94 protein-coding genes and 1 pseudogene are annotated in these 115,343 nt (G+C 59.8%); 57 read left to right on the plus strand and 38 right to left on the minus strand.

The features are described from left to right. Window positions 1-246 precede the first annotated feature (246 nt). The 5 genes from DK391_RS01730 to DK391_RS01750 all read left to right on the plus strand — a co-directional run bounded on the left by DK391_RS01730 (window position 247) and on the right by DK391_RS01750 (window position 8,760). On the plus strand, window positions 247-1,467 hold the full coding sequence (locus tag DK391_RS01730; protein ID WP_109476253.1) for an AAA family ATPase: 1,221 nt from the start codon (window positions 247-249) through the stop codon (window positions 1,465-1,467). After that, the gene (locus DK391_RS01735) at window positions 1,464-2,435 is read left to right on the plus strand and encodes a ParB/RepB/Spo0J family partition protein (protein ID WP_109476254.1); all 972 of its coding nucleotides are present in this window, start codon (window positions 1,464-1,466) and stop codon (window positions 2,433-2,435) included. Before DK391_RS01730 ends, DK391_RS01735 begins: the two co-directional genes overlap by 4 nt. A gap of 2,589 nt (window positions 2,436-5,024) precedes the next feature. After that, on the plus strand, window positions 5,025-6,488 hold the full coding sequence (locus DK391_RS01740) for a mechanosensitive ion channel family protein (RefSeq protein ID WP_109476255.1): 1,464 nt from the start codon (window positions 5,025-5,027) through the stop codon (window positions 6,486-6,488). A gap of 155 nt (window positions 6,489-6,643) precedes the next feature. Continuing rightward, complete coding sequence (locus DK391_RS01745) at window positions 6,644-8,419, plus strand: FAD-dependent oxidoreductase (RefSeq protein ID WP_109476256.1); 1,776 nt, start codon at window positions 6,644-6,646, stop codon at window positions 8,417-8,419. Between the two features lie 29 nt (window positions 8,420-8,448). Beyond that, complete coding sequence (locus DK391_RS01750; protein ID WP_109476257.1) at window positions 8,449-8,760, plus strand: putative quinol monooxygenase; 312 nt, start codon at window positions 8,449-8,451, stop codon at window positions 8,758-8,760. Window positions 8,761-8,818: 58 nt separating this feature from the next. On the opposite strand, the gene DK391_RS01755 is transcribed toward DK391_RS01750, so the two are convergent. From DK391_RS01755 to fdnG, 3 genes are read right to left on the minus strand one after another with little or no spacing between them, the layout of a single operon-like run. After that, window positions 8,819-9,472, minus strand: a complete 654-nt coding sequence (locus DK391_RS01755; protein WP_109476258.1) for a formate dehydrogenase subunit gamma — start codon at window positions 9,470-9,472, stop codon at window positions 8,819-8,821. Continuing rightward, entirely contained in the window at window positions 9,456-10,382 is a 927-nt protein-coding gene (gene fdxH / locus DK391_RS01760; RefSeq protein ID WP_109476259.1) for a formate dehydrogenase subunit beta, read from the minus strand. Before fdxH ends, DK391_RS01755 begins: the two co-directional genes overlap by 17 nt. A 9-nt stretch (window positions 10,383-10,391) precedes the next feature. Then, a complete protein-coding gene (gene fdnG, locus DK391_RS01765; protein WP_109476260.1) occupies window positions 10,392-13,451 on the minus strand; it encodes a formate dehydrogenase-N subunit alpha in 3,060 nt (1,019 codons plus the stop codon). A 272-nt stretch (window positions 13,452-13,723) separates the two neighbouring features. On the opposite strand from fdnG, the gene DK391_RS01770 reads away from it, so the two are divergent. Then, complete coding sequence (locus DK391_RS01770; protein WP_109476261.1) at window positions 13,724-14,821, plus strand: alkene reductase; 1,098 nt, start codon at window positions 13,724-13,726, stop codon at window positions 14,819-14,821. A 313-nt stretch (window positions 14,822-15,134) separates the two neighbouring features. Continuing rightward, on the plus strand, window positions 15,135-16,148 hold the full coding sequence (locus tag DK391_RS01775) for an AraC family transcriptional regulator (protein WP_109476262.1): 1,014 nt from the start codon (window positions 15,135-15,137) through the stop codon (window positions 16,146-16,148). Window positions 16,149-16,232: 84 nt separating this feature from the next. On the opposite strand, the gene DK391_RS44065 is transcribed toward DK391_RS01775, so the two are convergent. The 4 genes from DK391_RS44065 to DK391_RS01790 all read right to left on the minus strand — a co-directional run bounded on the left by DK391_RS44065 (window position 16,233) and on the right by DK391_RS01790 (window position 19,571). Then, window positions 16,233-16,379, minus strand: a complete 147-nt coding sequence (locus DK391_RS44065) for a hypothetical protein (RefSeq protein ID WP_162600637.1) — start codon at window positions 16,377-16,379, stop codon at window positions 16,233-16,235. 12 nt (window positions 16,380-16,391) lie between these two features. After that, window positions 16,392-17,390 (minus strand): cytochrome d ubiquinol oxidase subunit II, encoded by a 999-nt coding sequence (gene cydB / locus DK391_RS01780; RefSeq protein ID WP_109476263.1) that lies wholly within the window; start codon window positions 17,388-17,390, stop codon window positions 16,392-16,394. 42 nt (window positions 17,391-17,432) lie between these two features. Further along, complete coding sequence (locus DK391_RS01785; protein WP_109476380.1) at window positions 17,433-18,833, minus strand: cytochrome ubiquinol oxidase subunit I; 1,401 nt, start codon at window positions 18,831-18,833, stop codon at window positions 17,433-17,435. Window positions 18,834-19,175: 342 nt separating this feature from the next. After that, on the minus strand, window positions 19,176-19,571 hold the full coding sequence (locus DK391_RS01790) for a response regulator (protein ID WP_343225226.1): 396 nt from the start codon (window positions 19,569-19,571) through the stop codon (window positions 19,176-19,178). Window positions 19,572-19,863: 292 nt separating this feature from the next. Here DK391_RS01790 and DK391_RS01795 point away from each other — a divergent pair, with 292 nt between their 5' ends. From DK391_RS01795 to DK391_RS01805, 3 genes are all read left to right on the plus strand, one after another. Next, window positions 19,864-20,535: a response regulator gene (locus tag DK391_RS01795; protein WP_109476265.1), complete on the plus strand. Its 672-nt coding sequence runs from the start codon at window positions 19,864-19,866 to the stop codon at window positions 20,533-20,535. Window positions 20,536-20,852: 317 nt separating this feature from the next. Next, window positions 20,853-21,344, plus strand: a complete 492-nt coding sequence (locus tag DK391_RS01800; protein ID WP_109476381.1) for a DUF3331 domain-containing protein — start codon at window positions 20,853-20,855, stop codon at window positions 21,342-21,344. 206 nt (window positions 21,345-21,550) lie between these two features. Next, the gene (locus DK391_RS01805; RefSeq protein ID WP_239482668.1) at window positions 21,551-22,243 is read left to right on the plus strand and encodes a response regulator; all 693 of its coding nucleotides are present in this window, start codon (window positions 21,551-21,553) and stop codon (window positions 22,241-22,243) included. On the opposite strand, the gene DK391_RS01810 is transcribed toward DK391_RS01805, so the two are convergent. After that, window positions 22,240-23,565, minus strand: a complete 1,326-nt coding sequence (locus DK391_RS01810; protein ID WP_109476266.1) for an ATP-binding protein — start codon at window positions 23,563-23,565, stop codon at window positions 22,240-22,242. The genes DK391_RS01805 and DK391_RS01810 overlap by 4 nt on opposite strands. A gap of 382 nt (window positions 23,566-23,947) precedes the next feature. Here DK391_RS01810 and DK391_RS01815 point away from each other — a divergent pair, with 382 nt between their 5' ends. Further along, window positions 23,948-24,892: a LysR family transcriptional regulator gene (locus DK391_RS01815; RefSeq protein WP_109476267.1), complete on the plus strand. Its 945-nt coding sequence runs from the start codon at window positions 23,948-23,950 to the stop codon at window positions 24,890-24,892. A 9-nt stretch (window positions 24,893-24,901) separates the two neighbouring features. On the opposite strand, the gene DK391_RS01820 is transcribed toward DK391_RS01815, so the two are convergent. Both DK391_RS01820 and DK391_RS01825 read right to left on the minus strand, forming a co-directional pair. Continuing rightward, window positions 24,902-25,180, minus strand: coding sequence for a hypothetical protein (locus DK391_RS01820; RefSeq protein ID WP_109476268.1), 279 nt, complete (start codon window positions 25,178-25,180; stop codon window positions 24,902-24,904). A 75-nt stretch (window positions 25,181-25,255) separates the two neighbouring features. Continuing rightward, window positions 25,256-25,609, minus strand: a complete 354-nt coding sequence (locus DK391_RS01825; protein ID WP_109476269.1) for a BON domain-containing protein — start codon at window positions 25,607-25,609, stop codon at window positions 25,256-25,258. Between the two features lie 674 nt (window positions 25,610-26,283). Here DK391_RS01825 and DK391_RS01835 point away from each other — a divergent pair. From DK391_RS01835 to DK391_RS01880, 10 genes are all read left to right on the plus strand, one after another. Continuing rightward, the gene (locus DK391_RS01835; protein ID WP_162600643.1) at window positions 26,284-28,434 is read left to right on the plus strand and encodes an FUSC family protein; all 2,151 of its coding nucleotides are present in this window, start codon (window positions 26,284-26,286) and stop codon (window positions 28,432-28,434) included. A 71-nt stretch (window positions 28,435-28,505) separates the two neighbouring features. Further along, the gene (locus tag DK391_RS01840) at window positions 28,506-29,933 is read left to right on the plus strand and encodes an efflux transporter outer membrane subunit (protein ID WP_162600644.1); all 1,428 of its coding nucleotides are present in this window, start codon (window positions 28,506-28,508) and stop codon (window positions 29,931-29,933) included. Then, window positions 29,914-30,120 carry a DUF1656 domain-containing protein gene (locus tag DK391_RS01845; RefSeq protein WP_204117270.1) on the plus strand — a complete coding sequence of 69 codons (207 nt, stop codon included), beginning with the start codon at window positions 29,914-29,916 and terminating at the stop codon, window positions 30,118-30,120. Before DK391_RS01840 ends, DK391_RS01845 begins: the two co-directional genes overlap by 20 nt. Before the next feature lie 76 nt (window positions 30,121-30,196). Then, window positions 30,197-31,120 carry an HlyD family secretion protein gene (locus DK391_RS01850; RefSeq protein WP_239482669.1) on the plus strand — a complete coding sequence of 308 codons (924 nt, stop codon included), beginning with the start codon at window positions 30,197-30,199 and terminating at the stop codon, window positions 31,118-31,120. 132 nt (window positions 31,121-31,252) lie between these two features. Further along, window positions 31,253-32,686 carry an aldehyde dehydrogenase family protein gene (locus DK391_RS01855; protein ID WP_109476274.1) on the plus strand — a complete coding sequence of 478 codons (1,434 nt, stop codon included), beginning with the start codon at window positions 31,253-31,255 and terminating at the stop codon, window positions 32,684-32,686. A 167-nt stretch (window positions 32,687-32,853) separates the two neighbouring features. After that, a complete protein-coding gene (locus tag DK391_RS01860; RefSeq protein ID WP_109476275.1) occupies window positions 32,854-33,309 on the plus strand; it encodes a (2Fe-2S)-binding protein in 456 nt (151 codons plus the stop codon). A gap of 1 nt (window position 33,310) precedes the next feature. Continuing rightward, entirely contained in the window at window positions 33,311-35,548 is a 2,238-nt protein-coding gene (locus DK391_RS01865; protein WP_109476276.1) for a xanthine dehydrogenase family protein molybdopterin-binding subunit, read from the plus strand. 13 nt (window positions 35,549-35,561) lie between these two features. After that, on the plus strand, window positions 35,562-36,839 hold the full coding sequence (locus DK391_RS01870; RefSeq protein WP_109476277.1) for a cytochrome c: 1,278 nt from the start codon (window positions 35,562-35,564) through the stop codon (window positions 36,837-36,839). A 325-nt stretch (window positions 36,840-37,164) separates the two neighbouring features. Next, on the plus strand, window positions 37,165-37,947 hold the full coding sequence (locus DK391_RS01875; protein WP_109476278.1) for an enoyl-CoA hydratase/isomerase family protein: 783 nt from the start codon (window positions 37,165-37,167) through the stop codon (window positions 37,945-37,947). Window positions 37,948-38,242: 295 nt separating this feature from the next. Continuing rightward, complete coding sequence (locus DK391_RS01880; protein WP_239482670.1) at window positions 38,243-43,789, plus strand: ATP-binding sensor histidine kinase; 5,547 nt, start codon at window positions 38,243-38,245, stop codon at window positions 43,787-43,789. Between the two features lie 17 nt (window positions 43,790-43,806). Here DK391_RS01880 and DK391_RS01885 read toward each other — a convergent pair whose 3' ends face one another. The 3 genes from DK391_RS01885 to DK391_RS01895 all read right to left on the minus strand — a co-directional run bounded on the left by DK391_RS01885 (window position 43,807) and on the right by DK391_RS01895 (window position 46,322). Beyond that, window positions 43,807-44,913 carry an NADH:flavin oxidoreductase/NADH oxidase gene (locus tag DK391_RS01885; protein WP_109476280.1) on the minus strand — a complete coding sequence of 369 codons (1,107 nt, stop codon included), beginning with the start codon at window positions 44,911-44,913 and terminating at the stop codon, window positions 43,807-43,809. An 81-nt stretch (window positions 44,914-44,994) separates the two neighbouring features. Continuing rightward, window positions 44,995-45,216: a hypothetical protein gene (locus DK391_RS01890; protein ID WP_109476281.1), complete on the minus strand. Its 222-nt coding sequence runs from the start codon at window positions 45,214-45,216 to the stop codon at window positions 44,995-44,997. Window positions 45,217-45,404: 188 nt separating this feature from the next. Then, a complete protein-coding gene (locus DK391_RS01895) occupies window positions 45,405-46,322 on the minus strand; it encodes a LysR family transcriptional regulator (RefSeq protein WP_239482671.1) in 918 nt (305 codons plus the stop codon). 131 nt (window positions 46,323-46,453) lie between these two features. Here DK391_RS01895 and DK391_RS01900 point away from each other — a divergent pair, with 131 nt between their 5' ends. From DK391_RS01900 to DK391_RS01915, 4 genes are all read left to right on the plus strand, one after another. Continuing rightward, complete coding sequence (locus tag DK391_RS01900; protein ID WP_109476282.1) at window positions 46,454-47,476, plus strand: aldo/keto reductase; 1,023 nt, start codon at window positions 46,454-46,456, stop codon at window positions 47,474-47,476. Window positions 47,477-47,486: 10 nt separating this feature from the next. After that, window positions 47,487-47,897 carry an SRPBCC family protein gene (locus DK391_RS01905; protein WP_109476283.1) on the plus strand — a complete coding sequence of 137 codons (411 nt, stop codon included), beginning with the start codon at window positions 47,487-47,489 and terminating at the stop codon, window positions 47,895-47,897. 102 nt (window positions 47,898-47,999) lie between these two features. Beyond that, window positions 48,000-49,211 (plus strand): MFS transporter, encoded by a 1,212-nt coding sequence (locus DK391_RS01910; RefSeq protein ID WP_109476284.1) that lies wholly within the window; start codon window positions 48,000-48,002, stop codon window positions 49,209-49,211. A 148-nt stretch (window positions 49,212-49,359) separates the two neighbouring features. Then, window positions 49,360-50,154 carry an SDR family oxidoreductase gene (locus DK391_RS01915; protein WP_109476285.1) on the plus strand — a complete coding sequence of 265 codons (795 nt, stop codon included), beginning with the start codon at window positions 49,360-49,362 and terminating at the stop codon, window positions 50,152-50,154. Between the two features lie 410 nt (window positions 50,155-50,564). Here DK391_RS01915 and DK391_RS01920 read toward each other — a convergent pair whose 3' ends face one another. Further along, window positions 50,565-51,038, minus strand: coding sequence for a hypothetical protein (locus tag DK391_RS01920; RefSeq protein WP_162600645.1), 474 nt, complete (start codon window positions 51,036-51,038; stop codon window positions 50,565-50,567). A 270-nt stretch (window positions 51,039-51,308) separates the two neighbouring features. Here DK391_RS01920 and DK391_RS01925 point away from each other — a divergent pair, with 270 nt between their 5' ends. Together DK391_RS01925 and DK391_RS01930 are read left to right on the plus strand one after the other, a co-directional pair. Beyond that, on the plus strand, window positions 51,309-52,538 hold the full coding sequence (locus DK391_RS01925) for an MFS transporter (RefSeq protein ID WP_109476287.1): 1,230 nt from the start codon (window positions 51,309-51,311) through the stop codon (window positions 52,536-52,538). A gap of 22 nt (window positions 52,539-52,560) precedes the next feature. Further along, complete coding sequence (locus tag DK391_RS01930) at window positions 52,561-53,745, plus strand: porin (RefSeq protein ID WP_109476288.1); 1,185 nt, start codon at window positions 52,561-52,563, stop codon at window positions 53,743-53,745. 15 nt (window positions 53,746-53,760) lie between these two features. On the opposite strand, the gene DK391_RS01935 is transcribed toward DK391_RS01930, so the two are convergent. The 3 genes from DK391_RS01935 to DK391_RS45180 all read right to left on the minus strand — a co-directional run bounded on the left by DK391_RS01935 (window position 53,761) and on the right by DK391_RS45180 (window position 56,098). Then, window positions 53,761-54,363, minus strand: coding sequence for a cytochrome b/b6 domain-containing protein (locus DK391_RS01935; RefSeq protein WP_109476289.1), 603 nt, complete (start codon window positions 54,361-54,363; stop codon window positions 53,761-53,763). After that, window positions 54,360-55,727 carry a catalase family peroxidase gene (locus DK391_RS01940; protein ID WP_343225227.1) on the minus strand — a complete coding sequence of 456 codons (1,368 nt, stop codon included), beginning with the start codon at window positions 55,725-55,727 and terminating at the stop codon, window positions 54,360-54,362. Before DK391_RS01940 ends, DK391_RS01935 begins: the two co-directional genes overlap by 4 nt. Before the next feature lie 125 nt (window positions 55,728-55,852). Beyond that, window positions 55,853-56,098 carry a hypothetical protein gene (locus DK391_RS45180; protein WP_239482673.1) on the minus strand — a complete coding sequence of 82 codons (246 nt, stop codon included), beginning with the start codon at window positions 56,096-56,098 and terminating at the stop codon, window positions 55,853-55,855. A gap of 152 nt (window positions 56,099-56,250) precedes the next feature. On the opposite strand from DK391_RS45180, the gene DK391_RS01950 reads away from it, so the two are divergent. Further along, window positions 56,251-58,164 (plus strand): ATP-binding protein, encoded by a 1,914-nt coding sequence (locus DK391_RS01950; RefSeq protein ID WP_109476292.1) that lies wholly within the window; start codon window positions 56,251-56,253, stop codon window positions 58,162-58,164. A 33-nt stretch (window positions 58,165-58,197) separates the two neighbouring features. Here the strand turns inward: DK391_RS01950 and DK391_RS01955 are convergent. Then, a pseudogene (locus DK391_RS01955) lies at window positions 58,198-60,810 on the minus strand (MMPL family transporter). 289 nt (window positions 60,811-61,099) lie between these two features. On the opposite strand from DK391_RS01955, the gene DK391_RS01960 reads away from it, so the two are divergent. The 6 genes from DK391_RS01960 to DK391_RS01985 all read left to right on the plus strand — a co-directional run bounded on the left by DK391_RS01960 (window position 61,100) and on the right by DK391_RS01985 (window position 67,902). Then, complete coding sequence (locus tag DK391_RS01960; protein WP_109476293.1) at window positions 61,100-61,516, plus strand: heme-binding protein; 417 nt, start codon at window positions 61,100-61,102, stop codon at window positions 61,514-61,516. A 36-nt stretch (window positions 61,517-61,552) separates the two neighbouring features. Continuing rightward, complete coding sequence (locus tag DK391_RS01965; RefSeq protein ID WP_109476294.1) at window positions 61,553-62,188, plus strand: SDR family oxidoreductase; 636 nt, start codon at window positions 61,553-61,555, stop codon at window positions 62,186-62,188. A gap of 23 nt (window positions 62,189-62,211) precedes the next feature. Beyond that, on the plus strand, window positions 62,212-62,490 hold the full coding sequence (locus DK391_RS01970; protein ID WP_109476295.1) for a hypothetical protein: 279 nt from the start codon (window positions 62,212-62,214) through the stop codon (window positions 62,488-62,490). Between the two features lie 320 nt (window positions 62,491-62,810). Further along, window positions 62,811-65,696: a winged helix-turn-helix domain-containing protein gene (locus DK391_RS01975; RefSeq protein WP_109476296.1), complete on the plus strand. Its 2,886-nt coding sequence runs from the start codon at window positions 62,811-62,813 to the stop codon at window positions 65,694-65,696. A 275-nt stretch (window positions 65,697-65,971) separates the two neighbouring features. Beyond that, the gene (locus DK391_RS01980) at window positions 65,972-66,832 is read left to right on the plus strand and encodes an alpha/beta hydrolase (protein ID WP_239482679.1); all 861 of its coding nucleotides are present in this window, start codon (window positions 65,972-65,974) and stop codon (window positions 66,830-66,832) included. A gap of 101 nt (window positions 66,833-66,933) precedes the next feature. Further along, complete coding sequence (locus tag DK391_RS01985; RefSeq protein WP_109476297.1) at window positions 66,934-67,902, plus strand: cation diffusion facilitator family transporter; 969 nt, start codon at window positions 66,934-66,936, stop codon at window positions 67,900-67,902. 20 nt (window positions 67,903-67,922) lie between these two features. Here DK391_RS01985 and DK391_RS01990 read toward each other — a convergent pair whose 3' ends face one another. Beyond that, on the minus strand, window positions 67,923-68,450 hold the full coding sequence (locus DK391_RS01990; protein WP_109476298.1) for a DsbA family protein: 528 nt from the start codon (window positions 68,448-68,450) through the stop codon (window positions 67,923-67,925). A gap of 233 nt (window positions 68,451-68,683) precedes the next feature. Between DK391_RS01990 and glyA the strand changes: the two genes are divergently transcribed. Together glyA and DK391_RS02000 are read left to right on the plus strand one after the other, a co-directional pair. Beyond that, window positions 68,684-69,973 carry a serine hydroxymethyltransferase gene (glyA, locus tag DK391_RS01995; RefSeq protein WP_239482680.1) on the plus strand — a complete coding sequence of 430 codons (1,290 nt, stop codon included), beginning with the start codon at window positions 68,684-68,686 and terminating at the stop codon, window positions 69,971-69,973. A 49-nt stretch (window positions 69,974-70,022) separates the two neighbouring features. Continuing rightward, window positions 70,023-70,907 (plus strand): alpha/beta hydrolase, encoded by an 885-nt coding sequence (locus DK391_RS02000; RefSeq protein WP_239482674.1) that lies wholly within the window; start codon window positions 70,023-70,025, stop codon window positions 70,905-70,907. Window positions 70,908-70,981: 74 nt separating this feature from the next. Here DK391_RS02000 and DK391_RS02005 read toward each other — a convergent pair whose 3' ends face one another. Next, the gene (locus DK391_RS02005; protein ID WP_109476301.1) at window positions 70,982-73,267 is read right to left on the minus strand and encodes an FdhF/YdeP family oxidoreductase; all 2,286 of its coding nucleotides are present in this window, start codon (window positions 73,265-73,267) and stop codon (window positions 70,982-70,984) included. 307 nt (window positions 73,268-73,574) lie between these two features. Here DK391_RS02005 and DK391_RS02010 point away from each other — a divergent pair, with 307 nt between their 5' ends. Then, window positions 73,575-75,557, plus strand: a complete 1,983-nt coding sequence (locus DK391_RS02010) for an SMP-30/gluconolactonase/LRE family protein (protein ID WP_109476385.1) — start codon at window positions 73,575-73,577, stop codon at window positions 75,555-75,557. 203 nt (window positions 75,558-75,760) lie between these two features. Beyond that, window positions 75,761-76,060: a hypothetical protein gene (locus tag DK391_RS02015; RefSeq protein ID WP_109476302.1), complete on the plus strand. Its 300-nt coding sequence runs from the start codon at window positions 75,761-75,763 to the stop codon at window positions 76,058-76,060. 418 nt (window positions 76,061-76,478) lie between these two features. On the opposite strand, the gene DK391_RS02020 is transcribed toward DK391_RS02015, so the two are convergent. Further along, window positions 76,479-77,084, minus strand: coding sequence for a TetR/AcrR family transcriptional regulator (locus DK391_RS02020; protein ID WP_109476386.1), 606 nt, complete (start codon window positions 77,082-77,084; stop codon window positions 76,479-76,481). A 169-nt stretch (window positions 77,085-77,253) separates the two neighbouring features. On the opposite strand from DK391_RS02020, the gene DK391_RS02025 reads away from it, so the two are divergent. Continuing rightward, a complete protein-coding gene (locus DK391_RS02025) occupies window positions 77,254-78,033 on the plus strand; it encodes an alpha/beta hydrolase (protein ID WP_109476303.1) in 780 nt (259 codons plus the stop codon). Between the two features lie 148 nt (window positions 78,034-78,181). On the opposite strand, the gene DK391_RS02030 is transcribed toward DK391_RS02025, so the two are convergent. Then, window positions 78,182-79,099 carry a LysR family transcriptional regulator gene (locus tag DK391_RS02030; RefSeq protein WP_109476304.1) on the minus strand — a complete coding sequence of 306 codons (918 nt, stop codon included), beginning with the start codon at window positions 79,097-79,099 and terminating at the stop codon, window positions 78,182-78,184. Between the two features lie 139 nt (window positions 79,100-79,238). Here DK391_RS02030 and DK391_RS02035 point away from each other — a divergent pair, with 139 nt between their 5' ends. Next, window positions 79,239-80,003, plus strand: a complete 765-nt coding sequence (locus tag DK391_RS02035) for an SDR family oxidoreductase (RefSeq protein WP_109476305.1) — start codon at window positions 79,239-79,241, stop codon at window positions 80,001-80,003. 78 nt (window positions 80,004-80,081) lie between these two features. Next, the gene (locus DK391_RS02040) at window positions 80,082-80,873 is read left to right on the plus strand and encodes an SDR family oxidoreductase (protein WP_109476306.1); all 792 of its coding nucleotides are present in this window, start codon (window positions 80,082-80,084) and stop codon (window positions 80,871-80,873) included. A gap of 96 nt (window positions 80,874-80,969) precedes the next feature. On the opposite strand, the gene metE is transcribed toward DK391_RS02040, so the two are convergent. Beyond that, complete coding sequence (metE, locus tag DK391_RS02045) at window positions 80,970-83,261, minus strand: 5-methyltetrahydropteroyltriglutamate--homocysteine S-methyltransferase (RefSeq protein WP_109476307.1); 2,292 nt, start codon at window positions 83,259-83,261, stop codon at window positions 80,970-80,972. A 111-nt stretch (window positions 83,262-83,372) separates the two neighbouring features. Between metE and DK391_RS02050 the strand changes: the two genes are divergently transcribed. Further along, on the plus strand, window positions 83,373-84,281 hold the full coding sequence (locus DK391_RS02050; protein WP_109476308.1) for a LysR family transcriptional regulator: 909 nt from the start codon (window positions 83,373-83,375) through the stop codon (window positions 84,279-84,281). 32 nt (window positions 84,282-84,313) lie between these two features. Here the strand turns inward: DK391_RS02050 and DK391_RS02055 are convergent, their stop codons facing one another. The 3 genes from DK391_RS02055 to DK391_RS02065 are packed head-to-tail and all read right to left on the minus strand — an operon-like array spanning window position 84,314 to window position 86,178. Further along, the gene (locus DK391_RS02055) at window positions 84,314-85,084 is read right to left on the minus strand and encodes a DNA-binding domain-containing protein (protein ID WP_109476309.1); all 771 of its coding nucleotides are present in this window, start codon (window positions 85,082-85,084) and stop codon (window positions 84,314-84,316) included. Beyond that, complete coding sequence (locus tag DK391_RS02060) at window positions 85,081-85,911, minus strand: DUF692 domain-containing protein (protein ID WP_109476310.1); 831 nt, start codon at window positions 85,909-85,911, stop codon at window positions 85,081-85,083. The genes DK391_RS02055 and DK391_RS02060 overlap by 4 nt, the downstream gene beginning before the upstream one ends. A 12-nt stretch (window positions 85,912-85,923) precedes the next feature. After that, complete coding sequence (locus DK391_RS02065) at window positions 85,924-86,178, minus strand: DUF2282 domain-containing protein (RefSeq protein WP_109476311.1); 255 nt, start codon at window positions 86,176-86,178, stop codon at window positions 85,924-85,926. A gap of 372 nt (window positions 86,179-86,550) precedes the next feature. On the opposite strand from DK391_RS02065, the gene DK391_RS02070 reads away from it, so the two are divergent. Next, window positions 86,551-87,891 (plus strand): HAMP domain-containing sensor histidine kinase, encoded by a 1,341-nt coding sequence (locus DK391_RS02070; RefSeq protein WP_109476312.1) that lies wholly within the window; start codon window positions 86,551-86,553, stop codon window positions 87,889-87,891. A gap of 46 nt (window positions 87,892-87,937) precedes the next feature. Here DK391_RS02070 and DK391_RS02075 read toward each other — a convergent pair whose 3' ends face one another. After that, window positions 87,938-88,378 carry a response regulator gene (locus DK391_RS02075; protein ID WP_109476313.1) on the minus strand — a complete coding sequence of 147 codons (441 nt, stop codon included), beginning with the start codon at window positions 88,376-88,378 and terminating at the stop codon, window positions 87,938-87,940. Window positions 88,379-88,536: 158 nt separating this feature from the next. Here DK391_RS02075 and DK391_RS02080 point away from each other — a divergent pair, with 158 nt between their 5' ends. From DK391_RS02080 to DK391_RS02095, 4 genes are all read left to right on the plus strand, one after another. After that, window positions 88,537-88,767 (plus strand): hypothetical protein, encoded by a 231-nt coding sequence (locus DK391_RS02080; RefSeq protein ID WP_109476387.1) that lies wholly within the window; start codon window positions 88,537-88,539, stop codon window positions 88,765-88,767. 206 nt (window positions 88,768-88,973) lie between these two features. Further along, window positions 88,974-89,756, plus strand: coding sequence for a hypothetical protein (locus DK391_RS02085; protein WP_109476314.1), 783 nt, complete (start codon window positions 88,974-88,976; stop codon window positions 89,754-89,756). 52 nt (window positions 89,757-89,808) lie between these two features. Further along, on the plus strand, window positions 89,809-90,357 hold the full coding sequence (locus DK391_RS02090) for a hypothetical protein (protein WP_109476315.1): 549 nt from the start codon (window positions 89,809-89,811) through the stop codon (window positions 90,355-90,357). A 53-nt stretch (window positions 90,358-90,410) separates the two neighbouring features. Beyond that, complete coding sequence (locus DK391_RS02095) at window positions 90,411-91,658, plus strand: MFS transporter (protein WP_109476316.1); 1,248 nt, start codon at window positions 90,411-90,413, stop codon at window positions 91,656-91,658. A 45-nt stretch (window positions 91,659-91,703) separates the two neighbouring features. Here the strand turns inward: DK391_RS02095 and DK391_RS02100 are convergent, their stop codons facing one another. The 6 genes from DK391_RS02100 to DK391_RS02130 all read right to left on the minus strand — a co-directional run bounded on the left by DK391_RS02100 (window position 91,704) and on the right by DK391_RS02130 (window position 99,186). Further along, complete coding sequence (locus tag DK391_RS02100; protein ID WP_109476317.1) at window positions 91,704-93,077, minus strand: sigma-54 dependent transcriptional regulator; 1,374 nt, start codon at window positions 93,075-93,077, stop codon at window positions 91,704-91,706. Next, window positions 93,059-94,603, minus strand: coding sequence for a HAMP domain-containing sensor histidine kinase (locus DK391_RS02105; RefSeq protein WP_109476318.1), 1,545 nt, complete (start codon window positions 94,601-94,603; stop codon window positions 93,059-93,061). Before DK391_RS02105 ends, DK391_RS02100 begins: the two co-directional genes overlap by 19 nt. A 136-nt stretch (window positions 94,604-94,739) precedes the next feature. Beyond that, window positions 94,740-95,129 (minus strand): response regulator, encoded by a 390-nt coding sequence (locus DK391_RS02110; protein WP_109476319.1) that lies wholly within the window; start codon window positions 95,127-95,129, stop codon window positions 94,740-94,742. 61 nt (window positions 95,130-95,190) lie between these two features. Then, window positions 95,191-96,606, minus strand: coding sequence for an ATPase domain-containing protein (locus DK391_RS02115; RefSeq protein WP_239482675.1), 1,416 nt, complete (start codon window positions 96,604-96,606; stop codon window positions 95,191-95,193). A 386-nt stretch (window positions 96,607-96,992) separates the two neighbouring features. Continuing rightward, window positions 96,993-97,715 (minus strand): enoyl-CoA hydratase/isomerase family protein, encoded by a 723-nt coding sequence (locus DK391_RS02125; RefSeq protein ID WP_109476321.1) that lies wholly within the window; start codon window positions 97,713-97,715, stop codon window positions 96,993-96,995. 82 nt (window positions 97,716-97,797) lie between these two features. Further along, window positions 97,798-99,186, minus strand: coding sequence for an MFS transporter (locus DK391_RS02130; RefSeq protein ID WP_109476322.1), 1,389 nt, complete (start codon window positions 99,184-99,186; stop codon window positions 97,798-97,800). A gap of 252 nt (window positions 99,187-99,438) precedes the next feature. Here DK391_RS02130 and DK391_RS02135 point away from each other — a divergent pair, with 252 nt between their 5' ends. Continuing rightward, complete coding sequence (locus DK391_RS02135) at window positions 99,439-100,314, plus strand: LysR family transcriptional regulator (protein WP_109476323.1); 876 nt, start codon at window positions 99,439-99,441, stop codon at window positions 100,312-100,314. Window positions 100,315-100,442: 128 nt separating this feature from the next. Here DK391_RS02135 and DK391_RS02140 read toward each other — a convergent pair whose 3' ends face one another. The 3 genes from DK391_RS02140 to DK391_RS02155 all read right to left on the minus strand — a co-directional run bounded on the left by DK391_RS02140 (window position 100,443) and on the right by DK391_RS02155 (window position 103,576). After that, the gene (locus tag DK391_RS02140) at window positions 100,443-101,207 is read right to left on the minus strand and encodes a hypothetical protein (RefSeq protein ID WP_239482681.1); all 765 of its coding nucleotides are present in this window, start codon (window positions 101,205-101,207) and stop codon (window positions 100,443-100,445) included. 231 nt (window positions 101,208-101,438) lie between these two features. After that, window positions 101,439-102,569 carry an FAD-dependent monooxygenase gene (locus DK391_RS02150; RefSeq protein WP_109476326.1) on the minus strand — a complete coding sequence of 377 codons (1,131 nt, stop codon included), beginning with the start codon at window positions 102,567-102,569 and terminating at the stop codon, window positions 101,439-101,441. Window positions 102,570-102,640: 71 nt separating this feature from the next. Then, window positions 102,641-103,576, minus strand: a complete 936-nt coding sequence (locus DK391_RS02155) for a DMT family transporter (RefSeq protein ID WP_109476327.1) — start codon at window positions 103,574-103,576, stop codon at window positions 102,641-102,643. Window positions 103,577-103,721: 145 nt separating this feature from the next. Between DK391_RS02155 and DK391_RS02160 the strand changes: the two genes are divergently transcribed. The 9 genes from DK391_RS02160 (at window position 103,722) to DK391_RS02200 (ending at window position 113,475) form a co-directional block, all read left to right on the plus strand. Further along, window positions 103,722-104,822, plus strand: a complete 1,101-nt coding sequence (locus DK391_RS02160) for a LacI family DNA-binding transcriptional regulator (RefSeq protein ID WP_109476328.1) — start codon at window positions 103,722-103,724, stop codon at window positions 104,820-104,822. After that, window positions 104,819-105,730, plus strand: coding sequence for a sugar phosphate isomerase/epimerase family protein (locus DK391_RS02165; RefSeq protein WP_109476329.1), 912 nt, complete (start codon window positions 104,819-104,821; stop codon window positions 105,728-105,730). The genes DK391_RS02160 and DK391_RS02165 overlap by 4 nt, the downstream gene beginning before the upstream one ends. Beyond that, window positions 105,727-106,482, plus strand: a complete 756-nt coding sequence (locus DK391_RS02170) for an SDR family NAD(P)-dependent oxidoreductase (RefSeq protein WP_109476330.1) — start codon at window positions 105,727-105,729, stop codon at window positions 106,480-106,482. Before DK391_RS02165 ends, DK391_RS02170 begins: the two co-directional genes overlap by 4 nt. 55 nt (window positions 106,483-106,537) lie before the next feature. Continuing rightward, window positions 106,538-107,284 (plus strand): SDR family NAD(P)-dependent oxidoreductase, encoded by a 747-nt coding sequence (locus tag DK391_RS02175; protein WP_109476331.1) that lies wholly within the window; start codon window positions 106,538-106,540, stop codon window positions 107,282-107,284. A 27-nt stretch (window positions 107,285-107,311) separates the two neighbouring features. After that, window positions 107,312-108,571, plus strand: a complete 1,260-nt coding sequence (locus tag DK391_RS02180) for a Tm-1-like ATP-binding domain-containing protein (RefSeq protein ID WP_109476332.1) — start codon at window positions 107,312-107,314, stop codon at window positions 108,569-108,571. Window positions 108,572-108,578: 7 nt separating this feature from the next. Further along, window positions 108,579-109,412: a phosphoenolpyruvate hydrolase family protein gene (locus tag DK391_RS02185; protein ID WP_109476333.1), complete on the plus strand. Its 834-nt coding sequence runs from the start codon at window positions 108,579-108,581 to the stop codon at window positions 109,410-109,412. Between the two features lie 26 nt (window positions 109,413-109,438). Continuing rightward, a complete protein-coding gene (locus tag DK391_RS02190) occupies window positions 109,439-110,491 on the plus strand; it encodes a Gfo/Idh/MocA family oxidoreductase (protein WP_109476334.1) in 1,053 nt (350 codons plus the stop codon). 119 nt (window positions 110,492-110,610) lie between these two features. Continuing rightward, on the plus strand, window positions 110,611-111,612 hold the full coding sequence (locus DK391_RS02195) for a TRAP transporter substrate-binding protein (protein ID WP_162600647.1): 1,002 nt from the start codon (window positions 110,611-110,613) through the stop codon (window positions 111,610-111,612). 3 nt (window positions 111,613-111,615) lie between these two features. Next, window positions 111,616-113,475 carry a TRAP transporter large permease subunit gene (locus DK391_RS02200; RefSeq protein WP_109476336.1) on the plus strand — a complete coding sequence of 620 codons (1,860 nt, stop codon included), beginning with the start codon at window positions 111,616-111,618 and terminating at the stop codon, window positions 113,473-113,475. Here the strand turns inward: DK391_RS02200 and yghU are convergent. Together yghU and nhaR are read right to left on the minus strand one after the other, a co-directional pair. Further along, window positions 113,470-114,345, minus strand: coding sequence for a glutathione-dependent disulfide-bond oxidoreductase (gene yghU, locus DK391_RS02205; protein ID WP_109476337.1), 876 nt, complete (start codon window positions 114,343-114,345; stop codon window positions 113,470-113,472). The two genes, DK391_RS02200 and yghU, sit on opposite strands and share 6 nt — an antisense overlap. 88 nt (window positions 114,346-114,433) lie before the next feature. Next, the gene (nhaR, locus tag DK391_RS02210; RefSeq protein ID WP_109476338.1) at window positions 114,434-115,330 is read right to left on the minus strand and encodes a transcriptional activator NhaR; all 897 of its coding nucleotides are present in this window, start codon (window positions 115,328-115,330) and stop codon (window positions 114,434-114,436) included. Window positions 115,331-115,343 lie beyond the last annotated feature (13 nt).

The raw sequence follows: 115,343 nt of genomic DNA on the forward strand, positions 1-115,343 counted from the left end.
AGTAGGACGGACTCAATCAGGCGATCTGCAGAAAACGTACTTTCAGAGACAGGTGAGAGATTTTGGCCGCATGAATTCTGCATTCGCGGACGCTGTGATGGTCGGTCTGGCTAACCGAACGGCCCGTATGTGGCTTATTATCAATAACTTGAAGCAGAAACCGCAGAAAACACCTTTGCTGGAAGCAGCTTTTGCCATTTTTCCTGTATTCTACGTTTAGCCTAATTTTTCAGGAAAAACGTCTAAATGGCGAATGTCAGTCAACCGATGCCGATCGATCTAACTGTCACGTTATCGCAAATCAGCGATTTCGCTGACGTCGTGACCGATTACGCAACCGAACTTCGCGACCAGATCCTTGCTCCGCGTCCTCGCAAGACGCCGCCGATGCTGACCACCGGCGAGATTGCAGAGCTATGCGGTCTCACGCGTCAGCAGGTTCATTATCTCGTATCAAAAAGCGATGGCGTGCTGCCTGAAGGTCAATCAACGGGAACAGGACGTAGCCGGAGTCGCATGTTTACGCTTGCCGAAGCGCGAACGTGGGTCCAGCGGGTTTCGGATATTTTCCAGACTCCCCTCGTCGATGGTCCGAGCGATGATTTCAGCGGGAAGATTATTATCACTTCCCAACTCAAAGGTGGATCAGCGAAAACCACGACAACCATGTGTCTCGCGCAGGGCCTGAGTCTGCGCGGGCGCAAAGTGCTGGTGGTCGATCTCGATCCTCAGGCATCGCTGTCCGAACTGTGCGGGTTGTACGCGGAGAAAGAAGTTTTCCCCGAGGACACCGTTCTTCCCTTCGTCTTCGATCCGAAAATCGAGGGCGGACTGCTGTCCAAAGTACAAACGACCTATTGGGACGGTCTGGATATTATTCCCGCTCATACGGAGTTGGTGGGTGCCGAGTATCACCTGCCCGCGATGCAGATGAAGATCCCGGGATACAAGTTCTGGACGGTGTTACGCGAAGGGCTGGAGCCGCTGCGTCGACACTACGATTACATCATCCTCGACACTTCCCCGTCGCTGTCCTATCTCAACCTGAATGCATTGATGGCCGCGGACGCGATGGTCATGCCGATGGTGCCGGAGAATCTGGACTTCTTCAGTTCGTTGTCGTTCTGGCGGCTGTTCTCGGACGTTGCCAAATCGTTCATCCGGTTTGAAGCAGACAAGAAATATGACTTCGTGTCCGTTCTGCTGACTCGGGTCAATTATGGTCCGACAGCGGCTACGCCCGTGGTGCGGACCTGGGCGCATGGCGCGTACCGTCATTGGCTCTCCCAATACGAAGTCCCAGCGAGCTCGGTGATGAGTTCGGGTGCGCTGGCATTCACGACCGTGTTCGACATCAGCAGCACACACAGCCAGGCAAAATCTCTCGCTCGCGTCAGGCAGCCGCTGATGGACTACTGCCGGTGGGTCGATGATCAGTTCGTCAAACAGTGGAGGCCAGCACAGTGAGCAATCTCAGAGAGCAACTTCTGGCCAAAACGGCTGGCATCAAGTCGACGGATGAACGGCGCCCGGATGCGACCCGTCGCGCGGGCCGCACGGAAACGGCACCCGGGATGGCCGGTGCACTCGCTGCGGCTCAGCTTCGTGTCCGGGAGCTTGAATCGTCTGGTATGCCGTCTCAACTTTCGGTTGCGGAGATCGTGCCGAATCCCTGGCAGCCCAGGCGCGTGTTCAACGAGGCCAAACTTTCCGCACTGGCAGCATCGATCCGTGAAGTGGGCTTGATGCAGCCGATCGTGGTTCGTCGTTCCGACACCGGCTATCAGATCGTTGCCGGGGAACGCAGATGGCGCGCGCACAAGATGGTCGGCATCGACAGCATTCGGACCGTGGTGATCGAATGTTCTGATCACGACATGGCGGTGCTTGCATTGGTGGAAAACGTTAGCCGTGACGATCTGTCCGACTACGAAATCTCGGTTTCCATTCGTCAAACGGAAAAGGACTTTCCGAATCGCACGCGGCTCGCTGAGGCGCTTGGGATGTCACGACAAGGTCTGTACCGGTTTCTTTCGTTTGAAGGTCTGCCCGATTTCATCAAGCATGATCTCGATCTTCAGCCGACGCTGCTTGGCAGCCACGCGGCCAATGATGTTGGCTCCGTGTTGAAGAAACATGGGCAGGCAGCCGTCGATGCCGCAAGAGAGCTCTGGCCGCAAGTGGTGAGTGGGACGCTTCAGCAGGGGAAGTTTGGTGCGGCGATTGCGGGTATGGTCAGCGCGCCGGCCAGCGCGACCAACGGCGGGCGAAGCATCGATAAGTTTTTTGCCGGGAAAGCCCAAGCTGGCAATATCACAAAGGACGCGAATAACTTCACCATCCGGATCAAGGTCGATATGTTGACCGACGATCAGGAGCGGAAGATTCGGCAAATGATAGGAGACTTGTTCTCGGCTCAGCCGCATTCGAGCTAAGCGCTGTAGAGTTCACGAGGCCCGCAATATGCGGGCTTTTTTTATTGCTGATCGGTGTTGTTTGTTGATGTCGGGTGCGATGGTTGTGCGCGACAAGCTCGCGGTAGGAGTATGTGTCACCATTGGTGACACCATCGCGGACAGTACGCATTGAAGGAAACATCGCTTCGAGGAGGGTTTGTTAAGAGCGAATTCCTTTTCAGTTTGACACCGTGTCCCTTGGAGCAGCGGGATTTAGGCACCGTTTCGATGGCGTTTGAGGTGTCACCAATGGTGACACCTTTGCCAATTATCGACGAGCGAAGCTCTGCGGAATCAGTCGCGGCGTGCTCATGATCCTTACCAATTCCGATGGCGGTAGTTATGGCGCAGCGGTCAGCTTTCGCAATTCGATCGACGATGTGTCACCACTGGTGACAGTTCAAAACATGATAGACGTGGAGCAGGTCGGACACCTCCCACGGACCCTTTTGCCTCCGCGGTGGTCGAGATGCGAAGGTCCATTGATGTGACAGCCGGGGTAATGGACCCCGTCAAGAGTGTCACCATTGGTGACACCTCGATGTGTGACTGCGTCGTCGTCAAACGAAGCTAGCAGCAAAGGTGAGCGTAGTCGGCGTGGATCGCATTCGATAGACGGCCTCGGTTTGAAATCCTAACAACGAGGTGCCATGCGTTGTTGGTAGTGTCACCATTGGTGACACCCTAGCCACTGCTAGCGCATGCGAACCACGCGTACCCGCTCGGGCTCCCCGAGCTAAACATCGGCGTTTGTGCAATCTGCCTAACAACCAAGGAAACGGAGCGAGTGCGCTTACCGCCGCTTCGCGACCTGACCCTCGCAAATGCTGGCATCAAGCAACGTGACTTCGTGACACTGATCTGCAAGGTCTCCATTCGCCGGTCGACACGTATCAACCGAAATCCTGCCCATGCAACTTCACATGCAGCCGAAAAGCTGAGAGCGATTCGATCCGTTGATGCACCACCAGCTTCGTAAAATAAGCCGACGGGCGCAGCGTGATCCATGCGCGCCTCGCTCAGGCGTCTGATAGAAACCGGCAGTGTGCGCTGCGGTAGCGACGGACTGATGCCCCTAAGACGCCGCTCCGTTTCGGCCACGAAAATAGCGCATCCGTGATCAAACGCGCGCCTGGAGCGGCCTACGAGTCTGCTGCCCAACCGAATGACAGCAGCCTCAAACTCACGTATTCCTTCGCCACCGAAGCTACGGCGCAGTTTGCTCTCAGTTTTCGCAAACCCACCGTGCTTCCTTATCCAATCAGTTTCACGGTCTATTGATGTTAGTGAACCTATTCCTGGCACGGCGAATCCCGACATGCGCCCGTAAATCCATCACTGACTTTCGATCCTGATTAAACAGCAAAGCAAATCTCATAGAGATCTGAATTCCCAAATACCTCGAGATCGCTACTCACTCCACGAGGATTGCCATACGAATTCCGCGAGTAGAAAGCTACCCGCCTCATTCGCGCGCACGAGTAGCCGGGTTCAGGCGAGCGACACGAACGAGTTTGATCGCTGGCTTACCCGCAGAGGTACGCCTCGCAGTCCACGCAGTTAGGCGTGTATCGACTATGAGCGGCGACAATCGCCGACACGCAGAATGGATGCGGGTTGTTTCATTCGGCGGTGCACCGTGACGGGTGATGGTGTAACCCAAAGCAGGGGTGGCGAGCAGCCGTTCTGCCGAACGGGTGTCGCGCCAACGACACGCGCGTAAATGTCGAAGCCATGTGACGAAACGTGTGCTCAAAAGGTGTCGGTAGGCGAGAGCAGGGTGTCGGCTCGTCGAAGGGTTCGAGCATCGGACGTCCCCATGCCCTTCGAAGTTTTCTGTCTCCACATCATTTCGGCTCGGCGCAACGATCGAACCGAGCTTCGCCCAAATCGTCAACGGGGACAATGGGACGACAAACAAAGTCATCTGAAGCATTCAAGGAGTTTGGTTCAGCGGCGTGAGCTTAATGTCTCTCCCGTCCTGAACGGCAGACGGTGTCAATGATGTCTGCGTACGCCCCGTCTCTTACCAGAAGGTCTGGCGGACACTTTCCAGCCATTGGCGATCAGTGGGCCTGCACTACCGTCGATAAACTCTTCAGGCGACCTCCATTACGCACCTTTTCTTTCAAAATCATTTCACTCTATAAGTCCTGCACTCATTGATCCCCGTGAAACATTAATCAATAAATTAGAAATCTATTAAGTATATGTTTTAAAAGCATTTAATCTTAATCTCTACGAATGTTTCACGGAAAAACAGTACGCTAAGCCGAATCTCGTCAAAAACGACAAACGGTGGCGTCACGCATGCAACAACAGATGTAGATCGTAGTAAACGTTACGTGTTTTGTACTGTCCCGCATAACGCGAATCCCTAGCAAAAACCGGATCCCACACAAAGCAGCCCCGGCCATCTCCTATCGCAAACCCCCGAATTCCCACCGCCCACGGATAAACACGCAGTCCCGCAGAAACGATCACGATTCTCATCGAACGCCGACCGTCCACCGCCGCGACCACACATCGTGCGCCCACAGATTTCCCCGGCCTGAATTCGGAGCTTGCGTGAACAATCCGTTGCTCTTCGGCTTTTTGCTGGTCGCGCTCGACGTCCTCGTGTGGTGTTGCGAGATGCCTCGCAACGAAATCGCGAGGCTGACCGTGCGGCTTTGCATCTATGCAGCCTTCAGTGCGCTCTTGTTCGCCTCAAATCTGAGTCCGTTTTCACAGGCACCGTATCCCGATTCGTGGGCGCTGCACATGCTCGGCCAGCTGCTCGAAATTATCTGGTGGCTAACGGGTGCGCGTTTGCTCAGCAAAATGCTGGATACGTTTCTGCTTCCCAAGATATGGCGTCGCCAGCGACTGTTCGAAGATGTGTTTGGCGCGCTCGCGTTTCTCGCCGCGATCGTCGCGTCGCTCGGGTTCGTGCTCGAACTGCCGATTCGCGGACTCGTCGCCACCTCCGGCGCGCTCGCGCTCGTCCTGGGTCTGGCCATTCAAAGCACGCTGAGCGACGTCTTCGCCGGCATCGTCATCAATACGACCGAGCCATACGAAGTGGGCAACTGGGTGAGCATCGATGGCGTCGAAGGCAAGGTGATGGAAATGAATTGGCGCGCCACACATCTGTTGACATCGCAAGGTGCAGTCGTGATTGTGCCGAACGCGATCGCAGCGAAAACGAAGATCATCAACAGCAGTCGGCCGACCGCGCTTCATGGCGTGAGCGTCTCGCTCGAGATCACACCTGAGGCACGTCCCAAGGTCGTTCTCGATGCGCTCGATCACGCGCTGAAAAGCGTGCGCGCGGTGCTCGCAGATCCGGCACCGTATGCCCAGGTGAAGGCGGCGGGCACGGAGTCGTTCCAGTATGAAGCAACCGCCTACGTCGACGACATGAACCAGAAACGCACGGTGTCGAACGAACTGTACGATCTGTGTTACCGGCACCTCGCGGCCGCCGGTGTCGAACTCAGATCGCTCGGCATTCCGTATGCGGGCGACGTGTCGCTCGAACGGAGTGACAAGCGCATCAGGTTGCTGCGACGTGTCGATATGTTCGCGGCGCTGACTTCGGACGAGATCGCCCAGCTCGCTCCACGGCTGTTGCGCCGCGAGTGCGCAGCAGGCGAAGTCCTGATCACGCCGGAATCGGTGCCCGACAGTCTCACCATCATCGATACGGGCGTGCTCTGCGCAACGATCAAGGAAGGCAGCGCACAAGTCGAGGTAGCCCGGCCAGGTCCTGGCGAGGCAATCGGGGAGGGCGGTTTGCTCGCCGGTCTGCCCGCCCGCGTCACAATCACGATGCTGACGCCATCGGTTGTCTACATGCTGCAGAAAGACGACCTGACACCGATCCTCAAGAACAATCCCGAAGTGGCGAAGTTGATGTGCCAGTTACTGTCGCGCCGTCAGCGCATGCTGGACAAAATTGGCGCGCCTACCCCCGCTGCGCAATCCGAGAATTCGTTTCTTCAGTGGCTACTCGACGGCGTGCGCCGCCTGCACGACCTGACCTTCTAGCGGCGTCTGTCGCTCACGACGCGCGACGCATCGCGCGATCACGCACATCCCCTTGCCATTTCGCACGATATGGCGAGTGCGCACTGAAATCGACGTGTCGAGTGGGACTTCAGTAGTGTTAGCGGATATACCGAGTCCGCTCTGGAGACCCGCTTATGGATAGCGCTGGTAGCTCGCAGGATGAAGCGTCGAACGATCACAGCCTGAGTTTCGTCAATGCGATCGAAGCGGAGGGCGCCGTATCCGTGATCACCAACCGGAAGGAGCAGATGTTCCCGTTTCTTCCCGAGCGGGAAGTCGACAGGACGCGCGCATTCGGAAAGGAAGTTCAATGGACGGCGGGCGACGTCATGTTCTCCATGGGGCATTCCAGCCCCGGCCTCGTCGTGATGTTGAAAGGACTCGTCAAGGTGATCCGGCGTGACGCCGTCGGCAGGGTGCATCGCGTCTTCGAGTATCGACCGGGGCAGTTTCTTGGCGAGATCGCGCAACTGTTCGGTCATCCCTGTCTGGGCGACGGCGTTGTCGTCGAAGACACGACGGCGATCGTGATCGAATCAGTCGATCTTCGCCGGCTGCTGGTGATGGAAGCAGAACTCGGCGAGAAGATCATGCGCGCGCTGATTCTGCGCCGCGTGGGATTGATCGAGAAGGGTAGCGGCCCCGTTCTGATCGGCGATTCGACCGACGCGCGGCTGATCGCGTTGCAGGATCTGCTGCGAAGAAACTCGTATCCCTATTCATTGATCGACGGGCGCGACGACGCCGAGACCGTTGCGTTGCTTCAACGCATTTCCGCGACACCCAGCGACTTCCCTATCGTGATCTGTCCGGACGGAACCGTGTTGCGCGCGCCCGATGAGAATCGCGTCGCGAGTGCCCTCGGCTGGTTGCCCGAATTCGATCCTACCCACGTCTACGACACGGTGATCGTCGGCGCGGGGCCTGCGGGACTGGCGGCTGCGGTGTACGCGGCATCGGAAGGTCTATCCGTTGCGATCTTCGACAGTTGGGGACCGGGCGGGCAGGCAGGCACAAGTGCACGGATCGAGAACTATCTGGGTTTTCCCACGGGCATTTCCGGGCAGGCGCTGACAGGCCGGGCCTTTGTGCAGGTGCAGAAATTCGGCGTGCACATTTCGATTCCAACGCGCATCCGCATACTCAAATGCGAATGCACGCCGCTCGAAGTCGAACTCGAATACGGCAAGCGCGTCGCGTCGCATACGGTAGTCATTGCATCGGGCGCGGCGTACGTGAAGCCGGACATCGAAGGACTCGAACGTCTGACGGGCCGCGGCGTATTCTTCGGCACGTCGCCGGTCGAGGCGAAGCTGTGCCGGGGACTCGAAATCGTCGTGGTGGGCGGCGGAAATTCGGCGGGGCAGGGCGTCGTCTATCTCGCGTCTCATGCAGAGCGCGTTCACCTGGTGATTCGTGGACATCGTCTCGAAGAGCACATGTCGCAGTATCTGATCGATCGCATCATGAGACTCCCGAACGTCACGCTCTATACCGACACGCAGGTTCTCTCCTTGGCGGACGATGCGGTCGGTTTGTCGGAGATCCGTTGCAAAGGGCCGGACGGCCCGATGTCATTTTCGGTCAGACATCTGTTCCTGTTCACGGGCGCCGAACCCAACACCCGATGGTTGAAGGGCTGTGGCGTCCGCACCGATGCCAAAGGTTTTGTCCTGACGGGCGCGGAGGCGCGTGGCGGTTACGACGCAGGCAAACACACGCTCGAAACCAGTGTGGACGGCGTGTTCGCGATTGGTGATGCGCGGGCGGAATCGATCAAACGGGTATCTGCGGCAGTCGGCGAAGGCGCAGCTGTCGTCGCGCAGATTCATGGCGTACTCGCTGAACGCCGGTCCTATGCTACAAATAGGGGAGCGCCGGGTTCGGTCATTCAGGCTCAACCGGGCTGAACGTTCACCGCTTCCATGGAGATAGACACGTGACTCCACCTGTAAAGATCGTCGCCATACTGACTGCGAAAGAGGGACGCGAAAGCGAACTGGAAACATTGCTGCGTGGCATGGTGCCGCTCTCTCGCGCGGAGGCAGGCAACCTTCGCTACGATCTATGGCAGGACGGTGATAATCGCGGCCGTTTCGTGCTCGATGAGCTCTATAAAGACGGCGACGCCATCGTCTCGCATCGGGCGACGCCGCACTTCCAGAACTACCTGTCCCGTATCAATGAGCTCGCGGAGCGTACCGCTGTCGTTGTGCACGGCGTAGATGTGGCGGATCAAGCTGGCACCTGATCTTTTCAAAGTATGGGCTGCTACGGCCTGCGCAAGACAGGCCGCTGCGAACACCACGCTAGTGCGTGTCTCTCGATTTCAGTAGCGAACGAAACCAGCGTGGATGATGCTTTCTCGCCCAGCCCGGCGTGACATAGCCATGCAGCATGGCGCCCAGCGTTCCCTGGATCCAGATGCCGGCATAGATGTGAACCAGAATAGCCGCGATCAGAACAAAGGCTGCCACCGCATGCGCGAGCGCTCCGAGCCGGACTACATCGATTGGAAAATAGCCCGAGAAATAGCGCCTCCAGATAGCGATGCCTGAAAGCAGCAGCACGATCATGCAAGGCAGCAACGTCCAGAACAGCATCTTCTGACCAGCGTTGTAGCGTCCGACTTCCGGCACACCTTCCTCGCGATTGTTGAGAATGTCGAGGATATGCATGAGCCATCGAATGTCATTCATCTCGATCAGGTTGTGATGCCAATAGCGCAACGCGAGGCATGAAAACGCCGAGAACATCACGAGACCAATGAATGGATGCAGGATGCGCAACCATTGTCCACCACCGAACAGATTCGATAACCAGAACATCGCGGGATGAAACAGCGCCAGTCCGGAGAGCGCGAGCAAGACGAAGCTGATCGCCGTGATCCAGTGGATCGTGCGCTCGTTCGCGTTGTACCGCTCGATCAGATTGTCGTGAGTCCACTTACCGTCTTCGCTCATCGCTGTCCTCCTTGGACGCTTCCATGTCGGCGCGGGCTGCCTCTTCATCTTCGGGATGAACCTTGTTCGGACCGATCCGGACGTAATGGAAAAAGGTGGTGATCACAGTCAGGAACAGGATGGCCAATGCCATCGGCTTCGCGATGCCTTTCCATAGCACCACCATCGGATTGATTCTCGGTTTGTCCGGCAAGCCGTGATAAAGCGAAGGCTGGTCCGCATGATGCAGCACGTACATCACGTGCGTGCCGCCCACTGCTTGCGGGTCGTACAATCCGGCGTGTTCGAACCCTCTGTCCTTGAGATCGCTGATGCGATCGGCAGCTTGTGCCTTCATATCCTCTTTGGTGCCGAACATGATCGCGCCGGTTGGACATGTCTTCGCACATGCGGGCTCCTGGCCTACCGATACGCGATCGGAACACAACGTGCACTTGTACACACGATGCTCCGTCTTCGAGAGACGCGGAATGTTGAACGGACAGCCGGCAATGCAATATCCGCAACCGATGCAGTTCTCTTCGTGGAAGTCGACGATTCCATTCGTGTACTGAACGATCGCGCCAGGCGACGGACAGGCCTTCAGACAACCCGGGTCCGCACAATGCATGCATCCGTCTTTGCGGATCAGCCATTCGAGATCGCCCTTCGGATTCACGTATTCCGTGAAGCGCATCACGGTCCATGAGTGCTCCGTCAGATCGATCGGATTGTCATAGACGCCGATGTTGTCACCGACCTCGTCTCTCAGATCGTTCCACTCCATGCACGCCGTCTGACAGGCTTTGCAGCCGATGCATTTGGATACGTCGATCAGCTTGGCAACCGTCCCCGTGACCGGGTTGCGATCGCCCGGCGGCAGAACCGTCGTGGCCGATAGACGCTTGATATCCAGCGATTGCAAAGCCATGGTTTGCCCTCAAGCCTTTTCGACTTTCACGAGAAAGGATTTGAACTCCGGCGTCTGCGTGTTCGCATCGCCTACCGACGGTGTCAGCGTGTTGGCCAGGTAGCCGAGCTTCGCCACACCTTTGTATCCCCAGTGCAGGGGAACACCGACCGTTTCGACACTCCTGCCATCGACGATAAGTGGCTTGATGCGCTTCGTAACCACGGCATTGGCGATGATGTAGCCACGCTTCGACGACACCTTCACGCGGTCACCCGCCACCACGCCAATCTGCCGGGCCAGTTCCTCGCTGATCTCGACGAATTGCGCCGGCTGCACAATCGCGTTCAGCCGCGCGTTCTTGGTCCAGAAGTGAAAATGCTCGGTGAGGCGATAAGTCGTTGCCGTATGGGGAAACTCACGCGCCGAGCCGAAATTGGCCCGATCATTGGGAAAGACTCTCGCAGCCGGATTGCTCGTCACACCCGGTTTGTCCGGATGCAAGGGATTGAATCCAAGCGGTGTTTCAAAGGGTTCATAGTGCTCGGGAAATGGCCCTTCGTTCATCTGTGCTCTGGCGAAGAAACGAGCCACGCCCTCCGGGTTCATGATGAACGGACCCATGCCGAGCGAAGGTGATTCGTCATCCTTATAGTCTGGAATATCGGCGCCATCCCATTTCTTGCCGTCCCAGCGGATAATCTTCCGTGATGGATCGAAAGGCTGTCCGTTGATGTCGCATGAGGCGCGGTTGTACAGGATGCGGCGATTGTCAGGCCACGCCCACGCCCCACCCAGACTCTGGCCGATACCCGTCGGATCGCTGTTGTCGCGGCGGCCCATCATGTTGCCTTCTTCCGTCCACGCACCGCAGAAGATCCAGCAACCGCTCGCCGTGCTGCCGTCGTCGCGAAGTTGCGAAAAACCAGAGAGCTGTTGTCCCGCTTTCAGTACACGCCTGTTCGAATCGACGATGTCGCTCACCGCCGAGCCGTTGTACTCCTTCGCCAGTTCTTCCGGCGTAGGGCTTTCCGGGTCGAAGTACGGCCAGTTGAGCTTGAGTATCGGGTCCGGATACGCGCCACCCTGCGTGCGGTACATCTCTCGCATCCTCGTGAAGAGGTTCGACATGATCTCGGCGTCACTGAGTGCTTCACCCGGCGGCTCGGCCCCTTTCCAGTGCCATTGCAGCACCCGCGATGAACTCACCACCGAGCCATTTTCTTCCGCGAAGCAAGTAGTAGGAAGCCGGAACACTTCCGTCTGTATCTTCGACGAATCGGCGTTGTTGAACTCGCCAAAGTTCTTCCAGAACTCCGATGTCTCCGTCGCCAGCGGATCCATGATCAACAGCCATTTGAGCTTGCTCAGCCCTTCGAACACTTTCGCCTTGTTCGGCGCGGAAGCGATCATGTTGAAGCCCTGGCAAACGTAACCGGTCATCTTGCCCTGTACCATCAACTCGACGTTCTGGATGACGTCATAGGTCTTGTCCGGCTTCGGCAGATAGTCGTACGCCCAGTTGTTTTCCTTCGTGGCCGCGTCGCCCCACCAGGACTTCATCATGCTGACGAAGAACGCCGGATAGTTCTGATAGAAGCTGAGCTGGTTAGGACGAAGGGGCTTGAGCGTGTGCTTGCGAAGATAGGCGTGATAGCCCTGATCGTCTTCGGATGGAAGCACCATGTATCCGGGGAGCATTTCGCTCAACAGCCCAAGGTCTGTCAGACCCTGGATGTTCGAGTGTCCGCGCAGTGCATTGACGCCACCCCCTGCAATCCCGATGTTTCCCAGCAGCAACTGCACCATGGCACCCGTGCGGATAATCTGTGCACCGATCGAATGATGTGTCCATCCAAGCGCGTACAGCAACGTTCCCGCGCGATTGGGCGTGGCCGTACTGCCTAGCACCTCGCAGACGTGCAAAAACTTTTCTTTGGGCGTGCCACAGATCTTCTCGACCATTTCAGGCGTGTATCGGGAGAAGTGGGCCTTCATCAGTTGATAAACGCAACGCGGATCGGAAAGCGTTGCGTCAGTTTTTACGAACCCGTCTTCGCCGTATTCGTAATCCCAGCTGCTTTTGTCGTAGGCGCGCTTCTCCGCGTTGTAGCCGGAGTACAGACCATCCTTGAACTCGAAGTCACCGCGGACAATGAAGCTGAAGTCCGTGTAATTGCGCACGTATTCGTGCTGGATCTTCCCGGTGGTCAGCAGATAGTTGATGACGCCGCCCAGGAACGCGATGTCCGTGCCCGTACGAATCGGCGCATAGTAGTCCGCGACCGACGCAGTGCGTGTAAAGCGCGGATCGACCACGATCAGCCGCGCGCCGCGATGCGCTTTCGCTTCGACGACCCATTTGAAGCCGCAAGGATGTGCCTCGGCTGCATTGCCGCCCATCACGAGAATCACATCTGCATTCCGGATATCGACCCAATGGTTTGTCATCGAACCGCGGCCAAATGTCGGGGCAAGACCTGCCACCGTCGGGCCGTGTCAGACACGCGCCTGGTTATCGAATGCGAGCATCCCCAGACTGCGGACTACCTTGTGCGTCAAATAACCGGCTTCGTTACTCGCGGCAGATGCGGCAAGAAAGCCCGTCGTCACCCAACGGTTGACCGTCTTTCCGTCGGGCGTTTTTTCGACGAAGTTCGCGTCCCGATCTGCCTTGAGCAGCTTCGCGATGCGATCGAAGGCGTCGTCCCAGGAAATCGGTGTCCATTTATCCGAGCCGGGAGCGCGATATTCGGGAATCGTGAGACGCGATTCGCTGTGAATGATGTCGAGAAGACTGGCACCTTTCGGACACAAGGTGCCTCGATTGACGGGGTGATCGGGATCGCCCTCGATGTGGATGATGCTGCCTTTCGCGTTCTTCGCGTTGTCACCCAGTGCATACATCAGAATGCCGCACCCCACCGAGCAATACGTGCAGGTGTTTCGTACTTCAGTGGCGCGACTGAGCTTGTATTGACGAACTTCTGCTATCGCGGCGCCCGGAGAAAAACCCAACAGCGCGACGCTCGAACTGGCGAGTGTCGCAGCCGAGATCTTCAGGAACTGCCGTCGTGTCAGGCTATCCATGGATGTTTCCTAAACCGGTGTCGCGCGGCGTTGTTGGGGACACTCTCGCGTTCTCGTTCATCGTCTTCGATATCCGCTGACGTGTATTCCGGGAACGCACGATCTTTCGAAAAGCATGGCCTTTCCGCTCAGACGGAGATGCACGATCCTGTCCCACTGCGTGCGTTGTCACTTCAACGTGAGTTTTGTCTATCTGAACCGGTGCATGTGCCGGGTGAAAGGCGAGTGATATAAATTTCCTCAACCCCGTACGGAACCGAAGGAGTGTCGATATGGATCAGCGTGGCCTTTTCTCACCGACATCGATTGGTGCGATTCCCGTCGCGAATCGCATTGCGATGGCGCCATTGACGCGCTCGCGCGCCGGGATGGACGGGGTGCAGTCGGCGCTTGCCGTCGAGTACTACCGGCAACGGGCGTCGGCGGGACTCATTGTCAGCGAGGCCACGAACATTTCGCAGCAGGCGCGGGGCTACGCATACACGCCGAGCATTTACACGGAAGCACAGGTAGCCGCGTGGTCGGCCGTCACCCAGGCCGTGCACGAGGCGGGCGGCCGTATCGTGCTCCAGTTGTGGCACGTCGGTCGCATGTCGCACGTCAGCCTGCAAAAAGATGGGGCCGCGCCTGTCGCGCCATCGGCCATTCAGGCTGACGATGAAGTCTTTACAGTCGATGGCCCGGCGCGACCGTCGATGCCTCGGGCCCTCGAACTGGACGAAATACCCGCCATCATCGAAGACTATCGGCACGCTGCGAGCAACGCGAAGTCAGCAGGATTCGACGGCGTCGAAGTGCATGCCGCGAATTGCTATCTGCTGGAACAGTTCATTCGCGACAGCACCAACAAGCGGACCGACCGTTATGGCGGTTCGATCGAAAATCGCACGCGTCTCGCCATCGAAGTCATCGAAGCCGTCGCCGATGTGTGGGGCGCCGATCGCGTTGGCGTTCGCCTCTCGCCGATTACGCGCGCTGTCGGCGATACGCCCCTGGACAGCAATCCGCAGGCAACCTATGGATTTCTCGCAGAGCGTGTTGGCAAGCTCGGTCTCGCGTGGCTGCATTGCGTGGAAGGGCAAACGCAAGGCAAGAACGCAGCAGGAGAGTTTGATTTCAAGGCACTGCACGAATCCTTCGGCAGCAAATACATTGCAAACAACAGCTACGATCGCGAACGGGCCATTGAAGCGGTGGACTCCGGCTATGCCGACATGATCGCTTTCGGCAGACCATTTATCGGAAATCCCGATCTGGTGGACAGGCTGCGTCACGATTTGCCGCTAACGAAAGCACCCGTCGAAACCTACTATGGCGGCGGCGCAGAAGGCTACACGGACTTTCAGCCGTTCACGCAATCTGCCTCGTGAAGTCTGGCCGCGCTGGGTATTGCCGGATTCGATCCTCGCGCCGTGGCCTTCAAAGCACGCATCACGCTCTTCCGCTCACTGACTCCCAGACCTACGAAATCCCTCCACCCATACTTTCGTTTAGGGTCTGGAGGGATACCCTGGGCAGTTCCATACCGCCGTAGACTACCCGCCTTCCTCTGGCGACGCTATCTTTGACACGTGCCTCCCGGGCTTTGCTGGTAAGGGTTCCGGGTGGGTACGCGAACAGCTCTGCGTCATTCGGCGCAGAGTGTCCTGGCGCTACTTCTGAGCGGAAACAGAGGGAAGATCCATGCACGAATCACTTGCCATCGGTCTATACACCGAGCCTACAAAAGTCGTTCCTCATTCATCCGGACTTGTCGCGCGGAATGCGGGCATCGAACCGGATGAGGACCGGCACGACACCATCCTGAGCGCTGGATTGCAGATCGACCGTCAGTCGCTTCACAAGACGAATTCGTTCGTCGCCTCGCGGTGGACAAGCGAAGCACCGCGAATCTGGAACACCACCGTCGACGCTCAGCACATGCTCGTCGCACTGTGTTTGCGTCAAGCGGTAGTCACGGTCGTGTCGAACGGCGAGCCGTTCTACGACGGCGTGCTCGATCGCGGTGCCGCGCTCGTGTTGCCGTCCGGCGTGGAGGTCAGTGGCACGTTTCACACGCCCGCCGACTTCCTGCACGTGTACGTGCCTGCGCACTGGCTCACGGAGTGGCTCGACGACGGCGAGGCGCCGAACATCACCTCGCTGTTCGCTGCAGCGCCGTTGCATGTGCGGGATTCCGTCGTGATCAAACTCACTGGCACGCTATTGCGGGCAGTACATGGACGGGCGGCAACCAGTTCGCTTTACGCAGACGGAATTACGCTATCTATCCTGGCCAGGCTGCTGGAGAACATCGTTGCACGTGCATCGATCAAGCCGGCGCGGGCGTCGTCCGTGTCGCCGCTCGAAGCGTGGCGGGTCAAGATCGCCGTCGATTTCATCGATCAGCGGATTGACGGCAGTCTGACGCTGGCAGAGTTGGGCGGAGCGGTCGGGCTGTCGCCGATGCACTTCGCCGCGCGTTTCAGGGCCGCGACGGGGACTTCGCCTCATACGTTCATCTTGCGCAGGCGGGTCGAGCACGCGAAGACGCTGCTTGCCACCACGAGATCGACCGTCGCCGATATTGCGTTCAGCGTCGGATTTCGCACCCAGGCGCATTTCACCACGGTGTTTCGGCGTCACGTCGATGACACACCGCATCGGTGGCGGGCGAAACATGGCCGCTCCGAAAGCGTCGTAGCGCGAGGCATTTGAAGTACTGTGACCGACCGAACGCCGGCGGCGCGAGCCGCCGGCGTTTGCTATTTCTCTCTTCACTCGCGCAAGGCCGCGACGCCATCAATGATGCATCGCCGCTGCAACGAGAAAGTGAAACGGCATGGCGAGCAGCATGGTGCCGACAAAGCCCACCAGCCACAGAATGACAAACCACATCATGCGTTTGCCGAGCGTTGTCGATTCGGAATCGGAAGCTGGATTGGACATGACTGATCCCCTTCAATGGTATTGGCTTCCCGCTTGCAGCTTGCCGCGAAAGACCCAATAACCCGCAGTGGTGTACACGATGATGATCGGGATGATGATCACCGCACCTACGAGGGCGAAAAGCTGGCTCGGCCGGGGCGATGCAGCGTCCCAAAGCGTGACGCTATTGGGTATCGCGTAAGGCCATATGCTGATCAGCAAGCCGATGTAGCCCAGCAGGATCAGCACGAGGCACAGCACGAACGGCGCGAGATCCATGCGGCGTTTCACTGCGGCGTACATCAGCACGGTAGTGATCGCCACGAGGAAAGGCACCGAGTACAGCCTGTAGCGGAACGATGAATGGAACCAGCGTGCGGCAACCTGCGCATCTGTCAAAGGTGTCCAGATGCTGACGACGAGAATGAAGCCAAGCAACACGAGCGTCAGCGGCCATACCAGCGCACGCAGACGCTCCTGGAACTCACCCTCCGTCTTGAGCACGAGATAGGTCGCACCCTGCAACGCGTAGGTGAACATCAAGCCCATGCCCGTCAAGAAGCTGAACGGCGTGACCCAAAAGAATGGATCGCCGGAAAAGACGCCGTTCTTGACGGGAATGCCGTGAAGATAGGCACCCAGAATCACGCCTTGAAAGAACGCCGCGCCTGCCGAGCCACAGATGAAAGCCAGACTCCACATGTTCTTCGTGCGATTGGCCTTGCCACGCACTTCGAACGATACGCCGCGGAAAATCAGGCAGACCAGCATGAATATGATGGGCAGATAAAGCCCCGACAGCGCGACCGAATAGACCATCGGAAAGGCCGCAAACAGCGCGGCGCCGCCCAGTACCAGCCACGTTTCATTGCCGTCCCAGACTGGCGCGATGCTATGCATCATCATGTCTCTCTCGCTGTCGAGCGGGAAGAACGGAAAGATCATGCCGATGCCCAGATCGAATCCGTCGAGAGCGATGTACATAAAAAGGCCGAGTGCGATGATGGCGGCCCATATCACGGTGACGTCCATGCCATGCTCCGGAATGTCTGAAGGAGGTATGTGTGCGGCGAGTTATTCCGTTGCGGCGGCAAGCGGGCGCCGCCCGGTGGCTTCGGCAGGGTCTACGGGTTCGGGCGTCGGCGTGCCGTCTTCCGAGCGTCCTGGCCCGGCTTGAATGAGCTTCATGATGTAGTAGATGCCCGTGCCGAACACGAGAAAGTAGACCATCACGAAGATGAGCAGAGACACGCCGGCGCTTTGAGCCGTCACGGGCGAGACGGCATCTTTCGTGCGAAGCACGCCGTAGACAACCCACGGTTGGCGACCCGCTTCAGTTGTGATCCAGCCAGCAATCAGCGAGATGATCCCTGTCGGTCCCATCAGCACAGTGAGCCATTGATAAGGACGGAATTCGAAGAGCTTGCCGCTTCTGCGCAGGATGAGGCCGACGATCGCCGTCAGGATCATCAATACGCCAAGCCCGGCCATGATGCGGAAGGTCCAGAAGATCAGCGACGAATTCGGCCGGTCTTCCTTGGGGAACTCCTTCAGCCCACGAATTTCGCCGTCCCAGCTGTGCGTGAGAATCAGGCTGCCGAGATGCGGTATCTGGATCGCGTAGCGTGTTTCCTCGGCCTGCATATCGGGAAAGCCGATGAGATTCAGCGCAGTGCCGCCTTTCTCGGTCTCCCACAAGCCTTCGATGGCGGCGATCTTCGCAGGCTGATACTTGCGCGTATTCAGCCCGTGCTGATCGCCTACGAAAGCCTGGATAGGTGCCAGAAACAGCAGTAGCCAGAGGGCCATCGAATACATCGTCTTGACTTCGGGATCGCGGCGTCCGTGCAGCAGATGCCAGCCTCCCGTCGCGGCGACGATCAGCGCGGCGACGATAAACGCGGCCATCGTCATATGCGCCAGCCGGTACGGAAAGGATGGATTGAAAATGACGGCAAACCAGTCGACCGGGACCACATGTCCATTCTCGACGGAAAACCCTTGCGGCGTTTGCATCCAGCTATTCGAGGACAAGATCCAGAAGGTCGAGATCAGCGTGCCGATCGCCACGAGCAATGTGGCAGCGAAATGAGCCTTCGGTCCCACCTTTTGCCAGCCGAACAACATGATGCCGAGAAACCCGGCTTCGAGGAAAAAGGCGGTCATCACCTCGTAGGTCAACAACGGACCGGTGATGGGCCCAGCGAAGCTGGAGAAGCCGGACCAGTTGGTCCCAAACTCGTAGGCCATCACCACACCCGACACGACACCCATGCCGAAACCCACGGCGAAGATCTTCGACCAGTAAATGCACAGTTCCTTGTAATGCGGCTTGCCCGTTTTCAGGTAGCAGCCTTCGAGGACAGCAAGAAAGCTCGCCAGCCCGATGCTGAGCGCCGGGAACATGATGTGGAACGAGACTGTGAACGCGAACTGAAGCCGTGACAGATCGAGCGCATTGGCATCCATCGAAATCACCTTTCACCAGGCGCACCGGCACTTCGGGACGTCACACGCGCGTTTCGCAGGAAGGAGCGCGTGGGCACCGCCAGGAAGTACGGCGTCGCTCAAGGGTTTATGCCGCCAGTTTTCAAAGATCGACGTTCCGCCTTGGGGCCGCCGGGGTCGAAGGTCGTTCGAGAGGATGAGGCGTATCGTCTGCCCAGATCCGATTGCTCTCGATGACAACACACTAGCGCGATAGGGCTGCGCGGGCAAATAGTACTGCGGTATGACGGCGCCTTAAGGGCGGCATCGAAACCCTATACCGTCGTATAGAACTGCATGCAAGCGACTTCACGGACTCGTCGATGAACGCTAGGGATTACCGACTGCCTGCTGGATTCTTGCGAGTATCACGTCCGAATCGAGAGGCTTTTCAAGGTACGCTATTGCGCCATTGGCGAGTGCAACGGCTTCGTCCTGCACATTGGGATATCCCGTGATGAAAATGGTCGGCGGTGCGATGCCACCCGAAGCCAGTTGTGCATGCATCTCGATGCCTGACATGCCCGGCATCGTGACGTCCGAGATCAGCAATCGCGTTTGCTGCACGATGCCTGAGCGAAGGAATGCATCGGCGCAATCGAACGAAGCAACATCCCATCCTAGCGAGCGTATGAGATTCTCGATCGCCTCCCGAACCGATTCGTCATCTTCTACTATCGAAACAATAGCGGCAGGCGTCACGGGATCCCCTCGGACGGGTTCCACAGGCGGAACGCGCGACGACCCTGTGGATTGTGAACTGTTATCTTTCTAGAATAATGGGTCCGCTACGCTGCAGTAACCATACGTTGGTATAAAAATACGTCTGGTCTATGTAAGGCCCGGAGGCCTGAATGTAATCCGTATCGCGGGCAAGCGATCGGCTGTGTATTGCCACAGCAGGGACCGTCGACGAAACCGGTTCTTGACATTGAAAGGGTCGCAAACGGGGCCGCACGGCGCAACGCTCGCATCGAGCGGATAATTGAACAGCACATCGCGTGAGAGGGGATGCGTAATGACGACCACCGGGAAATCGGCTTCGGGTGACAGCGACGGCTCGCTGGCACCGTCGATCGTCTACATCATCGACGACGATGAGGACGTGAGGGAGTCGCTAGGCAGCCTGTTGCGCTCGGTGGGGCATCGCGTCGAAGCATTCGGTTCACCCGTCGAATTCATCGCGTTTCGCCGCGAGAGCATTCCAAGCTGCCTCATTCTCGACGTGCGGCTGCGCAGCGAAAGCGGCCTCGCTTTTCAGCAGTCGATTGCCAGTCTCGCGCCCCACATTCCAATCCTTTTCATCACAGGTTTTCCGGACGTCGAGATGTCCGTCAAGGCGATGAAAGCCGGGGCGATGGAGTTCTTCTCCAAGCCTTTCCGCGAGCAGGACATGCTCGACGCCGTCACGCAGGCGCTGCAGCGCGATGCGGAACGACTCGCCTTCGAGTCTTCCATTGCCGAGCTACGCGGCCGGTATCAATCGTTGACGCCCAAGGAACGCGATGTGCTCGAATTCGTGCTTGCTGGCTTGCTCAACAAGCAGATCGCCGATGAAATGCACCTCAGCGAAATCACCATCAAGCTGCATCGCGGGCAGGTGATGCGAAAGATGGGCGTGCGGTCGGTCGTCGAACTGGTTCGCCACGCGCAGGTGTTGGGCGTCAATCCACGGGCGCGCCGCTCCTGATGTGATGGTTTGACGATGCGTGCCGCCACGGCACACTAACCAAAAGTATAAGGTCCCGTCATTTTCCTCACGCGCCAAAACCCTTTGTAGGTCTGGCATCGCCCGCCATGCAGGCATATCTTGAATGGGCCGCGTGTGCTTCGGGTGGTGCGCTTGCAAGGCACCCACGAAGCCGGAATCGCCCATGATCCGTCGCTCACGACGTTAGCGGACCATCTTCGCGACAACGCGCGGCCTCGTTTGAATGGAGTCTGTGTCAGCGGCTCACGCTTCGTGAGTCCGCTGCACGGCAATGCAAGTGTCGAATGGAGGCGCAGATGCTGCTAGAAGCAAACCTCGTCGATCCGTGGACCCGGACAATCAATCTTCTGTCGTTGCGTTCGGGGCCATCGTGCACGATTGAAGAGTCCATCGATCAACCTTTGCGGCGCAGGGCGGCCACCGAGAGCAACGCTTCGGCTTGGGAGCCGTGCGTGACGGTGATCGACCGGCCAAGTGCCTTGACTGTCGTGCTCGACTGGCGCGATCCGACCAAGTGCTGCTATCGCGAGCAGTTGTGGGTCTCCGCGCGTGCGCGTGTGTCGGGCCGCTGCGCCATGACGGGCGCGGCGATCGAGCCGGGTGACGACATCTTCCGCCCGCGCCCGGCGCGCCCAGCGCCGCGCAACGTCACGGCAATGGTGCTCGCGTCCGCGGTGGAAGCTTGCACCGCGTCGCTGCCGCCGTTGCTGGAGCAGCGCTGCGCGCCGTGTTCCGCTGAAGACGTGCGCCGCTTCGCAGAAGAACCCGCACTGGACGCCGTCGGATAGGCAGCTTTCCTTCCCGGTGATGCAACAGGGCCAGACGCGAACTTTTGTGAATTCATCTGCTGCAGTAAAGATGCGCGATCCGTGTAGGTAATCAATGGCGTTTTCCGCTTTTTAACTGTCTCCAGACGCATAATCCGGAAATTAACGTGGCTCTGTTGCGCGGCGATGAGTAGTATTAGATTGGGATCGTTTCACGGGACAAGACAGTGAACGGCAATCTGGCCAGTCAGCACGCAACTGAAAACCCGACCGTGTTCATCGTCGACGATGATGAAGACGTGCGCGACGCGTTGCAGCAACTGTTGAGATCGGTGGGTACCAAGGCCAGCGTCTTCTCCAACGGAGAAGCGCTGATCGAGGCATTGAAAGACGGCCCGTTGAATGACGCACCCGCGTGTATCGTGCTCGATGTTCGCCTCAAGGGCCAAAGCGGTTTGATGGTTCAGCAGGAACTGGCGCGGCGCGGCGTCTCACATCCCGTCATTTTCTTGACCGGTCACGGTGACATTGTCATGACCGTCAAGGCCATGAAAGCGGGTGCGGTGGATTTCCTCACGAAGCCGTTGCGCGACCAGGATCTGCTCGACGCAATTGCCGAAGCGATCAGCCTGGACCGCTTGAGGCTGGCCGATGCATCGGCCTTGCAAGACCTGCAGGACCGCTGGATCGAACTGACGCCGCGGCAAAAGCAGGTGATGCATCGGATCGCGCGCGGCATGCTGACCGGCCAGATCGCAAGTGAACTCGGTGTCAGCGAGATCACCGTCAAGATTTACCGCGGAGAAGGGATGAAGCGTCTGGGTGTGAAGACGCTCGGCGAGTTCATCCAGAAAGCAAAATTGCTGGGACTCGCGGTTTCGCCGTCCGAATCCGCATATCTGGAAAGCGGTGGCCGCTAAAGCTCGGGACGCAAGTGAAACACGACGCCTTTATCGCAGCCGTCGTGTGCGCGATCCAGCGTGAATGAAAACTGCGTTCCGTGCGGCTCGGCGTTGTCGTGCCATAGCTCTCCACCGTGTGCTTCGATGATTCGCTTGCAGACGGACAGCCCACGCCCCATGCCACCCGTTTTCGTGGTGACGAACGGAAGAAACAGCGCGTCTCTGCTTTCCTGTGCGATGCCGGGGCCCGAGTCGAAAACGTTGATGACGATAGTCTCTCCGCGCCCAATTTCCGACGAAATCCTGATGATGCGCGCGCGATCGGTGACGTGAGAGATTGCATCGAGCGCATTGAGAAGCAGGTGCTGGATGACCTGCTGGATCTGCATGCGATTGCCGAGCACTGGCCGCATGTTATCGATGCCCACCAGCCTGACCTCCGCGCGATGATCGTCGATGCGCTTGCTCGAGAGCAGGACGACTTCGCGTATGGCAGCATGAATGTCGAATCGGCGGAACGCCTGTTCAGGCTGCCTGATCAGCGTGCGAAGCCCGTCGATCGAACGTTTCGCCCTTGCTGCGCAGCTTCGAACCTTGTCGAGACTGAGTTTGACTTCATCGAGGCTGGGCACATCGCGCTCCAGCCAACGAAGCCCGGCGCCCGTCGATGCGTCGATCGCGCTGAGCGGCTGGCTCAGCTCGTGAATGATCGAGGCGAGCAGCTCATCCGTATTGGTGGCGCAGGACGCTTCGAACAGTGCATTGCGCGCATGATGCAATTGACGCTCTGTGTCGTCGCAAGGGCGTTTCTCATCGTCGTGTGAGGGCTGCGCCATTGCCTGTGCGAGAGAAGGTCCGATCTGCGATGCCATGCGTTCTATCAAGGCGCGCTTATCAGGGGAAAAAGCGGAATCGGGTTGGCTGCTTTGCAAGTACAGCACGGCAATGAGATCGCGATGACTGAATAGCGGAATGCCGAATCCGGTAAGCGACGCAGAATCATCAGCGATTCCGCGGCCGGCTGATTCGATGCATCGGACTTTTGTGTCCGCGAGCAATGGCAATCCGGTGCGCAGCACTGACCGTCCAATGAAGAGGCTCAGCGATTCAGGTGTGATTGCTGATCCGAATTCGACCACGATGTCTTGCTGCTGCGTTGCGCGCGCACGCACACAGAGGCCGCTTTCTGCGCGGAACATCAGCTGGCATACGGTTGCGCCCGTGCTGACCAGCATCATGCGCATGATGGTTTCCATCACGCGTTTCAGTGCAACTTCATCGAGCCGGACAGCCGGAATCGTAGCGGGCGCTTCCGTGTTTTCTTCACGATCGCTCGACATGTCGCGCTCTCCCGATTCAGAAAAATCAGTCACGTTGCATGCACTGTCCACTGACTGTTTCACCCTGACTGCCCGCGATGTTGCGAATCATTTGATGAGTATAGATCGCCTGATCAGTCCGTTGTTTCCGATGTGTTGTTGAACCCACGTTAGATGCGAAGCGGTCGCCTCCATCGCTCCAGACATTAGTTATTTCGCTGCACATAAAGGTTCATCGAACACGCACATACCCGTGCGCATTGAAAAATCCACGTTCCTTATCCGGTCGATTTTTATCAGGAACGGTGGCAATCTTCCTGTTACCGATCGTCGCTGCCGCGAAGGAAAAAATAAACGCGCATGACGTTCGTTCAGATGGCGTCACCCATCGGAAGAGGTGCATATGGACAAGCTTCGGAACATGCGCGTATTTGCACGCGTGGTCGAAATGGGCAGCTTCACGAACGTGGCCAGACAGTTGAACAGCACGACAGGCAATGTATCGAGAGCCGTCACTGAACTCGAACAGGATCTCTCCACGCGACTCATACAGCGCACGACACGACGTCTTGCAGTGACGGAATCCGGGCAACGCTACTACTCGCGGTGCAAGAAGATACTCGAAGAGATCGACTACGCCGACGCGGAAGCGCGCGAGGCGATAAGCGAGCCGCGTGGCATATTGAGGGTGCACGCCATTCCCGGTCTGGGTCAAAAGCACGTGACAGCGGCGATCATTGCGTACCGCAAGGAGCATCCATCCGTGTGCGTAGAACTGACACTCACACAAGAGATGCCCGATCTTTTAAGCGATGCGATCGATGTGTCGATATTCTCCGCGACAGCCTTGCCCGATTCGGCCAATGTCGCACAGATCATCGGATCGAGTCGTTCGATTCTGGTTGCATCGCCGGACTATATTGCCGGCAACGGCGCGCCTGAAACACTCGACGACCTTTCCCGGCACACCTGCGTGCGCATCCACACTCCGCCGTATCCATCGGACGACTGGATCCTGTGCAGCACTTCCGAGGAATTCGTCTTTACGCCATCGGATTCGTACTTCTCGGTCAACGATCATGAAGCCATGTCGGTCGCGCTCAGGGCGGGCGCCGGCGTCGGCTTGCTATCCGCGTACTCGGTAATGGATGACTTGCGACTCGGTAATCTGGTGCGCGTTCTGCCGGATCTTTCCACGCATCCACGCTTCGTCTACGCGATTTATCCTTCACGACAGTATCTGGAAGCGAAGATCAGGACGTTCGTCGAATTCATCAAACAGAGCGTCGGGCGGAGTCTCTCCCAGGAAGAAGAAGCGATCAGCGCCCGATCTAACAATAAAGATTAAAAACGCTAATCAGTGATGCCGGTAAGTCCAGGTATGACTCGACGGCGGCGCGCTTTCGCCCATCTCCGATGTCGATGCGGCGACACCGCCGACATCGTCTGAATAGCGGGTTCTTTCGTTCATACGTTCACTCGACAGTGTCTGTGAGCTTTCGCCGCGCTGCGATGCCGGTGCGCCCACATAGGGCCGATAGAACGGCGCTGGTCCATATCCGCTTGCGAACGCAGAAGGCGAGACAGAGGCTGATGCGGCAGCGAGAAAGAGTCCCGCGAACAATGCTCGTTTCATGATTGACTCCGGAAATGCAGTCTGGGACCAGCGAATAGTGGTCCCACATACGACTATTTCATCAAGTGCGTTGCGTCAGTTGCCAGGCTCGGAAACGTGCATGTTGTTCGTCACGCCCGTCACGCCGGCAACCTTGCTCGCAACGTTTTGCGCTACGGTTAGCTGCGACGCATCCGGGGCCTCGCCCAGCAACGTGACTTCGCCGCCGCGCGCCAGAATGACGATGCCCGACGAGTCGAGATGTTTCGTCGCGGTCAGTGCGTGCCGGACTTTTATCTCGAGTTGATGGTTCTGCATCCGGACGGCCTTTTTGGTCGGCGGTGCCGCGGCTGCACTGGCAGCCGCGTCGGTCTGTGCATAAGCGGGTGCCACTCCGGCAATGGCGATTGCGGTGATCGCAAAAGCGATCAGATGTTTGCCTGCAGACATAGCGATTCTCCCTCGTGTCGAGTTGATAACGGATAGTCGATGCAGCGTGTTTCTCGCGCCGCAATATCGTCCGTTGAAAGCATTGTTCAGGTCATGGCATCGCGAAGTCTTTTCTGAAAACACGTTATTTGCGAGCGCTCACGATGGCTTACGGATTGCCGTCGGGTGGTGGGGCTGTATCTGTATTGGACTGAACATCGGTGAGTGGCTGAGTGCCCGCGCTCTGTTGACGCTTTTTCTCGGCAAGGCGTGCTTCAGCCGACTCGATATCGTAGGGAAATCGCAAACGCGACGCTTCTGCAGGCCGATAGCCAACGCCTTCCAGATCCGAAAGATGCTGAAGAACCTGCGCGCGAGTCAGTGGGCCGTTGTCGCTCTGTGCAAGCACTGACACGGGAAACATCAGCGCGATTGCAAACAGCCCCGTAGATCGTAGCGGACTCAACGGGCGAACTGTGCTGAAGCCGTTCGTGGAATGACGCGTATTCATGAACCGACCATAGCATTCACATCAAAGCCACATCGAATCCTGATTCGCAGTGGAAATTTCCCGTGCGGAGCCGAAAGAATGGCCTTGTCTGCGGCGTTAATATGAACCGCGCGCGGCGCCAGGCTTAGCGGCAGTAAAGGCGACGGCATCCCACAAAAATTCGATGCGACAAGGTCGAACGGACATGATTGCGACTCTCCGTGGTCTTTTGAAAGAGGCCGTTGTCTATCGAAACGACGATTTGCCGCGCTTCCTGCACGCGTTCAAGGCGGCGCTGGCTGTCATCCTGAGCATGCTGATCTGCATGCGGCTGGAACTGCGCGCGCCCGGCACGTCGATGGTATCGGCGGTGATCGTGATGCTCGCGCAGCGAAGCGGAATGGTGATCGCACGTGCCTTTTACCGCACGCTGGGCATTGCGTGCGGAAGTCTCGCCGGGCTGACGCTGATCAGTCTGTTTGCACAGCAGCCGCCGCTATTTATCGCCGGTTTGTCGATATGGGTGGGGCTGTTCGTTGCGGGTTCGTCGTACTACAAGAATTACCAGTCGTATGGTTTCGTGCTGTCGGGCTACGCCGCTTGCATTACGACCGTTCCCGAATGGCCCGTTCCCTACGATGTCGTGATCAACCTGATTTACATCGTCAGCGAGGTGATGATCGGTGTCGCGATGGGCAGTCTTGTGAGTGCACTCGTGTTTCCGCAGAAAGTGGTTCCTGCATTGATCACATGGCGGGAATCCGCGTTGGGGAAGCTGTTGCCCGCACTGCGCGCAGCAGCATTGGGAAATAGCAAGGACGATCCGATCGACAGCTACATGAAACTCATACGCGAGAGCGTGTCGATAGAAGAATTGCGCACGGCGGCTGTGTTCGAGGATCCTGAAATGCGTTTGCGCAACGATGCCTTGACGATGCTCGATCGCACGTTCCTTGACACGGTCACGCGTCTCTACGCATTGGACCGCGCAAGACACATGACCCAGCATGTGGGTGCCGAGGTGCAGGCCGAAATCGATGCGACTTTCGATCTCCTCGCGAAAGCCGCTGCAACCGACGATACGGGAACACAGGAAACCGCGAACCGCCTGCAGGCACTGGAAACGCAGCTTTCCTCGATAAGAGATACGTTGCCCGAGCGTGTGGCGGTACAACTGTCGAAGGTAAGCCCCAACGACGACAATTATCGCGCGATAGAAATGGTCGGTGCCGAAGTCTATACGGCGACGACTTCGCTTCGCGAGTTCTGCGGTGCATGCAGCATCGTGCTGAATCCACCGAAGATCCAGCTGTCCTTGCCGATCATTCAGGCGATTGCGTTCATGCGCAATGCGCCGATCCGTTCGAGTGGTTTGTCCGCGTTGCTATCGGGACTACGTGCAGCGATTGCGACGGGCGTCGTCGGGGCCGCGTGGGTCGCTTCAGGATGGACCAATGGGTATATTGCCGTCGTATCTGCCGGGATCACGAGCGGATTCTTTTCGCTGAGTCCAACCCCTGCCGCTGCAAGCTGGGATGCCTTCGTGGGCTGTGCGATTGCGTGCGTGGTGGGCTTCTTCGTCAACTTCATGTTGATGCCGGGCTTTGGCGACGTTTCGCTACTGGCGCTGTGTTTTGGCATTCTGATCTTCTTCAGCAGCTACGCCTCCACGTTCCCACGCTTCATCGCCATGGGCGCGGGCTTCAGCATCTACCTGTGCTATCTCCTGACGCCAACGAACGTGGCTGTCTATGACCCGCCCTATCTGCTCGATCGCGGTTTTGGCCTGCTGATTGGAATCGGCGTGGCGGCAAGTGCATTTTCACTCGTCGCGCCGAAAGAGGGTGAGTGGCTCGCAAAACGGTACGCCCGCCGCATCGAGGACGTGTTGTCGCATGCCGCCACCGATCTGATCGACGTCGAGACCTCGGCGCAATTGGGTATGTCGATGCGCGATCTCATCGTGCGTATCGTAACGGTACCGGGCGTGTCGCAAGCGTATCGCGAGAACATCACGAAGTGGGCCTTCGGACAGCTCTGGATCGCCAACGCGTTGATCCATGTGAGGGGATGGGCCGATTCGCAGGCGAACGCATTGCCACCCGCATGGGAAGCGGCGCAACGCGAGTGGCTCAGTGCGATGGAAGACGTGGCAGACAAGGCCACAAGCGGCGCCGTTGCAACAGCGCTCGCGCAAACCGAGCGCGTGCTCGATATGCTGCGAGAGCACGCGAGCCCGTCTTCGCCCGGAAGCAGCCGGGCGCTGTTCGAAGTGCGCGCCGGACTGTATTCGACGCGAGCGGCCTTGATCGACCAGTTGCCGGGCGTACCCAGCGCGCCCGCTGTCGCGTCATGAACGCGCCGGGTCGACAGCGATCCAGCTGGTCGCGCCTCACGCTCGTTTTGGGCCTCGTATTGCCTGTTCTGATGAGTTGCATCAGCGGTGCTGGGATCAAACCGGAAGCGTCCTTCATCGATCCAGCGTCGATCGATCCCGGTAATGCGTTGCGCGAGACGCAAAGCGACGCGAACTGGCCCACGAGCGAATGGTGGCGTGCATGGCGCGATCCGCAACTCGACCAACTGATGACGCGGGCCGTAGCCGGAAGCCCGACGCTGGCGATCGTCAGATCGCGCGTGACGGCGGCCGTCTGGCAGGCGCGCGCGCTGCGTGCCGATGAACTGCCGGATGTCGAGGGTGACGCCGCGCTCGCACGAACCCGTTTCCCGCGTTACGCAACGCCATCTCCGCCGGGCGGAACAACGGTCTGGGACAACTCGGCCGCCGTCACGCTTTCCTATGATCTCGATCTGTGGGGAAAAAACCGTTCGCTCGAGAAGGGCGCACTCGACGCAGTGCAAGCAACGGCTGCCGATGCCCAATTCGCGAAAGTCGAACTGCAGGTAGCGGTCGCGCGCACCTACACGCAGCTCGCGCTTCAGCACGCGCTGCTCGACATCTACCAGTCGATCAACGAAGAGGAACGGCGCAATCTGGATATCGCCACGCGGCGCCGTCAGGCGGGCATTGTCGGCGAGATCGATGAGCGTCAGGCGAGGACACAGTACCAGGCGGGCATGACCGATATTCTGCGGGCCAGGGACGATATCGCCATCGCGAGGCTGCAGATCGCCTATCTCGTCGGCGCAGGGCCGGGTTTCGGCGATACGCTGACGCGTCCTGTTTTGCCGCCCGATGTCGGCATCGCGCTTCCCACTTCGCTGCCGGCGGAAATCATCGGGCACCGCGCCGACGTCGTTGCACAGCGCTGGCGTGCTGCGGAAGCTGCGAAGAAGGTGGAGGCCGCCCATGCGGATTTCTATCCCAACATCAATCTCGTCGCCAGTGCGTCGCTGGCTTCCGTCGCACCGTTCGGCGGCTTCTTCAATTTCATCAACAGCGACGCTGTAGGTCACAGCGTGGGATTGGCGGGATCGTTGCCGATCTTCGACGCAGGGCGACGCCGGGGCCGCTTTGGCGTCGCCACAGCCGAATACGACGATGCAGTGCTGAAGTACAACGATACCGTGCTGTCGGCCATGCAAAACGTCGCTCAACAGGTGACGTTATTGCGGTCGCTCAAAGATCAGGAAACGTCTGCCGATACCGCGCTGAAATCCTCGATGCGTTCTTACGATCTTGCGAACCGTGGCTATCGCGGCGGCATTACGGAGTATCTGGACGTGCTTGTCGCGCAGAAGGTGATGCTTCAGCAACAGCGTGATCTCGCGCTGATCCGTGCGCAGCGGGTCGATGCGTGGGTGTTGCTGATGAAGGCGCTTGGCGGTGGTGCTGATGTCGATCCCACGCCAGCCAATATCGAGCGAGGTAAGGATGATACCCGTCGAAATTGAACTGTTCGGATTCTTCGCGCCTGTCCTGCTGATCGTGCTGGTTGCCTGCGTGTTTGTTTTTATCGCATTGGACCTGCTGCTTGCGAGGTTGGGTGTTTATCGGCTCGCGTGGCACCCGGGCCTTTTCAGGGTTGCGTTGTTTGCCGTGCTGTTCTGCGGCGTCGCGCTACTGGTCCAGAGAACGTGACGGAGCATCGCGCAAGCGAAGCTCTCGACAGCCAACGGGGCGGAAGATGAACAAGCAGTATCTCATTCGAATCGCCATGACGCTGATTACCGTAGTGATCGCTGTCTGGCTGATGCACGCGATATGGCTGCGCTATATGTACTCGCCGTGGACACGCGACGGGCGTGTGCGCGCAAACGTCATCAACCTGTCCACCGACGTCTCGGGACTCGTCAAGGAAGTGCGCGTCAAGGACAACCAGTGGGTGCGCAAGGGCGACGTGCTTTACGTGCTCGATCCCGACCGTTTCAGATATGCCGTCGATCAGGCCGATGCCGACGTGGCACGCGCCAACGCCCAGTTGCAACAGGCGCAGTCGCAAATGGATGCGAGCCTGTACGAATCGAAAATGCGCAAGGACCAGGCGTCGCGGCGGGAAAAGCTCTCGGGCGATGTCGTATCGGAAGAAATACGTTCTGACTATGCGCTGCAGTCGCGGCAATCGCAGTCGTCGCTGGAAGCTGCGCGGGCCGCCTATAGCGCAGCGCAAGCCGCACTCAAGGCCGCGCTGGCGCGCAAGGAAACGGCGCATCTCGATCTGGTGCGCAGCGAAGTCCGCGCCCCGACTGACGGCTATATCGTCAACCTCAATCTGTTTCCCGGCGACTATGCCAGCGCGGGCGTCGCGCGCATGGCGATGCTCGACTCGAACTCATTCTGGGTGTACGGCTATTTCGAGGAGACCAAGATCCAGGGCGTGCATGTGGGCGATCACGCCGTTGTGCGCCTGCTCGGCGGCAATGTCGATATTGGCGGGCATGTAGACAGTATCGCGAGCGGCATCGTGGATCGGGACAATCCGACGGGATCTGGCGAATTGCTCGCCAATGTCGACCCGATCTTCACATGGGTGCGCCTCGCGCAGCGCGTACCCGTGCGCATTCATCTGGACAGCGTGCCGGCGGGCATTCATCTCGCGATGGGCATGACCTGCACCATCACCCTCAGCGCCAGACGATGAACGCATAAGCACAGCAAGCTCGTTGGCCACGATCCGTGGATACTGAATATCCGCACGCTTTTCTGGAAAGACACCCATGCACGCGCTGATTACTCTCGGTGCGTGATCATGTCGACAGAAGGAGAGCGAGTCATGCTGCAGAAGAGCTATCCGTATTACCTCGCCAACGAAGCCGTCGCGGCGAATACCGATCTCGAAGTCACCGACAAGTTCAGCGGCGAAGTCGCCACACGTGTTGCGCTGGCCGACGCCAAAGCGATCGACAAGGCGATCGGGTTCGCCGTCGACGCGATGCCGGAAATGCGTGCCTTCCCGCCGTTCAAACGTCAGGCCGTGCTCGAACATTGCGTGACGCGCTTTCGCGAGCGCTTCGACGAAATGGCAATCGCGCTATGCATCGAAGCGGGCAAACCCATCAAGGACGCACGCGGTGAAGTCTCGCGGCTCATCGACACCTTCAAGGTTGCGGCGGAAGAATCGGTGCGTATTGGCGGCGAGATCATGAATCTGGAGATCTCTCAACGGGCGATGGGTTATCACGCCTATATCAAGCGCGTGCCGATCGGTCCGTGTTCATTCATCTCGCCCTTCAACTTCCCGCTCAATCTCGCGGCGCACAAGGTCGCACCGGCGCTCGCAGCAGGCGTGCCGTTCGTGCTCAAGCCGGCGAGCCGCACGCCCGTCGGTGCGTTGATCATCGGTGACGTGCTGGCCGAGACGGATCTCCCCAAGGGCGGCTTCTCGATTCTCCCGGCCCATCGCGACGGCGCGGATCTTTTCACCACCGACGAGCGCTTCAAGCTCATGTCATTTACGGGCTCGCCCGTTGTCGGTTGGGATCTGAAGGCGCGGGCGGGCAAGAAGAAAGTCGTGCTGGAACTGGGCGGCAATGCAGCCGTTATCGTCGATGGCGACCAGGGCGACAAGCTCGACTATGTCGTCGACCGGCTTGCGTTCGGTGCGTACTATCAGTCGGGCCAAAGCTGTATCGGCGTGCAACGCATTCTCGTGCACGCGTCGGTCTACGATGCGCTGCGCGAGAAACTGATCGCGAAGACCAAGTCGCTGAAGATGGGCGATCCCAAGAACGAAGACACGTTCGTCGGGCCAATGATCTCGCTGTCGGAGTCGAAGCGGCTCGCGGGCTGGATGGAAAGCGCGGTCGGAGCGGGTGCGAAGATCATCGCGGGCGGTAAGGTGGATGGTGCGATGTTCGAAGCGACGCTGCTCGAGAACGTGGGGCACGACACCGATCTATATCGCAAGGAAGCCTTCGGCCCTATCGCGATCCTCGAAAAATTCGACGATTTCGAACAGGCTGTCAAAACGGTCAACGACAGCGATTTCGGCTTGCAGGCAGGCGTCTTCACGGATTCGCTCGCGCACACGCATTTTGCGTGGGACGAACTGGACGTAGGCGGCGTGGTGATCAACGACGTGTCGTCGTTCCGTGTCGACAACATGCCGTATGGCGGCGTCAAGGACTCCGGGATCGGGCGGGAAGGCGTGCGCTACGCCATCGAGGACATGACGGAATTGCGCCTGATGGTGATGCGGCAGTTGTGAGGCACGCCTCGCGCGGACCTGGAAATGTTCATCCAGGTTCGCGCGAGCCGGGGATATCAACAGATCAGAACGACGCATCAGCCCACTACACACGCGAAATGCTTTCGAGTCGTCGAGTCCCGGTGTAGCTGGCGGAACGATCAGGTAACACGCATCGGAGCAATCAGATGGCCAAACTCAATGTCAATGGTCAGCCGCACGATATCGATGCGCCGCGCGACATGCCCGTTCTCTGGGTGTTGCGCGACATCATCGGGCTGACGGGAACCAAGTTCGGATGTGGGATTGCGCAATGCGGCGCGTGCACGGTTCATCTGGACGGCGTGGCGGTGCGCTCGTGTGTGCTGCCCATTGCGGCTGTCGGCGACAGAAAGATCACGACGATCGAAGCCATCGGCGAAACACCCATCGGCACGCGCGTTCAAGTGGCGTGGCGCGAACTCGACGTGGTTCAGTGCGGCTACTGTCAGTCCGGACAGGTGATGCAGGCGGCCTCGCTGCTCGCACAGATTCCAAACCCGGGCGACGCCGACATCGACGCCGGCATGGCGGGCAATATCTGCCGCTGCGGTACTTATCAACGCATCCGGGCAGCCGTGAAGCAGGCTGCCAGGGAGGCGTGACATGTCGCAAGGATTACTCGAAGCACAAAATGGCAAGGCAGTCGACCGTGCGTCAGCGCTCGTCACGCGCCGCGCGTTTCTGAAGTTCAGCGCAAGCGTCGCGGCGATCTCGGGCGGCGGCCTGCTATTGGCCTTTACGATGCCCGCACGCGGCCAGGGCGACGCGCGCAAGTCGGTCATCGGCGGCGATGGTGTGGAGACGCCGCAAGACGGCGTATTCGCTCCCAATGCATTCGTACAGATCGACAGGGCGGGCAAGGTCACGCTTATCGTGCCGAAAGTCGAAATGGGGCAAGGCGTGTACACATCGATACCGATGTTGATCGCCGAAGAACTCGAAGTGCCGCTGGACAACATCACGGTGGATCACGCGCCACCCGACGAAAAGCGTTTCATGGACCCGCTGCTCGGCGGCCAGCTGACGGGCGGCTCCACGTCGATCCGTTACGCGTGGGAACCGATGCGGCGTGCGGGCGCAGCCGCGCGCATGTTGCTGATCAACGCGGCCGCGCAGCAATGGCAGGTCGATCCTGCGACGTGCCACGCAGAGAACGGTCAGGTGATTCATGCCGATACGAAGCGAAACATCGCGTACGGCCAACTGGTCGATGCAGCGGCGAAGCTGTCCGTGCCGCAAGACGTGCCGCTGAAAAAACCGCAAGACTTCAAGTTGATCGGTACGCAGGCAAAACGTCTCGATTCGCCGGAGAAGGTGGACGGCAGCGCGATCTTCGGCCTCGACGTTCGTTTGCCCGACATGGTGTACGCGGCCATCGTCAACTGTCCGGTGTTCGGCGGGACGCTGGCGAGCGTCGACGATAGCGCAGCGAAGAAGATTCCGGGCGTGCGCCAGATCGTGAAAATCGACAACGGCGTGGCCGTCATCGGCGATCACACCTGGGCCGCGAAACGCGGCGCGGCGGCATTGAAGGTCACGTGGAACGAAGGCGCGGGCGCGACGGTGTCGACGAAAACGATCGTCGACGATCTGGCCATGGCATCGGAACGCAATGGTGCCGTCGCGCGCAAGGACGGCGATGTGAACGACGCGTTCCCGAAAGCGAGCACGCGCGTCGATGCCGTCTATCAGCAGCCGTTCCTTGCGCACGCAACGATGGAGCCGATCAACTGCACGGTGCATGTGAAGCCCGACAGTTGCGATATCTGGGTCGGCACGCAGGTGCCGACGCGCGCGGTCGATGTCGGTGCGCAGGTAACGGGGCTGGCGCCAGACAAAGTCATCGTGCACAACTTTCTGCTCGGTGGCGGCTTTGGCCGCAGGCTCGAAGTGGATGGCGTCATGCAGGCCGTGAAGGTGGCGAAGCAGTTGAACGTACCTGTCAAGGTCATGTGGACGCGCGAGGAAGACATTCAGCACGACATGTACCGGCCGTACTACTACGACAAGATCTCGGCGGGCCTCGATGCAAACGGCAAGCCGGTTGCGTGGCAGCATCGCATTGTTGGATCGTCGATATTTGCGCGCTTTGCGCCGGGCGCGATGAAGAATGGCGTGGACCCGGACGCCGTCGAGGTCGCAGCCGATCTGCCCTACGATGTCCCGAACCAGTTGATCGACTACGTGCGGCAAGAGCCGCGCGCGATACCGACGGCCTTCTGGCGCGGCGTGGGGCCGACGCGCGGCACCTTTGTGGTCGAGAGCTTTATCGACGAACTGGCGGCGCAGGCGAAGATCGATCCCGTCAAGTATCGGCGCGATCTGCTCGGCAAGACACCGCGTGCACTGAATGTACTAAACGTCGCGACGCAGGCGGCCGGCTGGGGCAAGGCGATGCCTAAAGGCCAGGGGCGCGGCGTATCGGTGATGCATGCGTTCGGCAGCTTCTTTTCGATGGTCGCCGATGTCACCGTCGATCAGGGCGAGGTCAGGGTGAACCGCGTGGTGTGTGCGGTCGATTGCGGCATGGTGGTCAATCCCAACACTGTCGAAGCGCAGATCCAGGGCGGCATCATCTTTGCCATTACGGCGGCGCTTTACAGCGAGGTCACGATCGAACGGGGCCGCGTGCAGCAGAACAATTTCACCGACTATCGCATTCTGCGCATCCACGAATCGCCGATGATCGACGTGCATATCGTCAAGAGCAGCGAAGCGCCGGGCGGTATCGGCGAGCCGGGGACAGCAGCGGCGCAACCGGCCATTGCCAACGCGATCTACGCGGCCACGGGCAAGCGCTTGCGTCAGTTGCCCGTGGGCAACCAGCTTGTGAGCGCGTAAGCGGAGGCCGACGATGAAAATCACATTCAAGACGGCCGCCTGTGCCGCCGCCGTGCAATCGATCGTCGCGGTCTGTGCGCACGCGGCCGGTGCCGACGATGCGCTGGTCAAACGCGGCGAATATCTCGCGAAAGCCGGCGACTGCATTGCGTGCCATTCGGCGCCGCACGGCAAACCCTTTGCCGGTGGACTGCAGATGTTGACGCCGATGGGCGCGATCTATTCGACCAATATCACACCCGATCCGGACACGGGCATCGGACACTATAGCGAGGAAGAATTCGGACGCGCGTTGCGCGACGGTGTCGCCAAAGACGGCCACAACCTCTATCCCGCGATGCCGTATCCGTCGTACGCCAAAGTCAGCAATGACGACGTACACGCGCTCTATACGTATTTCATGAATGGTGTCGCGCCGATCCGTCAGCCGAATCGCGAGCCGGATATCAAATGGCCGCTCAACATGCGCTGGCCGCTGAAGTTCTGGAACATGGTCTTTCTCGACAAGGGCGTCTATCAGGACAAGCCGGGCAAAGACGTGGCATGGAATCGCGGCGCGTACCTGATACAGGGCCTCGGACATTGCGGCTCATGCCATACGCCGCGCGGCATCGCGTTTCAGGAGAAAGCTCTCGATGAAAGCGGCAGCGCGTATCTGTCGGGCGGTCCGGTCGACAACTGGTTCGCGTCGAATCTGACAGGCGCGCATAACGCGGGGCTGGGACGCTGGTCTTCAGCCGACATCGCGCAGTTTCTGAAGACGGGCGCGAACCAGCACGCATCCGCGTTCGGCTCGATGACGAGCGTCATCAATAACAGCATGCAGGCCATGTCCGACAGCGACCTTGCCGCGATTGCGGGTTACCTGAAGTCGCTGCCTGCAGTCAACGATTCCGGCGCGACCGCGTATGCCTACGATGCAAAAGCGACGAAAGTGTCGTTGAACCGTCCGGCGAACGATGCGGGCGGGCGCGTCTATACGGCCTTCTGCATGCATTGCCACGGCGTCGATGGACGCGGGTTCGCGCCGCTGCTTGCGCCGCTCGCGGGCAACCCGAACGTGCTGGAGACGAAGACGCTGTCGCTGATCAACGTGACCTTGAACGGCACGGAAGATCTCGTGATCGGCGGCATTCCGGCGCCGTATCCCATGCCCAAATATGCACCCGTTCTGAATGATCAGCAGATCGCCGACGTGCTGACCTTCATTCGCGCCGGCTGGAATAACGGTGCACCGGCAGTCACCGCCAGTGAGGTTGCGAAGCTGAGGAAAGCCACCCACGCGCCCTGACCGGACGCGAAGACTCTCTACCCATCTTCCGGGCCCGCACGGGCGGGGCGACCAGCCTCGCCTGCTTCGCTATGCGCCTGTCCGTCTGAACAGCCTTTACCACGATTAACCACGCTTAAGCGGCGGCTAGCCACCGTCCATGCCAAAGTATAGCTACGGAGCATGGCGCGTCTCGTCCGAGTACACACGGATTAACCGGAATACGCCCCTCCTCATGACACAACGACCGGCCGTTCGAAAGACACATCGCGGTGCAAGTCACAGGATCGCGCCTTTCATCATACGTTTCGTTGACTTTTCGACAGACGTACAAAAAGGACCCTTCATGATCAAGCTTGTTCATCAGGTGCAGAGAATCTCGCCGGAGCTAGACGGTTTTCGCATCGACATCAATCAGAACGCGTTGCGTGCAGACATCATCCTCGACCGCCCCCCATTCAATCTCGTATCCGGCATGCAATGGGAGCAGTTGCGTGCAGCCTTCGAAGTACTCGACGACGATCCGCGAGTCCGCGTCATTGTCGTGCGGGCGCAAGGCGAACATTTTTCGATTGGAAGCGAGATCGACGAAACGACGGATGCATCACCCGAGTACCTTTCCCGATTCGCGTGGAATATGGAAGCGCCTGCACGTTGCAGCAAGCCCGTGATTGCGGCGAACCGCGGATATTGCTTCGGCGCAGGCTTCGAGCTTTCGCTGGCATGCGACTTTCGCATCGTGACGGAAACGACGATCTACGCGCTATCCGCGCAAAACGCAGGGCAGGTGCCTGGCGTCGACGCGTCGGCGCGCCTTCAGAAACTGGTGGGTGCTGGGCGCGCGAAGGATATCGTCATGCGCTCCAGACATATTCGCGGAGCGCAGGCGTACGAATGGGGCATCGCAACGGAATTCGTGGTCGACAGTGATCTGGAAATGCTCACGGACAGCCTCGTGCATGAACTCGTGGCCGTGCCGCCGAATGCGCAACGCAAGGCAAAGAAGCTCTTGAATGCTATCGAGGATATTCCGCTGCCGGCACTGATGGACAACCTCGATTCCGGCCCGCCGCTTTACCTGAATGACGCAACCGACACCCGCCGCGCCGCGCTTGTCGAAGGAAAATGATGGAGAGTCGGATAACAGCGCAAAGCTGAATATGGATTCGATACGATGCCTGCCCCAACCAGGCATCTGATCTGAATTGCGCGTAGAGTAGACCCGACGTTATTTTCGTTGTCGGCGCTTACGACAATGACTGCTGGCTCGACGATTCATTATTGCTGATGCGCCGTCATACTGATCAGCGAACGAGCCGCGTGCGTACTGTCATGGCGAGTCATAGCGCGCGGGACGGCAGTCAACATTTCAACGGCCACCGCACCGGATGCCATCGCGCGCGGCTGCACTCAGGGAGCGTTTGTTGAATCTTCTAGTCTCTCCCGCCGATGCCGCCGCCGTCGAACTTCTTGCCGATTCATGGGAAGACGGCGAATACGTCGTCTGTCGGGGACGACGTCGAACGGATGACGGCAGGCTCGAAGCTGTCCGCGTCGTGCGTCCTGCACGCGCGCATCCCGCCGCTGAAGTCATCGATCGACTTGCGCACGAATTCGCGCTCGCCGACAAGCTGGATGCGTCCTTTGCGTTGTGCCCGCTGCAACTGCTGCGGGAACAGGGCAAAACCACTCTGCTTCTCGAAGATTGGGTAGGCGAACCGCTCGAAAGACTTCCTGCGCCATTCGATCCCGTCAGCTTCCTGCGCTTTGCCATCAATATCGCCTCAGCAGTCGGCAAGCTTCACGCACGCGGCCTCGTGCACCGTGACATCAACCCGACACATATTCTGGTGGAGCGAGCGAGCGGCGTGACTCGCCTGACGGGACTCGGTATCACGTCGGCGTTGCGCCAGGAGCGGCAATCGCCGGACCCGCCTGAATTTATCGCGGGAACGCTCGCATACATGGCGCCAGAACAGACTGGCCGGATGAACCGCTCCGTCGATTTGCGCAGCGACCTGTATTCGCTCGGCGTCGTTTTCTATCGGATGCTCACGGGCCGCTTGCCCTTCAGCACGACGGATCCGATGGAACTGGTGCACTGTCATATCGCGCGGCAGGCGCCTGCGCCTGTAGAACTGGTGCCGACATTGCCGCCCGTGATGTCGGCGATCGTGATGAAACTGCTCGCCAAGACGGCCGAAGCTCGCTATCAGACAGCGGGCGGCGTGGCGCACGATTTGCGCCGATGTCGCGCCGATTGGGACACGCATGGAAAGATTGCCGATTTCCAGCTTGGCGAGTACGACACCTATGACCGCCTGCTAATACCCGAAAAGCTTTACGGACGCGAAGCCGAAGTGAACACGCTGCTGGCGACGTTCAATCGCGTCGCCAAGGGCGAACCGGGCGGGCTGGTACTCGTCACGGGCTATTCCGGCGTCGGTAAGTCCGCTGTGGTGAACGAGTTGCATAAAGTGCTCGTACCGCGCGGCGGCCTGTTTCTGGTTGGCAAGTTCGATCAGTACAAACGTGACATTCCTTATGCCACGCTCGCGATGGCGTTTCAGGCAGGTGTGCGCGTACTGCTGAGCAAGGGCGAAAGCGAGCTTGCTGTGTGGCGCGATGCGTTTCGCGAGGCGCTCGGTCCGAATGGACGCCTGATTACCGATCTGGTGCCCGATCTGGCAATCGTGATTGGCGAACAGCCGCCCGTTTCAGTGTTGTCGCCACAAGATGCAAAGCGACGCTTTCATCTCGTGTTTCGACGCTTCATTGCGGTGTTCGCGCGTAGCGAGCACCCGCTCACACTGTTTCTCGATGATCTGCAGTGGCTCGACGCGGCAACGCTGGATTTTCTCGAAGATGCGCTGATCCAGAGAGATCTGCGCCATTTGCTGCTGGTGGGCGCGTACCGTAGCAACGAGGTGACGCAAGGCCATCCACTTACGCGCACGCTCGAGAACATTCGCGCATCGGGCGTTCCCGTGCAGGAGACCGTGCTCCCGCCGCTCGCCTCGGAGCATCTGGAGCAACTGGTCAAGGACGCACTGCGCTGCTCGTCCACCAAGGCGTTGCCGCTGGCTCGCGTGATTTCACAGAAGACGGTCGGCAATCCGGTTTTCGCGCTGCAATTTCTATCTTCGCTTGTCGATGAAGGGCTGCTGACTTTCGATCACGTCGCTGTGCGCTGGACGTGGGACATCAGCCGCATCCATGCAAAAGGGTACACGGACAACGTCGTCGAACTGATGGTCGGCAAGCTGACGCGATTGCCCGTGCGAACCCAGGTCGTGCTGCAAAAGTTTGCGTGCGTCGGGAATGGGTCGAAGCTTTCCGTTCTCGAAACGATCTGCGAGCTGCCGTCCGAAGCGCTTGCCGACGCGCTACTGCATGCAGTGCGCGCGGGCCTCGTGTTGAGTGCGGGCGACGGTTATCGTTTCCTTCACGATCGTGTCCAGGAAGCCGCCTACGCGCTCATCTCCGAAGAGGCACGCACGGAGAAGCATCTTCGGATTGCAAGGCTGCTGTTGTTGCGTACGCCGCCTGAGCAACTGGAAGAAAACGTCTTCGACATCGTGAGTCAGTTCAATCGCGCTGTCCATCTCATCACGAATCGCGCCGAGCGCGAGCGGGTGGCGGCGCTCAATCTGATGGCCGCGCGGCGCGCCAAGGCATCGACGGCTTACGCTTCCGCATTGACGTTTCTGTCGGCGGGCCGCTCACTATTGATCGACGACGACTGGAACACGCATTACGAACTCAGTTTCTGCATTGAGTATCTGCTTGCCGAATGCGAGATGCTGACGGGAAAGATGCGCCCCGCAGAGGTGCGCCTGTCGGAACTCGATGAACGCGCGAGGACGAACCATCATGTCGCGCTCGTGACACGTTTGCGGATCACGCTGTACACGACGCTCGATCAAAGCGAACGCAGCGTCGAGATCTGCCTCGAATATCTGCATCGCGGCGGGACGGACTGGTCGCCGCATCCTCACATCAAGACTGCGCAGATCGAGTACGAACGGATCCTGACCGTGCTCGACGGCCGGCAGATCGAACAGCTGATCGACCTGCCTCTGTTGAGCAACGCGGACGTCAAGGACACGCTCGACGTTCTCACCGAGATCGTGACGCCGGCGTTCTTCACTGACCAGAACCTGTGCGCGCTGGTCCTGTGCCGCATGGTCAATCTGAGCCTCGAATACGGCAATTCCGATGCATCCTGCTACGCGTACGTATGGCTGTCGACATACGCCGGGCCGTTCTTCGATCAGTACGAAATGGGCTACCGTTTCGGGCGGCTTGGTTATGATCTCGTCGAACATCGCGGCCTGACGCGTTTCAAGGCACGCACGTCCACGTCGTTCGGCAATATCGCCGTGCCGTGGGCGCGACATGTTCGTGAAGGACGCGAACCCATACGGCGCGCCTTCGATATCGCGAGCGAAAGCGGCGATCTGACCTACACGCTATACACCTGTTGCGATCTGATACAGAACCTCGTCTCCGTGGGCGATCCACTGGGCGAAGTCGAAGCGGAGGTCGACAAGGCGCTGGCCATTTCGGACCAGATACGCTTCGGCCTCGTCAACGACATGCTGGTGACGTATCGCGGACTCGTGCGAACACTGCGCGGATCGACTGACCGCTTCGGTTGCTTCGACGATACGCAGTTCGACGAAGCCGAATTCGAAGCGCATCTGTCCGGCTCGACGACGCTCGCCTTGCCGGAATTCGACTATTGGGCGCGCAAACTACAGGCGAGATACCTCGCCGACGATTTCACTGAAGCACTGGATGCCAAGACCCGAGCCGAGCGCGTATTGTGGGTGGCAACGTCCCAGTTCGAGACAGCGGAGTTCCATTTCTACGGTGCGCTGAGTCACGGCGCCTGCTGGAACGATGCCGATACAGCCACGCGCCACGCGCATCTGGATGCAATGGCCCGGCACCGCAAGCAACTGGAAACCTGGGCGCTCCATTGCCCCGAAAATTTCGAGAATCGCGCGGCGCTGGTGGGTGCGGAAATGGCGCGTATCGCAGGCCATATCGACGAAGCCGAAAAGCTCTACGATCTGGCGATCCGCTCGGCACGCGCAAACGGCTTTGTCCACAATGAAGCGATTGCCTGCCAGGCCGCATCGCGTTTTTACGAGGCACGCGGTCTTGCGCAAATCGCCGACATGTATCTGCGCAATGCGCGCCATGCGTTCGTGCAATGGGGTGCGAAAGGCAAAGTCAGGCAACTGGACGATCTATACCCGGAACTCGCGCAGCACGACGACCGGCACGCTTCCGCGAGCGGCATTGAAGCGCCCGTCGAACATCTGGATCTGACGACGGTACTCAAGCTCTCGCAAGCGGTGTCGGGTGAAATCGTGCTCGACAATCTGGTTCAAACGGTGATGCGTACGGCCATTGCGCACGCCGGTGCGGAACGCGGCCTGCTGATCGTCGGCAGCGGCTCGCAAATGCGCGTCGAAGCCATGGCAGAGACGGTCGGCGATGCGATTACCGTCAGTCTCGACCGGCGTCCACTGCAATCGGATGCGTTACCCATTTCGATCATTCACTATGCGCTCAGGACAAGCGAGAACGTCATCCTGAACGACGTGTCCCGCCAGCACGAATTTCTGTCGGACCGGTATCTGCGCGAGCATCGCACGATGTCGGTTGCGTGCATGCCGCTCGTGTATCAGGGCAAGCTGATCGCTTTGCTGTATCTCGAGAACAGCATCACGTCGCACGTCTTCACCACGAGCCGCGTGGCGGCGCTCAAACTGCTGGCGTCGCAGGCCGCCATATCGCTTGAAAACTCGCGGCTGTATCGCGATCTCGCTGAGCGCGAGGCGCGGATTCGCAGCCTGGTGGATGCCAACATCATCGGTGTATTCATCTGGGATCTGCACAGCCCGATCTACGAGGCGAATGACGCGTTTCTGCGCATCATCGGCTATAGCCGGGACGATCTGACAGCGGGGCGCATCAGTTGCCTCGCCATCACGCCGCACGAATGGCACAACCAGGACATGCTGGCTATCGCGGAGTTGCGCAAGACGGGTGCGCTCGCACCCGTAGAAAAGGAATACATCCGCGCGGATGGCAGCCGGGTTGCGGTGCTGCTCGGCGCCGCGATGTTCGCGAGCGCACCCGAGCAGGTGGTGGCGTTCGTCGTCGATCTCACGGAGCGCAAGCGGGCGGAAGCGTTTGCAAGGGAAAGCGAGCGACGCTTTCACGAGATCGAAATCGAACTCGCACACGCGAACCGCATCTCGACGCTGGGACAGTTGACCGCGTCCATCAGCCACGAAATACGGCAACCAGTCGCGTCTGCCGTCATCAATGCGCAGGCAGCGACACACTGGCTCGACGCACAACCGCCCAACCTCGTCGAAGTGCGCGCAGCGCTCGCGCGCGTGGTCAACAACGGCACGCGGGCCAACGACGTGATCCGGCGTATCCGCGATCTGGTCAAGAAGACCCCTGCGCATCGCGAGCAGCTTGTGATCAACGACGCGATCCGCGAGGTGATCGGACTGACGCGCGGCGAGGCGGCGAAGCATCGCGTGTCGATCTATGCCGACCTCGAACGCGATCTGCCCACCATAGAAGGCGATCGCGTTCAGTTGCAGCAGGTCATCATGAACCTGACCATCAACGCAGTCGAAGCCATGAGCGATTGCGAAGACGGAATGCGTGAGTTGACCATCGCGACCTGCGCTCGCGATGAGAGCCATGTGCGCGTCACGGTCAGCGATACGGGGCCAGGCATCGCTGCGCTCGAACTGGACGCCGAGCGGCTCTTCGAGCCGTTCTACACCACCAAGGAGACGGGCATGGGCATGGGACTGTCAATCTGCCGCACGATCGTCGAAGCCCACGGCAGCACGCTGCACGTCTTCGCGAATACGCCACGTGGCGCGGTATTCCAGTTCGATCTGGCAACGAAGGCCGAAGAACTGGAATGACCGCGCACGCGTGAACGCTATTCGCTCTCGAACAGGTCTTTGAACCGCCTCGGTTGAGAACGAAGATAGGGATTCGGCGCGCGCACCTTCGCGCCGAGTTCCGCAGCGGCATGCCACGGCCAGCGCGGGTCGTACAGAATGGTCCGTGCAAGCGCGATCAGATCGGCGTCGCCTGTTCCGACAATGGCCTCTGCCTGCTCGAATCCCGTGATAAGTCCGACCGCGACTACGGGCATTTTCACAGCCTGTTTGACGGCGCGAGCGAGTGGAACCTGGTAGTTCGGCCCGACGGGAATCTGCTGGGCGGGATGCAGACCGCCGCTGGTGATATGGATCGCATCGCAACCGAGCTTCTCGGCGGCCTGCGCAAATGCGATGGTCTGTTCGATATCCCAGCCGCCTTCAACCCAGTCGGTCCCGGAGATCCGGATCGTCACCGTTTTGTCGGCGGGGAACGCGTCGCGTATCGCGGTAAAGACTTCGAGCGGGTAGCGGATGCGGTTCTCCAGCGATCCACCGTATTCGTCGTCGCGATGGTTCGATAGAGGCGAAATAAACTGATGCAGCAGATATCCGTGGCCCACGTGCACCTGAATGGCGTCGATGCCGATTCTGTGCGCACGGCGTGCCGCGGCGACGAAGGCGTCGCGGATCCGCTTCAGGCCGTCGCGGTCGAGTGCGGTGGGCGCAAGATGCTCGGCAGAAAATGGCACTGCCGATGGCGCTTCCGTTTGCCAGCCCAACTCGGAGCCCGGCGCAAACTGGGTGCTCTTTTTCCACGGGACTTCGGTGGATGCCTTGCGGCCGGCGTGATTCAACTGGATCGCGATGGGTACGTCGGAGTAGTAGCGAACGGCATCCAGCGTACTGCGCATCGCTGCCTCCGTCGCATCGTCGTACAGGCCGACATCGGCGTAAGTGATGCGGCCTTCGGGTAGCACGCCCGTGGCTTCGATGGTCAGCAAGGCCGCACCGGAAATCGCGAGATGTCCGAGATGCATCCGATGCCAGTCATTCATGCAGCCGTCTATCGCCGAGTACTGGCACATTGGCGCAATGATGATCCGGTTTGCCAGTTCGAGCTTGCCCAGTTTGATAGGTGTGAAGAGCGCAGGTTTTGCCACGATAGCCTCCTTGAAATGCTCAACCATCCCAGGTGTCGACGCACGACACGGCGGCATATGAAGGCCGCGAACACCAGCGTGTCAGCTACCAAAGAATATCGTGCAATAGCTGACAGGACCAACGCAGGTATCTTTTGCGCGGGCCGGTTTGATGTCGCGCAGGAAGCGATGTGTGGCGCTTTGTTGCGCCTGATCGCTCTGTGCCTGAGCGGCAGTCGCGTCAGCCGGTTGCGGTTGCGACTGCGCGTAAGCTGCCAGCGGCACGAGTGCGCAGGTGAGACAGACAGCGTGGATCAGCTTCATATCGACCTCCGATGCAGGGCCATGTGAACCGATCTTGACGTATTTGCCGTGGAGCGGCTTTCCCGATCAGAGGGAATTTGTCATTTCGCCCTGGGCGTTGGAGAAATTCGCCGCGGTGACACGCGAACGAAGCAGCCTGCGCGAATGGCACTTTAATCACCGGGAACGTTGCGTTCCCGGTGCTGCACTTAGACGTGCGCCGTACCCTTTGCACGTAGCGCCTGACCAGGCGCTTTCGTCAGCATGACGCTCGAACTGACCAGGGTCTTGCGGAAGTGTTCGACCAGAGGCCGCAGATTCACGCGATGCCACGCGGCCCACAGCGCACTGCGATAGCTGAACCATGAAACCTCGCGCAGCATGACGCCATCAGGCGCCTGATGCTTGAGGCTCTGCTGCACCATGGTCATGCCGAGTCCAGCCGCGACGAGGCCCAAGGCTGCGAGCGGTTCGGTTGCTTCGAGAGCGATGTTGGGCGCGAATCCCGCGTTCGCGCAGGCCGCGATGAAGTTGTCGTGGCGCGCTTCGCCTGCCTTGTGCATCACGCCGATCCACTTCTGCGCGGCGAGATCTTCCGGCGTCAGGCGCTTGCTTTTGACGAGAGGATGGCTCTCGGGCATCGCCAGCAACATGGGATCGTTGAGTACCTGTGCGGCTTCGAGTTCGGGGTCGTCGGCGGCGGGCGGTTCGCACACCAGCGCGATGTCGAGACTGCGCTGGCGCAAGCCCGTGAGCTGCTCGGACGATTGATAGTTGTACAGCGCGATATGCACATCGGGCCGGTCTTCCTGCAGCTTTCTCAGCGCAGTAGGCAGCACGCCCGAGTGCATGGCGTTTTCCATGTAGCCGATACACAGGCCACCTTCATCGCCTTGTCCCAGACGCCGCGCGAGCGATTCCAGACGCTTTGCGTGCGTCAGGAAGGCCTTCGTCTCTTCGAGGAAGGTACGGCCGTCGGTGGTCAGGCGAATGCGCTGCTGCGAGCGCTCGAAGAGCGTCAAGCCGAGTTTCTCTTCGAGTTGCGCGATCTGGCGGCTGAGGGGCGATTGTGAAATGTGCAGGCGTTCGGCGGCGCGTCCCACGTGCTCGTCTTCGGCGACTGCCACGAAATAGTGCTACTGGCGGATGTCCAGCATTTAAGACCTCCTGGGACTCAGATGTTTCATATTATGTCTTAGACAGACTTAACTCGCCACCGTAGACTTGCTTCCACTGACTCAATCACAGGAGCAAGACCATGAGCATCAAGGACAAACTGCCCGCCGGTACGCTGCTGGGCTTCGGCGCCGCCCCGCTGGGCAACATGTTCCGCAATATCCCCGACCAAGAAGCCTTCGCGACCGTCGAAGCCGCGTGGGAAAACGGGGTGCGGTATTTCGACACAGCCCCGTTCTACGGCGCGGGCCTGTCGGAACTGCGTCTGGGTGAAGCACTTGCGAAATACAAGCGCGACGACTACGTACTGAGCACGAAAGTCGGCCGTGTGATTCTCGACGAGGTCGAAGATGTGAGTGCCCGCGATCTCGGCGAAAAGGGCGGCGTGTTCGCCTCGGGTCTGCCGAACAAGATCGTCAACGACTACTCCGCCGATGCCACGCTGCGTTCGGTTGAAGACAGCCTCAAGCGCCTGAAGACCGATCGCATCGAGATTGTCTGGGTGCACGACGTTGCGCAAGACTTTTACGGCGACGAATGGTTGTCGGTGTTCGAAACCGCGCGCAAGGGTGCGTTCCGTGCGTTGACGCGTCTGCGTGAAGAGGGCGTGATCAAGGCGTGGGGCCTCGGTGTCAATCGCGTCGAGCCGTGCGAACTGACGCTCGATCTCGCTGAAGCGCAGCCGGATGGCTTCCTGCTGGCGGGCCGCTATTCGCTGCTCGATCACGAGCGTGCGTTGCAGCGTCTGATGCCGGCAGCGGCAGCGCGCAAGGTTGAAATCGTCGCGGGTGGTCCGTATAGCTCGGGCGTTCTCGCAGGCGGTCCGAACTTCGAGTACCAGAAGGCATCGCCTGAGATCGTCGCGAAGGTCGAGCGCATCAAGGAGATCGCACGGCGCCACAACGTCAGCGTGAAGGCGGCGGCATTGCAGTTCGTGCTGGCTAATCCTGCCGTTGCCGCTGTGATTCCGGGTGCGAGCCGTCCCGAGCGCATCGCAGAAGATCAGGCCGCGGTGAAGGAAGTGATCCCCGCCGAGTTCTGGCAAGAGATGCGTCAACAGAATCTGGTGGCCGCGAACGCGCCGCTTCCCATCGACAACGCATAAGAAGTCGATCATGGCACGCGCTTACGCATCTACGAGAATGCAGGCATCGCCCGATGCCGTCTGGCAACTGATCGGCGGCTTCAATTCGCTGCCGGACTGGCTCCCGTACATACCGGGCAGCGAACTGAGCGAAGGCGGGCGCGTGCGTCGCCTGTCGAATCTCGACGGAGACGTCATCGTCGAGCGGCTCGAAGCGTTCGACAACGCCGCGCGCAGCTACACGTATTCGATTTTGCAGGCGCCGTTTCCTGTTACAGGTTATCGTGCCACGCTGCGCGTGCAGGAAGTCGAAAACGGTGCGACGCAGGTCGAATGGTTTGGCGAGTTCACGCCGGTTGGCGTGAGCGATGCAGATGCCTCGACGCTCTTTGCTGGGATCTACCGTGAAGGCTTGAAGACGCTGGCGGCGTCGTTTGCCTGATCGGGCCTCGCCTGATTCATGGTGTCGGATGTCGGGCGCGGGTGCCGCTTTGAGTAGCGCCGCCCGCGCTCGACGCTTACGCCACACACTCGAGTTCATTTGATGGAAACCGAAATCACAGAAGTCGTATTGCCCGCTGCACGGACTGAAACAGCGCGCGTCGCTCGCTCCCAGCGTCTGACATTTCTCGCGCTCGCGTTAGGCAGCTTTGCAATCGGCACGTCCGAATTCGCGAGCATGGGCATTCTTCAATTGTTCGCGAAGGGACTGAATGTCGACATTGCGATGGCGAGCCACGCGATTACCGCGTACGCGCTCGGCGTCGTGATCGGTGCTCCACTCGTGACACTCGCTGCCGCGCGCATGAACCGGAGAACGCTGCTGATCGCGCTGATGGCGCTGTTCGTCGGCGGCAACCTGCTTTCGGCGATTGCGCCTAATCTTGCCTTGCTCAGCGTGGCGCGCTTTATCGCCGGTTTGCCGCAGGGTGCGTACTTTGGTGCGGGTGCTGTGGTGGCATCGAGCATCGCGGGCAAGGATCAGGCAGGCAAAGCTTTTTCTCTCGTGATGCTGGGGCTGACGGTTGCAACTATCGTCGGTTCGCCGCTCGCGACGTTTCTCGGCCAGCACCTCGGATGGCGTGACACCTATCTGGCCGTTACGGGCATCGCGGCGCTGGCGCTGGTTGCGCTATGGCGCTGGACACCGCGTTCCACGTCATTGAACGGCGGTCCGATTGCGCAGGAACTGGGCGCGCTGCGCAAGCGCAACGTCTGGATGATGATGTTCGTGACCGCGCTGGCTGTGTCGAGCGTCTTCGCGGTGTACACGTTCATTGGCCCGTTCGTCACCGATGGCGCGAGCTTGCATCCGTCCATGGTGCCGCTCGCGCTTGCGCTATTCGGGCTTGGCATGACGGCTGGCAACCTGGTCGGCGGACGGCTCGCAGATGCGTTCCCCGCGCGTGGATTCGCCATCGGCTTCGGCTCGGCGCTATTCGTTCTTGCGGCGCTCGCTGCGTTCGGTGGGCATGCCTGGCTCCTGTTGCCCGCATTGTTCGGCGTCGGCATGACCACATTGATCGCCATTCCGACGATACAGGTGCGTTTGACGCGCATGTCGCCCGAAGCGCCTACCTTGATGGGCGCGATGAACATGGCTGCGCTGAATGTGGCCAATGCGATTGGCGCATGGGCCGGTGGAATCACCATCGGTGCGGGCTTTGGTCTCTTTTCGCCTGTATGGACTGGTTTCGCACTGACGGCAGCGGGTCTGCTGATGTTCGCCATTTGCGTGCAGCGCTTCACTCGCTGAGTTCAATGATTGAGTTCAATCGCAATAGCTGCGGATCGCTCCCACGGGCACTCTGACAAACAGAAGGCTTGCGACATAGAATCAATGGCCCTTTTCTTCGGGCCGCTGGACGGACGCGACTACACCTCAATTCAATGGAGTCGACACTGTGAATATCGATCTTTCTGGAAAAACGGCACTGGTTAGTGCATCGAGTGCGGGCATTGGTCTCGCTATCGCGACGGGTCTCGCGGCGACGGGTGCGGACACTATCGTGAATGGACGCAGCAAAGAGGCAGTCGATCGTGCGATTGGAAAAATTCGCGAAGCTGTACCGAACGCCAAACTTCAAGGTATAGCGGGTGATCTTGGAACGCGCGCGGGCGTCGATCAATTCGTGAAGACTTTGCCGAGTACCGATATTCTCGTGAACAATCTCGGCGTGTTCGGTCCGGGCGATCTGTTCAGTTCGACCGATGAAGATTGGGAACGCTACTTTCAGATCAACGTCATGTCTGGCGTGAGACTGACTCGCGCGTATCTGCAGGGCATGATGGATCGCAAATGGGGCCGCGTGGTGTTTCTGTCTTCCGAATCGGGCCTCGCTATTCCGCCGGATATGCTCGCGTATGGGTTCTCGAAGACGGCGCAACTCAGCATCGCGCGCGGGATTGCGAAATTCGCTGCTGGCACGGGCGTGACGGTTAATTCGGTCCTTCCGGGGCCAACCTTGTCGGACGGTGCACTCGACATGGTCGCCGATGCCGCAAGGCAGGAAGGCAAGACACCGGAGCAGAAGCTAAATGAGTTTGTGCTCGCAACGCGTGCATCGTCGATCATCCGTCGCGCGGCGAGCACGGAAGAAGTGGCGAACATGGTGGTGTACGCGTGCTCGATGCAAGCGTCTGCGACGACGGGCGCCGCGCTGCGTGTGGACGGCGGTATCGTCGATTCGATCGCCTAGCCTTGCTGAACTGCCCGCATGCCAGTCCAACATGCATATCGCGGGTAATCCTGAAGTTGCGGGCTATACGGTGGTATAGCCCCGCTATGTCGGCGGAATCCACCCGTATGCCACGGTAGAGTAGAAGCCGCTCACGACGGTCACTATGCTAAAGACAGTGCGAGTGCAAGGCTGCTGGATGTTCCCCGTACCTCATGCGCACGCCGCTTTTGCCATGGGAGTACCGTCATGCCTCGTACACTTCACAACTGGATCATTGTCTGCAGCAACGCGTATGTGGAATACACCTACGTCTGGTGGCTCGATAAGAATATCTACAGACGTACAGTCGACTATCGGGACATCTGTCTTCTGTAGCGTAGCTAAGCCATGTCAGTGAGAGGCTGCTGCGCCACGTGGTGACACAGCGGCTATCGGACGGGCCATATCTGAGGTTGACTGTCTTCGAATTGATCCGCTACATAGTGACAGACAATCGAGACGACCAGCGTCACTTTGGCAGCGACCTCGATCAACGATAAATAAAAGAATGATCGCGAGATCGAAAACATATCGGGCAGCGTCACGCTAATCACCACGATACTGACCACACAGCTGAATGCCAGCGCAATCAGCGCAGCCGACGAACTAAACAGTGCGCCGAGCGCAAACGCAGAAAGCACCAGCTTGGCGAGCACGATTATCCCTATATGAAGGGAGTTTGTTTCGTAGCTGAGTTCCCAGAACGTTTCGATTAACGACCACGACCATACAACGCAGATCATCACGCGGCTCATGATGTTGAGATGGAACAGGTGTTCGGCTGACGCGTGTTTATCTTCTTCAGACTGTTCAAACGAAATGGGACAGTGTGCCCATTGACCGGCGTGTTCTTCCAATTGCATGTCGTTCACCTTTGACCCGCACATCGGGTAATGCGTTTTCGCAGTATGCGCATGCGGTGAGCAGTGATCTTTCCCGACGGAATGATCGATTACCGATATGAACGAACTTGCCTTTCGAATCGGCGCGGAGTTTTCGCGTGCAATTGGCACGGAGGCGAAAACAGAAGAATTGTTTGGATCAACCGCATTTGTTGAGTTAGCGCTGCAATCGGCCGTATCGATTCAGGTTCGCTACATTGGAAATTCTTCAGCGAGAAGTGGAAGGCTATCGTGCACGAGAAAGCCTATGAAGCGCAGTGTCAAACGGTCAAGGTCCACTGCACGCAAGAGTCGGAGTCGAGACGGCGCGGTTTGACGTTATTCGCGTTGTCGCTTGGAAGCTTCTGTATCGGGACATCGGACTTCGCGAGCATGGGCATTATCCAGCTCTTCGCGTCGAGTCTCGATCTCAGCATCTCCGAAGCGACCAATGCCATCACGGCTTATGCGTTCGGTGTCGTGATCGGCGCGCCGCTGGTGACGTTGCTGGCAAGCCGCCTGAACAGACGAACCTTGCTGCTGTGTCTGATCGCGCTCTTCATTGCTGGCAATCTGCTGTCCGCGGCTGCTGTCAATCTGGGCATGTTCGCGGTCGCGCGCTTTATCAGCGGCATGCCACAAGGCGCGTACTTCGGAGCGGGAGCCGTCGTGGCATCGTACGTCGTGGGCGAGGGCAGCTCCGGGAAAGCCTTCGCGATGGTGATGCTGGGACTCACGATCGCGACGATCGTCGGTTCGCCACTCGCGACATTTCTTGGCCAGCAACTAGGCTGGCGCGAAACATATGTGACCGTTGCCATCCTGGCAGCGCTCGCGTTCGCTGCACTGTGGGCGTGGCTCCCTCGCAGCGACGCACTCAATGGCGGACCGTTGCGGCAAGAGTTGGGCGCGTTGAGAAAACCTCGCGTGTGGGCAACGATGATCGTTGCCGCAGTTGGCGTAGCGAGCATCTTCTCGGTCTATACGTTTATCGGCCCGTTCGTCACTGACGTCGCGGGACTGAAACCATCGACGATTCCTGTTGCGCTTGCGCTCTTCGGTGTCGGCATGACTGTCGGCAATCTGGCAGGAGGGCGCCTCGCAGACATGCACGATGCGCTGGGATTGATGCTTGGATTTGGTTGCGCACTCGTCGTGCTCGCGCTGCTCGCGATTTTCGGCGCGCACGAGTGGGTGCTCATGCTGATGCTATTCGGCGTCGGCGCGACGATGATGGCGGCGATTCCCACCCTTCAGGTCCGTCTCACACGATTTGCGCCGGAGGCGCCGACCTTGATGGGCGCGATGAATCTTGCATCGCTGAATGTCGGGAACGCAATCGGTGCAGCGGCAGGCGGGCTCACTGTTGCCGCCGGATGGGGATTGCTTTCGGCCGTATGGGCCGGCTTTGCGCTCACGCTGGCGGGCCTCGTCATTTTTATCGTCACATCACAGAAAGCGCAGCAGACGGTCGCCGCGTGATCCAACGGTCACCCGCCCGACCATGCCACGTGATACGACGAGATGGAGCCTGGGGATCGCTTTGCTATACCTGTTGAGCACTGCCGCGCACGCGCAAAGCAGCGTGACGCTCTACGGTCTCATCGACGCGGGTGCGACGTATGCCAATCATGTCGCGACGCCGACGGGGCATGGTTCTCTGGTGAAATTCGGCGATGGTGTCGCGCAGGGAAACCGCTGGGGTATTCGTGGTGTCGAAGATCTTGGCGACGGATTGCGTGCAATCTTTACGCTAGAGAGCGGCTTTGCCGTCGGCAACGGAGCGAGCTTGCAGGGCGGCGCGCTATTCGGGCGGGAGGCTTGGGTCGGGCTGGAAGAAAAATCGATTGGCTCGGTTACGTTTGGTCGGCAATATACCCTCTCGCGGGACTTCATTCACAACTACACGATCGCCCACGAAAGTCCGGCGGGGAACTACGCGTATCACATCAACGATCTCGATCAACTGGTAACGAGTCGTATCAACAACGCAGTGAGATTCACCAGCGCAGACTTTTCGGGTTTCCGGTTTGGCATCATGTACGGCTTCTCCAACGAAACTGGTGCGTTTGCCGGTTCGGCGTCGAGTCCGGCGGGTACGCAGGGTGGCGAGGGCTCGTCCCGAACTTATAGCGTTGGCGCGAATTACGATAACAAGTCGTTTGGATTTGGCATTGCCTATACGAACATCCGGTTCCCCGCGAGCGCGACGCCGGCATTCTCGGAGACCATCGCGAATGTCGATACGGGTCCGCTTCGCAACATCAAAACGCTTGGACTAGGCAGCCGTTGTGTCGCGGACATCGGCGCGGTGTGGGGCAACTGGACGCATACGCAAATCGTTGCAATAGACGGAGAAAGCTCTACGCTGAACAACTTCGAAATCGGCGGAAAGTACGCGTTCTCGACTGCCGTTGCGAGCGGGCTGGGATACACCTTTTCAGCGCTGTCGGGGCTTTGGAGCGGCAAGTGGCATCAGATCAATAGTTTCATCGATTACAAGTTCAGCAAAACGACGGAGATCTATGCACTCGCGATCTATCAGAAAGCGGCGGGCAGTAATGAGATCGACGGGCAGGAAGTGCCTGTTCAGGCGGAGATAGGCGCCAACTCCACATTCATCGGAAACTCAGGCGTTGGCGCTAACACTCAACTTGTGTTGCGGATCGGATTGATGCATAAGTTCTAGGTTGCAAACGCCGGCTCACCCTTGCCGGATGCTGTTTTCCTGCGATAAGGCTGCCTGCTTGCCAATGGGAAGCGGCGGTTGATCTGCGTTCCAGGGTGCCATCGATTCGAACACGCCGTCTCGCCTGATCAAGGCATGAAAGAGCGCGGCAGCCGCATGAATCACGATCAGCGCGAAGAAGCAGAGCGCGAGGAATCTGTGGGCATTCCAGAGCAAGGTATGAAGCGCATTGCTATGCGGCATGATGTGCGGTAACTGTATGCCGGCCACGACCACGGGATAATCCGCGGCGGACAACATTCCCCAGCCAAGAAGAGGAAGCGCGATCATCAGCACATAGAAGGCGAGATGCGACAGATGTGCGGCGAGTTTCATCGGCTGCGGCATCGATTCCGGCAATGGCGGCGCACCGCGCACCAGCCGCACGGCCAGACGTACCAGCGCAAGCAGCAAAATCACCACGCCAAGTGGCTTATGGACGGACACCAGCGTTAGATAGTCGGGCCGGATACTCGACACCATGCCGACACCTATAAAAAGCATCGCGAGAATGCAGATCGCCATGATCCAATGGAGTGCGCGTTGTAGCGGCGTAAAGCGGGTATCGGAAGCGCTCATTGTGCAGATCCTCGCGCGGCAGTGTGCGGATAGAACTTGTCTTCAGCCGTTCTGCGGTTGAACGACACGGAATACGCGGCTGAACGCGCAGCGGGAAATGGATCATCCGACACATGCATGCCCGACGGAAGAACCGTCGGATCGAAGTTGAGATCTCTGCACGGTCCATCAGCCTCGGGCTCGATTGCACTCACCACCAGTGTGCCCGCCGTCACCTTGCGACGATCGTCCGGCCACGCCTTGCTCGGGTCGGCAGTGGGATCGCCGGGATTGGCCACGGTGACGATCATTGTCCATCGCTGCGGCGCGTTAGTGACTCGTTGCGTGATGTCAGTGTCGAGAAAATCAGGTGCGCGCTGTTTCAGTTCATCGGCGGACAAGGTTTGCGGCGTTGCTTCCGGTACGAAAGACCATCGAACGACGCTGTTCTGTCCTGCCGCGTTGGAAAAGACGAAGCTATTCAGGCTGTTGAAGCGCTCCTGAGCATAGGAGGCCGTTTTGGGTGTCGTAGTGAGCCATGAATAGAAGGCGGGAAATTCAGGGTGCGCCGCAATGAACTGTTTCATCGCATTTGGATCGCTCTTGTTTGCAAGTGCCTGCATGAGCGCGTAAAACGCTTCCGGTGTGGCGACAGCAAAAAACGGGGCGTCGATCATTGCCGAACGCCATTCGCTGCCATCCGGCGTGACGACACGCAATCCCATGCCGCGTACTGGGACGGCGCCGTCGGCCGCTTTGGCGTCCGCCGTGCCGAGGTTGAAGCGGCCTGTAACGGGATAAGCGCCGGCGGCAAACATCGGTGCGCTTGAAAGCGCTGCGCCATTGCCGTTGGACTGGAAGGTGCCGGTGAAGCAGATGCCTTTCGCGTGATTGCGCCGGAAGCCCAAAGCAGGGCCGCCAGGCGGCGCGAGACTGTCGACGAGTTGCGAGGGGCTTATCCGTGCACGCGAGAACCATCCCGATGTGTAGATAAAGGCCGCGACTGCCACGATCATCACGATTGCGATCAGGACGATCGACCTGGCGGTGGATGGATTGGAACCCGGTCTGTCATCCATGGCTGTTCCCGCTGACGGGTTGAAACATGGGTAGCGGTGTGAAAGCACCGCCGTCCGCTGTGGATCCGCGCGCGATCCTGTTGCGATGAAGCTAATTGAAGTACTCGAAAGATGCCGTTTGCAGTGCGCATTCGATAAACATGCAAAGTGAAAACGAACAACGCAAGCACACATGCATCGGATGCGCTGAACGCCGCGAATACCTGCGTATGCAACTAACCGTCTGTCGATCTGTCTTCCCCCGACAACCATCAAATACGGCTCTGTAACGCAGGATGGACGGACCTGATCCCTTACGCAGGGCATTCAGGCAATTCACCACGATTAACCTGGATTAACTAACCTGTGCGGATACTTTGCAGTAACGTTTGCATGCGTTTTGACTCGGCCGCGCGTCGTTTGAAAACGAAAAACGGGGGAAATGAAAAGCGCTAGTCGTGAGCAACGACTAAGGCCAGTGCGGGTTGAATCGGGGAGACAATGACAGGAAGGCGAAAGTCCTTGGCAATACCGCTGACAGATGCGGAATGGGCGCGCGTAGCGCCCATCTTCGCCGATGAAGCAAAGGCAGGGACGGGCAGCCGCAAGCGAAACCCAAGAGCGATTCTGGACGCCATTCTATGGGTCGAATTGAACGACGAAAGCTGGAAGCGCCTGCCGTCGAGCTTTCCGCCCATGCAGACCTGCTATGGACGTTACCTTCAATGGAAGCGCGAAGGCACACTCCAGCGATGTTTCGAAGCGTTAGGCTTATGCCGTCCCGGGGAAGATGGAACAGCGTGCGGATCACAAGAGTGAACACGCTTCGCGTGAGTGATCCGATACAGACTTGAACTGGGCGGCAAACGGGACCCAGTATTCTTTATTCAGGCACTCGTGGCATTATCGTTCCGTGCTTGCGAAGAGCGTGGTCCCGGAGATAAGTGTGGGAACCCTTGGGTCGTCCGAAGCGAGGAGTCGATGGTTCTATCTGATCGCACTCTGGATTGGCGGGTGTGCGATCGTCGGGCTGATCGCATGGATATGCCTGCGTCTTCAGCTACAGCTCGCGACGGCCGGTTTCTGCATGCTGATAGCGATCGTGTTGCTGTCCCTGCTGGATAGCTTCATCTCTTCGGCGATCTTCTCGGTTGCGGGCGCGCTTTTGCTCAATGTCTGCTTTACGCCTCCTATCTTCAGCTTTGCAATTGCAAAGACGGCAGATCTGCTGCCGCTTCTCACCTTTCTCGTTACTTCGATTGCGGTTACATCGCTGGTCAGGGAAATCAGGCGCGCCGAGCAGATTCAGCGGGAGCAGGCCCGCTTGCTGAATCAGACGCACGATGCCGTGTTCGTGCGAGACATCGACGGCGTCATCCGCTACTGGAATCAGTCTGCGGAAGATCTGTACGGATGGCGGCGTGACGAGGCAGTCGGTAAATCCGCCGACACCTTGCTGAAGATCGTCTACCCGATGGCGCGGGACCGGCTGCAACAGGCGTTGTTCGAGAATGGCCACTGGAATGGCGAACTGGTTCATACCAGACGCGACGGAACGCAAGTCGTCGTCAGCAGCCGAGGGACCTTGCAGCGCGACGATCAAGGACAGCCGCGCACGATACTGGAGACCGCCAACGACATCACCGACCGCAAGCGCGCCGAGGAAACAATCAGGAAAAGCCAGGCGCAGTTTCTCGAAGAGGTTCAACGACTGAGTCGCACAGGCAGCCTCGGCTGGACGATTGAAGCGGGCGAAGTCTTCTGGTCGGCGCAAGCGTACCGGATCTTCGAGCAGGACATGTCTGTTGCGCCAACCATCGGGATCATGCGCGAACGCGTTCATCCCGACGATCTGCCTGTCTTCGACACGATGGTTGCGCGGATCGAAGCGGGCGACAGCAGTCTCGATGTCGAGTACCGGTTGCGTTTCCCGGAAAGTCGTATCAAGTATCTCCGGATCATTGGTCATGCCGTTGAGATGCATGACGCGCGCCGGCAATTCGTCGGAGCGGTGATGGACATCACCGAGGCGCGACAGGCCGACATGAGGTTGCGTCGACTGGAAAGCGATCTCGCGAGGACGAGTCGAATCACCGTGCTTGCCGAGTTGAGCGCTTCGATCGCGCATGAAGTCGGGCAGCCGCTGACAGCCGTGGTGGTCAATGGCGATGTATGCCTGGGATGGTTGCAACGGGCGCCGTTGAATGTCGGCGAGGTGGAACGGCTTGTCGTGCGAATGCGGGAGGACGCCACCCGTGCCGCGGATATTGTGCGCAGAGTCAGACGATTGGTGAAAGGCACGCCGCCTGATCCCGTATCGATCGACGTCAAAGGTTTATTCCAGGAAGTACTGACATTTCTACGGCCGGAACTCGAAATGCACGGATGCAGTGTATTGACGGACATCGCACGTGATGCTTCTGCCGTGGCTGGCGACCGGATTCAGTTGCAACAGGTGCTCGTCAATCTCACCACGAATGCGCTACAAGCGATGGCCCAGGTATCGGCGAAACACCATCTGGTTCTTGAAGCAAGACCCGGTGAGTCTGCACGCGTGATTCTCTCAGTGCGGGACAACGGTCCTGGTATTAGCGAAGAACATTTACCACATCTGTTCGATGCTTTCTTCACTACACGGACGGACGGCATGGGAATGGGTCTCGCCATTGCTGCGTCGATTGTCGAGGCGCATGGCGGGCGCTTATGGGCAGTGAATAATACTGAAGGCGGCTCCACGTTCAGCTTCACGCTGAAAGCGGCTTGAGTGCATCGCAGATACGATTCGAGCGATACGGTTTCAGCCCGCTTGCGCTGTCGATTTCAGCTGCGTTACGCGCGGCCGTCCCATCAGCACGGGCTGAAAGATCACTGCACCAACCAACGTCGATATCAGCGATAACGCCAGCAGGGCGCCGAGGCTCGATGTCCCAGGATGATGCGAGAACCACAGGCTGCCGAATGCGGCGCCCGTCGTGCCTGCGCTGAACACCACCGCATAGGTCAGACTGGATTCAAGCAGACGCGTTTCGCCGCCGCGCCATGCGATCACGTAATAGATCTTGAATGCGACGCCAACGCCTAGCATGAGCGGCAACGCAATGATGTTGGCGAAATTCAGTTCGAGTCCCAATGCAACGGATAACTCAAGCGTCAGCAGTGCGGAGACCAGTAAGGGAACGATAGTCCGAAGGATGTCGTCGACCCGGCGCAGTGCAAACCACAGAATGATAACGATCGATACCAATGCATATCCGCTTGCCTGAAGAAAGGCTTTGATGACCAGATCGGCGGAGTACAGAATCGATATGGGGCCGCCAATTGCATTGGGTTCGGCGACTCGCACGGCCTTGGCGAATCGTCGCAGCATCGCGTCGTCGTTTGGATCGGTGCCCGGCAGTACTTTGGGCGAAATCTCGACAATGCTCTTGCCATCGGCGGCGATCCAGTCTTTTGCGATGCTGGGCGGCAAATTGGTGCTGGTAATTTCCGCGGGCGCCAGCAACATCGCCAGTTGCTGGAGTGCGATTTTCAAAGGCGCAGTCATCGCATAGTCAGCGCCGTCCCGCATGGCACTCGGAGCGTTGGCGAGTTTGGTCAGCGTTTGTGCAAGATGTTTTGCTTCGGCGGCGCCGGGTCCAGGATGATCGTCGGCGGCTAACGAAAGTTGACTGGCGGCGCGCTTCAGCGCGTCTACCCGTATGGCATCGCTTACAGCGGGAGAGGGCGATTGCGAGAGGATCGGCTGCAAGACCTGAGCTGCACTGGCGATCAGCTTGAGTTTCTCGGGTTGATCGGTCGGAATGAACGTTGTCAGCGTGACCGTTCTGCCCACTTCAGGAAGTTTCGAGAGCCGGGCGGCGATCGAATCTGCGTCTTTCAGTGAATCCGCCATCACGCGAACATTGTTGACGCCCATTTCTGGAGAGTCGCGCAGCGCGAGCAGCGTCGCCATCGATTCCGTATGCGGGTCCTTCAGGTGCAACGGATTGAAATCGAAGCGCAAATGGAACAACAGCGGCAATGCACCAATGATGACGCACGCTGCCACGATCAACATAGGTTTGCGATTTCGGTCGAGGAAATCGTCCACTTTCGCAAGTTGCGGAAAGCCGGGCGAGACCTTCTCTTCATGTGGGCGGAACACTCGGATCAACGCGGGCAGCAGCGTGACGCTCGTCAGCTACGCGACAACCATACCGACGCCCGCAATCTTGCCCAGTTCCGAACCGCCACGATAAGCCGTGGGGATGAACGAAAAGAAACTCACGGCCACGGCAATCGCAGCGAGGCGCAAGCGCGCACCCAATGTGTGTGCCGTGTTGACCAGCGCCGTCAGCAGGCGCGGATCCCTGAATCGCTGCTCCCGATACCTGACAGTGAACTGAACGCCGAAATCGACACCCAGACCAACGAAGAGAACCATGAAGGCGACGGAGATCATATTAAACGCGCCCACCATCATCAGGCCGATTGCGGCCGTCACGAGCAGGCCGACAATCAGCGTAATGAACACGGCAAGCACGAGCTTGAATGATCTGAGCGCACCCCAGAGAATGCACAGCACGACGAGAAACGTCACGATGCCATTGAATGCGGCGCCATCCTGAACCGAAGCGAATTCATCGTCGGCGAGGGGTTGTTCGCCCGTGAGCCGAACGCGCGCGTCGAACTTGCCACTCAGATTCAACGACGCCGCCGTTGCGCGTATCACTTCCGTCGCACTGCCGCCCGCTCTGAGTGACGCGTAATCCAGCACCGGCTGCACGAGTACGAAGGCGCGGGCGGGCAGCTTCAGATGTGGATCCGCCACTGCACGCCATGAAAATACAGCAGGATGCCCGGCCTCCACGCGATCCAGTACGCTGGCGCTGCGTTCGAGCAACGGCGCCATCTCGCTCAGCTTGACCTGTCCCAGTTGCAGCGGAAGCAACAGCGTGGTGGTGAGCAGATTGGCGAGACCGGTCAGGCTCGGATCGTGAGCCAGCGCGTTGAGTAGCGGACGTGCCTGAACCAGTTGCGCAGTCGTCGATTGAACGTCGTGTACGGGAAGAAACAGCAGGCCGTTGTGTTCGAAGAACGATCCGCCCGTCGGCAGTGTGACGGAGACGAACTGGCGGGTGTCTTTTCTGAGCGCGTCTGCAAGATCCGTGGCGGCGGCATCGGCGAATTCAGGCGCGTTTGCTTCGACGACCACCAGAATGGATCCGCCTCGTTGCGGAAAGGCACGATCCATCGAAGTCGACAATGCGCGCCATCGTTTATCGACGGTCAGCAGACGGTCGGTATCCGTGTTGATCTTGAAGTGATGGACGACGTAATAGCCGCTCAGGACCGAGAGGACGAGTGAAAGCGCCATCACGCTAATCCGGTGACGCATGGACCACAACACGATGCTGACGACCGACGTCATGACGGTGCACAGATACGCAGGTGAGGGAAGACACAGTGTAGCGGAGATAGTCCAAACGCGATGTCGAGCGGTTGCTTTGGCAATCGGTACACCCGTTGCCAGATCGGACGTCTTGCGTAGAAGCACGCGATGCCCGCAACGTCGTGGGAATTGAATTAGCTTTGCGCTACGGGAACGGTCGTGAACGGCGCGCGGCAGCGCTGCTTCGATGCATCTTTACCGGCCTACCCATCGACGGCTGTCTTTCCGCAGATAGTCAAACCCGATCCACATGCACGTAGAGGACGAGATGCCACGATCCTGTGAAAGCCTGACGCTGGAGGATGCAAAGCTGATGTTGTCGGCGGCAGAAGCAAAGGCGCGCAGTCTGGGAATCGCCTACAACATCGCCGTGGTCGATTCGGGTGCGCGGTTGATCGCTTTCGCGCGCCAGGATGGCGCGCTGATCGGCAGTATCGATCTCGCCATCGACAAAGCCATCACCGCGAGGATTTTCGACAAGCCGACTTCCGATCTGGCAGCGCTCGCGCAGTCAGGCAAGCCGCTATACGGTATTCAGCAGAGCAATGACGGCACCGTGGTGATCTTCGGCGGCGGCATTCCCGTCTTCCACGGGGGGACGATCGTCGGCGCTGTGGGTGCCAGCGCAGGGACGGTTGAACAGGACATAGAAGTTGCCGAGGCCGCGATCGCAGCGCTATGGTAATCGGCATCGCGCAAGCCAAGCCAGGGAGTCAGATTCGTGAGTACGTTATTGATCGGAGCAACGGGGCGCACGGGCCGGCTGGTCGCGGAAAAATTACACGATGCAGGTCTGCCGTTTCGCGCGATGATCCGCAACGCGGCGAAACATGCTGAATTTGAGCGGCTGGGTGCTCAAACGGTGGTGGCGGACCTGGCGGCAGATTTTTCGCATGCGTTCGGCAACGCGGACACGGTGATCTACGCGGCCGGTTCTGCGGAGACGGAAGGCGCGGAGCAGGAACGCCTGATCGACCGTGATGCGGTGATGAAGTCCGCGGACTATGCAAAGCAGCATGGCGCGCGGCTGTTCGTGGTGGTCAGCGCGTTGCTCGCTTACGACCCGGAGCATTCGCCGCAAGCACTGCGCCATTACTCGGAGATGAAACGCGAATCCGATGATTACGTGGTGGCAAGCGGTATCGATTACCTCATCTTGCGCCCCGGCAGACTGACATCGGACCCAGCGGCGGGAACGATCGAGATCGTTTCACATGCGGGAGGATCGCTCGCTCCCGTGACGCGGGAAGATGTCGCCCTTGTCGTGCTCGAGGCGCTCAAGGCAAAACTGACAAACCGGATAATCGGATTTGCGGGTGGCGCAAAGCCGATACGCGATGCGCTTCAGCATGCGTGAAACGCCAGGCTGGAGAAGCTGACATGGAACGCGCCTATCCCTACAAAGGTTACTACATCAAGGTTTGCATCGAAGCGAGCACCGAACCTGTCGTTCTCGGCACGGTGTTGGACGACATCGGTTTCGTCAGCGAGGTGAAAGTCTTTCGTCCTGGCGCCAACATCCCCATCTTTCCCCCGCTTTGCCTGAGCGAAAACGACGGTCGACGGTTTGAAACGCTTGCTGAAGCGATCCTGAACGGTTTCGCAGCAGGACGGCGGCTCGTCGATGAAGCGCCTGTCGCGTCGCTCGCCTCCGAATAGTGCACCGCGCATACCGCGCACGCCAGACACAGTCGAACCGGTCAAGTAAATCGTCGTTAATGTTTCGGTGCAGACGCGTCGCTCCGGGCGCATCTGCAATTAACGCGACTCTTTTCGGTGTGTTTGTTAGTCTTTACTCAAGAACATTTCCATGCGCGCGCCTCGGGGGCAGACAGGCAGTGCGTGCCCGCCACGAAAGCGACCAGTCAGGTCGAAAAGAAACGGGCGCGAGTCGATCCTGAATGTGCTGAATCTCCATCGGCGCGACATTTACGGCGATTTACTCTGTAACGTATTGAGAACCCCCTCGGTAAATTGACGTGACCCATCGGACGGATACCTCGTACGCGGTTTTCCTGTTTGGTCCATTTCGCCTCGTGCCGGCGCAGCATCTGCTGCTCAACGGCGATGTACGCGTGCCGTTGGACAGCCGCACCTTCGAGATATTGATAGCGCTGGTCGAACACGCGGGCGAGCCACTGACGTGGCAGGCTCTGATGAGCCGCGCGTGGCCCGAAACGCCCGTTGATGAGGCCAACCTGAAAGTGCAGATGGCGACGCTACGCAGGGTGCTTGATGAAGGCGAGGACGGTCAGCGCTATATCGCCACCATCGGCGAAAAGGGCTATCAGTTCGTGGCGCCGCTGGAACGCAGGGCGCTTCCGATAGAGGAGACGTCGGCAGAGCATTCGGTACATGTTGCGCATAACATTCCCGCGGCACTGGCGCGTCCTATCGGGCGGTCGGCCACCACGCGCGCGCTGACGGAGCAGATGGCGCGGGTTCGACTATTGACGGTGACAGGCCCCGGCGGCATCGGCAAGACGACCGTTGCACTGGATGTGGCTCGCGCGATGGTGGAAGCGGCAAGGCACGACGTCTGGTTCGTCGATCTGTCCACGCTTTCCAATGCAGATGTCGTTCCTCAAGCGGTGGCCAATGCAGTCGGACTCGCCGCGCAGCACCACATCACTTCGGCACTGGCGACTTACTTTCGCTTCAGGAATCGCCCGCAACTGGTCGTACTGGATAACTGCGACCATGTCAGCAAAGGAGCCGCCGCGACAGCGCAACGCCTGCTTGCGATGAGCCCACGCATGCAGGTGCTGGCGACCAATCGCAAGCCCTTGCAAAACGCCGGCGAGCATCTGTATCGACTGCAGCCGCTCGACAGTGCGGTGAAATCGGCCAACCTGACGGCGCAACAGGCGCTGCAGTATCCCGCCATCAAGCTGTTCGTCGAACGAGCCAGCGCGACCCGCAAAAACTTTCAGCTTACTGACGAAAGCGCCCCCGTGATAGCGGACATCTGCCAACGTGTGGGCGGCATTGCGCTCGCGATTGAACTTGTTGCGACGCACGTTGGTACGTGCGGTGTTCATGACTTGCAACGCCTGCTCGATGATCGGATGCGTCCGCTGAATTCGGATCGCCGTGGCACACGGAGTCATCACCGGACGATGTCGGTGTTGCTGGACTGGAGCCACCAGTTGCTGACGGAGGTCGAGCGTATCGTGCTACGCCGTCTTGGCATATTCGCTGGTGTGTTCGTACTCGATGCAGTCGTCGCGATCGTGGCCGACGAGGAAATGCAGACAGCCGGCGTGGTCGAAGCGATGAAGACGCTGGTCGCGAAGTCGATGGTTTCTGCCGAAGCCGTTGGTGCGATCACGCGCTATCGCCTGCTCGATACGACTCGCGACTACGCGCGTCGCAAGCTTGCTGATGCGGACGAAGCCGCTCTGCTGGCGCATCGCCATGCCGCGCATTTTTGTGGCATGTACACGCAGGCAGAGGATCAATGGAACGAGCCGCCCGATGCCGCGTGGCTGGAGAATCACGTTCGTGCAATCGACGATGTGCGAATCGCATTGAACTGGGCTTTCTCGGCAGAGGGAGAGGCTGCGCTTGCCGTCAGGTTGACCGTGTCCGCCATTCCTGCGTGGCTTCATCTGTCGTCGCTGGAGGAATGCAGGAATCGCGTCGAGCAGGCGCTCAGCAGAACCGACGCCAGTTCTCCCGCGCAAGACCGTGATCGCATGAAGCTCTACGAGGCGCTGGCGGCATCGACGCTCTATACGTGCGGCATGGTGCCCACCGTCGAGAGCGCCTGGAAAAGCGCGCTCGATATTGCCGAAGCACTCGGCGACAAAGAGTACTATCTGCGCGCGCTGTTCGTCGCATGCTGCGGTTTGGTGTATGCGGGAGAACTGCCCGTTATCGATGAGTTTTTGCAGAAGTTCCGTCTGGTGGCCAGTTCAATTGGCAATGCCGTCGCCATTTCCGATGGCGACCGGCTGACTGCTTATACGCTGCATCGTATCGGCAAGCAGGTGGAGGCCAGGCAGTGCCTCGAACGCATGCTCGCGAGGGACGTGGCGGCCCGTCAGCGTTCGCAGCTTTCCCATTTCCATGTCGACTGGCGAAACGCCGCGCGCACGATTCTGACCAACGTGCTTTGGCTTCAGGGATTTCCGGAACAGGCTTTAAAAACAGCACAAAGTGCAAGAGAAGACGCGCAGGCCATTGGTCATGGTTTGACCTTGGGCTATGTGCTGGTGCTTGCATCGGTTCCGCTGGCGTTCTATCTGGGCGATCTGCACGCTGCCGAGGAAGCGCTCGAAGTGTTGCAGGCACATCTGGCGCGGCGCGGCCTCGTCATTTACGACCCGATGGCGCGCTGTCTGCAAGGTGCGCTGCTGATTCAGCGTAAAGATCCATCCGGTTTGCTGATCATGTCCGACGCGCTGGATCAGCACAGAAGAGAGCATTTCATCATTCGTTATCCGATGTACATGGGCATGTTTGCTCAAGGGCTGCTTTCGTTTGACCGACATGCAGAAGCCCGTGCGGCAATCGATGAAGCGCTGGTGTGGTCGGATGCGCACGATGAGCGCTGGTGCATGCCGGAACTGTTGCGGATCAAGGGCGACATTGTGCAGGCAATGGATGTACGTGGAGAGCCGGAGCCGTCCGAATCGTACTATCGCCGCGCAATGGAGATGGCGCGTGAGCAGAACGCATTATCGTGGGAGTTGCGTGCGGCAACGAGTCTTGCACGTTGTCTCGCCGAAGCTCGACAAATGGATCGTGCCCGTGCATTACTCGCGTCTGTCTATGACAGGTTCACTGAAGGCTTCGATACGCCTGATTTGCGAGCCGCGCGCGTGTTGCTCGATAGTTTTGGCAACACGATCGAGGCCTAAGTTGGTTCAAAACGGCAGGCTCATTCGTTAGTGATAAGAGAGCGCTATACGCCGACTAAAACCCGTGCGTTGGAGAAAGAATCGACGAGTTGTTCACGCTAGCATGTCCCCTACTTTAACGAGGAAAACAAGGGGATATCGTGACTACTCTTTCTGGAAACCGTCCATCGAATCGTCGATATGTGCTTGCAGTCGGCACGGGTGCCGCAGTGGCCGCGATTGCGGCACCTGCTGTCGCGATGGCGGAAGCGACTGTTGGCGCGGGGCGAAAGCGCATGGCGTCGACTTCCCACAGTACGTCCGGCGAACGCTTTACAGCAGACTCGGTTATTGCAAAAGACGGAACGCGGATCTTTTTCAAGGACTGGGGTAGCGGCAAGCCGGTGGTCCTTTCACATGGTTGGCCGCTCGATGCAGACGCATGGGACTCGCAGATGCTATTTCTCGTGCAGAATGGCTATCGCGTGATTGCGCATGATCGCCGGGGTCATGGCCGTTCCGGTCAGTCGTCGTCGGGTAACGACGTCGATACCTACGCAGACGACCTCGCCGCCGTGATCAACGCACTCGATCTCAAGGACGCGACACTCGTGGGCCATTCAATGGGTGGCGGAGAAGTTGCCCGCTATATCGGCCGGCACGGGTCGTCTCGCGTGTCCAAAGCCGTGCTGATCAGTGCCGTTGTGCCGCTGATGCTCAAGACCGCAAATAATCCAGACGGTCTGCCCGAATCTGCATTCGATGGGATTCGCTCGAATCTCACGAGCAACCGCTCCGTGTTTTACAAGAATCTCGCCATGGCGTTCTATGGGTTCAATCGTCCGAATGCGAAGGTCGAACAAGGCGTCATAGAAGAGTTCTGGCGCGAGGGCATGGCCGGTTCGATTCTCGCGCAGTATCAATGCGTGAAGCAGTTCGAAGTCGACTACACCGAAGACCTGAAGAAGATCACGGTCCCAACGCTGATTCTTCATGGCGACGATGATCAACTCGTACCTGTCGATATTTCGGGGAAGATGTCGGCGAAGATCATCAGGAACGCGACACTCAAGGTCTATCCGGGCGCGCCACACGGCATGTGCACAACGGCGGCGGATAAGGTCAATGCGGATCTGCTGGAGTTCCTTCGCACCTGAAGGCTGTGGCAAATGCGGACCTCCCGCGCTTCGTCTTAAAAGACCACTTACAATCAAATGGAGTCTACTGGCGGAATCAACACTTCAGGTCATTCACTCTCATGGCGACGCCCCGCTCCAGTTCGAAGAAAGTCGTCTACATTGCGCTGATCGGCGACATTCTGATCGTCTGCACGAAGATCGCAGCGGCAATCGTGACGGGTAGCGCCGCCATGTTGAGCGAAGCCGTGCACTCGATTGTCGACTCCGCCAACGAAGCGCTGCTGCTCTACGGTTATAGCGAGTCCGAACGTCGGCCTGATACGGTTCACCCACTCGGCTACGGGCGCGAGCTCTACTTCTGGAGCTTCATTGTTTCGCTCATGCTGTTCGGCTTTGGCGCCGGCGTTTCGCTTTATCAGGGCACGCAGCACCTGCTGTCGCCGCAGCCTATCGAATACGCATTCGTCAGCTATATCGTGCTGGCGTTTTCGTTCGTGTTCGAAGGCGTATCGTGGTTCACGGCGTTTCGTCGCTTGAGAGACACGCGTGGCAGACACGGCTACTGGGAGGCGATTCACAAGAGCAAAGATCCGCCGTCGTTCATGGTGCTTTTAGAAGACAGCGCCGCGCTGATCAGTATCGTCGTGGCCGTGACGGGCATTTTCCTGTCGCATACCTACCATATCTATGTAATGGATGGGGTGGCATCCATCGTGATCGGATTGGTGCTTGCCGCCGTGGCGGCGATCATTGCAAACGAGAGCAAGAGCCTGTTGATCGGCGAGGGTGCGTCGCCCGTGCTGGTGACGTCGATACTGGACCTGACCGTCAAGGAACCGGGCGTCGTAAGTGCGAACGGGGTGTTCACCGTGCACCTTTCCCCTGATCAGGTGCTCGTCGCGCTAAGCGTCGAGTTCGACGACGAGATGCGCACGCCGCAACTCGAGCGATGTGTCGTGGAGATCGAGTCGCGTATTCGTGCGGCGCACCCGGAAGTGGTTATCCTGTTCGTCAAACCGCAGACGAAACATCGGTATCAGGAGTGGAAGGCTGCGCGCTACGGCGCAGGCACGTTGCACGAGAAGTAGCGGTCTGCACAGTTTGGTATCTACACGCGCCGGGCGGCAACGAGCAATGCCGCCAGGAGATTTTCCGTATCGTGCTCTCCGTCATAGCGCTGACCATTGATGAAAAGCGTGGGCGTGCCCTGCACACCACTCTCGAGGCCACTGCTGAAGTCACGCTTGATGCGCTCATCGTAATCGCCATCGAACGCTGCGTGCACACGTTGAAGCGGAATATCGAGTTGCGACGCGTATTTCGCCAGTGCACTGCCATCCAGTGAGGTCTGGTTTTCGAACAGCGTGTCGTGCGCTTCCCAGAACTTCCCCGCGCTATCGGCCGCCTCTGCGAACTCGGCGGCATGAAGCGCGTGTGCATGCAGATTCGTCAATGGGAATTGACGGAACGCGAAGCGCAGGTCTGCCTGCAGCGCTTTTTGAACCTCTTTGATGATTCCGTACATCGTGCCGCAATACGGACATTGAAAATCGCCATATTCGACGAGCGTCACGGCCGCGTAAGGGTTGCCCTGGATTCGATCGATTGTTTCTATCGGCGGAGAAAGAAGGTGCATGGCACGTCCAGATTCAGAGGGAAAAATGAGGTGCATCGGATAGTCCCGACGTCATATTTGAATCTAAGCACATGCCGAATCAGGGCGGCCGTGAGGCGTGGTCCTCCAATTTTTTCCGTGCGATTTGGAAAGACACTCGACCGACGAATGCTTATCGTCAGCCTGTGGTTTGCATTGCGTTTGGCTTTCAGTGATGTGCCGTTACGGAGGCAACTGAGGTGTTCACAACCGACATGCAGATTGAAGGCTTCGATCAGGAACTCTTTGCCGCTATCAAGGCCGAGCAGAGACGCCAGGAAGATCACATCGAACTGATCGCTTCCGAAAACTACGCGAGTCCCAGAGTCATGGAAGCACACGCGTCAGTGCTAACCAACAAGTATGCCGAGGGCTATCCGGGCAAGCGTTATTACGGCGGCTGCGAGAATGCCGACCTGATCGAGCAACTGGCAATCGACCGGACAAAGCGCCTGTTTGGCGCAGATTGGGCGAATGTTCAGCCACATTCCGGATCGCAAGCGAATGAAGCGGTGTACCTCGCGCTGCTTGAGCCAGGTGATCCGATCCTGGGTATGAGTCTCAAGGATGGCGGCCATCTGACGCACGGCGCGAAGGTCAGTTCTTCCGGCAAACTCTATTCGGCCGTCCAGTACGGCGTCGACCCGGAAGGACTGATCGACTATGACAGCGTGGAACGGCTGGCGCTGGATCACAAACCCAAGGTAGTGGTAGCCGGATTCTCTGCCTATTCCCGGTTTCTCGATTTCAAGCGGTTCAGGGAGATCGCGGACAAGGTGGGGGCATATCTGTTGGTCGATATGGCACATGTCGCGGGTCTGGTCGCGACAGGGCACTATCCGAACCCCATCGCGTTTGCCGACGTTGTCACGACGACGACACACAAAACACTGCGCGGCCCGCGCGGCGGCATCATCATGGGTCGCGCCAATCCGGACATCGAGAAGAAAATCGCCTCGGCTGTTTTCCCCGGCACGCAGGGCGGTCCACTGATGCACGTGATCGCCGCCAAGGCGGTAGCGCTTCTTGAAGCACTGCAACCGCAATTCGCCGAATATCAGACACAAGTGCTGAGAAACGCACGCGCGATGGCGCTGGTCTTCGAAAGAAGAGGGTACCAGGTGGTCTCGGGCGGAACAGATAACCATCTGTTTCTCGTCAGCCTGATTGCAAAAGGACTAACGGGAAAGGCCGCGGACGCAGCGCTAGGCGCAGCGCACATTACGGTGAACAAGAATGCGGTTCCTGACGATCCACAATCCCCATTCGTGACTAGCGGAATCCGGATCGGCACGTCGGCGATTACAACGCGAGGGTTCACCGAACTCGAATCTGGAGAACTGGCTAGCTGGATGTGCGACGTGCTGGACGACATTGAAAACCCTGCCGTCGTGGAATCAGTCCGGGACAAGGTAGCGCGCGTGTGCTCGCGCTTTCCCGTCTATGCAGCGGGCAAGCGGCGCCCCAGTAATGGCGACGTACGGCCGGTGCTTTCCGCGGACTAGCCTGATAGATCGGTTTCTGTACGGAATGCCTTGTCACAGGAGAACTGGAATGACTAGTCCGATATCGAATGTCGCTATTCCCGTCACACATCACAGGTACGCAGTTGTCGACGACATCAAACTTTTCTATCGTGAAGCGGGTCCAGCCGACGGCGATACCGTCGTGTTGCTACACGGCTTTCCGACTTCTTCACATATGTTCCGCAACCTCATTCCTGCACTCGCAGACCGCTATCGTGTGATCGCGCCGGACTACCCGGGGTTCGGGCAAAGCGATATGCCTTCCCGGTCCGGCTTTGCCTATACATTCGACCGCATTGCGTCGCTGGTGGACGGTCTTCTTGAGCAATTGGGCGCCACCCGATATGCGTTGTACGTGATGGACTACGGTGCGCCCGTCGGATGGCGCATTGCATTGAAACATCCTGAACGTGTCGCGGGCTTTATCGTGCAGAACGGCAATGCCTATGATGAAGGTTTGAAGGCATTCTGGGATCCGATCAAGCAATACTGGAACGACGAATCCGATGCGAGCCGTCAGGCTTTGCTACCGCTACTTACGCTCGATACGACAATTTTCCAGTACACCGACGGCGTAAGCGACCGCACACGTATCGCGCCCGACAACTGGGTGCACGACCAGGCGTTGCTCGACCGGCCGGGTAACAACGACGTTCAACTGGATCTGTTCTTCGACTATCGAACCAATCTCCCTCTGTATCCGACGGTTCAGGCTTACTTCAGGGAGCATCGACCGCCGATGCTGATCGTGTGGGGGAAGAACGATGTCATCTTTCCGGCAGACGGCGCCCATCCCTATAAGCGTGATCTGCCGGATGTCGAGTTCCATCTGTTCGACACCGGGCATTTTGCGCTCGAAGATAAGGCCGACGAGATGGTTCCGCTGATTCGCGATTTCCTGGCGCGGATCTAGCGCAGGTTTCACCCATCTGATTCGATTGCATGCGCGCGGCGTGAGCGGATTTCCGGTCACGCCGCGTTTTGCTTTCATGCGGCGCTACGCACAACCCGTACGGGAACTGACTTGTACGAAGGCGTGCCGCTGACCTTATCCATGTAGTCCAGCGGGACGAGCACATTCGCTTCAGGGTAATACGCCCCGACGGAGCCGCGTGCGATCTTGTAGGCGACCACCGTGAAGCGCGCAAGGCTCAGCGTCTTGGTGGTCGGCAGCACGGTTTCCAGATCGACGAGATCGCCGTGTTCGATCTGCCGGTCTGCCATGTCTTCTTCATTCATGAAGACGACATCGCGCCGGCCGAACACGCCGCGATAACGGTCGTCCAGCCCATACACAGTCGTGTTGTACTGGTCGTGGCTGCGTAATGTAGCGAGCATCAGCACATCTTTCGCGGCGAACCTGGGATCTTCGCGCAGCCCCGTAAAGGGGAAGAATTCCGCCTTGCCAGATGCAGTGGTCCAGATGCGTTCCGTGGGCGGAAGCGGCAGACGGAATCCGCCCGGCGTGCGGATGCGCGCATTGAACTGGGCAAAATCGGGAAACACGGCCTCGATACCATCGCGTATCAGGTCGTAGTCGCCGATCATGTCCAGCCATGGAACCATGCTGTCGACGAGGGTTGCGTGTGCCATGCCGGCAACGATTGCGGGTTCGGAACGCAATTGATCGGAAGCAGGCTGGAGCTTGCCGCGCGATGCGTGAACCATCGACATCGAATCTTCGACCGTGATGGATTGCGGGCCGCTCGCCTGCACATCCGTCTCGGTGCGCCCGAGGCAGGGAAAGATAAACGATTCCTTACCCGTCAATAGCTGGGTGCGGTTCAGTTTGGTATTGATGTAGACGGTGAGGTCGAGCTGCTGCATCGCCGGGAAGCATTGTTCCGGGTCCGGCAGCGCAACCGCGAAATTGCCACCGAGACAGAACAGTGCTTTCGAATCGCCAGCGATGATGGACTGCATCGCGCGCACGGCATCGTGTCCGTGATGCTGGGGCGGCACGAAGCCGTAAGTGCGTTCGATACGCTCCAGCATGCCGGCGGAAGGCTTCTCGGTGATGCCAACCGTCCGGTTTCCCTGTACGTTGGAATGTCCACGCAACGGGCAGATGCCTGCGCCTGGCTTGCCGAAGTTTCCCTTTAGCAATAGCAGATTAGCAATCTGCTGCACGTTTTCCGTGCCCTTGTTGTGCTGCGTGATGCCCATGCCGTAGGTAACGATCGTTGCATTCGATTTGACATACGCTCGCGCGATCGACTCCAGCGCGGTGCGGCTGAGTCCCGATGCCGCTTCGATGTCGCTCCAGTCTGTCGCCTGCAGGTCCGCAACGAAGGCGTCGTAACCGTTGGTGTGCGCGTTGATGAAGGCATGGTCGATCACCGTGCCGTCGGCGCTGGCAAACTTGTCCAGAGCGAGGACGGCCTTCATGATGCCTTTCAGCGCTGCCGCGTCGCCGCCGGCTCTGACCTGATAGTACGAAGTGGCAATATCGGTCGAACTGAAGGTCACCATTTCCATGGCGCTTTGCGGATCGGCAAAGCGTTCGAGCGCGCGCTCGCGAAGCGGATTGAAGACGATGATCGGCACGCCACGGCGCGCCATTTCATGGAGCGTGCCCATCATGCGTGGGTGGTTCGTGCCGGGGTTGTGACCCATGGCGATGAGCAGCTCGCACTGCTCGAAATCTTCGAGTGAGACCGTACCTTTTCCGATACCTATGGAAAGCGGCAGGCCGACACTCGTCGCCTCATGACACATGTTCGAGCAATCGGGAAAGTTGTTGGTGCCCAGCGCCCGAGCGAACAGTTGATAGATGAATGCCGCTTCGTTCGAAGCGCGACCCGAGGTGTAAAACTCGGCCATGTTCGGGTCCGGCAGCGCTCTTAGTATCTCGCCGATTCTCGCAAAGGCCGCGTCCCATTCGATCGGCACATAGGTATCGCTCGGCCTGTCGTACACCATCGGATGCGTAAGCCGGCCTTCGTTCTCGAGCTCGTAGTCGGTCCACTGAAGCAGGGATTCGACGGTGTGTGCAGCGAAAAATTCGGGCGGCACGCGCTTCTTCGTCGCTTCCCACGTGACAGCTTTGGCACCGTTTTCACAGAACTGAAATGTCGAACGGTGTTCCTTGTCTGGCCACGCACATCCGGGGCAGTCGAATCCGTCGGGCTGATTGGTGCGGAGCAAAGTGATGGGTGCGACGACTGCATCCATTTGCTCGCGTATTGCCTTGGTCGTCGCGCTCAGCGCACCCCAACCTCCGGCGGGACTGTCGTAGCGCCTGATTCCCGGCACATCGCGTTGTGTTGCCATGAGAACGTCTCCCATTGAGCAGGCCAGACCGGAATCGCAGGTTGTTGACAAGCGATACGCGTTAGCGCGACCCCCTCGATTTTGCACAGGCAGTGTAGCCGGAAAAAATGAACGCTTCTTGCATAAAGCGCTGATCGCTGTTCTTTTCAAACGAAGACGGGCGCCTTTCATTTCCTCCAACGACATGCTGCCGCGGGCGGCGCCTCCCTCGCTGAAGATCGAAGCCGATCGACGATTGCCTCAACTCGCGCCACGCCTCGCCGTTAACCCGGACGATATCCCGCGTGCAATCGAACAGGCATCTCTCATGGTTTTCAAACGACTCTGTGCCGCGCTCGTCGCGGCAATGCTGAACGTAGGCGCCGCATCTGTGTGCGAAGCGCAGTACTCGACCGGCTGGATCGCCAACACGCATGGCACGGCGACGACTCGCGTGGGCAACGTGGCTCGCTCGATGTGGGTCGCATCGGAAGGCGTGATCTATACGGCATCGATGTGGGACGAGGACGAGGGTGGCATCGCGATCTATCAGAACGGCAGGAACTTCGGCTCGATCGGCGGGCATGGCGAGTTCCAGGGCGGCGCGATCACGGGCAATGCGACCTCGCTGTTTGCCGCGCTGCAGTTCAACGCCACGTATGGAAGCGGCAAGGTTGGCCGCTACAACCGGGCAAGCCGGACGCAGGACCTGATGATCACGGTAAGCGACACGACCACCGAGCGGCTCGCGGACGTCGTGACGGGACTTGCGACGTCCGGTTCGCTGCTCTACGCGAGCGATTTCCCCGGCAATCGCGTGCGCGTGTTTACGACCTCGGGTGTCTGGGTGCGCGACATCACCGTGAACGGACCAGGCGCGCTCGCAGTCGATGCGGGCGGCAACATCTGGGTCGCGCAACAGGGCGCGGGCACGGTGCTCCAGTTCAGCCCGAACGGCACACCCGGAAAGACCATCCAGCTGGCCGCAAAGGCGCAACCCTCGTCACTGTACTTTGACGCGATCACCGGACAGCTATGGATCGGCGACCAGGGGCCGGACATGAACATCAAGATCTATGACATCTCTGGTGCACCGTATGCCGCCGGGACGTTCGGTGTTCAGGGCGGATACCTCAATACCGTAACTGGCACGAAGGGACAGGCAGGCGACAGACGATTCACGCGCGTGACGGGCATCGGCAGGGACTCCGCGCGCAACCTCTACGTGCTGAACAACCCGTGGGGCGGATCGTGGGATCTCGGCCGTAACGGCGGCACCGATATTCACGCCTACGATGGCTCAGGCGTGCTGCGCTGGGTGTTGCAGTCGGTGAACTTCGAAGGCAACGCCGCGCCGGATCCGGCCACCGACGGGGCGATCTTCTACGGCGGCATGAACATCTATGCGGGCACCCTGGGAGGCGCCTACGTAGCCAACACAATCGATCCCTTCACCTATCCCGCCGATCCGCGCATCAACCTCGCCGACCACGAACGTGGCGAACATTTCGCCCAGGTCGCGAGCGTCAACGGACACCGGATTCTCGTCGCGGCGAGCCAGAATCCCGACACCTTCTACTTTTTCCACTTCAATCGGACGAGCGGATACATTGCCATTCCCGATAGCACGCTGCCGGGAACGTCGTTCGGTACGGTCGCAAAAGTCCGCAACGGCTTTTGCCTCGACAGCAAGGGTGACATCTGGGCGGGCCTCGACAAGACCGGCGTGATTTCGCACTATCCGCTGATCGGTTTCGATGCGAACAGCAAGCCGTCGTGGGGCGCGCCCGTCACGTCGCCGATTCCGTCGACGATCGCACAACTCACGCGCATCCTGTACCTGCCCGAGAGCGACACGATGATCCTCACGGGGATCACGGGCAGCACCGACTGGACGGCAGTCGGATCGCGTGTGGAGGTCTATCACGGTTGGCTGGCGGGGAACCGGTCCACGCCGAACCCGGTGATCAACCTCACCAGCGTCAATCCCAAATCGGTTGCGGCCGCAGGGAATTATCTTTTTGTCGGCTACGTGCACACCGTGCCGAATATCGACGCGTTCAATCTCACAACAGGGAAGCTGGATATCACGTTCGCCAACAGCAATCCGAACGCCGTCGATGTGGGCAACGATGTGGATTCGATGTATGGACTGCGGGCGTACCGGCGTTCGAACGGCGAGTACGAAATCACGAAAGACAACTACAACGATGCGAGCATTGTGTTGTATCGCTGGACGCCGTCTGTGTCGGGTGGAGCGGGCGCGAGTGCCGCGAAGGCGATGACGATATCGCCATTCGGGGTGAACTGACGATGCAGGTGGCCGCGACCCTTTGATTCTCCAGACGATGCTGGAACATTCGATTCTATTCGCTTTCTAACGTACCGCAAGCGTTCCGTTGTATCGAACCCAACATCCGTTTTTGCGACGAGCAGAGTTGCGCCGGATGTGCAACGATGGACACGCAGCTTGCACCTGTCTGAACACTCTGGAAAACGCATCGGGGAGGGTAGATGAGAGAAGACACCGAGACGCTATTCGTGGCCTCTGAAGACATCGCAGCAGCGTTGAATCTGCTGGAGAGTATCGAGGTCGAAGTCGGGTTCGATTGCGATGATCCGGAAAGCGTGGAGCAGGCTATTCTCGCCGTCGAGGAGGCGATCAATACCCGTCTGAGTGGGTATCGCGGGGATGCGCGGATCGAGTCGGCTATCCTGCGCGTCAAACTGGATTTCCGCTGCGCGATCCTCGAACAGGCCGCGTCCGAAGACGAAGACGGTGAGGCGGTCAGCAGCCTCTGTACCCTGCATTGATTCCTTCGAGTCCCCACCTGACTGCCAGTCGGGGTGGGGGCTGTCTCCCGGGCGGCACGCAACGCGTGTGACTGTCCTCTCCTGAAGCACTCCACGGTTCAACTCGACTTCAAGATCAGGCGTTGACGCGAACGCTTTACGGTCTCGTCGCATTCAGCCGCAATCGTTAGTCTTGCGCGTGTTAAACGACACGTTCGACGACGCCGCCAGCGAGCCGCGTGTTCAACCTTGTCGTCAATTTGCCACCGGTCTGTTCCTACGCTGATGGACCCGATCGCTCCGCGAAAGTCGAGGCGACCAGCAGGCGCAACACCGATTGATTTCCAGCACATCACTCGTGGCGTTCTCGCAGACGGATTTCGCCGAAGACCTCAAAGGCGCCACGATCCCGGTGCTGGTGATGCCCGTGCCTTTTCAGTCAGGCCGACCGTAAGCGCTTGCGCGGCTTCACCAGTCTTTCCACTGCTGCCTCGGTGACTTCCTTGAATAACGCGACGTCGGCATAGGCCCGCGCAGCAAGCATGGCGCCGTAGACCACCGACACGAGCGTCGCCGCCGCAGCATGAACCGACGAATCCAGTTTGATCAGGCCGTCCTTCACGCCCGACTCGAGCACCTGCTCCAGCCACGAAGTCACGCTGTCGAAGAACGCTTTGACGCCCTGCGCCACTTCTTCCGGCAGCGAAGGTAGCTCGGCTCCGAGCATGCCTGCTACGCAAAACGGAGCCGTGTCATCGGCGATGCAGCGCTCCCAATGGCCAACGTATGCACGCAACTTCTCGATGGCGTCGGCGCCGTTCGCCTCCAGTGACGTCACATCGGCTTCAAATGCTTCCCGCCATTCGTTCAACACGGCGATCACGAGATCTGTCTTGGCGGGGAAATGGTGATGAATGCTTGCCTTGCGAATGTCGATTGCATCGGCGATGTCGGCGTAGCTAAAGCCGTTGTAGCCACGCCGCATGATGAGCTGCCGTCCAGCCGCGATGATCCTGTCGGCGGTGAGCTCTCCACTGGTTGTCATTTTGCCTACCATCTAGTCGGATGAATGTCCACTAGCTTATGCGAGATGGCCAGCAATTGCCAGTTTCAAAAACTGTGTTGAATCACATTCATCCTACTAGTAGGATGGCTACATCGAACAGGCGATGTGCTGTCGAGTTCTCAGTCAACCCTTCATCTGGAGCATCAAAATGAAACTTTCCTCATACGTAACCCGCATCGCAGCCGCTGTTGCCCTTTCCGCCGCCGCTATCGGTTCACAGGCCGCCACGGCTGCCACGGCTGCGCCGGTCAGGAACATCGTCCTTGTGCACGGCTATTTCGCCGATGGTTCGGGCTGGCAGGCAGTGTCGAAAATCCTCACCCGAGACGGCTACAAGGTGTCCGTGGTGCAGGAGCCGGAAACCTCATTTGAAGACGATGTGAAGGCGACCACCCGCGTTGTCGATGCACAGGACGGCCCGAGCATCCTCGTCGGCCACAGCTACGGCGGCGCGGTCGTGACCGAGGCCGGGAATGACGACAAGGTGGCGGGCCTCGTGTACGTGGCCGCGTTCCAGCCGGACACGGGCGAATCTCCGCTCGATCTGACCAAGAAGACGCCGCCGGCAACCAAGGCGATCAAGGCCACTGCCGACGGACATCTCTACATCGATCCGGCAAATTTCCATGCCGATTTCGCCGCTGACCTGCCCGTCAACGAAACCCGCTTCATGGCGATTTCTCAGGTCACGCCCGCGGCCCAATCGTTCGGCGTTCCGATCACGCATGCGGCGTGGAGAACGAAGCCGAGCTGGGCGGTTGTCGCTACTGCGGACCGCGCAATCAATCCTGAGCTTGAACGCTTCATGACCCAGCGTGCAGGCAGCAAGACGGTCGAGATCAACTCGAGCCACGTCGCCTACATGTCGCATCCCGCTGAGGTCGCGAAGTTGATCGAGCAAGCCGCCGCGCAGTCGGGCAAGGAATGAGGAAGCGTCACGAACCGCCTGTGGCCACTGGTTGGCTGCGGCGGTTCGCTGCCCGCCGCGCGCCTCTCAACGCAGTGCACGCAACATGTGCACGTAGCGGACGCACGTTATGAACGTCCGCTCAGTCCGTCATCGACGTACCATCGGCTCAATTGCCGCTAGCCCGATCCCAGGGCGCCACGCCACCGAACGCCTCGACGAGAAAATCGATCATCACGCGCACTCTGGCGCTCAGATGCCGACGGCTCGGGTACATTGCCAGGATGTCGATATCCGGCAGCCGATACTCAGGCAGCACGCGAACGAGCCGCCCCTCGCGGAGATCGTTGCCGATCAGAAAAGTGGGTTGCCAGATTACGCCTTGTCCGGCGAGTGCAGCTGCGCGCGCCGTATCGCCGTTGTTGGTATGCATGTGACAGTCGACCTTCACCGGCTGAAGCTTGCCGCGCGCATCGATCAGTTGCCACTCGTCGCCGGTGGCCGCATACGTGTAGCCAATGCATTGATGCCCGATCAGGTCGGCTGGCGCCATCGGAACGCCGAAACGCGCCAGATAGTCCGGCGACGCACACAGAATGTTTTGCGATGTCGCCAGTTTGCGGGCCGCATGACTGGTCGAACCGGCGCGTGAGATGCGAATGGCGAGATCGTAGCCTTCATCCACGATATCGACGACGCGGTCGATCAGTCCCACGTCGAGCTCGATGCCCGGATACTTCCGCATGAACTCAGGCCACAGCGGCGCCAGATGCAAAACGCCGAAGCTCACGGGCGCATTGATCCGCAGCCGTCCGCGCGGTTCGACCGATGCCGATGACACCAGTCCCTCCGTCTCGGCGACGTCGTCGAGGATCGACTTGCAACGGCCGTAAAGCGTCTCGCCGCCCTCGGTGAGAGACAGCATGCGCGACGAGCGATTCAGCAGCCGCGTGCCGAGATGCGTTTCCAGTTCATTCACATAGCGCGTGACATTGGCGGGCGAGGTGCCGAGCGCGTCCGCAGCGCGCGCGAAGCCACCCCGGCTTACCACCGTCACGAAAACCTCGAAAGCGCGAAGGCGATCCATCGATACCTCGATTCATTCACAAAAACTGAATGATGGAAGCATTTTTTTGGTCTTTCTGCAAGCGAAGCTGAAGCCTATATTGCTGTCAACAGGCCGACGCATAGGGCGGTGGCCAACGAAGGACCTCAGGAGAATGAACATGCAACGCTTGACAGGGAAAGTCGCCATCGTCACGGGTGCCAGCGCTGGAATCGGCCGTGCCACTGCAAAGCTGTTCGCGAAGGAAGGCGCCAAGGTAGTCATCGCAGCGCGGCGCGCGGCAGAACTGGAAACGCTCGCTGCCGAGATCGTCGGCGAGGGCGGCGAAGCCGCCTGGCTCGCGGGTGACGTGCAATCGGAAGACTTCGCGAAGGCGCTGGTCGAACTCGCGGTGAGCCGCTTTGGCCGCCTGGATATCGCCTACAACAACGCCGGCACACTCGGCGAGATGGGTCCGAGCACGGGTATTTCTGAAGCAGGCTGGAACGCCGCGCTATCGACGAATCTGACGAGCGCCTTCCTCGGCGCGAAACACCAGATTCCTGAAATGGTGAAGCACGGCGGCGGCTCGATCATCTTCACGTCGACGTTCGTCGGTTACTCGTTCGCGTTCCCCGGCACCGCGGCCTACGCGGCGAGCAAGGCGGGCCTGATCGGTTTGACGCAGGCACTGGCAGCCGAATATGGCGCACAAGGCGTGCGCGTGAACGCAGTGCTGCCTGGCGCCGTCGACACCGACATGTATCGCGGCATGAACGACAGCGATGAATCGCAGGCGTTCGTCACGGGCCTGCATGCGCTCAAGCGCGTTGCAAAGCCGGAAGAACTTGCCCGCTCGGTGCTGTATCTCGCGTCGGACGATTCGTCGTTCGTGACGGGGACGGCATCACTCGTCGATGGTGGCGCGTCCATTACCCGCACTTGATCTTTTGACGGCGGCATCCGGCGCACACACACATGTCGATGCCGCCAGCTTTATCCCACTTATACAAAGGAATGACTCATGAACCTGAATCTGGAAGGCAAACTCGCATTGGTCAGCGGCAGCACCGCCGGCATTGGCTTCGCTATCGCCCGTACGCTGGCGCAAGAGGGCGCGCGCGTGATCGTGAATGGCCGCTCGCAATCATCCGTGGATGACGTGGTCGCGCAACTGAAAGCCGAGACGGGTAGCGATGTATTGGGATTTGCGGGCGATCTCGGCACCGCCGCAGCGGCCGATGAACTGGCCGCGCGCTATCCGGACGTGGAAATTCTCGTCAACAACCTGGGCATTTTCGAGCCCAAGCCGTTCGAGGACATTCCCGACGCCGACTGGTCGCGTTTCTTCGACGTCAACGTGTTGAGCGGTGTACGCCTCGCCCGCCTGTTTCTGCCTGCAATGAAGCGTGCGAACTGGGGCCGCGTGATTTTCATTTCGAGCGAAAGCGGCGTGCAGATCCCCGCCGAAATGATCCACTACGGCATGACGAAAGCCGCGCAGATTGCCGTGTCGCGCGGGCTCGCCGAAGCGGTTGCCGGCACGGGCATTACGGTGAATAGCGTGTTGCCGGGTCCGACGAAATCGCGTGGCGTAGGCGAGTTCGTGGAAGCACTTGCCAGCGCCGACGGCAAAACGTTTGAAGCGTTCGAGCAGGAGTTCTTCGAGAAGGTCCGTCCCACCTCGCTCATCAAGCGATTTGGTTCGCCGCAGGAAGTTGCGTCGCTGGTGGCCTATATCGCCAGTCCGCTTTCGTCGGCTACGACGGGCGCTGCGTTGCGAGCCGATGGGGGTGTCATCAAGAGCGCGTTCTAAAACCCGGGCGGCCGTTGAGCGGGATTCTCCACAACTATCCCGCTCACGGTCACGTCGCGCCGACCGTAAAACTCAACGCAGCATGAATCGCAGCGATCAGACCGACGCGCGCAGCGTCTTGGCAGCCGCCACCATGTTGTTCAACGCGGGCAGCACTTCCGCCCATTGACGCGTCTTCAGACCGCAATCCGGATTCACCCACAGACGTTCCGCCGGAATACGCTCAGCCGCCTTCTTCATCAGGTTCACGATGTGTTCCTGGCTCGGAATATTCGGCGAGTGAATGTCGTACACGCCCGGCCCGATTTCATTCGGATAGTTGAAGTGATCGAAGGCGTCGAGCAATTCCATATCGGAACGCGAAGTCTCGATCGTGATCACGTCGGCATCCATATCGGCGATCGACGCGATGATGTCGTTGAACTCCGAATAGCACATATGCGTGTGGATCTGCGTGTCGTCCTGCACGCCGTTGGCGGTGATGCGGAACGATTCCACTGCCCAGCGCAGATACTCGGCCCATTGTGCCCGTCGCAGCGGCAGACCTTCACGCAGCGCCGCTTCGTCGATCTGGATCACGCGCACGCCGGCTTTTTCGAGGTCCAGCACTTCTTCGCGGATGGCGAGCGCAAGCTGATAGCACGATACCGAACGCGGCTGGTCATCACGCACGAACGACCAGTTCAGGATCGTGACGGGCCCCGTCAGCATGCCCTTCATCGGCTTCGTCGTTTGCGATTGCGCGTACTGGGTCCACTCGACCGTCATCGCCTTCGGACGGCTGATGTCGCCGAACAGGATAGGCGGCTTCACGCAGCGCGAACCATACGACTGCACCCAGCCGAACTGGCTGAACGCGTAGCCATCGAGTTGCTCGCCGAAGTATTCGACCATGTCGTTGCGTTCCGCTTCGCCGTGCACGAGCACATCGAGACCCAGCGCTTCCTGTTCCTTCACAGCGCGCGTGATTTCCTGCTCCATCGCAGCCTTGTAGCCAGCCTGATCGAGTTCGCCTGCCTTGAACTGGCTGCGAGCGTGGCGAATTTCAGGCGTCTGCGGGAACGAGCCGATGGTGGTGGTCGGGAACGCGGGCAGCTTGAGGATCGCCGACTGCTTTTCCGCGCGCTGTGCGTAGGCGCTTGCACGCTTGCCAAGCGATGCGTCGATTTTGGCGAGCGCCGTCTTTACCTTCGGATTGTTCACACGCGGCGATGCACGGCGGCTCGCGATCGCCTTCGCGTTGGCAGCGAGCGCTTCTGCAACCGATTCACGACCATTGTTCAGCGCACGTGCCAGCACATTTAGTTCGTCGAGCTTTTGCAGCGCGAAGGCGAGCCACGATCTGATCTCGGCATCGAGCTTCTGTTCGCTGTTCAGATCGACGGGCGTGTGCAGCAGCGAGCACGACGGCGCGATCCACAGACGATCACCGAGCGCGCGGTGCAGCGGTTCCAGCCATTCGAGCGCAGCGGTCAGATCCGTCTTCCAGATGTTGCGGCCATTGATTGCGCCGACCGACACCACCGTCGTCGCCGGCAGTTGCGCGACGGCCTTGACGATTTCATCGCGAGCGTTGATCGCATCGATATGCAGACCATCCACGGGCAGCTTGCATGCGAGTTCGAGATTGTCTTGCAGCTGACCGAAGTAGGTCGCGAGCAGCAGCTTCACGCGACGCTCGGACAGCGCTTCGTACGCGGTACGGAATGCCTGGCGCCATGCTGCATCGAGTTCAGTCACGAGCACCGGCTCATCGATCTGCACCCACTCGATGCCCTGCGCCGTGAAGTAATCGAGCAATGCGGCGTACACGGGCAGCAGGCGCGGCAGCAGCGCGAGCTTGTCTGAATCGTCCTTCGCCTTGCCGAGCCACAGATACGAAACCGGTCCAATGATCACCGGCTTGGCCTTCACGCCGAGCGTGCGCGCCTGGTTCAACTGTTCGAGCAGACGCGACGGATCGAGCGAGAAGTTCGTGTTCGCATCGAACTCGGGGACGATGTAGTGATAGTTCGTATCGAACCACTTCGTCATTTCACCGGCTGCGACACCGCCGCAGCAGGCGCTGTGATCGACCTCACCTTGAGCGGAGCGGCCACGCGCGACGCGGAAATAGTTGTCGAGTGCATCGCCGTGAAAGCCGCGCACGCGTTCCGGCAGATTGCCGAGCGTGAAGCTCATGTCGAGCACCTGGTCATAGAACGCGAAATCGCCGACGGGTGCGAAGTCCAGAGCCGCCTGGTCTTTCCAGTGCCGCTCGCGAAGCTGTGCGCCGACCGTCTTCAACTCGTCGCGCGACGACTCGTTCTTCCAGTATTTTTCGAGTGCGAACTTCAGTTCGCGCTTCGCGCCGATGCGCGGAAAACCCAGGTTGTGCGTGGTGACCATGTTTGTGTGCCGTCCAGAAGAAAGTAGCTGGAGGCGATGATAGAATTTTCCTTGTATGAATAAAAATGGATTTATTTCATACAACCATTAATTCTGTTCATGGAGTGGGTCATGCTGGAGCGCAGTCATCTTCTGGTCGTGCGTGAAGTCGAGCGGCAAGGCTCGCTGACGGCGGCCGCTGATACGCTCAATCTCACGCAATCGGCGCTGAGCCATGCAGTGAAGAAACTGGAGCAGCAACTGGGCACGCCTGTCTGGACGCGCGAAGGACGATCGATGCGGCTCACGCAGGCGGGTCAGTATCTGCTGGGTCTCGCCAACCGTATGCTGCCGCAGTTCGAGCTTGCGGAAGAGCGCATGAAGCAATACGCGCAAGGCGAGCGCGGTACGCTGCGGATCGGCATGGAATGCCATCCGTGCTATCAGTGGCTGCTGAAGGTTGTGTCGCCGTACCTCGCGCGCTGGCCGGATGTCGATGTCGATGTGAAGCAGCGCTTCCAGTTCGGCGGCATTGGTGCGCTTATCGGTTACGAGATCGATGTGCTCGTCACGCCTGACCCGCTCAAAAAGCCGGAACTACGCTTTCACCCGGTATTCGACTACGAGCAGGTGCTGGTCGTCGCCGATGAGCACGCGCTGGCGGGTGAGGCCTACGTCACGCCCGAGCAGCTGGCGAAGGAAGTGTTGATCACGTATCCCGTCGAAACCGACCGGCTCGACATCTACACGCAGTTTCTGACGCCCGCGAACGTGGTGCCCAGGCGTCACAAGGTGATCGAGACGACCGACATCATGCTGCAGATGGTGGCGAGCGGCCGGGGCGTGGCGGCACTGCCGCGTTGGCTCGCGGAAGAGTACGCGGGCTGGATGCCGCTCACGCCGCTGCAACTCGGCAAGAAGGGTATCGCAAAGCAGATCTTTCTCGGCACGCGTAAAGCCGATGACGACATCGAATATCTGGCTGCGTTCGTGAAGACTGCGCGCGAGTCGAAATGGGCGGAGGCAAAAATGCGGGCGTAGTGACGTGCGTAAGCCTGAACGAAACGAGTCGCTCAGGCTCCCGCGATGCCCGTCACGGCGGCTATCGAGATCCACATCTGCAACTGCGCGGCAATATCGAACGAGCTATCGATCTCAAGCCCAACGTCAATCGCCTCGTTCAGCGTTTGACCCTGTTGAAGGGCCAGAAATGCCTCATGTGCCGCGAGGCTTTGATCCACGACGACAGGACGCCACTGCGGACGCGCGACAAGCACGCAGGCTGCTGCCGCGATGTCGCGCGTAGCGCCGCCGCCCGGTTGATGTGCGCGCCAGATAGCGCCAATCGAATGACGTGATCGAATGGTGGAACATGCCGGATGAACAGTCAGCCTGCTATTCAGCAGACGCTCGCTGCCAGCTTCCTGCCACTGCTGCGCACTCGTGACGTGTGGGGCGGCCGCATACCAGGCGTTGTGAACGGCCCATTCCAGCCGCGCGATGTCACCGAAGTAGTCGTAGTGCGCATTCTGTTCCCAGGCTTCGATGAACTCGGGCAGATGCGCACCGAAGCGGTTCAGATCGCCGCTTACGGACGGGTGATCCTTTGCATAGGCCTGCGCAAGCCCTGCGAAATAGCGATCTCCCGTCAGAGCGAGTAGAACCGGGTAGGCGTTCTTCAGTGCCGCAAGCCAGGCTGACTGAACGTTGCGGCGGTACACGTTCAAGCGCTCGCTGACGATGTCGCCAGATGTCGACAGTCGATCGGATAAGGCAGCGTCGTCGTGCGGGGGACGCACGGCGTTGAAAAAGGCTTGCTGAATGTCTGCAAGTGACGTCTTCACGTTCGCTCCATCACACGACGAGCTTTCTCCACTTCATCGACGAGTTCTGCGAGCGGCGGCAGATTCGTGTCCCATTCGATCAGCGTCGGGCAGTGGCTGAAACGTTGCAGCGCATATTCGTACAGACGCCAGACTTCGTGTGTCACGCGAGAGCCGTGATCGTCGATCACACCGATGTCGGTCACGCTATGTCCAGCGAGATGGATTTCACCCACAATCTGTGGCGGAAGCGCATCGATGGCAGCGATCGCATCTTCACCGTGGTTGCATTGATTGACGAAGAGATTGTTGATATCCAGCAGCACGCCGCAACCGGTGCGGCGGGCCAGTTCCGCCAGAAACACGGTCTCTCCGTACCGGTCGTCATGAAATCGCGTATATGTCGACACGTTCTCCAGCAGAATCGGACGCCGTAGTATGTCCTGGAGCGCATTGACGCGTGGACAAAGATAGTCGAGCGCTTCATGGGTGAGCGGCAGCGGCAACAGATCGTTGAGACAGGCCGAAGAGGTCGCGTTCCACGACAGATGTTCTGACACGATCTGCGGGCCGATACGATCCGCGAGACGTCGCAGTTTGCCGATATGTATCGTGTCCAGCGGAGCAGCAGATCCCAACCCAAGCCCCACACCATGCAGGCTGACTGGCAAGTCGCGGCGGATCGTCTCCAGCACATGCAGGTCGTAGCCGCCATCGCCGAAGTAGTTTTCGCTGTGGACTTCGATCCAGTCGACGGCTGGTGTCGATGCCAGAAAATCCGCATAGTGCGCATGACGTAGCCCAACGCCGACGCCGTGCAGGGTGTGAATCGTTGTCATCTCGCTCATCGTGCAGCGCGTTCAACTGTCAACTGTTCCCCCCAGCTTCTTGCAGGTTCCTTCGGGCATATTCTTGAAGTCACCCTTGTCGTTGTCGACCTTGGCTTCGCCCGCGCAGCCATGGACGCCCGTCTTGCTGGCGCAATCGTTCTGTCCTGCTTTTGCGATCCCATAGCATTGAACCTGCTTGTCGGCGTGCGCCAACTGCGGCGTCACGGCAGCAAGACCGGCAAGCGCTGTGGCAATGAGCGCCTGACGTGCAGTATCGGTTTTCATCTCTTCTCTCCCGTTCGCTGAAACAGTTGGCCTCAGACGTCCTGCTGCGCCCGGGTGCAAGCCAAGGCGCGGCCTCTGATGTGAAATATAGACAATATCCGGCCGATGCCATCGCGGCGTTCGACGTTGCTGACGTTTCGTGCTGGCTAATTTTTCTCTAATTGTCGCGACGTACGCTTGGGGATATATCGGCGGATCTCCACGCCTTCACGTTTCGCCGCGGCGAAATCAGGTGCTGCAAGCGGCGAATACAAGGAAAAGCAGGGCGAACCGACATTGCCGGTTGTCACACCGATCGTCATTCCCTGTCGGGCATCGGAGACGCAGGACGGGGAAAGGTCGGGTCAGCCGGCATACATCGGAGGCCACGTCATGCGATCACTCAAAAATCGAATCATCGGAACATTGATCGTGCTATTTGCTGTCATCGGCGTCGCCGATGCCTGCACGTCATACTGGCTTTCAATGCGGCAAATCGACGAACTGCTCGATCAGCATCTGCAAGGCGCAGCCGTCTGGCTCTCGGCCGGCAAGGTGGGAACGCTCGGTACGCACGGTCCACCGCCGCATTCGATCGATGGATTCGTCGGGCAAATATGGCAACAGGGGCTCGCCACGCCCACCGACAATACCGATCCGAAAGTGCTGTTCAACCGCGACGCGCCAGCTGGTTATTCGGACGAGCGCATCAAGGGCCACCGCTACCGGCTCTATACGCTTCGAAACGACACGGACGGTCTGACTTATCAGGTCGGCCAGCCTTTGTCGTTTCGTGAACAGACAGCGGGGCGCGCGGCGCTCAAGAGCCTCGTGCCGACGATTCTTCAGATAGCGCTCGTCTGGATCGCCATTCCGCTGATCGTCAATGCAGCATTCGCATCGCTGAAACGCGCGAGTGCCGATGCCGAAAGGGTCGGCGTGAGCCGGCTGACGCCGCTGAACATATCGCATGTCCCCGACGAGGTCAGGCCATTCGCCGATTCGATCAATCGGATGATCGAGCGCTTGCAGACGGGCATCGACGGAGAGAAGCGCTTTATCGCCGATGCGGCACATGAACTGCGTACGCCAATCGCCGCGCTGCAACTGCGGATCGACAACCTGGAGAATGCACCCGATGCCGCCGCACGCCGAGAGCGTTTGAAAGAGTTGCGCGACGCGATCGTTCGATCGGCGACGATGATCCGGCAACTGCTCGAACTCGCGCGCGCTGATGCACAACGCGATCCTGGCAGGGCCGGCGAGACGCTCGATGTGCAGGAAATGGTCCGGACACTGGTAGCCGATCTGCTGCCCGTTGCCTACGCGCGCTCCATCGATCTGGGTGTGCAGCGTTTCGACACTGCGCACGTCGATGCGAATGCAGGTGAGTTGCGCATGGCAGTGCGCAATCTGGTCGAGAACGCGTTGCGATACACGCCCTCTGGTGGCCGTGTGGATATCGACGTGTGCGAGGATGCGGCAGGTGTCGTTGTGCGTGTTACCGACACGGGGCCAGGCATTCCGGATGAGATGATCGACCGCGTATTCGACCGCTTCTTCCGCTTGAATACGGTAGCAGGCGAAGGCAGCGGACTCGGCCTGTCGATCGTGAAGTCAGTCGTCACGAAGCATGGCGGATCGATTTCGCTGAAGAACCGTCGCGACGATCAAAGCGGCCTCATCGCAACCGTCGTGTTTCCATCGAGCGCAATGGCTTGCGTCGACGCCTGATGCGTGTGGCAACCACGTGTGGCAACCGGCATCGGACGCGCAAGGCTCACGGCCAACTGCGCGGATCGATGGCTTGCCAGCGCGACACGGTCGGTGGCAGAGGATTCAACTGCGAGATACGGTTCGCACCGATGCGCCGCGACAGAAACAGGTTCGCGGCGCGTGCGAGTTCGGATGGATCGACAGGTTTTTGCAGGATCGCGTCATAGAGCCGGCGCGCAGAAGGCGGCGGCGTTTCGCCTGAGACGAGTAGCAACGGCACGCGCGCGAACGCAGGAAAACAACGCAACCGCTCGGAAAGCTCGATCCCGTCCATGACGGGCATGTTCCAGTCGGTGACCACCAGATCGGGCAGAACGCGCGTCGTGCAGGACAAGGCGACCTGTCCGTTTTCCGCCAGCACGACGTGATGACCCATGGCCTCCAATGCCAGTTGGAGCGGCCAGAGCGTGTCGTAGTCGTCGTCGACGAGAAGAACGGTTGCCATCACGAGAGTCTCTTGCCGGTTTGCATGCCTTGCACTGCGCAAGTGCTATTCCTCTTCGTCCGCCGCTCGCCCGTATCCATACGCCAATGCCGATATGCATGGCAGGCACGCCGGTTGCGAACGCTTTGAAAATTTCCCAGGAGAACAGGATGACAAAAATGCGTGTGGTCGTAGCGACGGGCATTGCAATGTGTTCGTTGCTCGCAGGTGAGGCACAAGCTGCGGGCTGTACGGAAGGGGCCGTCGTTGGCGGCGTTGCAGGCCACGTTGCGGGGAAACATGGTGTCGCCGGTGCGGCCGCGGGATGCGCGATCGGACATCATGAGGCGTCGAAGAAGCAGAAGGCGGCGAGTGCGGCCAATGGCGCCAATCCGCCGCCGTCGAAGTAGAACGCCGATATCTGATGGCATCGCGTGGATCGATGAACACGTGTCGTTATCCACGCGTTAGCCCGGGTGTCGGGCAAACCGACAGCACCTGTCCGCTTCCTTGACAGTGTCGATGCACATCGGGGCCGAAGACCCTTGAAAGATGGGGGTTGGGGCCGATGGTACGGCCTTTGCAGATCACTCCGCGTCATACGAAGGAGTCGATCATGCAACCTGCCTTTTCAAACCACGCGCGGCCACACATCGCACGGCGGGCGAGCGCCCTGGCGCTTGCAACGCTGGTAGCGGCAAGCACGGGATGCGCCGCGCAGACTCAATCCACGCCCGTGCAGCCAGCGCCCTCCATCGCAACCGGCGCGCCGCCACCGCCACCACCGCCCGTTGACGCGGGAGACCCAGGCGCCCCGGCGCCTTCCGCCGCTGCGGGCAGTCCATCCGTCGCGCAAGGCACGGTATCGCGGTTTCTTGTCAATCCGGACGGCGATGTCGATGGATTCCTGACCAGCGACGGCTTGCTCGTGCACTTCCCGCCGCACCTCGGCACGCAACTCACCTCGCTGGTTCGCCGGGGCGATGCTGTCCAGCTGAGCGGGTGGCCCAACGCCGGCCGCACGTTCACGGCACAACGCATTGTCAACGCAAGAACGGGGCAACAACTGCTCGACCAACCGCCCATGCCGGGCGCCCAGCCGTTACCGCGCGAGCTTCGCGGCGCAGGGCTTTCTCCTTTGCGCGCGGAGGGGAAAGTCACGCACGTGACCACCGCACCACGAGGCGAACCGGACGGCGTCATCCTGACGGACGGAACCGTGATCAAGCTCACGCCTGCCGTCGCGCAGCAATTCCCGACACTGCTTCAGGCCGGCGCGAGCGTGTCGGCACAAGGCTACGGCACGCGCAACCAGTACGGCACGGCGTTGCAGGCAACTGCGTTCGGCGCGCCGGGCAACCTGACGCAACTTTATGACCGGATGCCTCCGGGCCCATGACGTAACGGACAGCTCAACAGACTTCAACCCACATTCACTCAGGAGAATCAGCATGCATTGGATCGACCCGGACAGCCTTCCCGAAACGCGCGGCATCGTGAAAGGATTTCTGCTCAACCCTCACGGCGAACTCGATGGCATTGTCCTCGATTCGCGACAGGTGCATTTCCCGCCGCATCTGTCCCGACGCGTTGCGCGCCATATCGCGCTCGGCGACACCGTGAAGGTGCGAGGCGTGAAACCACGCGGCGCGGACATGATTGCCGCCGTCGCGTTGACCACCCGGAGCGGCACCGTGATCCTCGACGAAGGGCCGCAGCATGGTGCTGAGAAGCATCACAAGCCGCCTGTCGAACATAAGCCGATGGAGGCAGCGGGTGAAGTCGTGCTGCCTCTGTTCGGGCCGAAGGGCGAGTTGCGAGGCGCTTTGCTCGACGATGGCACGTCGCTGCGCATGCCGCCGCATGCGGCGATTGAACTCGCGTCATGGCTATGCCCTGGCGCGCATGTCAAAGCCTGGGGACACGGCATCAAGAACCGTCATGGCCGGACCATCGAAGTGGATGAGATCGCAGAACTCGTCGACGCACCGATGGATTGACACAGTCCGTTTCTCCTCGTACCCGCCCGGACGATCCGCACGATGAGCAACTCATGAACACGCCACTCTGCAACCGCCACGTTGCGCTCGAAGCGTTGAACTTCTTCATGGCCGATGTGCAGGCGGGCATCGGGCCATTCCTTGGCGTGTTCCTGCTGGCGCGCGGCTGGCATCCCCAGGCGATCGGCACCGTGATGACCATCGGCGGTATCGCGGGCGTGCTCGCGACGTCTCCGGCTGGCGCACTCGTCGATGCGACCCGTCACAAGCGCGCCATTATCGTGGTCGCGGGCGTGCTGACAACGCTGGCTTCACTCGTGCTGTGGGTGTCGCACAGTGTCTGGATGGTCGCCGCATCGCAGATCCTCACGGCGGTGACGGGCGCCGCGCTCGGGCCCGCAGTGGCCGGCGTGACGCTCGGCATCGTGCGCGCGCGGGGCTTCGATCGCCAGTTCGGCCGCAATCAGGTCGCCAATCACGCGGGAAACGTGGCGGGCGCGGCGTTGTCGGGCTGGCTCGGCTGGCGCTACGGATTCGGCGCGATATTCGTGCTGGCCGGCGCGTTCGGGGTGATGACGGTCGTCTCGACGCTGCTGATCCGGGCCGATTCGATCGATCACGACAGCGCCCGTGGTCTCGGCGATGCGTCGCTTGCCGGGCATGAGCCTGCGAGCGGCTTCCGTGTGCTGCTGACGTGCCGGCCACTGCTCCTGCTCGCGGCGGCGCTCGCGATGTTCCACCTCGGCAATGCGGCGATGCTGCCACTCTACGGGCTTGCCGTCGTCGCCGCGCACAAGGGCGATCCGAGTGCTTTCACGGCGCAGACTATCGTCGTCGCGCAACTCGTGATGGTCGCTGCAGCATGTCTGGCGAGCCGGCTTATCGTGCGTCTGGGCTACTGGAGCGTAATGCTCATCACGTTTCTTGCATTGCCGGTGCGTGGCCTGGTTGCCGCGATGTTCATCAACGCGTGGGGCGTCTGGCCGGTGCAGGCACTCGACGGGATCGGCGCGGGGCTACAAAGCGTCGCTGTGCCCGCGCTCGTGGTGCGACTGCTGCAAGGAACCGGGCGTGTGAATGTCGGACAGGGCGTGGTGATGACCGTGCAGGGTGTCGGTGCGGCGTTGAGTCCGGCGTTGGGTGGCGCGCTGGCCCAGCATGTCGGGTATGCGTCGGCTTTTCTCGTTCTGGGCGCCGTGTCGACTGGCTCGCTCGCGGTATGGCTGTTCTTTGGCGCATCGCTTAAGAAAGCGTGCGGCGTGCCGCGCGATCCCGCAGTCGATACGTCGCTCGCAACTTGAACCCCGTCTTGCGCTTGCCGCGATGGCAGGCGTGATTCTGCGCACTCAGTCGATCCCGAGATTGGCCATGCGTGTGTACAAGGACTGACGGCTGATGCCAAGCCTTCGCGCCGCTTCCGCGCGATTGCCTTGCGCGATTTCGAGCGCCCGTCGGATGATCTCGCGTTCGACCTGCTGCAATGCCTCAGCCAGCGGAAGATCGTAGAGGCTCGCCGGGAGCGGTGGATCGGACGCAGCGCTGCCTATCAGGAACGCGAGATCGCTCTCCGTCACCACAGGTCCGGGCGACAGTGCGTTCACCCGCTCAACCGCGTTGCGCAATTCACGCACGTTACCCGGCCACGCGTGTGTCAACAGACGCCGTTGTGCCTCAACCGAGAACTGCCGTTTCGGGCGGTCTCGCGTGGTCGATTGCAGAAAATACCCGACGAGCGGCAGGATATCGGCAAGGCGCTCGCGCAACGGCGGCAGGTGGATCGGAATGACATTCAGCCGATAGAGCAGATCCTGCCGGAACTCACCCGCTGCCACCATCGCGTCGAGCTCGCGATGCGTCGCGGCGATCACACGCACGTCGACTGCAACGGCTTCGTTCGTGCCAAGCGGGGTGACCACTCTTTCCTGCAGCACGCGCAGCAGTTTGGCCTGCATGGCAGCCGGCATGTCGCCAATCTCGTCGAGAAAGAGCGTGCCGTTGCTGGCATCGACGATCCGGCCCGTTCGCGCGTTCATTGCGCCCGTGAACGCCCCTTTGCCGTGACCGAAGAGTTCGCTTTCCAGCAGTTCATGCGGGATGGCCGCGCAATTGACTGCGACGACCGGCCCATGCGCGCGTCGCGACGACTGGTGCAACACGCTGGCCGCGACTTCTTTGCCCGTCCCCGTTTCGCCCGTGATGAGCACCGTTGCATCGGAAGCGGCGGCACGTCCGATGCGCTTCTGCACCTCGCGCATCGATTCGCTGATGCCGAGCAGACGCGGCATCGCATCGTCAGGTTCATCGAATGTTGCGGGAACGGTGGTCGTCCGGGATGCCGCGCCCGGCGTCGGGCTAGCCACGAAAATGCGCTTCAGCAATCCGGCGATATCGTCGCGGCCAACGGGTTTGGTCAGATGCTCGAACGCACCCAGACGCATCGCGCCGCTCGTGTTGTCGCTGTTCGCGTGTGCGGTGAGCATCACGACGGGAATCTGGCGGCCATGGTCCATTTTCCGCAGTTTCTCGAGTACCGCGAGTCCATCGATGCCAGGCAGCCTGAAGTCAAGGAATACACAGGCGGGCGTCGCGCCGGTTGCGAGCCGCGCGAGTCCGCTTTCGCCGGAAGCCGTGCGCTCGACGTCATGACCGAGATCCGTCAGCGTTTCCGCCAGGCCCTCGCTAAACGCATCGTCGTCGTCGATCAGGAGGATGGTTGCCATGGAATATCAATGACAAAGCACGTTTGAGCGTCCGTGCGGGTATGGTACGCGCGCCCATGATGCGCAGACGCGACCTCGCGCACCAGCGCGAGACCCAGTCCCGATCCGTCGGCGCGTCCCGTGACGAAAGGCTCGAAGATCCGTTCACGTTCGGTGTCGGGGACGCCGGGGCCGTCGTCCGTGATGTGAAGGATCAGCCGATCGCCGGATGGCGAACTGAGACGGCTGGCGTCGAGCGCTATCTGTCCGCCGGCCGGGACATGCTGCAGCGCGTTCAGCAGCAGGTTGTCCACCGCGCGTCGCAGCTGGCCGGAATCGAAAACAGGATGGCCGACACGTGAACCTTCCGGTTGCGCGGACTGTGCCACATCTGCCGATAGCGCCGCGCGTTTTGCCAGCGCGGCTTCGCGGTGAGCATCGACGACTTCGTGAAGCCATGTAGCCAGATCGACAGGTTCACAGTGAAGCGTCACGGGTTGCGTCAGCGCGAGCAGGCTCGCGACCTGACTCTCGATACGCTCAAGCTGACCGAGGATCGAACGCAAGGCGCTTTGCTGGCGCGCGCTGTCTCCGGCGAGCGCGTTTTCCGCTTTCAGGCGCATCGCGCCGGCGGGATTGCGGATCTCATGCGCGACCTGCGCTGCCAGCTTGCCCAGCGCGGCGAAGCGCTCGGCCTGTGCCAGCTGGGTTTCCAGTTTGCGTGCCTGCTGCTGCCATGCGTGTGTGCGTTCGAGGTAACGGTTGACGGATTGGGCGATCCGGTCGAGATCGCGTTCGCCGGGCATCGCTACTACCGTTTCCATGTCACCCGCGCCGGACAGCGCAGCTTCCAGCCCGTCGAGCTTGCGCCGCCAGTTGCGCAGCGCAAGCGCAAGATAGAGCGACACGCCGAGCAGAACGGCAAGGACGACGGCAAGCACCGCGATGGACGTCTCGCCCAGTACGCCGAGCGCAGGGTGTGTGCGCGTGAGCATCCAGACATAGAGGCCGGGATGTCCTGCTACAGGACAGGCCGTTGCCAGCACGGCATCTTGCCCGTTGCGGACGGTTCTGGCCGCCACGCGCGCGTCATTCGATGCCGCCGTGAGCGCGCTCAAGATCAGCGGCGTTTCGGCTGCCGGAATGTCGCGCTTGATGCCGCTGCCCTGATACGACGGAAAGGCGTAGGCGAGAAACCCGCTCGCGTCGGGCGGCGCGCCATCGGGTGGAGCAGGACGTGGTGGCGGCGAACCGGAATGCAGCGACGACGACCAGAAGCCGCCCTCGACGCCATCCGTCCTGGCGAGCACGACATCGAGCACGGCATGCATGAGATCGGTGTTGGGTTTGCCCGGCTCCTGCAACGAAAGGTTGTAGCGCGAGGCGACGGCGTCACAGGCGGCGAGCGACTGCTGCTGGGCCAGCGCGACCTGCTGCCCCTGTGCGGACACGATCATGAGCCAGACAATGCCGACCAGCGCCATGCATAGCGCCGCGACAAGCGCCCAGAGTATCGCGAGCTGTGTCGAAAAGGCCGTTCGTGCCACACGTTCACCTGTTGATGATGGCGGCCGGGTGCTTCGCTGTGCGTCGGTTCACTTCGATTGGCAAGGCACAGCAGGCGATCAGTCCCGGCAGCGGTGCCGGGAGCTTTGCACGCCGCGTGCCAGGTCATGCCGATTGTCAGCGGCTGCCGCTGTCGTCCCGTTGGTTCGGCCGTCCGAGCGCCGCGCTTAACGCATCGAGCAGGCGAGGTGGCGGATAAGGCTTGTCCAGCACGACAGCGAAGAGATCGGGGCGCGCTTTCGCGGCGGACCCTTGCGCGGCTGTCGCGAGAACGATGGGGATATGCGCCAGTCTGGCGTCCTTCTTCAGCGCCTGGGCCAGTTCCAGTCCCGACATGGCCGGCATCATGAAATCCGTCAGCACGACGTCCGGCAGGATCGAGCCGATCATGTCCAGCGCGGAGCGTCCGTCGCGAGCGGCATGCACCGTATAACCCTCGGCCTTCAGAAAGAAGGAAAGGAAGTCGGTTATCAGCGATTCGTCATCCACTACAACGATCGTGGTCATGCCCGTTAGCCCATTCTCGTGTCCGCTGCGGTCCCGTTCGTGAGGTGCCGTTGCCGTGCGGCTATGGCTGGCCCGGATCGTCGGTCACCACTCTTCTGACCTCGCTCAGCGGGGTCGAGATGGCGTTTGGAATGACCAGCCGCGTGATCGTCGGCGTGAACGCGCTGTCGCGAAGCTTTATGACTTTCATGCCCTGGCAGATGCTGCCCTCCGCCTCGTCGAGTTGCATGCCGATCACGTTGTCGAACAGGCTGAGCACTTCGGGCGACGTTGCGTTCATCTCCGACGCCGACAGTTCTCGCGTCTCCCACGCACAGACGGTCGAGACGTCCATCGAGCGAAGCTGGTTGGTCAGCGCAGCGAGAAACTCGATCAGCCGGTGCGGGTCGACGGCCGCCCGTTCGAAGCCGGCCAGCCCGTCGATGACGAGCCGGCTGATGCGGCGTGCCTCGACGGCAGCGAGCAGATGATAGGCCAGGCTGTCGATGACGTTTTCCGTCAGCGGATTCCACAGCACCGTGAGCGCGCCGCTGGCAATCAGCGCGTCGATGTCGATGCCGAGCGCGTGCGCCTTGCTGGCGAGGCGCGCCGGCGTTTCATAGAAGCCGAAGTGCAGGGCGGGCTTTTCCGGTGTCGCGAGGCGCAGAAAATTCAGCCCGAAGCTGGTCTTGCCGCTGCCGCCGGGGCCGACCACGATCGTCGCCGAACTCGCGGGCAGTCCGCCGCCGATGCGGGCGTCGAGATCGTCCACGCCGCTCGACACACGCTCCTGCGGCGCCAGGTCGAGCTTCGAGGGGCGTGCATACAAGGCTTCCAGCCGTGGATAAACCACGACGCCCGCATCGTTGATCTCATAGTGGTGAAGGCCGCCTAGCGAGGCGCTGCCGCGCGATTTGGCCACGCGCATCCGTCGCACGGTTCGCGAGCCAAACAGTTCCTCTTGCAGTTGCAGCACGCCGTCGACCATCGTGTGTTCGGGGCTGGAATCGTCGATGCGCGCGCTGGTCAGGAACAGCACCGTGCAGCCGCTGAACGCAGCATGACCCTGAAGTTCAGCCACGAAGGTCTTGACGTCGAGCGTGTTATGGCTGCTTTCGCGTGCGTTGAGGAGGCCATCGAGTATCAGCATCGACGAGCCTTGCCGCACGAGTTCGTTGCGCAGTACATCGACGAGCGCGCTGAGACCATCGACTCGCAGCGTGCGGAAGAGGCTCAGATAGGTAATGTCGTTGCCCACCCGTTCCGGCTCGAAAAAACTGAGCGTCGATAGAGACTGGAACAGCCGGTCGTGCGATTCGGCGAGCAGGGTGATGTAGAGCACCTTTCCGCCCTGCCTGACCTGATCGAAGGCGATCTGGTTGGCGAGAATCGTCTTCCCGGCGCCGGGGCGGCCCTGGATGATGTACGAAGACCCGGCGACCATACCGCCACCCATGATCGTGTCGAGCCCCGGAACATGGCTGGTTAATCGCTTCAAGGTCTGATTCATCGCTGGCCTGGTTCGACTGGGTGATTGCGCGGTGAGCGGCTTCAGACGGGGAGAGTCCCGCCGGGCCTCCGCACATGCTGCGGTGGGGTCAATGCCGCGATTCTCGCACGATACGAGCACGGCAGTCTCTTACATGAGGCTTCGTGGTCGCGCGCAGGTGTCGGTTGACATCATGACGGCTGAAGCTCTGGCGGCACCCGGTGGCCTCGACGTGCTCGTCAACAACGCGGGGACATCGCGGCTATTGTCGTATTTCTCGCGTCACCCGCTGGGCGCTCGATTTCTGGCCAGATGATTCCGATTGATGGGGATTCGCAGAGTTCGTGAGTCAGAGCGTCACCGGCATCATCAGTATCGTCACTACGTCATGCAAGTTATGGATCAGGCGAATCGGTCCCAATCGGCCGAAATCCCTCGCCCAGATCATTCAATATCTGTTTGACCGTGCTTTGCACCGATGGTGACGCGTCGAGCAGTTCACGAACGGTAGCATCCGTCATTTCCTCCAGGTCACTGTCCACGACAAAATCCGTTGCGATCCCCCATTCGAAAGCTTGCACGCCAGAAACAAGGCGCGAACGCATCAACATTTCGCGCATGCGTCCACTGCCGACTATTTGAAGTGCTTGCGACCAGCCAAACGTTCCGCCTGGGAAATTGTTTTCCCTCACCGGAAATCCGTATTGAGTCGTTTCGGTCACAATCCGCAGATCGCAAGCAAGCGCCAGTGCAAAACCCGTCCCGAACCAATGGCCGCGAGTGGCAGCGACGACCGGCTTGCTGCATCGAAGGGGAGCGTTGATGTCCCAGATCAGACGGGCAGGCGAGACGCTTGAGATCTCCGTCTCGACTTCGGCGTTTGCGAAGTCCAGCAAAGGATTGTATTCCGCCCTGAGAACGATCACTCGCACGCCAGGATGGCGATCCAATCGCTCAAACGTCAAACGCAACTCCGCGAATTGCCGGGGTGTCAGGCAATTCGTGGGAGGCCGGGCGAGGACGACGTCGGCACGTGTTTGCTGCTCGTCAATCAGGACATAAAACCCATCTCTTCGCTCGTGCCGGGGCGCATTGGATTCAATCGAAACGTAGCTCATGGTTGTAGTTGTCAGGCGGTCAAGTTGATGTGTGAAATACGTTGCCTGAACTTCAAAGCGAGCAACGTTGTCTTTCCGAAAACTACTTCATGGCGCCCTTGCATGAGTACGTTTGTCGTCGGTCGGATTGCTCGCGCTCTGCCATCAGGCGCTGTCGTCCAACGCGCGTCGAATACGCAAGCGCGGTGGAAAAGACAGCTGCAATGACGAGATAGGTTGGAGCAACCAGTCTGTTGCCTGTCCATTCCGTCAACAGATTGATGATGAATGGCGCCATGCCACCGAACAGCGTGACGGCTACGTTGTAAGACAGCGAAAGACCCGTAGCACCCGATTTGCGAGGAAAGAGCGTGGCCAGCATGCCGGCATGTGGGCCCGCAAGAACGGTCTGGAAAAGCCCGGCTACCAGTTGCATACACAGAAGCCGGGGAACCGATGGCGCATCGGCGATAAACAGAAACATGGGATAAGCGCAAAGCGCCCACGCGCCCACTACGGGAAAGAACATTCGATAAGCGCCATACCGGTCGGCGAGCAATCCGGCCACGGGAAAAAGAACTGCATTCAACGCCTGAGAGAGAATCACGCCGAGCATTGCCGCCGACATTGGAAGGCTCAGATTCAATTCGACGTATGCGGGCATATAAATAGCCCAGAGATAATTCGATGCAGTGGCGACTGTGATGACTCCGATCGCGCAAACGATGCTGCCGGTATTCAACCTGACGAAGCTAGTCCACTCTTTCCATATCGATCGGTCTGCGGTTACTTGTCGATGTTGTGTCGGCTCGTCCGGGCTTATCTGTGAGGAACGGTATTTCAGCACGACGCCCAACGGGCCGATAATGGAACCTGCCAGAAACGGCAATCGCCATCCCCAACTTCGCAATGCGTCATCGGAAAGGCAAGTGACGAGGAAATAGCTGCATGTGGCAGCAAGCACGGCCGACAATGCTTGAGCCGACATGTTGAAACTTCCATAGAACATCCGTCTTTCCGCTGGGGCGCTCTCGACGATGATCGCTGAGGAAACGCCAAACTGCGCGCCAACCGCAACGCCTTGAATAATCCGTGCAACGATCATGACGATGGGAGCGATCAGTCCCACTTCGTTATATGACGGGCACAAGCCTAGAAGTCCGGTTCCGACGCCCATCAGGATCATCAGCAGTGACAGGATCCGGAGCCGGCCGAGCCGGTCCGCGTACAAGGCGAAGATAACGCCGCCCAAAGGCCTTGCAACAATACCGATCGCGAACGTCGCAAACGTGAGCGACAGGCCCGCGGCTTCGTTGTGGACCGGGAAAAAGACGACCGCTATCGTTTTCGCAAGGAAGATGTAGCAGAGGAAGTCGAACCACTCCAGGCTGCTTCCCACCACGGACAGGATGATCGGGCGCGCGCGCACTGTGCGAACCGGTGTCTCTCGCGAGCACGTCGAATGGTGCGCAAACTCTTCACGGGTTGACATGAACACCTCTCAAAGGGTCCGGTTGCGCCGGCCAGGTGCCTCCAGAGTGATTTGTCTCTCCCAATCCTGAAACTGATGCAGCTGACGGTTATAGTTTCGATGCCACACACGCCCCGCATTTTTCTGCTTTCACTCCGTTAACGAATTTCGCACATGAGTGGCGAAAAACAAGCTATTTTTTGTTTGGCCGATACTAAACGAAATGTTTAGTATTAGTCTTGAGTCTGTCGCCGTCATAGCGAGAAAGATTCGATGAGCACAATCCGCTTTCTTCGTACGTTTCTCGCTGTCGAGAAGTACGGTTCGATGTCCGCCGCGGCAGACCATGTGCGGCTGACTCAGGCGGCCGTCGGGCAGCAGATGCGCGCGCTCGAAGCCGAACTGCGTCGGCCGCTGTTCGAACGGTCCGGGCGGGGAAGCCAGATGACGGCGGCGGGCCGGGCGCTCGTGCCGCACGCGCGGAAAATGGTGTCGATTTACGAGGACATGCTGCGTGCGCGGCCGGATACGTCAGAATTGACGGGAACGGTGACGGTGGGTGCGATCGTCTCCGCGACGGGTTTTCTCTGCAAGGCTGCGTTGAACCTCAAGGAGCAGCACCCGGCGCTCGAACTCAAGCTTCTTCTTGGGCACGATCTGGATCTGTGCGAACGCGTCAAGGCGGGTGAAGTCGACGCGGCCGTGGTCGAACAAAGAGACAGCAGCCATGATCGGCCCGGCGTGTGGACTCCGCTCTACGTCGAACCGCTGATCATGCTCGCCAACAGCAAGGTCGCTTCGCGTAACGCGAGTGCAGAAGGCTTGCTCGATTCCCAGCCATTCATCCGATACGACCGTTCAACAGGAATTGGCCGCGAGATCGAACGGATCCTGCAAAAAATCCATGTCAAACCGAGGGAAATACTGGAAGTCAATGCGATCGGAACGATCATGGATCTCGTGCGGCAAAACGTCGGCATTTCGATCATTCCGCAATTAAAGCAGGTCGCGTGGGATCAGGAAAAATCGTTGACGGTTCTGCCCTTGCTGGGTTCGACGTCGGGGCGCGTGATCGGCATTTATGAAAGCCTGAAGCAGCCGAAGAATGTTGCCGCAGTGAAGCGGCAGATACTTCACGAACTGAGCTGAGTCAAGTTAGGTTAAGGAAGGGGTATTCGAAGCAGCAGTGAGTTGACCAGGACGCTGGCCGACTGCACATCCCATAAGCGAATGGAGCAGACGGAAGCACACCCCGCCGCCACCCGTTGTGGATGACGTCAGGCGCTCAATGCCTGTTTGAACTCCGGTGTGTCAGCTCGCCGATCCGTCATCGACTCTGCCCGGCGGTGGAGCGATGCCTTGCGCTTTTCCTCGGCGTTCTCGATGAAATCGGACAGTTCACGTTCGATGGCCGAATCCTTCGCACCGGGTTTCCACGTCGCCACACCGTGCCGACGGCGCGTGGTTCTGGCAAGGGCTAGTGCAGCCATGGCTGCCTTCGCGCTTTCGAATTCGACCAGCGCGCAGAGGTCGGTGGGTTCGGCAAATTCCCGGTACGCCTCCGCGTATTCCCGCGTCGCGTGCACGGTGGCCGGATACTCGCGCAGTTCGGAAACCGCCTTGCGACGCAGCACGTCCCATCGAAGCCTGTCCGGATAGGCAAAGGCCGCGATGGACACGGTCCTGATCGCTTCGCGGCTCATCGAGCCGGCGGGCACGGCCGCCGCCCAGGCAGCTTTATGCATCATCGTCCGGCATGTCCGCGCGTAACTCTCTAACGACGACGCCAGTTCCAGCGCCGTAGCGCGTCGTAGCGACCTGCGGTCACTCATATCTCTCGCGGAGATCCACGCGAGCGTGACAATGGAGCCGATCGCGCTGGACGCCAACGCTAGCGCAATCGGAGAGTTCCAGCTGAATCGCTGAAGATAGACGAGCCATTCCTGCGGCATACCATGCGCTTTAAACAACGAGGTGCACAGAGTATAAGCAATCGTTTGCGGACTGTTCCGAGCAAAAAATACGGTTTGTGTTTTTGCCACGATCAAGCTGTGTTGTCGATATGTGCCTTGACAAATAATCCCGGAATGATGTGTGCCCGCGCAGTTGATCGAACAAAAATGGACCGGGTGGCCGCCTTACTTTCGACGGTTTCCGTCCGTAAGTCCGACGACAGATGATATTCGGCGAGGCAATGATCGATCATGACGATGTCGTGGATATCGACGCGCCGTTCTGAGCTGAACAACACCATGAGAATCCGTCTGACACGCTCAGATGGATTCCTTGAGAAGGTCCGTCAGGTCAATGCCATTCTTCGCCGCATCCATCAACGCATCCGGTACCGGGCCCTCGCGTTCCGGGTCCACCAGCGCCTGATTCAGATCGACGTAAGGCCGCATACGGTTTTCATACCCAGCGAAAGCCGCAGTCACGTCGCCGGAAGATTGCGCCAGTTCATGCGCCAGCACGAAAGCACCGACGAGTCCCAGGCTCGTGCCCTGCCCGGAGAACGGCGACGCGCAATATGCAGCATCGCCCGCCAGTACGACCCGGCCCTTCGACCAGGCCGGCATGTGAATTTGCGCGAGTTCGTTGTAGTAGAACTGCCGGGCCGTCGTCATTGCCTTGATAAAGCGCGGGAAATCGCCTTGCAGATGAACACAATGCTCGGCGACAAGGCGCTTCTGCCCTTCGATATCGCCTCGCGTCAACGGCGGTTGCGGTGCCTCGAATCCGACGCCGATGCGTAGTTCCTTCTGGTCGAGGCTCGGATAGATCACATAGCCGAATGCTTCGACGCGGTGACCAATCTGCCAGTCTGTCAGATCGATGATATTGGGCGTCGAGAATAGCGCCAGCACGACACCCAACGGAAAGACAACCTCGGACTCGGCGTCGAACACCTGCTTGCGTACGTTCGAATAGATACCGTCCGCTCCGATCAGCAGATCAAAGCGGCTTGTCGAACCGCTTGCGAATTCGATATTCACCCCGTCGCTATGCTCATCGATCGAGCGGATGCTGTCGTTATAAATGAACCCGACACGATTCCCCAGCGCGTTCTGCAAAATCTCGCACAGGTCATCACGGAAGATTTCAATGTCCTCGCTATCGAGACGACCCGCGCTGTACGTTCGTTCGACCGTTCGCTGCACCTCGTGTCCGTTCGCATCGAGCATCGACATGCCCTTGAGGCGGGTACGCTTTTCAGTGACAGCCTCCCGCAGACCCATTGCGCTAACGACATCCAGCGCGACAAAACGAATGTCGACCGCCTGGCCACCCTGACGAAAGCTACCCGACCGTTCGACGATCGTGACGGCGAAGCCGGCACGATCGAGCCAGAATGCCAGCGCCAAACCAGTGACGCCTGCACCGGAAATCAACACGTTGCGTTTCATTGAAAGGTCCTTGTTGCGGTAGGTGATTGCTTCCGATGGTGCAAGTATCCTGTCCGGAAGTTAGCTTTGAATTACGGCCTGCGCGATGCTGCAACGGGGAGATCCTTCGACGGCGCCCGTGCAGCGATGCCGACACCCAGCATCGCAATACCCATTGACCACCACGCAAGCGAGGGCAGCACCTCGCCCAGAAACACATAACTCATCAACGCGGCACCGGGCGGCACGAACAGAAATAGCGACGCGACCTGCGACACCTTACCGGCACGTGTCATTGCGAGCAGCAGCGTGATTGCGATCAGCGAATTACAGATCACGAGATACGCGAGCATCGAAGCAAAGGTCGCGTTCCATTCGACGTGCGTATGTTCGAACAGTGCCGCCATCGGCGCGCAGAATATGAAGCCGACCGCGTACTGTACGAGGTTTGCCGTCACGGGATCTTGTGCAACGCCATAACGCTTTTCGTAGAGCATCGCAGCGGTAATACCGATCAACGCGCCGATCGCCATCAAGACAGGACCAGCAGAATCGACCTGCATGCGGCCACGCGCGAAGAGCACACCAGCGGCGCCAACCAGCCCGAGCAATAGCCCTATCCAGCGTCGCGCGCCCACACGTTCACCTATCAGACGCGGTGCAAGCACGCCGACAAGAATCGGTTGCAACGAGACAATCAGCGCAAGCACGGAACTCGCAATCCCTGCCGTCATCGCGAGATAGCTGAGGCCGAAGTACATCACCTGCACGAGAAAACCGACCACGATCAGCGAACGCCATGCGTGCGCAGAACGTGGCAGCGGTGGACGGCGGATAGCGAACGCGATACCAAGGAACCCAACCGTGAATGCGAACCGTATGGCAAGAAAGGTGAGTGGCGATGCATACCGCAGCCCGATTTTCGCAACGGGAAAACCTGCCGACCACAGCAGCAGAAAAACAACCGGCGCACCGAGCGAAAGCCACGGGTTGTCGACAGTTGCAAGCGCATTGGTTCCGTCTCTCATGGTCCTTTCCCGACCTCGATTCGCAGTGAGCAAGGCGTATATCAGGTTTACCCGCGAAGCATGTGAACGTTCGCACAAACAGGTTTACTTCGCAACGTAGTCGCCTATAGTCAAAACCATGTGAACGATCACATGCGCGGTGAAAATGAAATCTGACGAAAGCGGTCGTGCGCCCACGCTCAAGGATGTCGGCAAGCTGGCAGGGGTTTCCTACCAGACCGTCTCGCGTGTCATGAATGGGTCGGAACGCGTGAGTCCCGAGACCCGCGATCTCGTCATGGCTGCAGCGCAGCAACTCGGATTTCGTGTGAACCGCGTGGCGGGAAGTTTGCGTACGAACCGTTCGCGTACGCTTGGCCTTGTGATGTCGGATGTCGCCAACCTGTTTTTCGCGGAAGTCGTGGGTGGCGTGCAGGCGGAAGCGGCACTCAATCATTACTCCGTCATTCTCGCGAACAGCAACGAAAATCTCGAATGCGAACGCGAGGTCGTAACGGGCCTGATGGAGCGCCGCGTCGATGGTCTGATCGTCGCGCCGGCGGAAGGCGAGCACAGCTATCTGAGCCGCGATCTTCCCGAACGGTTCCCACTCGTTGCGATCAACCGGATGATCGACGACGCAGTCTGCAGCGGCGTGCTCAGCGACAACGAAGGCGGCGCGCGGCTCGCCGTGCAGTATCTGCTGGAGCGCGGTCATACGCGCATCGGCGCATTGTCCGGATCGCGCGGGCTGATGACGTCGCGCGAGCGGATCGACGGCTTCAAGGCCGCGTTGAAGGAAGCGCGGGTGCCTGTGCGGCGCGAATGGATCCGCTTCGCGGGCCTGAAAGCCGACACGGCCTGCACTTGCGCATTGGAATTGCTCGACAGCGCCGACCGTCCCAGCGCACTCTTCGCGACCAGCAATACGATTGCCGAAGGCGTATTGCTGGCGATGCGCGAACTCGGTTTGCGCCGCAACGAAGATGTCGATGTGATCTGTTTCGACGACGTGCCGTGGGCGCGCCTCGTCGATCCGCCGATGCCCGTCATCGCGCAGGATACGAATCAGATTGGCCGACTCGCCGTGCGCACGCTGCTCGGCCTGATCGAACGGACACATACGCCGGGCGACATCGTGCGTTTGCCGACACGCCTGCTGACGAACCAGATCGTGCTGCCGAAGCGCGCAGTGCAGAGCACCGCCTCGCAGCAAGCGGCGCGCCGTGCGCGACTCGCGCTCAAGGCGCAGGGAGCGCTGGAATGAGCGCGAGATCGTCTGTCGACACGAACAGTCGTCGTCTGGGATTGAGTCCCGTCACGCTGGCGCAGTGCACCTTCGAACAGGCGTTCGAGATGACCGCGCGTGCAGGATTTACCGGAATCGGGCTGCGTTACGACCAGTTCGAACGTTATCTCGCACAAGGCGGTTCGGTTGCAGAGGTCAAGCGGTGGCTCGATACATACGGTCTTCAGATTGCCGAAGCGGCGTTTCTTGCCGAATGGCAATACCACGGCGGTGTGCCGCTGGTGAGCCGCAGGCAACGCAGCGGCGGCGATGATGAGGAACCCGCGCGCCTGCGTGAACGCCTGGATGCGTTTCTCGCTCACTGCGAGCAATTCGAATGCGCGAACGTCACGGCTGTACCGGCGCTACGTGAGTCTGGCGATCTCGATGTCGCGGCCGAAGAATTCGCCGCACTGTGCGACATCGCGCATCCGTATGGTGTGCGCTTGTGCCTCGAATTCATGGGCACCGCGCCGCAGATTTCCACGCTGGCGAGCGGCGCCAATCTCGTACGACGTGCGGCACGCAACAACGGCGGCCTGCTGATCGATACGTTTCTGTTTCATCAAGGGCGTTCGCAACTCGCGGACCTCGCGGCTGTGCCCATCGCGTCGATCTTCAACGTGCAACTGGCCGATGCGCTCGACAAGCCGCGCGAGCAACTCGACATGCTGGCCGATCGCGTCTATCCCGGCACGGGCGCTGCGCACGTGCAGCAGATTGTCGACGCACTCGTGGCGAAGGGTTATGAGGGCTGGTGGACGGTCGAGCTGTTCAATCCCGCCTACGCGAAAGACGACCCGCTAACAGTCGCCTCGACCGCTGCAAAGACGGCAACGGCACTGTTTCGCGCCGAGGTTCGAACCACTACGGGAGCCGCCGCATGAACTTCGATCTGCATCGGGTGATGGTGACGGGCGCGGCGGGCGGTCTTGGCCGTGCTGTGACGCTGGGTCTGGCAACGCACGGCGTATCGACCGTATGCATCGACGCGAACTACGAAGGGCTGGAGCAAACGCAGGCCGAGGCTATACGGCTAGGGGCGGCGTGTCACTCCATCGTTGCCGATCTTGGCTCGGACGCGTCGATAGGCGAAGCGTTCGCCGGTCTGTCGGCCGACGATCTGCCACTCGACGGTATCGTCACCTGTGGCGGCATCACGAACAAGACGCGCGTGCTCGACATGACCGTCGACGAATGGGACCGCGTCATGAACATCAATCTGCGCGGCACGTTCCTGTGCGTGCAGCATGCGCTGCGAACCATGGTGCAGCAGCGGCGCGGCCGCATCGTGACGATCGCATCCGATACGGCCAAACGCGGCGCAGGAAGACTGTCGACCTCGGCTTACGGCGCATCGAAGGGCGGCGTCGTGTCGCTGACGCGTTCGCTGGCACGCGAGCTTGCCAGCCATCGCGGCGCGATTCGCGTCAACTGTCTGTGTCCCGGTCCTATCTGGACAGGCATGCACGATGGCATGACGCCGGAAGAACACGCGACCGTCGAAAACTCGGTGCTGATGGGGCGCTTCGCGAAGCCCGAAGAAATCGCTGCCGGTGTGCTGTTTCTGCTCTCGGACGAAGCTTCGTTCGTCTACGGCGAAACATTGATGGTGGACGGCGGCGTGGTACTCGACTAGCCGCGCGTGCGCAACATCGCTCGGTAACTGTCATCTCAAACGGGAGACGCAACAGATGGACACGTGCAGCGGAAAAGTGGCTGTGGTCACGGGCGCGGGCCGGGGCATCGGCTTTGTTATCGCAAGCTATCTGCTCGCGGAGGGCGCGACGGTCTATGTGCCCGATCTCGATGGCGAACGCTCGACGCAAGCCGCCAACCAGCTCGGCGAGGGCGCGCGCCCCGCGACGCTCGACGTGCGCTCGGCGCAAGACGTGAAGGCCTTTTTTGCACGCGTCGATGAAGAGGCGGGCGGTGCCGATCTGCTGGTCAACTGCGCGGGCGGCTATGCGCCGCTGGTCCCGACGTTGAACATCACGGAAGACGAGTACGACATGGTGATGGATTCGAACCTGAAAGGCACGTTTCTGTGCTGCCAGGCCGCGATTCCGTCGATGCTGCGCAAGCACGCAGGCGCGATTCTCAACTTCAGTTCGCTCGCGGGACGCCAGACGAGTCCAGCGCTCGGTTCGCCCTATACGTCCGCCAAGGCGGGCGTGCTGGGACTGACGCGCCACTTTGCGAAGGAGTTTGGCGCGGGCGGCGTACGTGTCAATGCAGTGGCGCCAGGTACGACTGAAGGCGAGCGCGTTGCGGGGCTGCTCACACCCGAAGATCGCGAACGTCAGCTGGCGGGAATTCCGCTCGGGCGCTTCACGACAGCCGAAGACCTCGCCGATGTCGCCGTGTTTTTGTTGTCCGATCGCGCCCGCTACATCACAGGGGCAACGATCGACGTGAACGGCGGCGTGTTGACCATCTGATGATCGAAAGCGACTGGCGAGGGCATCATGAGAACGGTGTATGTCGTCGGAACCTGCGATACGAAAGGGGCGGAACTGGGCTTCGTGCGGCAATGTCTGCGTGACGATGGCGTGCCCGTGTGTCTCGTCGATGTCGGCACGCTGGCTGGGCCGCGCGAGCATGTGACGCCGGACATCAGCGCCGACACGGTCGCTGCCTTCCATCCAGAAGGCGCGCGTGCGATTTACGAAAGCGGCGAGCGTGGCGCTGCCATCGCCGCGATGGAGCAGGCGCTCTCCGCGTTCATCGCCGCGCGCGACGACGTGGGCGGCATGCTCGGCGTGGGTGGTTCCGGCAACACGGCGCTCGTCACGCACGCGATGCGCGTCTTGCCGGTTGGCGTGCCGAAGTTGATGGTTTCGACGGTGGTGTCGGGCAACGTCGCGCCCTATGTCGGCGCGAGCGATATCGCGCTGATGTATTCGGTGGTCGATATCGCGGGACTCAACCGCATCAGCCGCGTGGTGCTTGGAAACGCGGCGCACGCGATGGCAGGCATGGTCGTACATGCCGCGCTTTCGCAATCCTCGACGCGCGTCGCTCGCGGCAAACCCGTGATCGGCATCACGATGTTCGGCGTCACGACGCGCTGCGTCGATCTGCTGCGCGAGCGGCTCGATAACGAGGCGGAGTGCCTCGTGTTCCATGCAACAGGCGTGGGTGGACAGTCGATGGAAAAGCTCATCGACAGCGGCATGATCGACGGCGCGATCGATCTGACCACTACAGAAGTCGCCGACTTTCTCGCAGGCGGCGTGTTTCCGTGTCTGGAAGACCGCTTCGGTGCGATCGCGCGGACGCGCGTGCCGTATGTCGCGTCGTGCGGCGCGCTCGACATGGTGAACTTCGGCGCCCGCGATTGCGTGCCGCCGCAATACACGAACCGGCTGTTGTATTGCCACAATCCGCAGGTCACGCTGATGCGCACGACGGTCGATGAATGCCGTCGTATCGGCGAATGGATTGCGCAGCGGCTGAACCGGTGCGACGGTCCTGTGCGTTTTCTGATTCCTGAGCGCGGCGTCTCGGCGATCGATATCGAAGGCGGGGCGTTCTACGATCCCGAAGCCGACCGGGCGCTTTTCGATGCGATCGAAGCGACGCTGGTGCAAACGACGCAGCGCCGACTGCAACGCCTGCCGCTGCATATCAACGACGCTGCTTTCGCCGATGCACTCGTCGCCGCCTATCGTGATGCGTGCGATGCGGGTGAACGTGCGTCCGCATCGCACCACGCTACGAGGTGAACCACGCATGCCACGCTTTGAACGCACTGCATTGCTGAGCCGTTATCGCGAGATGATTGCGCGACGCGAGCCGATTGTCGGCGGCGGCGCGGGAACGGGTCTGTCCGCGAAATGCGAGGAAGCGGGCGGCATCGATCTGATCGTGATCTACAACTCGGGCCGTTACCGGATGGCCGGGCGCGGTTCGCTGGCGGGCCTGCTCGCATATGGCAACGCGAATGAGATCGTCAAGGATATGGCGCGTGAAGTGTTGCCCGTCGTGAAGCACACGCCCGTGCTCGCGGGCGTCAATGGCACCGATCCGTTCGTCGATATGGGCGTGCTGCTCGATGACCTGGCGCGCATGGGTTTCTCCGGCGTGCAGAACTTTCCGACCGTGGGTCTGATCGACGGCGTGTTCAGGCAGAACCTCGAAGAAACGGGCATGAGCTACATGCTCGAAGTGGAGATGATCCGCCTTGCGCGCGAACGCGATCTGCTGACTACGCCATACGTGTTTAGTGCCGACGAAGCCGTCGCGATGACCGAAGCGGGCGCCGACATCATCGTCGCGCACATGGGATTGACCACGGGCGGCGCTATCGGCGCACAGACGGCGCTGACGCTCGCCGACTGCCCGGCGCGCATCGAAGCATGGGCGCAGGCCGCAATGAAGGTGCGCCGCGATGTGATCGTGCTGTGTCATGGCGGCCCGATCGCCAGTCCGGACGATGCCGCATTCGTGTTGCGCGAGGCGCCGTCGTGCCACGGTTTTTATGGCGCGAGTTCGATGGAGCGCTTGCCGACGGAGATCGCATTGACGGAACAGACGCGCAAATTCAAGGCGATAACGCGCGAGTGAACGAACACAGGCGTAAGGAGACACGCATGACGATCGAGCAAGGAGGACAACAGGTGCCCGGCATCGCGGTAATCGGCTGCGGACGCATCTCGCGCTCGCATCTGGCTGCCGTTGCCACGCAACCCGAACTGGCGACGCTGGTGGCCGCCGTCGACAGCGATATGTCGCTCGCGACTCAGGCAAAGCAACGCTATGGCGCACAGCATGCGCTCGATGACGTCGACGCAGCCCTCGCACGCAGCGATGTCGAAGCCGTGATTCTGTGCCTGCCGAATCATCTTCATGCGAGCGTGGCGATCAAGGCTGCGCGCGCGGGCAAGCATGTGCTCGTCGAAAAGCCGATGGCCGACACCGCCGATCAGGCCCACGCCATGGCCGATGCCGCGCGCGAAGCGGGCGTTGTGCTGGCCGTCGCGCAATGCCGGCGGCATTTTCGTGCGATCCGTTATCTGGCCGATCACGCCTCCGATTTCGGCAAGCTGATTTCGGCGCAGGTCAGCCTGGGCGTTTATTGGCCCGATGCGCAGGCGCCGTGGTGGCGCGATGCGGACAAGGCGAGCGGTCTGGTCGTTGCGCTAAATGGGCCGCATGTCCTCGATTTCGTGCAGATGGTGATGCAGGACGACCCGCTGCGTGTGCATGCCGAAGCGGTCAGACGCAACGCCTTCTGGGCGGGCGAAGACGAAGCGATGATGTTGCTTGCGTATCCGCAGGGGCGGATCGCATCGGTGCATCTGTCGTTCAACCAGCAGCCGGTCGAGAACCGCAAGGTGCTGGTCTACGAGCGCGGTACGGCCGTCGTGGATAACGATACACATCTGACCTTCAACGGCGAAACGCTGGTAGCGCAAGGCGACGACGAACGCCGCCACTATCTCGACGAGGCCGTGGAGTTCCAGCGTCAATTCCGCGAGTTCGCACTGGCTATCGCGGGCAAGCCGAACCGCTCGGTGAGCGCGGCGGAAGGCATTCGTCTGATGCGCACGCTCGATGCCGTGCACCGCGCATTCCGCAGCGGCCAAAGCGTCGAGACTGGCGATGCCACGCAAAGCATGGAGCCGCTCGACGCCGTGCCATAGCGTGTATGGCACGCTACGGACACGCTTCAACACAACAAGCCAAAGCAATCACAACGGCAAGAAGGTGGAGACAGGTTGCAGCGCCGGATCATCCGGCCGAATGGAGGAGGAGACAGATCATGGAAAAGCCAGCTCGTCGTCTGGTTCTAAAAAGCGGTGTGGCACTGCTTGCCGCGCCACTCGTTGCGCGTTATGCGCACGCTGCCGAGTACCGCATCAAGATCGGCAGCGATACGCCACCCGCGTATGCGATGAACGTCCGCATCAAGGAGGCGTGCGAGCGCGTGAAGACGCGCACCAATGGCCGGGTCGAAATGAATCTGTTTCCGAACAGCCAGCTTGGCAGCGACATGCTGAACCAGGTGCATAGCGGATCGCTTGATTTCTTTTTGTCGTCGTCGCAACTCGCGGTGCCGCTGGTGCCCGCGTGCGCACTGCCCGGCCTCGCGTACGGACTGAAAGACACGCCGGCGGCTTTCAAGGCAATGGATGGCGACGTCGGCGTGTATCTGCGCGGCCAGATGGAAAAAGTCGGTCTCTTCGCGATTCCGACCATGATGCAGGGTGGCTGGCGGCAGATCATCAGCAACAAGCCGATCAAGACGCCCGACGATCTTGTCGGGTTCAAGATCCGCGTGCCGATCAGTCCGATGTGGGTGTCGCAATTCAAGGCGCTCGGCGCGAGCCCGACGCCGATCAGCATCAACGAGTTGTACACGGCCTTGCAAACGAAGGTTGTCGATGGTGCGGAGAATTACCCGTCGTTGCTCTACGCGATGCGGCTCTACGAAATCCAGAAGTACATGAGCACGACCAATCACATGTGGGACGGCTACTGGATCCTCGGCAATTCGCGCATGTGGGGCTCGATACCGAAAGACCTGCAACAGGTGATCAGCGAAGAGTTCACGAAGTCCGCGCTGCAGCAACGCGACGACATGGTTAAGGTGGACGCGGCCGTGCCGGATGAGATGACCAAGGCAGGCATCCCCTTCATCAATCCCGACCGCGACCAGTTCCGTAACAAGCTGAAGCAAGCCGGCTATTACACGGAGTGGCGCGAGAAGTTCGGTCCGCAGGCGTGGACGTTGCTCGAGAAATACACGGGTCCGTTGGGGTGAACCATGCGTATTGTGCTCGTCGGTAATCACCCGAAAATCCAGCACCTGTTCGCAGGACTCGAACGCGCGCTCGTGCTCCTGACGGAAACGCTTGCGGGCCTGCTCGTCGCGGCAGAAATCGTGCTGTTGCTGATCGGTGTGATCTCGCGCTATGTATTCCGCGATTCGCTGGTTTGGTCCGATTCGCTCGCGTCGCTGCTGTTTCTGTGGCTCGCGATGATGGGCGCCGTGATCGCTTTCCAGCGTAACGAGCACATGCGCATGGGCGCGTTCGTGCGGGCGGCGTCGCCGCGATGGCAGCCATACTGGCAGGCGCTATCGGTGGTGGCGCCGCTCGCTTTTCTGCTGCTCGTGTGCGGCGCGACAGTCGACTATGTGATCGATGAATCGAATCTGACCGATCCCGCGCTCAACATTTCGAATGCATGGCGAGCGGCTGCGATGCCTGTCGGCGTCGGTCTGATGATCGCCAGTTCATTGTTTCAACTCGCGCGTGTCGAACACTGGCGGCCTGTGCTGGCAGCGCTAGCGCTGACATTTGCCGTCGGTCTGGGACTGTATGCATTGCAGCCCGTACTGCTCGATCTCGGTCACTGGAACCTCGTGATCTTTTTCGTGGGCGTGGTTGCGTTGTGCGTGTTTTCCGGCGTGCCGATTGCGTTTTCGTTCAGTCTCGCGTCGTTCGGTTATCTGGCTATCGCCACACATCTGCCGCTGCTGGTCATGGCAAGCCGCATGGATCAGGGCATGTCGCAGATCGTATTGCTCGCCGTGCCGCTCTTCGTGATTCTCGGCATGCTGATGGAGATGACCGGGCTGGCAAAGGCGCTGGTTGCGTTTCTCGCCAATCTGCTCGGGCATGTGCCGGGCGGCCTTTCGTATGTGCTCGTCGGCGCGATGTATCTGGTGTCGGGCATCTCGGGCTCGAAATCCGCCGATATGGCCGCGCTTGCGCCCGTTCTGTATCCGGAGATGCGTGAACGTGGCACCCGGCCAGGTGAATTCGTCGCGTTGCTGTCCGCGACGGCTGCACAAACCGAAACCATCCCGCCGAGTCTGGTGCTGATCATTCTCGGCTCGGTGACGAACGTGTCGATCGGCGCGCTGTTTACAGGCGGGCTGCTGCCGGGCCTGGTAGTGGGACTGATGCTGTGCGTGGTGGTCTGGTGGCGTCACCGGCATAGCAGCGAGGCGAGCCAGGCACGGCCACGGAAGGGCGAAACGCTGCGTAGTTTCTGGATCGCGTTGCCGGCGCTCGCATTGCCGTTCGTGATCCGCTTTGCCGTCGTGGAAGGCGTGGCAACGGCGACGGAAGTCTCGACCATCGGCATCGTCTATTCGATACTCGCCGGCCTGTTCATCTATCGACGTTTCGATGTGCGGCGCGTATGGCCGATTCTGGTCGGAACGGCGGCGCTATCGGGCGCGATTCTGCTGATCATCGGAGCGGCCACGAGCATGGCGTGGTGCCTCACGCAATCGGGCTTCTCGGATGCGCTCGCCGATCTGTTTGCACAATTGCCGGGAGGCAAGCTGACGTTTATCGCGGCGTCGATGGTGTTGTTCGTCGTGCTCGGCAGTCTGCTGGAGGGCATTCCCGCCATCGTGCTATTTGGCCCGCTGCTGTTTCCGATTGCGAGCGCAGTGGGCGTGCATCCCGTCCACTACGCAATGATCGCGATTCTCGCGATGGGCATGGGGTTGTTCGCGCCGCCATTCGGTGTGGGCTACTACACGGCATGCGCGATCAATCGCGTGAATCCCGAAGAGGGCATGCGACCGATCATCGCGTATATGGTGGCACTGGGCATTGGACTCGTACTGATTGCCGCTGTGCCGTGGATTTCAGTCGGCTTTCTATGAAGCTTCTGTCCGCTTGTCTTCCGTGCGGGTTTCGAAGTCACTCGCGTCGTGACGCTCGTGCAACTGGCCTGCCGGATCGCCGAAGGCGCGATTGACCATGCGGCCGCGCTTAACCGCTGGCCGTTGGAAAATTTCATCGGCCCATCGCTGAACGTGCTTGTACTCATGCACGGACAGGAATTCGGCTGCATCGTAGAGCCATCCCTTTACGAGGCCGCCGTACCAGGGCCAGACGGCGATGTCGGCAATCGTGTACTGGTCGCCTGCCAGGAACCGATTCTCTGCAAGCCGCTTGTCGAGCACATCCAGCTGGCGCTTTGTTTCCATCGCAAAGCGGTTGATCGGATATTCCATTTTGGTCGGCGCATAGGCGTAGAAATGACCGAAACCGCCGCCGAGATAAGGGGCGCTGCCCATTTGCCAGAACAACCACGATAGACATTCGGCACGTTGTGACGGATCGCGCGGAATGAATGCACCGAATTTCTCTGCCAGGTACAGCAGAATGGCGCCCGATTCAAAAACGCGCACGGGCTCGGCGCCGCTGCGATCGACGAGTGCTGGAATTTTCGAATTTGGATTGGCTTCGACAAAACCGCTTCCGAACTGATCTCCGTCTGAGATCCGGATGAGCCACGCATCGTATTCGGCATCGACGTGGCCCGCCGCGAGGAGTTCCTCCAGCATCACGGTGACCTTCACGCCGTTCGGAGTTGCAAGCGAATAGAGTTGCAGGGGATGCTTGCCGACCGGCAGTTCCTTGACATGCGTCGGTCCTGAAACCGGGCGATTGATACTGGCGAAGCGGCCGCCGCTGTCTTTGTCCCAGGTCCATACCTTGGGCGGCACGAATTCAGGCTGATCGGGCATCCCGTGTCTCCAATTGCGAAAGTGTCATTGGCAGCTTAACAAAGCGACGCAGAACGTGCCGACGGAATGGCCGCCGTGTGCATCGGGCCTAATCGCTGAACAGTTCGCTTCGTGCCGCGTTCATGATCGTCGCGACGGCAGGATGACTGATGTGGCGCTCGATCGAAATCGCAAAGAACTCTTCGACGATCGTCTTGATCTGCCCAACCATCGTCAGCTTGTGCTCGGCTTTTAACTGGCTTTCGAGCACAGTGGGTGCAAACAGCAGCCCGCGGCCTTCACGCCCGAACGCCAGGGCCATTGCGCCGTCATCGAATTCGCCCACGATGCGAGGCGAAATGGCATGCGACGCGCGCCAGTGGTCCAGCTTGCGGCGCACGGCCGACTCCGTGCCGGGCAGCAGCACGGGCAGTTGGCCGAGCAGCAACGGGAAGCGCTGCTTGTCTGTTTTGACGAGTGTTTGTGCGCCGAAGCAGCCCAATGTCGAACGGCCGAGCAGGTGATTGAACGCCTTGATGTTGACGTCGGCGGGAATGGGGGCGTCGGCGATGATCAGATCGAGGCGGTGCACCGCCAGTTGCGCAAGCAGCGCATGCAGCTTGCCTTCGTGACAGATCATGCGCACAGGGACGGAAGCGCTCAGCGCGGGTTCCAGCAGGCGATACGCGATCGCCTTCGGCACTGAATCCGCGATTCCGACCCGAAACCGCGTTTGCGCGCCGGATTCGCCTTCGCGCCGCACGGCGCTTTCGAGCTCCGACCCCAACGAGAAAATTTCGTCGGCGTAATCGAGCACCAGCCGGCCCGCATCGGTCAGTTCGATGTTGCGTCCGCTCTTTCTGAACAGTTTTCTGTCCAGCGCTTCCTCCAGCAGCTTGATCTGGCCACTGAGCGTTTGCGGCGAGATATGCAACTGCTCGCCCGCGCGGACGATCGCGCCCGCATGCGCCGCGACCCAGAAGTAATGCAGATGTTTGAAGTTCATGCCCGCTCCATTG

The organism is Paraburkholderia sp. C35, assembly GCF_003121405.1.
In the GTDB taxonomy this organism is placed as follows: domain Bacteria; phylum Pseudomonadota; class Gammaproteobacteria; order Burkholderiales; family Burkholderiaceae; genus Paraburkholderia.

Bases quoted from the DNA above. Each gene is read 5' to 3' on its own strand.
- DK391_RS01730 (WP_109476253.1), top strand. From the start codon at position 247: ATGGCGAATGTCAGTCAACCGATGCCGATCGATCTAACTGTCACGTTA.
- DK391_RS01745 (WP_109476256.1), top strand. From the start codon at position 6,644: ATGGATAGCGCTGGTAGCTCGCAGGATGAAGCGTCGAACGATCACAGC.
- DK391_RS01755 (WP_109476258.1), bottom strand. From the start codon at position 9,472: ATGAGCGAAGACGGTAAGTGGACTCACGACAATCTGATCGAGCGGTAC.
- fdxH (WP_109476259.1), bottom strand. From the start codon at position 10,382: ATGGCTTTGCAATCGCTGGATATCAAGCGTCTATCGGCCACGACGGTT.
- DK391_RS01770 (WP_109476261.1), top strand. From the start codon at position 13,724: ATGGATCAGCGTGGCCTTTTCTCACCGACATCGATTGGTGCGATTCCC.
- DK391_RS01775 (WP_109476262.1), top strand. From the start codon at position 15,135: ATGCACGAATCACTTGCCATCGGTCTATACACCGAGCCTACAAAAGTC.
- DK391_RS44065 (WP_162600637.1), bottom strand. From the start codon at position 16,379: ATGTCCAATCCAGCTTCCGATTCCGAATCGACAACGCTCGGCAAACGC.
- cydB (WP_109476263.1), bottom strand. From the start codon at position 17,390: ATGGACGTCACCGTGATATGGGCCGCCATCATCGCACTCGGCCTTTTT.
- DK391_RS01795 (WP_109476265.1), top strand. From the start codon at position 19,864: ATGACGACCACCGGGAAATCGGCTTCGGGTGACAGCGACGGCTCGCTG.
- DK391_RS01800 (WP_109476381.1), top strand. From the start codon at position 20,853: ATGCTGCTAGAAGCAAACCTCGTCGATCCGTGGACCCGGACAATCAAT.
- DK391_RS01810 (WP_109476266.1), bottom strand. From the start codon at position 23,565: ATGTCGAGCGATCGTGAAGAAAACACGGAAGCGCCCGCTACGATTCCG.
- DK391_RS01815 (WP_109476267.1), top strand. From the start codon at position 23,948: ATGGACAAGCTTCGGAACATGCGCGTATTTGCACGCGTGGTCGAAATG.
- DK391_RS01820 (WP_109476268.1), bottom strand. From the start codon at position 25,180: ATGAAACGAGCATTGTTCGCGGGACTCTTTCTCGCTGCCGCATCAGCC.
- DK391_RS01825 (WP_109476269.1), bottom strand. From the start codon at position 25,609: ATGTCTGCAGGCAAACATCTGATCGCTTTTGCGATCACCGCAATCGCC.
- DK391_RS01835 (WP_162600643.1), top strand. From the start codon at position 26,284: ATGATTGCGACTCTCCGTGGTCTTTTGAAAGAGGCCGTTGTCTATCGA.
- DK391_RS01840 (WP_162600644.1), top strand. From the start codon at position 28,506: ATGAGTTGCATCAGCGGTGCTGGGATCAAACCGGAAGCGTCCTTCATC.
- DK391_RS01845 (WP_204117270.1), top strand. From the start codon at position 29,914: ATGATACCCGTCGAAATTGAACTGTTCGGATTCTTCGCGCCTGTCCTG.
- DK391_RS01850 (WP_239482669.1), top strand. From the start codon at position 30,197: ATGACGCTGATTACCGTAGTGATCGCTGTCTGGCTGATGCACGCGATA.
- DK391_RS01855 (WP_109476274.1), top strand. From the start codon at position 31,253: ATGCTGCAGAAGAGCTATCCGTATTACCTCGCCAACGAAGCCGTCGCG.
- DK391_RS01860 (WP_109476275.1), top strand. From the start codon at position 32,854: ATGGCCAAACTCAATGTCAATGGTCAGCCGCACGATATCGATGCGCCG.
- DK391_RS01865 (WP_109476276.1), top strand. From the start codon at position 33,311: ATGTCGCAAGGATTACTCGAAGCACAAAATGGCAAGGCAGTCGACCGT.
- DK391_RS01870 (WP_109476277.1), top strand. From the start codon at position 35,562: ATGAAAATCACATTCAAGACGGCCGCCTGTGCCGCCGCCGTGCAATCG.
- DK391_RS01875 (WP_109476278.1), top strand. From the start codon at position 37,165: ATGATCAAGCTTGTTCATCAGGTGCAGAGAATCTCGCCGGAGCTAGAC.
- DK391_RS01890 (WP_109476281.1), bottom strand. From the start codon at position 45,216: ATGAAGCTGATCCACGCTGTCTGTCTCACCTGCGCACTCGTGCCGCTG.
- DK391_RS01900 (WP_109476282.1), top strand. From the start codon at position 46,454: ATGAGCATCAAGGACAAACTGCCCGCCGGTACGCTGCTGGGCTTCGGC.
- DK391_RS01905 (WP_109476283.1), top strand. From the start codon at position 47,487: ATGGCACGCGCTTACGCATCTACGAGAATGCAGGCATCGCCCGATGCC.
- DK391_RS01910 (WP_109476284.1), top strand. From the start codon at position 48,000: ATGGAAACCGAAATCACAGAAGTCGTATTGCCCGCTGCACGGACTGAA.
- DK391_RS01920 (WP_162600645.1), bottom strand. From the start codon at position 51,038: ATGCAATTGGAAGAACACGCCGGTCAATGGGCACACTGTCCCATTTCG.
- DK391_RS01930 (WP_109476288.1), top strand. From the start codon at position 52,561: ATGCCACGTGATACGACGAGATGGAGCCTGGGGATCGCTTTGCTATAC.
- DK391_RS01935 (WP_109476289.1), bottom strand. From the start codon at position 54,363: ATGAGCGCTTCCGATACCCGCTTTACGCCGCTACAACGCGCACTCCAT.
- DK391_RS01940 (WP_343225227.1), bottom strand. From the start codon at position 55,727: ATGCCCTGCGTAAGGGATCAGGTCCGTCCATCCTGCGTTACAGAGCCG.
- DK391_RS45180 (WP_239482673.1), bottom strand. From the start codon at position 56,098: ATGGGCGGAAAGCTCGACGGCAGGCGCTTCCAGCTTTCGTCGTTCAAT.
- DK391_RS01960 (WP_109476293.1), top strand. From the start codon at position 61,100: ATGCCACGATCCTGTGAAAGCCTGACGCTGGAGGATGCAAAGCTGATG.
- DK391_RS01970 (WP_109476295.1), top strand. From the start codon at position 62,212: ATGGAACGCGCCTATCCCTACAAAGGTTACTACATCAAGGTTTGCATC.
- DK391_RS01980 (WP_239482679.1), top strand. From the start codon at position 65,972: ATGGCGTCGACTTCCCACAGTACGTCCGGCGAACGCTTTACAGCAGAC.
- DK391_RS01985 (WP_109476297.1), top strand. From the start codon at position 66,934: ATGGCGACGCCCCGCTCCAGTTCGAAGAAAGTCGTCTACATTGCGCTG.
- DK391_RS01990 (WP_109476298.1), bottom strand. From the start codon at position 68,450: ATGCACCTTCTTTCTCCGCCGATAGAAACAATCGATCGAATCCAGGGC.
- glyA (WP_239482680.1), top strand. From the start codon at position 68,684: ATGCAGATTGAAGGCTTCGATCAGGAACTCTTTGCCGCTATCAAGGCC.
- DK391_RS02000 (WP_239482674.1), top strand. From the start codon at position 70,023: ATGACTAGTCCGATATCGAATGTCGCTATTCCCGTCACACATCACAGG.
- DK391_RS02005 (WP_109476301.1), bottom strand. From the start codon at position 73,267: ATGGCAACACAACGCGATGTGCCGGGAATCAGGCGCTACGACAGTCCC.
- DK391_RS02010 (WP_109476385.1), top strand. From the start codon at position 73,575: ATGGTTTTCAAACGACTCTGTGCCGCGCTCGTCGCGGCAATGCTGAAC.
- DK391_RS02015 (WP_109476302.1), top strand. From the start codon at position 75,761: ATGAGAGAAGACACCGAGACGCTATTCGTGGCCTCTGAAGACATCGCA.
- DK391_RS02020 (WP_109476386.1), bottom strand. From the start codon at position 77,084: ATGACAACCAGTGGAGAGCTCACCGCCGACAGGATCATCGCGGCTGGA.
- DK391_RS02025 (WP_109476303.1), top strand. From the start codon at position 77,254: ATGAAACTTTCCTCATACGTAACCCGCATCGCAGCCGCTGTTGCCCTT.
- DK391_RS02030 (WP_109476304.1), bottom strand. From the start codon at position 79,099: ATGGATCGCCTTCGCGCTTTCGAGGTTTTCGTGACGGTGGTAAGCCGG.
- DK391_RS02035 (WP_109476305.1), top strand. From the start codon at position 79,239: ATGCAACGCTTGACAGGGAAAGTCGCCATCGTCACGGGTGCCAGCGCT.
- DK391_RS02040 (WP_109476306.1), top strand. From the start codon at position 80,082: ATGAACCTGAATCTGGAAGGCAAACTCGCATTGGTCAGCGGCAGCACC.
- metE (WP_109476307.1), bottom strand. From the start codon at position 83,261: ATGGTCACCACGCACAACCTGGGTTTTCCGCGCATCGGCGCGAAGCGC.
- DK391_RS02050 (WP_109476308.1), top strand. From the start codon at position 83,373: ATGCTGGAGCGCAGTCATCTTCTGGTCGTGCGTGAAGTCGAGCGGCAA.
- DK391_RS02060 (WP_109476310.1), bottom strand. From the start codon at position 85,911: ATGAGCGAGATGACAACGATTCACACCCTGCACGGCGTCGGCGTTGGG.
- DK391_RS02065 (WP_109476311.1), bottom strand. From the start codon at position 86,178: ATGAAAACCGATACTGCACGTCAGGCGCTCATTGCCACAGCGCTTGCC.
- DK391_RS02070 (WP_109476312.1), top strand. From the start codon at position 86,551: ATGCGATCACTCAAAAATCGAATCATCGGAACATTGATCGTGCTATTT.
- DK391_RS02075 (WP_109476313.1), bottom strand. From the start codon at position 88,378: ATGGCAACCGTTCTTCTCGTCGACGACGACTACGACACGCTCTGGCCG.
- DK391_RS02080 (WP_109476387.1), top strand. From the start codon at position 88,537: ATGCGTGTGGTCGTAGCGACGGGCATTGCAATGTGTTCGTTGCTCGCA.
- DK391_RS02085 (WP_109476314.1), top strand. From the start codon at position 88,974: ATGCAACCTGCCTTTTCAAACCACGCGCGGCCACACATCGCACGGCGG.
- DK391_RS02090 (WP_109476315.1), top strand. From the start codon at position 89,809: ATGCATTGGATCGACCCGGACAGCCTTCCCGAAACGCGCGGCATCGTG.
- DK391_RS02095 (WP_109476316.1), top strand. From the start codon at position 90,411: ATGAACACGCCACTCTGCAACCGCCACGTTGCGCTCGAAGCGTTGAAC.
- DK391_RS02100 (WP_109476317.1), bottom strand. From the start codon at position 93,077: ATGGCAACCATCCTCCTGATCGACGACGACGATGCGTTTAGCGAGGGC.
- DK391_RS02110 (WP_109476319.1), bottom strand. From the start codon at position 95,129: ATGACCACGATCGTTGTAGTGGATGACGAATCGCTGATAACCGACTTC.
- DK391_RS02125 (WP_109476321.1), bottom strand. From the start codon at position 97,715: ATGAGCTACGTTTCGATTGAATCCAATGCGCCCCGGCACGAGCGAAGA.
- DK391_RS02130 (WP_109476322.1), bottom strand. From the start codon at position 99,186: ATGTCAACCCGTGAAGAGTTTGCGCACCATTCGACGTGCTCGCGAGAG.
- DK391_RS02135 (WP_109476323.1), top strand. From the start codon at position 99,439: ATGAGCACAATCCGCTTTCTTCGTACGTTTCTCGCTGTCGAGAAGTAC.
- DK391_RS02150 (WP_109476326.1), bottom strand. From the start codon at position 102,569: ATGAAACGCAACGTGTTGATTTCCGGTGCAGGCGTCACTGGTTTGGCG.
- DK391_RS02155 (WP_109476327.1), bottom strand. From the start codon at position 103,576: ATGAGAGACGGAACCAATGCGCTTGCAACTGTCGACAACCCGTGGCTT.
- DK391_RS02160 (WP_109476328.1), top strand. From the start codon at position 103,722: ATGAAATCTGACGAAAGCGGTCGTGCGCCCACGCTCAAGGATGTCGGC.
- DK391_RS02165 (WP_109476329.1), top strand. From the start codon at position 104,819: ATGAGCGCGAGATCGTCTGTCGACACGAACAGTCGTCGTCTGGGATTG.
- DK391_RS02170 (WP_109476330.1), top strand. From the start codon at position 105,727: ATGAACTTCGATCTGCATCGGGTGATGGTGACGGGCGCGGCGGGCGGT.
- DK391_RS02175 (WP_109476331.1), top strand. From the start codon at position 106,538: ATGGACACGTGCAGCGGAAAAGTGGCTGTGGTCACGGGCGCGGGCCGG.
- DK391_RS02180 (WP_109476332.1), top strand. From the start codon at position 107,312: ATGAGAACGGTGTATGTCGTCGGAACCTGCGATACGAAAGGGGCGGAA.
- DK391_RS02185 (WP_109476333.1), top strand. From the start codon at position 108,579: ATGCCACGCTTTGAACGCACTGCATTGCTGAGCCGTTATCGCGAGATG.
- DK391_RS02190 (WP_109476334.1), top strand. From the start codon at position 109,439: ATGACGATCGAGCAAGGAGGACAACAGGTGCCCGGCATCGCGGTAATC.
- DK391_RS02195 (WP_162600647.1), top strand. From the start codon at position 110,611: ATGGAAAAGCCAGCTCGTCGTCTGGTTCTAAAAAGCGGTGTGGCACTG.
- DK391_RS02200 (WP_109476336.1), top strand. From the start codon at position 111,616: ATGCGTATTGTGCTCGTCGGTAATCACCCGAAAATCCAGCACCTGTTC.
- yghU (WP_109476337.1), bottom strand. From the start codon at position 114,345: ATGCCCGATCAGCCTGAATTCGTGCCGCCCAAGGTATGGACCTGGGAC.
- nhaR (WP_109476338.1), bottom strand. From the start codon at position 115,330: ATGAACTTCAAACATCTGCATTACTTCTGGGTCGCGGCGCATGCGGGC.